The 114077-nt window shown below is 71.2% G+C and carries 103 protein-coding genes (2 of these 103 running past the window's edge); 54 read left to right on the forward strand and 49 right to left on the reverse strand.

Annotation, left to right across the window (positions count from 1 at the left end; all coding sequences use genetic code 11):
* The 5 genes in view from PHA84_RS01555 to PHA84_RS01575 are tightly spaced (at most 50 nt apart) and all read left to right on the forward strand, a layout consistent with a single transcriptional unit that may run on beyond the window.
* On the forward strand, positions 1-34 hold the 3' portion of the coding sequence (locus PHA84_RS01555; protein WP_270886324.1) for a DUF2877 domain-containing protein. The gene continues 797 nt to the left of window position 1, outside the view; only the last 34 of its 831 coding nucleotides appear in the window; its start codon lies off the left edge, out of view; its stop codon occupies positions 32-34.
* 33 nt (positions 35-67) lie between these two features.
* Entirely contained in the window at positions 68-1567 is a 1500-nt protein-coding gene (locus PHA84_RS01560; protein WP_270886325.1) for an FdrA family protein, read from the forward strand.
* Positions 1564-2970 (forward strand): DUF1116 domain-containing protein, encoded by a 1407-nt coding sequence (locus tag PHA84_RS01565; protein WP_270886326.1) that lies wholly within the window; start codon positions 1564-1566, stop codon positions 2968-2970. The genes PHA84_RS01560 and PHA84_RS01565 overlap by 4 nt, the downstream gene beginning before the upstream one ends.
* Positions 2971-3020: 50 nt before the next feature.
* Positions 3021-3893 carry a bifunctional methylenetetrahydrofolate dehydrogenase/methenyltetrahydrofolate cyclohydrolase gene (locus tag PHA84_RS01570; protein ID WP_270886327.1) on the forward strand — a complete coding sequence of 291 codons (873 nt, stop codon included), beginning with the start codon at positions 3021-3023 and terminating at the stop codon, positions 3891-3893.
* Between the two features lie 3 nt (positions 3894-3896).
* Positions 3897-4166, forward strand: a complete 270-nt coding sequence (locus tag PHA84_RS01575; RefSeq protein ID WP_270886328.1) for a DUF3017 domain-containing protein — start codon at positions 3897-3899, stop codon at positions 4164-4166.
* Between the two features lie 40 nt (positions 4167-4206).
* Here the strand turns inward: PHA84_RS01575 and PHA84_RS01580 are convergent, their stop codons facing one another.
* Positions 4207-5199 (reverse strand): malate dehydrogenase, encoded by a 993-nt coding sequence (locus tag PHA84_RS01580; protein ID WP_270886329.1) that lies wholly within the window; start codon positions 5197-5199, stop codon positions 4207-4209.
* A gap of 102 nt (positions 5200-5301) precedes the next feature.
* Here PHA84_RS01580 and PHA84_RS01585 point away from each other — a divergent pair, with 102 nt between their 5' ends.
* A complete protein-coding gene (locus PHA84_RS01585; protein WP_270886330.1) occupies positions 5302-5829 on the forward strand; it encodes an NUDIX hydrolase in 528 nt (175 codons plus the stop codon).
* Here the strand turns inward: PHA84_RS01585 and PHA84_RS01590 are convergent.
* Positions 5801-8014: an NADP-dependent isocitrate dehydrogenase gene (locus PHA84_RS01590; protein WP_270886331.1), complete on the reverse strand. Its 2214-nt coding sequence runs from the start codon at positions 8012-8014 to the stop codon at positions 5801-5803. The two genes, PHA84_RS01585 and PHA84_RS01590, sit on opposite strands and share 29 nt — an antisense overlap.
* Positions 8015-8178: 164 nt before the next feature.
* Complete coding sequence (aqpZ, locus tag PHA84_RS01595; RefSeq protein ID WP_270886332.1) at positions 8179-8976, reverse strand: aquaporin Z; 798 nt, start codon at positions 8974-8976, stop codon at positions 8179-8181.
* 333 nt (positions 8977-9309) lie between these two features.
* Here aqpZ and PHA84_RS01600 point away from each other — a divergent pair, with 333 nt between their 5' ends.
* On the forward strand, positions 9310-9759 hold the full coding sequence (locus PHA84_RS01600) for a hypothetical protein (RefSeq protein ID WP_270886333.1): 450 nt from the start codon (positions 9310-9312) through the stop codon (positions 9757-9759).
* A 19-nt stretch (positions 9760-9778) separates the two neighbouring features.
* Here PHA84_RS01600 and PHA84_RS01605 read toward each other — a convergent pair whose 3' ends face one another.
* The 3 genes from PHA84_RS01605 to PHA84_RS01615 are packed head-to-tail and all read right to left on the reverse strand — an operon-like array spanning position 9779 to position 11161.
* On the reverse strand, positions 9779-10084 hold the full coding sequence (locus PHA84_RS01605) for a PqqD family protein (RefSeq protein WP_270886334.1): 306 nt from the start codon (positions 10082-10084) through the stop codon (positions 9779-9781).
* The gene (locus tag PHA84_RS01610; RefSeq protein WP_270886335.1) at positions 10077-10334 is read right to left on the reverse strand and encodes a hypothetical protein; all 258 of its coding nucleotides are present in this window, start codon (positions 10332-10334) and stop codon (positions 10077-10079) included. Before PHA84_RS01610 ends, PHA84_RS01605 begins: the two co-directional genes overlap by 8 nt.
* Positions 10331-11161 carry a hypothetical protein gene (locus PHA84_RS01615; protein WP_270886336.1) on the reverse strand — a complete coding sequence of 277 codons (831 nt, stop codon included), beginning with the start codon at positions 11159-11161 and terminating at the stop codon, positions 10331-10333. The genes PHA84_RS01610 and PHA84_RS01615 overlap by 4 nt, the downstream gene beginning before the upstream one ends.
* 104 nt (positions 11162-11265) lie before the next feature.
* Between PHA84_RS01615 and PHA84_RS01620 the strand changes: the two genes are divergently transcribed.
* A complete protein-coding gene (locus tag PHA84_RS01620) occupies positions 11266-12753 on the forward strand; it encodes a polysaccharide biosynthesis tyrosine autokinase (RefSeq protein ID WP_270886337.1) in 1488 nt (495 codons plus the stop codon).
* Between the two features lie 6 nt (positions 12754-12759).
* Here the strand turns inward: PHA84_RS01620 and PHA84_RS01625 are convergent, their stop codons facing one another.
* Positions 12760-14304, reverse strand: a complete 1545-nt coding sequence (locus PHA84_RS01625) for a S10 family peptidase (RefSeq protein ID WP_270886338.1) — start codon at positions 14302-14304, stop codon at positions 12760-12762.
* Between the two features lie 50 nt (positions 14305-14354).
* Between PHA84_RS01625 and PHA84_RS01630 the strand changes: the two genes are divergently transcribed.
* Positions 14355-15158 carry an exodeoxyribonuclease III gene (locus tag PHA84_RS01630; protein WP_270886339.1) on the forward strand — a complete coding sequence of 268 codons (804 nt, stop codon included), beginning with the start codon at positions 14355-14357 and terminating at the stop codon, positions 15156-15158.
* Between the two features lie 105 nt (positions 15159-15263).
* On the opposite strand, the gene galK is transcribed toward PHA84_RS01630, so the two are convergent.
* From galK to PHA84_RS01650, 4 genes are read right to left on the reverse strand one after another with little or no spacing between them, the layout of a single operon-like run.
* Positions 15264-16427 (reverse strand): galactokinase, encoded by a 1164-nt coding sequence (gene galK, locus PHA84_RS01635; RefSeq protein WP_270886340.1) that lies wholly within the window; start codon positions 16425-16427, stop codon positions 15264-15266.
* Entirely contained in the window at positions 16424-17536 is a 1113-nt protein-coding gene (gene galT / locus PHA84_RS01640) for a galactose-1-phosphate uridylyltransferase (protein WP_270886341.1), read from the reverse strand. The genes galK and galT overlap by 4 nt, the downstream gene beginning before the upstream one ends.
* On the reverse strand, positions 17533-18345 hold the full coding sequence (locus PHA84_RS01645) for a DeoR/GlpR family DNA-binding transcription regulator (RefSeq protein WP_270886342.1): 813 nt from the start codon (positions 18343-18345) through the stop codon (positions 17533-17535). Before PHA84_RS01645 ends, galT begins: the two co-directional genes overlap by 4 nt.
* A gap of 5 nt (positions 18346-18350) precedes the next feature.
* The gene (locus PHA84_RS01650; RefSeq protein WP_270886343.1) at positions 18351-20336 is read right to left on the reverse strand and encodes a beta-galactosidase; all 1986 of its coding nucleotides are present in this window, start codon (positions 20334-20336) and stop codon (positions 18351-18353) included.
* A gap of 284 nt (positions 20337-20620) precedes the next feature.
* On the opposite strand from PHA84_RS01650, the gene PHA84_RS01655 reads away from it, so the two are divergent.
* From PHA84_RS01655 to PHA84_RS01685, 7 genes are read left to right on the forward strand one after another with little or no spacing between them, the layout of a single operon-like run.
* The gene (locus PHA84_RS01655; protein ID WP_270886344.1) at positions 20621-21967 is read left to right on the forward strand and encodes an ABC transporter substrate-binding protein; all 1347 of its coding nucleotides are present in this window, start codon (positions 20621-20623) and stop codon (positions 21965-21967) included.
* Between the two features lie 32 nt (positions 21968-21999).
* Positions 22000-22896, forward strand: coding sequence for a carbohydrate ABC transporter permease (locus PHA84_RS01660; protein WP_270886345.1), 897 nt, complete (start codon positions 22000-22002; stop codon positions 22894-22896).
* Entirely contained in the window at positions 22893-23816 is a 924-nt protein-coding gene (locus PHA84_RS01665; protein WP_270886346.1) for a carbohydrate ABC transporter permease, read from the forward strand. The genes PHA84_RS01660 and PHA84_RS01665 overlap by 4 nt, the downstream gene beginning before the upstream one ends.
* Positions 23813-25969: an alpha-galactosidase gene (locus tag PHA84_RS01670; RefSeq protein ID WP_270886347.1), complete on the forward strand. Its 2157-nt coding sequence runs from the start codon at positions 23813-23815 to the stop codon at positions 25967-25969. The genes PHA84_RS01665 and PHA84_RS01670 overlap by 4 nt, the downstream gene beginning before the upstream one ends.
* A 4-nt stretch (positions 25970-25973) precedes the next feature.
* Entirely contained in the window at positions 25974-27005 is a 1032-nt protein-coding gene (trpS, locus tag PHA84_RS01675; RefSeq protein WP_442952802.1) for a tryptophan--tRNA ligase, read from the forward strand.
* 9 nt (positions 27006-27014) lie between these two features.
* Entirely contained in the window at positions 27015-27530 is a 516-nt protein-coding gene (locus PHA84_RS01680) for a 2'-5' RNA ligase family protein (RefSeq protein ID WP_270886349.1), read from the forward strand.
* A gap of 2 nt (positions 27531-27532) precedes the next feature.
* Positions 27533-28675, forward strand: coding sequence for a YihY/virulence factor BrkB family protein (locus PHA84_RS01685; RefSeq protein WP_270886350.1), 1143 nt, complete (start codon positions 27533-27535; stop codon positions 28673-28675).
* A 37-nt stretch (positions 28676-28712) separates the two neighbouring features.
* Here the strand turns inward: PHA84_RS01685 and PHA84_RS01690 are convergent, their stop codons facing one another.
* The 5 genes from PHA84_RS01690 to sdhC are packed head-to-tail and all read right to left on the reverse strand — an operon-like array spanning position 28713 to position 33448.
* Entirely contained in the window at positions 28713-29981 is a 1269-nt protein-coding gene (locus PHA84_RS01690) for a D-alanyl-D-alanine carboxypeptidase family protein (RefSeq protein ID WP_270886351.1), read from the reverse strand.
* Between the two features lie 28 nt (positions 29982-30009).
* Entirely contained in the window at positions 30010-30777 is a 768-nt protein-coding gene (locus tag PHA84_RS01695) for a succinate dehydrogenase iron-sulfur subunit (RefSeq protein ID WP_270886352.1), read from the reverse strand.
* Entirely contained in the window at positions 30777-32552 is a 1776-nt protein-coding gene (sdhA, locus tag PHA84_RS01700) for a succinate dehydrogenase flavoprotein subunit (RefSeq protein ID WP_270886353.1), read from the reverse strand. Before sdhA ends, PHA84_RS01695 begins: the two co-directional genes overlap by 1 nt.
* Positions 32553-32592: 40 nt before the next feature.
* Positions 32593-33057, reverse strand: a complete 465-nt coding sequence (locus PHA84_RS01705) for a succinate dehydrogenase hydrophobic membrane anchor subunit (protein WP_270886354.1) — start codon at positions 33055-33057, stop codon at positions 32593-32595.
* Between the two features lie 13 nt (positions 33058-33070).
* A complete protein-coding gene (gene sdhC / locus PHA84_RS01710; protein WP_270886355.1) occupies positions 33071-33448 on the reverse strand; it encodes a succinate dehydrogenase, cytochrome b556 subunit in 378 nt (125 codons plus the stop codon).
* Between the two features lie 479 nt (positions 33449-33927).
* On the opposite strand from sdhC, the gene PHA84_RS01715 reads away from it, so the two are divergent.
* Positions 33928-35019: a mannose-1-phosphate guanylyltransferase gene (locus PHA84_RS01715; protein WP_270886356.1), complete on the forward strand. Its 1092-nt coding sequence runs from the start codon at positions 33928-33930 to the stop codon at positions 35017-35019.
* A gap of 15 nt (positions 35020-35034) precedes the next feature.
* Here PHA84_RS01715 and PHA84_RS01720 read toward each other — a convergent pair whose 3' ends face one another.
* Both PHA84_RS01720 and PHA84_RS01725 read right to left on the reverse strand, forming a co-directional pair.
* Positions 35035-36621, reverse strand: coding sequence for an ABC transporter permease (locus PHA84_RS01720; protein WP_270886357.1), 1587 nt, complete (start codon positions 36619-36621; stop codon positions 35035-35037).
* Positions 36618-37559: an ABC transporter ATP-binding protein gene (locus PHA84_RS01725; RefSeq protein ID WP_270886358.1), complete on the reverse strand. Its 942-nt coding sequence runs from the start codon at positions 37557-37559 to the stop codon at positions 36618-36620. Before PHA84_RS01725 ends, PHA84_RS01720 begins: the two co-directional genes overlap by 4 nt.
* A 58-nt stretch (positions 37560-37617) precedes the next feature.
* Here PHA84_RS01725 and PHA84_RS01730 point away from each other — a divergent pair, with 58 nt between their 5' ends.
* From PHA84_RS01730 to PHA84_RS01775, 10 genes are all read left to right on the forward strand, one after another.
* Positions 37618-38112 (forward strand): GbsR/MarR family transcriptional regulator, encoded by a 495-nt coding sequence (locus PHA84_RS01730; RefSeq protein WP_270886359.1) that lies wholly within the window; start codon positions 37618-37620, stop codon positions 38110-38112.
* Between the two features lie 71 nt (positions 38113-38183).
* A complete protein-coding gene (locus PHA84_RS01735; RefSeq protein WP_270886360.1) occupies positions 38184-39779 on the forward strand; it encodes an acyl-CoA mutase large subunit family protein in 1596 nt (531 codons plus the stop codon).
* Between the two features lie 162 nt (positions 39780-39941).
* On the forward strand, positions 39942-40841 hold the full coding sequence (locus tag PHA84_RS01740) for a PaaX family transcriptional regulator (RefSeq protein WP_270886361.1): 900 nt from the start codon (positions 39942-39944) through the stop codon (positions 40839-40841).
* 28 nt (positions 40842-40869) lie between these two features.
* The gene (locus PHA84_RS01745; RefSeq protein ID WP_270886362.1) at positions 40870-42096 is read left to right on the forward strand and encodes an amidohydrolase; all 1227 of its coding nucleotides are present in this window, start codon (positions 40870-40872) and stop codon (positions 42094-42096) included.
* 158 nt (positions 42097-42254) lie between these two features.
* Positions 42255-43301: a BMP family lipoprotein gene (locus PHA84_RS01750; RefSeq protein ID WP_270886363.1), complete on the forward strand. Its 1047-nt coding sequence runs from the start codon at positions 42255-42257 to the stop codon at positions 43299-43301.
* 186 nt (positions 43302-43487) lie between these two features.
* Positions 43488-45023: an ABC transporter ATP-binding protein gene (locus PHA84_RS01755; RefSeq protein WP_270886364.1), complete on the forward strand. Its 1536-nt coding sequence runs from the start codon at positions 43488-43490 to the stop codon at positions 45021-45023.
* Entirely contained in the window at positions 45020-46138 is a 1119-nt protein-coding gene (locus PHA84_RS01760) for an ABC transporter permease (RefSeq protein ID WP_270886365.1), read from the forward strand. The genes PHA84_RS01755 and PHA84_RS01760 overlap by 4 nt, the downstream gene beginning before the upstream one ends.
* Positions 46135-47403 carry an ABC transporter permease gene (locus PHA84_RS01765; protein WP_270886366.1) on the forward strand — a complete coding sequence of 423 codons (1269 nt, stop codon included), beginning with the start codon at positions 46135-46137 and terminating at the stop codon, positions 47401-47403. Before PHA84_RS01760 ends, PHA84_RS01765 begins: the two co-directional genes overlap by 4 nt.
* Positions 47404-47844 (forward strand): cytidine deaminase, encoded by a 441-nt coding sequence (locus PHA84_RS01770; RefSeq protein ID WP_270886367.1) that lies wholly within the window; start codon positions 47404-47406, stop codon positions 47842-47844. It abuts the gene before it with no gap.
* Positions 47841-49130: a thymidine phosphorylase gene (locus tag PHA84_RS01775; protein WP_270886368.1), complete on the forward strand. Its 1290-nt coding sequence runs from the start codon at positions 47841-47843 to the stop codon at positions 49128-49130. Before PHA84_RS01770 ends, PHA84_RS01775 begins: the two co-directional genes overlap by 4 nt.
* Before the next feature lie 94 nt (positions 49131-49224).
* Here the strand turns inward: PHA84_RS01775 and PHA84_RS01780 are convergent, their stop codons facing one another.
* Entirely contained in the window at positions 49225-49677 is a 453-nt protein-coding gene (locus PHA84_RS01780) for a hypothetical protein (RefSeq protein WP_270886369.1), read from the reverse strand.
* Positions 49678-49838: 161 nt separating this feature from the next.
* Between PHA84_RS01780 and PHA84_RS01785 the strand changes: the two genes are divergently transcribed.
* The 4 genes from PHA84_RS01785 (at position 49839) to PHA84_RS01800 (ending at position 53146) form a co-directional block, all read left to right on the forward strand.
* Positions 49839-50561: a response regulator transcription factor gene (locus PHA84_RS01785; RefSeq protein WP_270886370.1), complete on the forward strand. Its 723-nt coding sequence runs from the start codon at positions 49839-49841 to the stop codon at positions 50559-50561.
* A complete protein-coding gene (locus tag PHA84_RS01790; RefSeq protein WP_270886371.1) occupies positions 50558-51607 on the forward strand; it encodes a sensor histidine kinase in 1050 nt (349 codons plus the stop codon). Before PHA84_RS01785 ends, PHA84_RS01790 begins: the two co-directional genes overlap by 4 nt.
* On the forward strand, positions 51600-51977 hold the full coding sequence (locus PHA84_RS01795) for a cupin domain-containing protein (RefSeq protein ID WP_270886372.1): 378 nt from the start codon (positions 51600-51602) through the stop codon (positions 51975-51977). The genes PHA84_RS01790 and PHA84_RS01795 overlap by 8 nt, the downstream gene beginning before the upstream one ends.
* Before the next feature lie 62 nt (positions 51978-52039).
* Positions 52040-53146, forward strand: coding sequence for an adenosine deaminase (locus PHA84_RS01800; protein WP_442952814.1), 1107 nt, complete (start codon positions 52040-52042; stop codon positions 53144-53146).
* A 48-nt stretch (positions 53147-53194) separates the two neighbouring features.
* Here PHA84_RS01800 and PHA84_RS01805 read toward each other — a convergent pair whose 3' ends face one another.
* Positions 53195-54037 carry an RDD family protein gene (locus tag PHA84_RS01805; protein WP_270886374.1) on the reverse strand — a complete coding sequence of 281 codons (843 nt, stop codon included), beginning with the start codon at positions 54035-54037 and terminating at the stop codon, positions 53195-53197.
* Between the two features lie 41 nt (positions 54038-54078).
* On the opposite strand from PHA84_RS01805, the gene PHA84_RS01810 reads away from it, so the two are divergent.
* Entirely contained in the window at positions 54079-55074 is a 996-nt protein-coding gene (locus PHA84_RS01810) for a stage II sporulation protein M (RefSeq protein ID WP_270886375.1), read from the forward strand.
* 13 nt (positions 55075-55087) lie between these two features.
* Here the strand turns inward: PHA84_RS01810 and PHA84_RS01815 are convergent, their stop codons facing one another.
* The 15 genes from PHA84_RS01815 to PHA84_RS01885 all read right to left on the reverse strand — a co-directional run bounded on the left by PHA84_RS01815 (position 55088) and on the right by PHA84_RS01885 (position 71577).
* The gene (locus PHA84_RS01815; protein ID WP_270886376.1) at positions 55088-56380 is read right to left on the reverse strand and encodes a DUF58 domain-containing protein; all 1293 of its coding nucleotides are present in this window, start codon (positions 56378-56380) and stop codon (positions 55088-55090) included.
* Positions 56381-56431: 51 nt separating this feature from the next.
* Positions 56432-57526, reverse strand: coding sequence for an AAA family ATPase (locus PHA84_RS01820; protein ID WP_442952803.1), 1095 nt, complete (start codon positions 57524-57526; stop codon positions 56432-56434).
* The gene (locus tag PHA84_RS01825) at positions 57523-58788 is read right to left on the reverse strand and encodes a DUF4350 domain-containing protein (protein WP_270886377.1); all 1266 of its coding nucleotides are present in this window, start codon (positions 58786-58788) and stop codon (positions 57523-57525) included. Before PHA84_RS01825 ends, PHA84_RS01820 begins: the two co-directional genes overlap by 4 nt.
* Positions 58785-59504, reverse strand: a complete 720-nt coding sequence (locus tag PHA84_RS01830) for a DUF4129 domain-containing protein (protein ID WP_270886378.1) — start codon at positions 59502-59504, stop codon at positions 58785-58787. Before PHA84_RS01830 ends, PHA84_RS01825 begins: the two co-directional genes overlap by 4 nt.
* Positions 59501-60688, reverse strand: coding sequence for a glycerophosphoryl diester phosphodiesterase membrane domain-containing protein (locus PHA84_RS01835; RefSeq protein ID WP_270886379.1), 1188 nt, complete (start codon positions 60686-60688; stop codon positions 59501-59503). Before PHA84_RS01835 ends, PHA84_RS01830 begins: the two co-directional genes overlap by 4 nt.
* Before the next feature lie 104 nt (positions 60689-60792).
* Positions 60793-61401 (reverse strand): uridine kinase family protein, encoded by a 609-nt coding sequence (locus PHA84_RS01840; protein WP_270886380.1) that lies wholly within the window; start codon positions 61399-61401, stop codon positions 60793-60795.
* Between the two features lie 82 nt (positions 61402-61483).
* Positions 61484-62419, reverse strand: a complete 936-nt coding sequence (locus PHA84_RS01845; protein ID WP_270886381.1) for an aldehyde dehydrogenase family protein — start codon at positions 62417-62419, stop codon at positions 61484-61486.
* Positions 62416-63864, reverse strand: coding sequence for an aldehyde dehydrogenase family protein (locus PHA84_RS01850; protein WP_270886382.1), 1449 nt, complete (start codon positions 63862-63864; stop codon positions 62416-62418). The genes PHA84_RS01845 and PHA84_RS01850 overlap by 4 nt, the downstream gene beginning before the upstream one ends.
* 115 nt (positions 63865-63979) lie before the next feature.
* The gene (deoC, locus tag PHA84_RS01855; protein WP_270886383.1) at positions 63980-64996 is read right to left on the reverse strand and encodes a deoxyribose-phosphate aldolase; all 1017 of its coding nucleotides are present in this window, start codon (positions 64994-64996) and stop codon (positions 63980-63982) included.
* A 20-nt stretch (positions 64997-65016) separates the two neighbouring features.
* Positions 65017-66732, reverse strand: a complete 1716-nt coding sequence (locus PHA84_RS01860; RefSeq protein WP_270886384.1) for a phospho-sugar mutase — start codon at positions 66730-66732, stop codon at positions 65017-65019.
* Between the two features lie 12 nt (positions 66733-66744).
* Positions 66745-67596, reverse strand: a complete 852-nt coding sequence (locus tag PHA84_RS01865) for a purine-nucleoside phosphorylase (RefSeq protein WP_270886385.1) — start codon at positions 67594-67596, stop codon at positions 66745-66747.
* A 31-nt stretch (positions 67597-67627) separates the two neighbouring features.
* On the reverse strand, positions 67628-68719 hold the full coding sequence (locus PHA84_RS01870) for an ABC transporter ATP-binding protein (RefSeq protein WP_270886386.1): 1092 nt from the start codon (positions 68717-68719) through the stop codon (positions 67628-67630).
* Positions 68716-69564: an ABC transporter permease gene (locus tag PHA84_RS01875; protein WP_270886387.1), complete on the reverse strand. Its 849-nt coding sequence runs from the start codon at positions 69562-69564 to the stop codon at positions 68716-68718. Before PHA84_RS01875 ends, PHA84_RS01870 begins: the two co-directional genes overlap by 4 nt.
* Complete coding sequence (locus PHA84_RS01880; RefSeq protein WP_270886388.1) at positions 69561-70442, reverse strand: ABC transporter permease; 882 nt, start codon at positions 70440-70442, stop codon at positions 69561-69563. Before PHA84_RS01880 ends, PHA84_RS01875 begins: the two co-directional genes overlap by 4 nt.
* Positions 70435-71577, reverse strand: coding sequence for an ABC transporter substrate-binding protein (locus tag PHA84_RS01885; protein ID WP_270886389.1), 1143 nt, complete (start codon positions 71575-71577; stop codon positions 70435-70437). Before PHA84_RS01885 ends, PHA84_RS01880 begins: the two co-directional genes overlap by 8 nt.
* 153 nt (positions 71578-71730) lie before the next feature.
* On the opposite strand from PHA84_RS01885, the gene PHA84_RS01890 reads away from it, so the two are divergent.
* Positions 71731-73137 (forward strand): NAD(P)H-quinone dehydrogenase, encoded by a 1407-nt coding sequence (locus tag PHA84_RS01890; protein ID WP_270886390.1) that lies wholly within the window; start codon positions 71731-71733, stop codon positions 73135-73137.
* A gap of 102 nt (positions 73138-73239) precedes the next feature.
* Positions 73240-74196 (forward strand): Rv0909 family putative TA system antitoxin, encoded by a 957-nt coding sequence (locus tag PHA84_RS01895; RefSeq protein ID WP_270886391.1) that lies wholly within the window; start codon positions 73240-73242, stop codon positions 74194-74196.
* Positions 74197-74213: 17 nt separating this feature from the next.
* Here the strand turns inward: PHA84_RS01895 and PHA84_RS01900 are convergent, their stop codons facing one another.
* Complete coding sequence (locus PHA84_RS01900) at positions 74214-75983, reverse strand: acetyl/propionyl/methylcrotonyl-CoA carboxylase subunit alpha (RefSeq protein ID WP_270886392.1); 1770 nt, start codon at positions 75981-75983, stop codon at positions 74214-74216.
* A 144-nt stretch (positions 75984-76127) separates the two neighbouring features.
* Between PHA84_RS01900 and PHA84_RS01905 the strand changes: the two genes are divergently transcribed.
* Complete coding sequence (locus tag PHA84_RS01905; RefSeq protein ID WP_270886393.1) at positions 76128-76964, forward strand: aldo/keto reductase; 837 nt, start codon at positions 76128-76130, stop codon at positions 76962-76964.
* A gap of 81 nt (positions 76965-77045) precedes the next feature.
* Here the strand turns inward: PHA84_RS01905 and PHA84_RS01910 are convergent, their stop codons facing one another.
* A complete protein-coding gene (locus PHA84_RS01910) occupies positions 77046-79082 on the reverse strand; it encodes a PQQ-dependent sugar dehydrogenase (RefSeq protein WP_270886394.1) in 2037 nt (678 codons plus the stop codon).
* Positions 79083-79180: 98 nt separating this feature from the next.
* Between PHA84_RS01910 and kynA the strand changes: the two genes are divergently transcribed.
* Positions 79181-80038 carry a tryptophan 2,3-dioxygenase gene (gene kynA, locus PHA84_RS01915; protein WP_270886395.1) on the forward strand — a complete coding sequence of 286 codons (858 nt, stop codon included), beginning with the start codon at positions 79181-79183 and terminating at the stop codon, positions 80036-80038.
* Between the two features lie 10 nt (positions 80039-80048).
* On the opposite strand, the gene PHA84_RS01920 is transcribed toward kynA, so the two are convergent.
* The 3 genes from PHA84_RS01920 to PHA84_RS01930 all read right to left on the reverse strand — a co-directional run bounded on the left by PHA84_RS01920 (position 80049) and on the right by PHA84_RS01930 (position 82991).
* Positions 80049-81431: a glucose-6-phosphate dehydrogenase gene (locus tag PHA84_RS01920; RefSeq protein WP_270886396.1), complete on the reverse strand. Its 1383-nt coding sequence runs from the start codon at positions 81429-81431 to the stop codon at positions 80049-80051.
* Between the two features lie 53 nt (positions 81432-81484).
* Positions 81485-82474: an NAD-dependent epimerase/dehydratase family protein gene (locus PHA84_RS01925; protein ID WP_270886397.1), complete on the reverse strand. Its 990-nt coding sequence runs from the start codon at positions 82472-82474 to the stop codon at positions 81485-81487.
* A 106-nt stretch (positions 82475-82580) separates the two neighbouring features.
* The gene (locus tag PHA84_RS01930) at positions 82581-82991 is read right to left on the reverse strand and encodes a MerR family DNA-binding protein (protein ID WP_270886398.1); all 411 of its coding nucleotides are present in this window, start codon (positions 82989-82991) and stop codon (positions 82581-82583) included.
* 104 nt (positions 82992-83095) lie between these two features.
* Here PHA84_RS01930 and PHA84_RS01935 point away from each other — a divergent pair, with 104 nt between their 5' ends.
* A complete protein-coding gene (locus PHA84_RS01935; protein ID WP_270886399.1) occupies positions 83096-84286 on the forward strand; it encodes an acyl-CoA dehydrogenase family protein in 1191 nt (396 codons plus the stop codon).
* A gap of 28 nt (positions 84287-84314) precedes the next feature.
* The gene (locus PHA84_RS01940; protein WP_270886694.1) at positions 84315-85934 is read left to right on the forward strand and encodes an acyl-CoA carboxylase subunit beta; all 1620 of its coding nucleotides are present in this window, start codon (positions 84315-84317) and stop codon (positions 85932-85934) included.
* A gap of 99 nt (positions 85935-86033) precedes the next feature.
* Here PHA84_RS01940 and PHA84_RS01945 read toward each other — a convergent pair whose 3' ends face one another.
* The 3 genes from PHA84_RS01945 to PHA84_RS01955 all read right to left on the reverse strand — a co-directional run bounded on the left by PHA84_RS01945 (position 86034) and on the right by PHA84_RS01955 (position 90426).
* Complete coding sequence (locus PHA84_RS01945; protein WP_270886400.1) at positions 86034-86693, reverse strand: Maf family protein; 660 nt, start codon at positions 86691-86693, stop codon at positions 86034-86036.
* 96 nt (positions 86694-86789) lie between these two features.
* Positions 86790-88661 carry a Na+/H+ antiporter gene (locus tag PHA84_RS01950; RefSeq protein ID WP_270886401.1) on the reverse strand — a complete coding sequence of 624 codons (1872 nt, stop codon included), beginning with the start codon at positions 88659-88661 and terminating at the stop codon, positions 86790-86792.
* A gap of 67 nt (positions 88662-88728) precedes the next feature.
* Positions 88729-90426, reverse strand: coding sequence for a DUF885 domain-containing protein (locus PHA84_RS01955; protein WP_270886402.1), 1698 nt, complete (start codon positions 90424-90426; stop codon positions 88729-88731).
* 73 nt (positions 90427-90499) lie between these two features.
* On the opposite strand from PHA84_RS01955, the gene PHA84_RS01960 reads away from it, so the two are divergent.
* The gene (locus PHA84_RS01960; protein WP_270886403.1) at positions 90500-91180 is read left to right on the forward strand and encodes an MOSC domain-containing protein; all 681 of its coding nucleotides are present in this window, start codon (positions 90500-90502) and stop codon (positions 91178-91180) included.
* Between the two features lie 228 nt (positions 91181-91408).
* Here PHA84_RS01960 and PHA84_RS01965 read toward each other — a convergent pair whose 3' ends face one another.
* Both PHA84_RS01965 and PHA84_RS01970 read right to left on the reverse strand, forming a co-directional pair.
* Positions 91409-91669, reverse strand: coding sequence for an acyl-CoA carboxylase epsilon subunit (locus PHA84_RS01965; RefSeq protein ID WP_270886404.1), 261 nt, complete (start codon positions 91667-91669; stop codon positions 91409-91411).
* Complete coding sequence (locus PHA84_RS01970) at positions 91666-93330, reverse strand: acyl-CoA carboxylase subunit beta (protein WP_270886405.1); 1665 nt, start codon at positions 93328-93330, stop codon at positions 91666-91668. The genes PHA84_RS01965 and PHA84_RS01970 overlap by 4 nt, the downstream gene beginning before the upstream one ends.
* A gap of 24 nt (positions 93331-93354) precedes the next feature.
* On the opposite strand from PHA84_RS01970, the gene PHA84_RS01975 reads away from it, so the two are divergent.
* Genes PHA84_RS01975 through PHA84_RS01995 form a run of 5 tightly spaced genes read left to right on the forward strand, consistent with a single transcriptional unit; the run spans position 93355 to position 97779 of the window.
* On the forward strand, positions 93355-94137 hold the full coding sequence (locus PHA84_RS01975; protein ID WP_270886406.1) for a biotin--[acetyl-CoA-carboxylase] ligase: 783 nt from the start codon (positions 93355-93357) through the stop codon (positions 94135-94137).
* 27 nt (positions 94138-94164) lie between these two features.
* Entirely contained in the window at positions 94165-95244 is a 1080-nt protein-coding gene (locus PHA84_RS01980) for an adenylate/guanylate cyclase domain-containing protein (protein WP_270886407.1), read from the forward strand.
* Positions 95241-96029 carry an enoyl-CoA hydratase/isomerase family protein gene (locus tag PHA84_RS01985; protein ID WP_270886408.1) on the forward strand — a complete coding sequence of 263 codons (789 nt, stop codon included), beginning with the start codon at positions 95241-95243 and terminating at the stop codon, positions 96027-96029. Before PHA84_RS01980 ends, PHA84_RS01985 begins: the two co-directional genes overlap by 4 nt.
* A gap of 30 nt (positions 96030-96059) precedes the next feature.
* Positions 96060-96737 carry a response regulator transcription factor gene (locus PHA84_RS01990; RefSeq protein ID WP_270886409.1) on the forward strand — a complete coding sequence of 226 codons (678 nt, stop codon included), beginning with the start codon at positions 96060-96062 and terminating at the stop codon, positions 96735-96737.
* A 7-nt stretch (positions 96738-96744) separates the two neighbouring features.
* Positions 96745-97779 carry a sensor histidine kinase gene (locus PHA84_RS01995; RefSeq protein WP_270886410.1) on the forward strand — a complete coding sequence of 345 codons (1035 nt, stop codon included), beginning with the start codon at positions 96745-96747 and terminating at the stop codon, positions 97777-97779.
* 20 nt (positions 97780-97799) lie between these two features.
* Here the strand turns inward: PHA84_RS01995 and PHA84_RS02000 are convergent, their stop codons facing one another.
* Complete coding sequence (locus PHA84_RS02000; protein ID WP_270886411.1) at positions 97800-98306, reverse strand: GtrA family protein; 507 nt, start codon at positions 98304-98306, stop codon at positions 97800-97802.
* An 84-nt stretch (positions 98307-98390) separates the two neighbouring features.
* On the opposite strand from PHA84_RS02000, the gene PHA84_RS02005 reads away from it, so the two are divergent.
* Together PHA84_RS02005 and purE are read left to right on the forward strand one after the other, a co-directional pair.
* Entirely contained in the window at positions 98391-99587 is a 1197-nt protein-coding gene (locus PHA84_RS02005) for a 5-(carboxyamino)imidazole ribonucleotide synthase (RefSeq protein ID WP_270886412.1), read from the forward strand.
* Positions 99584-100111, forward strand: coding sequence for a 5-(carboxyamino)imidazole ribonucleotide mutase (gene purE / locus PHA84_RS02010; protein ID WP_270886413.1), 528 nt, complete (start codon positions 99584-99586; stop codon positions 100109-100111). Before PHA84_RS02005 ends, purE begins: the two co-directional genes overlap by 4 nt.
* A gap of 47 nt (positions 100112-100158) precedes the next feature.
* Here purE and PHA84_RS02015 read toward each other — a convergent pair whose 3' ends face one another.
* The gene (locus PHA84_RS02015; RefSeq protein WP_270886414.1) at positions 100159-100614 is read right to left on the reverse strand and encodes a CoA-binding protein; all 456 of its coding nucleotides are present in this window, start codon (positions 100612-100614) and stop codon (positions 100159-100161) included.
* 216 nt (positions 100615-100830) lie between these two features.
* Between PHA84_RS02015 and PHA84_RS02020 the strand changes: the two genes are divergently transcribed.
* The 3 genes from PHA84_RS02020 (at position 100831) to PHA84_RS02030 (ending at position 103825) form a co-directional block, all read left to right on the forward strand.
* Entirely contained in the window at positions 100831-101439 is a 609-nt protein-coding gene (locus PHA84_RS02020; RefSeq protein ID WP_270886415.1) for an acyltransferase, read from the forward strand.
* A 55-nt stretch (positions 101440-101494) separates the two neighbouring features.
* Positions 101495-102556 (forward strand): LLM class F420-dependent oxidoreductase, encoded by a 1062-nt coding sequence (locus PHA84_RS02025; RefSeq protein WP_270886416.1) that lies wholly within the window; start codon positions 101495-101497, stop codon positions 102554-102556.
* 93 nt (positions 102557-102649) lie between these two features.
* Positions 102650-103825, forward strand: a complete 1176-nt coding sequence (locus PHA84_RS02030; protein ID WP_270886417.1) for an acyl-CoA dehydrogenase family protein — start codon at positions 102650-102652, stop codon at positions 103823-103825.
* A gap of 12 nt (positions 103826-103837) precedes the next feature.
* Here PHA84_RS02030 and PHA84_RS02035 read toward each other — a convergent pair whose 3' ends face one another.
* Positions 103838-105106, reverse strand: a complete 1269-nt coding sequence (locus PHA84_RS02035; RefSeq protein ID WP_270886418.1) for an LCP family protein — start codon at positions 105104-105106, stop codon at positions 103838-103840.
* A gap of 145 nt (positions 105107-105251) precedes the next feature.
* Here PHA84_RS02035 and PHA84_RS02040 point away from each other — a divergent pair, with 145 nt between their 5' ends.
* Together PHA84_RS02040 and PHA84_RS02045 are read left to right on the forward strand one after the other, a co-directional pair.
* The gene (locus tag PHA84_RS02040) at positions 105252-106823 is read left to right on the forward strand and encodes an LCP family protein (RefSeq protein WP_270886419.1); all 1572 of its coding nucleotides are present in this window, start codon (positions 105252-105254) and stop codon (positions 106821-106823) included.
* Positions 106820-107821, forward strand: coding sequence for a glycosyltransferase family 2 protein (locus PHA84_RS02045; RefSeq protein ID WP_270886420.1), 1002 nt, complete (start codon positions 106820-106822; stop codon positions 107819-107821). The genes PHA84_RS02040 and PHA84_RS02045 overlap by 4 nt, the downstream gene beginning before the upstream one ends.
* 21 nt (positions 107822-107842) lie before the next feature.
* Here the strand turns inward: PHA84_RS02045 and PHA84_RS02050 are convergent, their stop codons facing one another.
* On the reverse strand, positions 107843-109762 hold the full coding sequence (locus PHA84_RS02050; protein ID WP_270886421.1) for a DUF6541 family protein: 1920 nt from the start codon (positions 109760-109762) through the stop codon (positions 107843-107845).
* A 182-nt stretch (positions 109763-109944) separates the two neighbouring features.
* Here PHA84_RS02050 and PHA84_RS02055 point away from each other — a divergent pair, with 182 nt between their 5' ends.
* From PHA84_RS02055 to PHA84_RS02065, 3 genes are all read left to right on the forward strand, one after another.
* The gene (locus PHA84_RS02055; protein WP_270886422.1) at positions 109945-111432 is read left to right on the forward strand and encodes a bifunctional cytidylyltransferase/SDR family oxidoreductase; all 1488 of its coding nucleotides are present in this window, start codon (positions 109945-109947) and stop codon (positions 111430-111432) included.
* A gap of 65 nt (positions 111433-111497) precedes the next feature.
* Positions 111498-113330, forward strand: coding sequence for a glycosyltransferase family A protein (locus PHA84_RS02060; RefSeq protein WP_270886423.1), 1833 nt, complete (start codon positions 111498-111500; stop codon positions 113328-113330).
* Positions 113327-114077: the 5' portion of a CDP-alcohol phosphatidyltransferase family protein gene (locus tag PHA84_RS02065; protein WP_270886424.1), read on the forward strand. Its footprint extends 53 nt past the window's final position; 751 of the gene's 804 nt are visible here — the first part of the coding sequence; its start codon is at positions 113327-113329; the stop codon falls past the right edge of the window. The genes PHA84_RS02060 and PHA84_RS02065 overlap by 4 nt, the downstream gene beginning before the upstream one ends.

Here is a 114077-nt window from a genome sequence, read left to right on the forward strand (position 1 = left end):
GCTCGACGCGGCCGTCGGCCCACGGGCGGGATGAGGGCGGGATGAGGGCGGGATGCAGGCGGTGGGTGTGACGGAGCATCTGGAGGTGCGCGGCGGTGCGTACTACGACTCGGTGAGCCTCATGACGGTGTCGCGCCAGGTGACCACCGCCCCGGGAGTGTCGGCAGCGCAGGTCGCCCTCGCCACGGAGCTCAACCTCGAGGTGCTCGCCGGCATGGGGTTCACGGTCCCGGGTGGGACGCAGCCCAACGACCTGGTCGTGGCGATCCGCGCCACTGACCAGGCGGGAGTGGACGCAGGGCTGTCCGCGCTGGACCAGGCGCTCGCATCGCTCCACGGCGCCGGCGCCCGCGCCGAGGGCCTCGGCCAGATCCTCGCGCCCCGTACGCTCGGCGCCGCGATCGCCCGAGGCTCGGCGAGCGTGGCCCTCGTCTCGGTGCCAGGGCAGTACGCGACGATCGAGGCGTGGGACGCCCTCGAGCGAGGGGTCAGCGTGATGCTCTTCTCCGACAACGTGCCGGTCGAGCACGAGGTCGCCCTCAAGGACGCCGCGGCCTCCCGGGACCTGCTCGTGATGGGGCCGGACTGCGGGACGGCGGTCGTCGGCGGTGTGGGTCTGGGCTTTGCGAACGTGGTGCGCGCGGGGCCGGTCGGCATCGTCGCCGCCTCGGGCACGGGCGCGCAGCAGGTGATGGCCCTGCTGGACGCTGCCGGTACCGGGGTCAGCCACTGCCTCGGGGTGGGCGGCCGGGACCTCTCGACGGCGGTGGGCGGCAGGTCCACGCGTCAGGCCCTCGCTGCCCTCGCTGCCGACGTCACGACCGAGGTCATCCTGGTGGTGTCGAAGCCGCCGGCGCCAGAGGTGCTCGCGGACCTCCAGCGGTATGCCGCGGCGCTGGACACGCCGGTCCGCTGGGCCACCCTCGGGGCGGGACGTCCGGACCTCACCACGGCGGTGGAGGAGGCCCTGCGAGCAAGGGGCGTCCCCGTACCGCAGTGGCCCGCCTGGCGTGGAGCCTCCTCCGGGGAGAGCGCCGACGGCTTCCTGCGCGGGCTCTTCTGCGGCGGCACGCTGGCCGACGAGGCGATGCTCGTGGTGGCAGAGGCCCTGGGGGACGTGTGGTCCAACGTCCCGTTACGTCCCGACCTCGCGCTCGGCGCGGACCTGCATGCGCCGGGACACGTCGTCGTCGACTTCGGCGACGACCGCCTGACCCGCGGCAGGGCGCATCCCATGATCGACCCCACCCTGCGGCTCGAACGCATCGCCGCCGAGGCGACCGACCCGACCTGCGGGGTGCTGGTGCTCGATCTCGTCCTCGGCCATGGCGCGCACCCAGACCCCGCACCCGAGCTCGCCCAGGCCGTCGGCGACGCACGCGCCACGGCGGTTCGCGACGGCCGCCGGCTGCCCGTGGTGGTCTCGCTGACGGGAACCGATGGCGACCCCCAGGCCGTGTCGCGCTGTGCAGACACGCTGGTCCAGGCCGGCGCGACCGTGATGCTGTCCAACGCGCAGGCCGCACGCCATGCCGTGGGGCTGCTCGGCAGCGGAGTGGGCCGATGACCGCGCCGCTGCGCGGGTTGCTGTCCTGTGATCCCGCGGTCGCCACGTCCGGAGTGACTCTCCTGGCCGACGCCCTGCGGGCCCAGGCGGTCCCGGTGACAGAGACGCAGTGGCAGCCGCCTCTTGACGGGACCCTGGAGCCTCTCACACGGGTGATGGCGGACCGCCGCCGCAGCGAGGCGAACGCCCTGGCACTGCAGCGCATGACGTCCTCGGGGGCCGAGCTCGTGGACGTCCGGCCGGCGAGCGAGGCCCTGGGCCTGGAGCGCGGTACGTTCCTGCATGCAGGGCCGCCCATCGAGTGGGACCGCGCCTCGGGCCCGCTGCGCGGGGCACTCGTCGGCGCGATGCTGTTCGAGGGGATGGCACAGACTCCCGAGGCGGCGGAAGCGGTCCTGGCACGCGGAGGCGTGGTCCTCGAGCCGTGTCATCACCGCGGCGGCGTCGGCCCGATGGCGGGCGTGGTGTCGCCGTCGATGTGGGTGTACGAGCTGCGCGACGAGGTGTACGGCCATACGTCGTGGTGCTCCCTGAACGAGGGCCTCGGCAGGGTGCTGCGGTACGGCGCCTTCGGCCCCGCGGTGATCGAGCGGCTGCACTGGATGAGCTCGGTGCTCGGACCGCTGCTGCAACAGGCGGTCCGCTCCGGTGGTCCCTTCGACATCAAGGCGCTGGTCGCCCAGATGCTGCAGATGGGCGACGAGGGGCACAACCGCAACCGCGCCGGCTCCCTCCTGCTGCTGCGCGACCTGCTGCCCCCGCTCATCGCCGCCGACGGGACGGCGGGCGACATCGCGCAGGTCGTCCGGTTCTGTGGGGCGAACGAGCACTTCTTCCTCAACGTGGGCATGCCCGCCTGCAAGCTCTCCACGCTGGCCGCCGAGGGCATCCCCGGCTCCAGCGTCGTCACCACCATGGCGCGGAACGGGACCGACTTCGGGATCCGGACCGCCGGGACGGGCGACAGGTGGTTCACCGGCCCGGCGAACACCCCCGAAGGCCTGTTCCTCGGCGACTTTGGTCCCGGCGACGCCAACCCCGACATCGGCGACTCCGCGATCACCGAGACCGCGGGCATCGGGGGCTTCGCCATGGCAGCGGCTCCGGCGATCGTGCGCTTCGTGGGTGGCGACGTCCGGCAAGCCCTGCGGGCCACCCAGACCATGTACGAGATCACCGTCGGAGAGCACACCGCGTACCAGGTGCCCATCCTGGAGTTCCGCGGCACGCCCACCGGCATCGACGTGGCAGCAGTGGCCCGCACCGGGATCCTGCCGCAGATCAACACCGGTATGGCGGGGCGCGTCGCCGGGACCGGACAGGTGGGCGCGGGCCTGGTGACGCCCCCGGTGCAGTGCTTCACGGCCGCCCTGCAGGCCCTCGCCGCCGCGGCCGAGGGCTGAGACGCGGGCGCTCCGAACCGGCCCCGGAGGGCGTGGCAGGATACCGCCCTGTGACTGCACGCATCCTGGACGGCAAGGCGGTCCTGGCGACCATCAAGGACGAGCTGCGCGCGCGCGTCGGCGTGCTCCGTGACCGCGGCGTCGTCCCCGGTCTGGGGACCGTTCTGGTGGGGGACGACCCGGGCAGCCGGTGGTACGTGAACGCCAAGCACAAGGACTGTGCCGAGATCGGGATCACCAGCATCCGACGGGACCTTCCGGCGAGCGCGACCCAGGCCGAGGTGGAAGCCGTCATCGACGAGCTGAACGCCGACCCGGGCTGCACCGGTTTCCTCGTGCAGCAGCCCACCGGACTGGACGAGTTCGCCCTGCTGTCCCGAGTGGATCCCGTGAAGGACGTCGACGGGCTCCACCCGACGAACCTCGGCTGGCTGGTGCTCGGCAAGCCGGCACCACTGCCGTGCACGCCTGCCGGCTGCATCGAGCTGCTGCGCCGCTTCGACGTGCCGGTAGCCGGCGCTCGGGTGGCCCTCGTCGGCCGTGGGATCACCGTCGGCCGGCCGTTGGGGCTCATGCTCACCCGGCGCAGCGAGAACGCCACGGTGGTGCTGTGCCACACCGGCACGCGCGACCTGGCGGCGGAGGTTCGTCAGGCCGACATCGTCGTGGCGGCAGCCGGAACGCCGGGGCTCATCACCGCCGACATGGTCAAGCCGGGGGCCGCGGTCCTGGACGTGGGCGTCAGCCGGGTCATCGCCGAGGACGGACGGTCCAAGGTCGCGGGGGATGTGGCACCCGAGGTGGCGGAGGTTGCCGGCTGGGTCAGCCCGAACCCCGGCGGCGTGGGACCGATGACGCGCGCCATGCTGCTGTCCAACATCGTCGCCGCCGCCGAGCGGACGCTCACCCACGCCGCGGCCTGAGCGGTGACCGCCCCGCGGCTGGGCCTGTGGTGGCTGGTGGCGCCGGTCCTCGTCCTCGGGCTGGTCGGCTTCGCCCTGGACCGGATCCAGCTCGCCGGCTATCTCGTGGCCGGCGGGCTCGCGCTCGGAGCCGTGCTGCGGCTCGTCATGCCCACCGGCCGCAGCGGTGGCCTGGTCGTGCGGTCCCGGTGGGTCGACGTGGCCACGATGGGGCTGCTGGCCGCGGCTCTCGCCGTCATCACCTCGGTCCTGGACCTGCGCCCGCGCGGCTGAGCCCGCTTCACCACGTCGCAGTCTCGCTGCCTCGGCCTGCTCAGCCGATCAGGCCCAGGCCCTTCACTGCTTCGCGCTCCTCCTCGAGCTCCTTGACGGAGGCGTCGATCCTGGCGCGCGAGAAGTCGTCGATCTCCAGGCCCTGGACGATCTCCCAGCGGCCGTCGGTGACGGTGACCGGGAACGAGGAGACGAGGCCCTCCGGCACGCCGTACGAGCCGTCCGAGCAGACCGACATCGACACCCAGTCACCCTCCGGCGTCCCCAGCGCCCAGTCCCGCGCGTGGTCGACGGTCGCGCTGGCGGCGGAGGCCGCGGAGGACGCCCCGCGAGCCTCGATGATGGCGGCGCCACGCTTGGCCACGGTGGGGATGAAGGTGTTCTCGAGCCAGTCCTGGTCACCGACGGCCTCGGCGGCGTTGCGTCCGGAGACCTCGGCGTGGAACAGGTCTGGGTACTGCGTGGCGGAGTGGTTGCCCCAGATCGTCATCTTGCGGATCTCCGTGACGGGCACGCCCAGCTTCGCCGCGAGCTGCGAGATGGCACGGTTGTGGTCGAGGCGGGTGAGCGCCGAGAAGCGCTCGCGCGGGATGTCGGGCGCGTTGTTCATCGCGATGAGGGCGTTGGTGTTGGCCGGGTTGCCGGTCACCGTGACGTGGATGTCGTCGGCCGCCACGGAGTTCAGCGCCTTGCCCTGCGGGGCGAAGATGCCCCCGTTGGCCTCCAGCAGGTCGCCGCGCTCCATGCCGGGGCCGCGCGGCCGGGCGCCGACGAGCAGGGCATGGCTCACGCCGTCGAACACCGTGGCGGCGTCGTCACCGATCTCGACCTTGGCCAGCGTCGGGAACGCGCAGTCGTCGAGCTCCATGACGACACCCTCCAGCGCCTTCAGGGCCGGCGTGATCTCGAGGAGGCGGAGCTCGACGGGGGTGTCCGGGCCGAAGAGCGAGCCGCTCGCGATCCGGAAGAGGAGGCTGTAGCCGATCTGGCCGGCGGCGCCGGTGACGGCGACCTTGACGGGGGTAGTGCTCACGGTGGGCCCTTCACTCTCGGTGGTGGCATGGCTGCTACGCAGCAGTCCACGACGCTAGCAGGACGGGGCGTCACCTTCCTTGGGTGGCTAGCATGCCTGGGCATGCCGATCCCCGCGTTCGTCCTGTCGCTGCGTGAGCACATCGGCCACGAGCCACTGTGGATGCCCGGCGTGTCCGCGGTCGTCCGAAACGACAGCGGTGAGGTCCTCCTGGTCCGGCGCGCCGACAACGGCTCGTGGGGCCTGGTCAGCGGCATCCTCGAGCCTGGGGAGCAGCCGGCGCCAGGCCTGGTCCGCGAGATCGAGGAGGAGACCGGGGTGGTGGCGAGCATCGAGCACCTGACCGCGGTCTGGACGCTGCCGGAGATCACCTACCCCAACGGCGACCGGGCCCAGTTCATCGACCTCTGCTTCACCGCCCAGTACGTCAGCGGCGAGGCCCGCGTCAACGACGACGAGTCGACGGACGTGGGCTGGTTCGCGCTGGACCGTCTGCCGGACGGCCTCCACGACCGAGCCCGCATCCGCCTCGACCGAGCGCTGGCGTATGACGGCACGACCTGGTTCGAGGGACGGCCAGAGCCGCGACAGGGTGGACCGGCTAGCGCAGGGCCGCCAGGGCCGCGTTGAAAGTCTCCGACGGGCGCATCACCGCGGCGGCCTTGGCCTCGTCCGGGCGGTAGTAGCCGCCGATGTCGGCAGGCCGGCCCTGCACGGCCAGCAGCTCCTGGGTGATGGTGGCCTCGTCCTGCGCCAGCCGGGCCGCGATGTCGCCGAAGGCGGCGGCCAGCTCGGTGTCCTGCGACTGGTCGGCCAGCTCCTGCGCCCAGTAGAGCGACAGGTAGAAGTGGCTCCCGCGGTTGTCGATCTGGCCCACCTTGCGGGCGGGTGACCGGTTCTCGCTGAGCAGCCTCTCGGTCGCGCGGTCGAGGGTGTCGGCGAGGACGAGGGCGCGACCGTTGTCGGTCGTGGTGGCCAGGTGGCGCAGGCTCTCGGCGAGGGCCAGGAACTCGCCGAGGCTGTCCCAACGCAGGTAGTTCTCCTGGACCAGCTGCTGGACGTGCTTGGGAGCCGATCCGCCGGCTCCTGTCTCGAAGAGGCCGCCGCCGTTCATCAGTGGGACCACCGACAGCATCTTCGCGCTGGTCCCCAGCTCCAGGATGGGGAAGAGGTCGGTGTTGTAGTCACGCAGCACGTTCCCGGTCACCGAGATGGTGTCCTCGCCCTTGCGGATGCGCTGGACCGAGTGTGCGGCGGCTTCCACGGGCGACATGATGTCCAGGTCCAGGCCCTCGGTGTCATGCTCTCCCAGATACCTCCGGACCTTCTCGACGAGGTTCCGGTCGTGGGCACGCTCGGGGTCGAGCCAGAAGACGGCGGGCGTGGCCGACGCCCGGGCGCGGGTGACGGCGAGCTTGACCCAGTCCCGGACTGCTGCGTCCTTGGTCTGGCAGGCCCGCCAGATGTCGCCGGCCGCGACCTCGTGCTCCAGCAGGACATCGCCGGTGGAAGTGACCACCTGCACCCGGCCCGGCTCGGTGATCTCGAACGTCTTGTCGTGGCTGCCGTACTCCTCCGCCTTCTGGGCCATGAGCCCCACGTTGGGCACCGACCCCATGGTGGTCGGGTCGTAGGCGCCGTTGGCCCGGCAGTCGTCGATGACGGCCTGGTACACGCCCGCATACGAGCTGTCGGGGATGACGGCGAGGGTGTCGTCCTCGGCGCCGTCGGGCCCCCACATGTGGCCGGAGGTGCGGATCATCGCCGGCATGGAGGCGTCGACGATGACGTCGCTGGGGACGTGCAGGTTCGTGATCCCCTTGTCCGAGTTCACCATCGCCAGCCGCGGGCCGTCGGCGAGACCCTTCTCGACGGCGGCCCGGATCTCCTCGCCGTTCTCCAGTCCGGCCAGCCCGTCGAGCACCGACCCGAGCCCGTTGTTCGGCGACAGCCCCGCTGCAGCCAGCTGCTCTCCGTACGTCTGGAAGACCTCCGGCAGGAACGCTCGTACGACGTGGCCGAAGATGATCGGGTCGGAGACCTTCATCATGGTGGCCTTGAGGTGCACGGAGAAGAGGACGTCCTCGGCCTTGGCCCGGGCGACCTGCTCGCGCAGGAAGGTGTCCAGGGCGGCAGCCCTCATCACCGTGGCGTCGACGACCTCGCCTTCCAGTACCGCCAGACCGTCCTTGAGGACGGTCGTCGTGCCACTGTCGCCCAGCAGCCGGATCGTGAGCGTGTCCGGCGACGTCAGGACCGCTGACTGTTCGTTGGAACGGAAGTCGTCCTGCCCCATCGTCGCCACGTTGGTCCGGGACTCCGGCGACCAGGCGCCCATGCTGTGCGGGTGCCTGCGGGCATAGTTCTTGACTGCGGCGGGCGCGCGCCGGTCCGAGTTCCCTTCCCGCAGCACGGGGTTCACGGCACTCCCCTTGACGCTGTCGTACCTCGCGCGGACATCCCGCTGCTCGTCGGTGAGTGCTTCCTCCGGGTAGTCCGGCAGGGCGTAGCCCTTGCCCTGCAGCTCGGCGATGGCCGCCTTGAGCTGCGGGACGGACGCCGAGATGTTGGGCAGCTTGATGATGTTCGCTTCCGGCGTCGTGGCCAGCTGGCCGAGCTCGGCGAGGGCGTCACCGACGCGCTGCTCGGGCGGCAGCATGTCGTCGAACGCGGCGATGATCCGGCCCGCCAGCGAGATGTCCCGCGTCTCCACCTCCACACCGGCCGTCCCCGCGAACGCCTCGACCACGGGGAGGAAGGAGTAGGTCGCCAGCCGGGGCGCCTCGTCGGTGAGGGTGTAGATGATCTTGGCCATGGACGCGGCTCTCTCCCTGGAAGTGGTGCGGTCGCACGACAGGTGCGTGGGCGGTGCTCACGTTACCCAACCGGGCCGCGGCCAAGGCTCCGGTACCAGCGCTCGACCCGTGCTGGACTCCCTGCTGGACTCCGTGCTGGACTCCGTGCTGGACCTCTGCGACCTCAGGTCCCTGAGGTGTGCCGGACGGCTTCTGGGTCGACGAGCCCGGTGATGTCCTCGGCGCGCCGGTCGATCCCGGTGATGAGGTGGTAGGTGGCTCCCGCGATGGCGGCGCCGACGACCGGTGCGACCCAGAAGGCCCACAGCTGCCCCGGGGCGCCGTTGCCGTTGAAGAACGCCACCGCCGTCGAGCGGGCGGGGTTGACGGAGGTGTTGCTGATGGGGATCGAGACGAGATGGATGAGGGTGAGACCCAGACCGATCGCGATCGGCGCGAAGCCGAGTGGGGCCCGGTCGTCCGTGGACCCGAGGATGATGTAGACGAAGAACGCCGTGAGGATGACCTCCGCGCACAGCACCGCCACGAGGGTGTAGCCCGCCGGCGAGTGCTCGCCGTAGCCGTTCGCGGCCAGGTGCCCGGTGGCGCTGAAGCCTGGGACCCCGGACGCGATCGCCCAGAGGGCGAGCCCCGCCAGCAGACCGCCCACCACCTGTGCCACGACGTAGCCCGGGACGTCGCGCCACGGGAACCGCCTGGCTACGGCCACGCCGATCGTGACCGCAGGGTTGAAGTGAGCCCCCGAGACGTGACCGACGGCGTACGCCATCGTCATCACGGTGAGCCCGAAGGCGAGCGCTACCCCGAGGAACCCGATCCCCAGCTGGACGCTCTGCCCGGCCACGACGTTGGGGGCCAGGAACTTGGCGGAGAACACGGCACTGCCGCAACCACCGAAGACGAGCCAGAACGTTCCCAGGGCCTCGGCGCCGAGTCTGGAGCCCAGTGCCGGTATGCGCATTGCTCTTCTCCCTTACTGATGGACCACAGGCCGCCACGGCCCCGGCGTCACTCTTCCGTACCCGCGCCGGACCACGGGTGACGACACCCGCTCGCGGCTGGACGCACGCCGATAGTGGCCAGCAAGGTAAAGGGACGGTAAAGCCGCAGGTCATCAGGCAAACGGATGAGGTCGACGTACGAAAACAGGGCTGTTGCGCACCCTGAAATGCGCTCAATTGGGACATTCTCGCGACGGGTCTTTACCAAACGCTTACCAAACACCTCCCTGTCCTTTACGTTCATCGCACACAAGCAAACGGGCCCAGGGCCTGGAAACGCAGGGGAGCAGAGCATGCAGGAGCAGGGTCCACACAAAGCGGCTCGGGACGCGGCCACGCTGGTCAGCCGTCGCACCGTCAACCTCGGGGCGGCATGGTCCGTGCCGGTCATCGTGGGCGCCTTCGCCGCGCCGGCGGCCGCAGGGTCCACCGTGGTGCCGGCGACGCCCATCCTCGGCTCGGTCACGGCCCAGAAGGGCCAGGCCGTGGACGGCAACCGCCAGGTGACGTTCTACTTCAGCTTCGCCGACGTCAAGGGCAGCTACAGCGTCGTCCTGACGGCCCTGACCGGCGGCCCCTGGGCGACCCTACCGACCGTGGCGGTGATGGTGACGCCGTCGGCCCCGACCGCGTCGTTCCTGCTCACCCGTCCCGACAACAACGCGACCACCCACGAGACCGTCACGTACACGGTCAACGGGATCACTCAGACCGCCACCGTGCGGATCGACCTCCACGCCTGACTCGGGGGATGACGGTGTGTCAGGGGGACCGGCGGAAGCCTGTCCGGACAAGGCCTCGGGCCTGCAGCTGCAGCAGGAAGGAGACGACGTCGGCCTCGACTTCGGTGGCAGGGATACCGAAGTCGTCGGCGACGTACGTCACCACCTGCTGGGTGCTGCGGGGGCGGCTCAGGGCCCTCCAGACGGCTTCCGCCGAACCCTGCATGACGAAGGGGCGAGCCGTGCGAGGTCGCGAGAGGTCGAGCACGACCACTCGCCCAGGGCTCTCCACCACCCCCAGGTCCGGGCTTCGGCGCCAGACCTCCTCACCGCGGTCCTCAGCCAAGGTCGACCAGTCCCTGCTCGTGCAGCCGGTGCAGCGCCTCGAGGGTCGCGGTGGCAGCCGCACGGTCCTCCGGCGGACCGAAGCGCGACACCAGCCTCTCGGTGAGGACCTCCAGGTCGGTCCAGTCGGGGCAGCTGTCCAGGAGCGCCGTGCCGAGCTCGGACACGCGCACCACGTGGTCTCCCAGCAGAACCAGTGCTTCACCCCCGCGGTCGACCCGGTCGTCGACGGGGACCCGGCGTGCTCTCACCGCGCCGCACCGATCAGCTCGTCCACCACACCGGCCACCGTGGCCGCATCCCGATAGGTCACCCGATGGACACCACCCACCGCCTCGCAGAGGGCAGCCAGCCGTTGCAGTGGCCGCCGCATCCGCGGAAGGTGCGAGCTCTGCGGCACCAGGGCAACCACAGCGTCGAGCGTGTCCAGCCGGGACAGGACCGGTTCGCCCTCGTGGGCGTCGTCCCGGTCGAGCAGGCACAGCGCGGCCAGGTGTACGTCGGCTGTGGGTGCTCTGAGGCCGACAGTGGTCGGCGGGGTCTCGTTCTTCGAGAGGCTGTCCGGCGCGCGGCGGAGCGACAGTGGCTTCGGGTACGGCTCGACGGTCCCGTCGTCCAGCACGACGGTCGTCTCGTCCGTGAGGTACCAGCGTCCGGCTCCGAGCGTGCGCACCAGGGTCGTCTTGCCGGTGCCGCCGGCCGCGACGAACGCCGCAGCCCGTGCGGTGCCGGGGTCCGCGAGGCAGGCGGCATGCAGCATGAAGCACTCGCCCGCGCGGGCGTCGATGGCGGCCACGGTGATGCGCTGGGTGACCACCTGCAGCAGGTCCTCGAGGTTGAGGCCGGCCACGAGACCCTCGGTGAGCGCGTGGCCCACTGCCTCCGGCCGGCTGTCGAAGACCACGTCCACCACCGCTCGAGCGGCGGCGCCGGGCGGCGCGGGGCAGAGCTCCCACAGCCGATGCATCCTGGCCACGACCTCCGCTGCCCTGTCCCCGCGGACGCAGACCTCCACCGGCACGCCCACGGCCTGGACCGTGATGCGCGACGTTGGACCCCGGTCGGCGCGTTCCGTCACAGCCCGCAGAGTAGAGGAACGACTGCCGCGATGACCGCTCGTCACATCACCCCCGCCCCTGCCTCGGGCCCCCCCGCCCGCGGCTCACTGTCCGGAGATGCGTCATGGAGCTGAAGGACTACGTCAGAGTGGTTCGCTCGTACTGGCGTGCCGTCGTGGCCATGGTGCTGCTGACCGTGGCCGCGTCGGCCGGGCTGAGCATCATGCAGCCCAAGGTGTACCAGGCCGACGCCAGCGGCTTCGTCAGCGCCGGCTCGAGCTCAAACCCTGGCGAGGCGTCGGTGGGCGACGCGCTGGCGAAGTCCCGGGCCGCGTCCTACGTCGACCTCGCGAAGTCCCGGGCGACCGCGTCGGCGGTGATCGACGAGCTCGGCCTCACTATGGCGCCCGCCAGCCTCATCGGCAGCGTCTCCGTCAGCCAGCCGCCCGACACCGTCCTCATCAAGATCAGCGCCAGGGCAGGCTCCCCGCGGGCGGCTCAGCGTCTCGCCGACGCCTGGGTGCAGGCCTTGGAGCGCCAGGTGGCGCAGGTCGAGAACCCCGGCGGTACCGCGGGGCAGGCATTGCGGGTCGTGCCGATCGAGTCGGCAGCCCTTCCCTCCGCGCCCGTCTCCCCCAACCTCGTCCGGAACCTCGGCCTCGGCCTCGTGGCAGGGCTGCTGCTCGGCACGGCGTACGCCGTGGTGCGCTCCCAGCTGGACCGCAAGCTCCGCCGGGCCGAGGACATCGAGCGTCAGTTCGGCGTGACCGTCGCCGCGGCGATCCCGACGAGCGCGGCGATGGTGCGCAAGCGGGGCGGCCTCGTGCCCCTCGTCGTCGGGCTGGCCGACGGCCGCGACCCCGTGCATACTGCGGAGGCCTTCCTCAAGCTGCGGACCAACCTGCAGTTCATGGACATCGACAACCCGCCGCGCGTCATCGTGGTCACCAGCCCCATGCAGGGTGACGGCAAGTCCAGCGTCGCCGCGAACCTCGCTGCAGCCCTGTCCATGTCGGACCGCCGGGTGGTCCTCATCGACGGAGACCTACGACGCCCCGTCGTCGCCGAGTCCTTCGGGCTCGTGGAGGGCGCCGGCCTGACCGACGTGCTGATCGGACGGGTGGAGTTCGCGGACGTCGCCCAGCAGGTACACGGCCTGCCCGACCTGACCGTGCTGGCGGCGGGTGGTACGCCACCCAACCCGAGCGAGCTGTTGGGCTCGAAGGCCATGCGGCGGCTCCTCGAGGGGCTGGCGGACAGTGGCTACACGGTGATCATCGACGCGCCACCGCTGCTGCCCGTGACCGACGCGGCGGTCCTCACCGCCTCGGCTGACGGTGCGCTGGTGGTCGTCACGGCCGGCCAGACGCTGGACAGCCACCTCGCCGCCTCCTTGGGGAGCCTCCACGCCGTGCAGGGACACACTCTGGGCGTGGTCCTCAACCGGGTCGCCCCCAAAGGCAACGACAGCGGGTACTACGGCGGCTACTACGGCCCCACCGCGCAGACGGCTCCCCGTCGGCGGGCGACGCGACGGGAGCAGGCCACGAGACGGCCCGCGGCTCGTCCCGAGACCCCCGCCGAGAAGGCCCAGGTGGGCCGGGCCGCCTAGCGCCGCCTAGCTCGCCGGCCCTGGCGGACGGCTCGACCGGGTGACGAAGTCGGCGAGGTCCCGGCTCTGGTCCAGGCGGGACGGCTGGTGGACGTACATCATGTGACCGGCCTCGTAGTACGAGTGCTCGAGGTTCGACCGCAACGACGCCGGGATGTCCAGGTGGGCGACGACGTCCTGCGCCCCGTAGTACGGCGTCGCGCCGTCGTGGTAGCCGTAGGCGATGTGGACCCTCAGGTGGGGGTTCGCGCGCATGGCGCGTCCCAGCTTGCGGCTCACGTCGACGGGCTTGCCCTCGAACTCCTTGTAGGACCACTCGGTGTGGGCCCGTTCCGACAGCTGGGTGTAGGGCAGGTCGCTGGAGTAGCCGAGCTCCTCGCGGACATAGTGGTTCCAGGCGGCGGCGTAGGGGCCGGCGACGGCGTCCATCGACGGGTCCGCGTCCCAGGTCTCGGCGATGCCACGGGCAAGGGGCCCGGTGAACCGGGAGTCCAGGCGCCCGACGGCCAGGCCGCGGCCGCGCAGCAGCTCGGTGAAGAACCGGACATGCTCGATGCGCAGGTCGGCTCGGTGCACGTAGTCCTCGCCGAGCCCGGTGAGGCGGGCGAGCCGGGATACGTGCTCGGCGCGCTCGGCGGCAGTGAGCCGAGCCCCCCGGGACAGGGCCCACGGGTAGTCGCGTGCCGCGTACTCCTCCGCCTCGGCGAGCACGCTGCGAAGCGACCGTCGCCCGTGCAGACCGTGGTAGTGCGCCGTGGCGGCGTAGGTCGGCAGGTAGTCGACGTGGGCGCGGTCGTTGCTGAAGTCGAAGTCCACGGTGGCCAGGTCGAGCACCGAGCTGATGAGGATGAGGCCGTTGGGGTAGAGCCCGTGACGCGACTGGAGGTGCTCTGCCAGGGCAGCCGCGCGGACCGTCCCGTACGACTCCCCGGCAATGAACTTCGGTGACAGCCAACGGTTCTGGCGCGTGGTCCACAGGCGGATCAGCTCGCCGACGCTCTCGATGTCTGCCGTGAACCCGTGGTAGTCCCGCGGCTTGCCGCCCTCCACCGACCGGGAGTAACCGGTCGAGACCGGGTCGATGAAGACGAGGTCCGACACCGCCAGCAGGGACTGTGGGTTGTCGACCAGGCCGTAGGGGGGAGGGGTCAGCGCGCCCACGTCGCCCGAGTCGACCAGGCGGGGGCCGAGGAGCCCCAGGTGCAGCCAGACCGAGCTGGACCCGGGCCCGCCGTTGAACGCGAAGGTGATCGGCCGGTTCGCCGAGACGGGGGCGTCGACGACGTACGACGTCAGGCTCAGCTCCGCCTTCGCCTGGTGCCCCTTGAACACACCGTCCTCCAGGACCTCCTCACGCAGGACCACGCGGCCGGTCGTGGCCGAGTAGCGCAGCCGGCGGCGGCCCACGGCGAGGGTGTGCTTCGTCGTGACAAGGTCGTCCTGGGGCGGCGCGGGAGTGGTGGTGACGGTCGTGGTGTCGGTGGTCGTGGTGCTGGTGGCACCTTCGGCGCGGGCGCTCTGGCTCGGCGTGCTGTCCGCGGGGTCGGCCATGCCGGCCACCCTAGTGCGACCCGCCGAGGGGCGCCGGGAAGAATGAGCCGGTGCGACTGATCTGCGCCAACGTCAACGGGATCCGAGCCGCAGCCCGGCGAGGTGGCGTTAGGTGGCTGGCGGACCAGCGGCCCGACGTCCTGTGTCTGCAGGAGGTCCGCGCCAGCGACGCGCAGCTGTCCCAGGTCCTTCAGGACGGCGGCTTCGCGGGGTGGCACGTGGCCCACACCGAGGCCCCGGCCAAGGGCAGGGCCGGCGTGGCCGTGGTCAGCCGTCAGCCGCACGCCCGCGTCCGGACCGCGGTGGGGCCGGCCGAGTTCGACGGGGCAGGGCGGTGGGTGGAGGTGGACCTGGAGTCGTCCGCCGGCCCTGTCACGGTGGTGTCGACGTACGTTCACACGGGCCAGGCCGGCACACCGCGCCAGCGGCAGAAGCTGCGGTTCCTCGACGCCCTCGGCGCCCGCCTCGAGGACTGGACCGCGGCGGGCGCACTCGCGGTCGTCACGGGCGACCTCAACATCGCCCACCAGCCGGACGACCTCAAGAACTGGCGAGCCAACGTCAGCAAGGCGGGCTTCCTGCCGGCAGAGCGTGCCTACTTCGACTCCTGGCTCGCCGACGGCCACTGGGTGGATGTGCACCGCCGGCTGCACGGGCCCGGCCCGGGGCCGTACACCTGGTGGTCGTGGCGCGGGAAAGCCTTCGACAACGACGCGGGGTGGCGCATCGACTACCAGCTGGCGAGCCGGCCACTGGCCCGCCGGGCGACGTCGGCGGCGGCCGGCCGAGCAGCTGCCTACGACCAACGGTGGTCGGACCACGCGGCCGTGGTCGTCGACTACGACCTCGGCTGACGCCAGAGGTCGACGTCGGAGAGATCCACGTCGGGGAGATCCACGCCAGAGAGATCCACGTCGGAGAGACCCACGTCGGAGAGACCCACGTCAGAGGGACCCACGTCAGAGGTCTCGGGCAGCCGGCCCCTCCGCAGTGACGACGAAGCTCTCCGGCCCGGTGAACCCGTGCATGGCGAAGGCCCGTTCGACAGCCCGCCGGGCACCGTCCACCTCGTCGCGGGGCAGCAGCGCGATCGCGGAGCCGCCGAAGCCGCCGCCGGTCATCCGTGCGCCGAGGGCGCCGGCGGCGGTGGCAGCCGAGACAGCCGTGTCGAGCTCTGGCACCGAGATCTCGAAGTCGTCGCGCATGGAGGCATGGGACTCCAGGAAGAGCCTGCCCAGGGTCCGGTAGTCCTCCGCCTCCAGCGCGACGCAGGCTGCCTCCACCCGCGCGATCTCGGTCACGACGTGCCGGGCGCGACGGCGCAGCAGGTCCGAGGAGAGGGTGGTGAGGCGGTCCTCCAGGGTGTCGCCGGCGATCTCGCGCAGGCTGGCGACCCCCAGCTCCTGGGCGGCACGCTCGCAGGAGGCCCGCCGCTCCGCGTACTGGCCGTCCACGAGCTGGTGCTCTGCCCTCGTGTCGACGACGAGCAGGGCCAGGTCGTGGCCGTCGAGGTCGAAGGGGACCTGGCGGGTGGTGTGGTCCCGGCAGTCCAGGAGGAGGGCGTGGCCTTGCTCGGCCAGCAGTGCGGCGGACTGGTCCATGCCGCCGGTGGGCGCCTGCGCGACGACGTTCTCCGCCTCGACGCAGGCAGCGGCGAGGGTGACGCGTCCCTCGTGGGACGTGCTGAGGTCCAGGCCGCAGAGGTCCGACACGGCAATGGCGACCGCGCACTCGAGCGCTGCGGAGCTGGACAGGCCTGCGCCGAGCGGCACCCCCCCGTCCACGGCGACGTCCACACCGGTCACGGTCCGTCCGGCCCGTTCCAGCGACCAGGGAACTCCGGCCACGTAGGCGGCCCACCCCGCCGGGCGGCCGGCTGCGACGTCGTCCAGCGAGACCTCCACGACCCCGTCGCCCTGCGCGGACACCACGCGCAGCAGCCGGTCCTCACGGGGCGCCAGCGCGGCATACGTCCGGTGGGGAAGGGCGATGGGCAGGCACAGACCCGCGTTGTAGTCGGTGTGCTCGCCGATGAGGTTGACCCGTCCGGGGGCGGACCACACCCCAGACGGCCGGCCGCCGAACGTCTCCTCGAAAAGGTGCACGGCGGTGTCGGCCGTCACCGGGCGACCTCGCGCAGCCGCGCCGCCACCCGTTCGGGGGGTATGTCGTTGACCCAGCCGCCGACCCCGGACTCCGAGCCGGCGAGGTACTTGAGCTTCTTGGGGGAGCGCAGCACCGACATGACCTGCAGGTGCAGGCGGGAGACGTCCCGCCCCTGCTTCGCCGGAGCCTGGTGCCACCCCGCGATGTAGGGCATGCGGATCGGGGTGTCGTCCTTGCCGACGTAGTAGCGGTCCAGTCGCCCCAGGAGGTCGAGGTACACCTGCGCCAGGTCGTCCCGCTCCTCGTCGGTGAGTGAGGGCAGGTCGGGGACATCACGACGCGGGGCCAGGTGGACCTCGACCGGCCACCGGGCGGCGAAGGGGACGTACGCGGTCCAGTGCTCGGTGTCCACGACGATGCGCTCCTTGGTGTGCAGCTCCGCGGCGAGGATGTCTGCGCCCAGGAGACGCCCGGTCCGGTCGTAGTGCTCCCGGGCGCGCTGTAGGAGGTCGGCACTGCGTTGCGGGACGTAGGGATAGGCGTAGATCTGCCCGTGCGGATGGTGCAGCGTGACGCCGATCTCCTGGCCCCGGTTCTCGAAGCAGAACACCTGCTCGACCTCCGGCAGCGCGCCCAGCTCGGTGGTGCGGTCGGCCCACGCGTCGATCACCGTGCGCGCACGCGAGGCGCTGAGTGCGGCGAAGGTCGACTCGTGGTCGCTCGTGAAGCACACGACCTCGCACCGTCCCAGTGCCGGCCGGCTCAGGTGCAGCTCGTCGGTGTGACCGTCGCTGTGGAAGGATGAGACGGGAGCGTACGACGGGAACCGGTTCTCGAACACCACGACGTCGTATGCCCGTTCAGGGACCTCCGACGGCACGCTGCCCGTGCCGGTGGGGCACAGCGGGCACTCGTCCTTGGGCGGCAGGAAGGTCCGGTCGCTGCGGTGTCCGGCCACCGCCACCCAGTCGCCGACGAGGGCGTCGTACCGGATCTCGCCCGCGGCAGCCCGCTCGCCGAGGGGCCGGGTGTCCTGCGCCGTGCGCGCGGGCGCGTCAGGCGTGTCGTCGAAGTAGATGATCTCCCGGCCGTCCGCCAGGCGGCGGCTCGTCCGACGGACCCTCATGACCGCCCCCGGCCGTTGCGCCCCGGTGAGGGCCTGCCCTTGCAGCCGAGGACCAGCTCGACACCCGCCTCGGCGACCGCGCGACGGGCCCGCGTCCCCAGGCCCTCGTCGGTGACCAGCGTGTCGACCTGCGCGAGCGGGATGATGGTGCTCAGCCCCACGATGCCCCACTTGGTGTGGTCCGCCAGGACACACACCTGGCGGGCACTGTCCACCATCGCCTGGTTCGTCTCGCCCTCCACGAGGTTCGGGGTGGTGAGGCCGGCGCGAGGGTCCATGCCGTGGACGCCCAGGAAGAGCCGGTCGACATGCAGCATGCGCAGGGCCGCGACCGCCACCGGACCGACCAGGGCGTCCGAGGGGGTGCGGATGCCGCCGGTGAGGACGACCGTCTGGCCCGGCGTGCCCGACTCGTGCAGCAGCTGGGCGACGGGAACCGAGTTGGTCACCACGGTGAGGTCGGGCACCGCACGCACCACGCGGGCGAACTCGTACGTCGTCGTGCCCGCCGAGATGCCGATCGCCGCGCCCGGTTCTACGAGCGCGGCGGCCGCCTGGGCGATCGTCTCCTTCTCTGCGTGCATCAAACCCGACTTGGCCGTGAAGCCCGGCTCGTCGCTGGTGCGTCCTCCCACCGCCAGGGCCCCGCCGTGGACACGCTCGAGCAGGCCCTCGGTGGCCAGCTGCTCGATGTCACGACGGACCGTCATGTCGGAGACGCCGAGCTGGTCCACCAGCTCCGACACCTTGACGGCGCCGGTCTCCTCCACGATCCCGAGGATCGTGGAGCGCCGCTGGCTGGCGAGCATCCGGCTCACTCCTCCCTGACAACCGCGACGGCACCCGGCGCGAGCTTGACGGTGGGCCCGACACGGCCGTCGGACACCAGGTCGTACCCGGTCACGGCCACCTGCTGGGGGTCGCCGGAGTCGTTGACGAGGAACAACCACGACCCATTCTGGCCGCTACGCCGCGTGACCTCGACTCGAGACGGAACCTGCGCAGGGGCGGTGACCTGCGCGGCTGCGGTGACGCGGTCAAGGAGCCCGCCGAGAGCCTCGTCGTCGAGCAGCGTGCTGAGGTACCACGCGGCGCCCTCACCAGTGGCTCGCCGCGTTACGGCCGGGCGTCCGGCGAGGGGTCCCGACGTGTACGTCTCCAGCACCTCACAGTCCACCGCGGTGACGTCCTCGCTCCACAGCGTGCCCCAGCCGTCGCCAACCGCCACCTGCGCCTGAGGCATGAGCGGGAACAGCTCCTCCACCCGTAGGCCGAGCAGGTCGCGGAAGGCCCCCGGGTAGCCACCCAGGCGGACGTGGTCGTCCTGGGTGGAGATGCCGGAGAAGAACGTGACGACCACCTGCGCCCCGGCGTGGGCGGCCGCCGCGATGGAGCCGGCATCCTCGTCGGTGACCAGGTAGAGGGTGGGCACGACGACGAGGCGGTAGCCGGCCAGGTCGGCACTGGGGTGCACGACGTCGGCGGTGATGCCTCGCTCCCGCAGCAGGCGGTGCAGGGTGTGCGGCACCGCGGCGTAGTCCAGCAGGCTCGAGGGCATCGCCGGACCCGACGCCGCCCATCGAGCCTGGTAGTCCCACAGGATCGCGACGTCGGCCTCGACGCGCGAGCCGCAGACCTCGCCGAGCCTCGCGGCGACCGCTCCGAGCTCGCAGACCTCGCGGAAGCGGGCGCTGTCAGCGCCCGCGTGCGGGACCAGCGCCGAGTGGAACTTCTCGGAGCCGGAGCGGGACTGGCGCCACTGGAAGAAGCCCACGGTGTCCGCCCCACGAGCAACGTGGGCCAGGCTGTCGCGCAGGGTCTGACCCGGGTCCTTCGCCGGGTTGACCGGCTGCCAGTTCACCGCGCTCGTCGAGTGCTCCATCAGGAGCCAGGGGCGGCCACCGGCGAGGCCGCGGGTCAGGTCGCCGCTGAAGGCCAGCTCGGCCCGCGGGTGCTGGAGGGTGTTGACGATGTAGTGGTCGGTGCTCACGACGTCCTGATCCGCCGCCCACTGATGGTAGTCGAGCTTGTCGAAGTGCCGCAGCGTCATGAAGTTCGTCGTCACCGGTACCCCTGGCGAGAGCTCGGTGAGCACGGCCTTCTCCGCGCGGAAGAAGTCGAGCAGGACGTCGGACTGGTAGCGCCGGTAGTCCAGCTCGTGCGTCGGGTTCGCGAAGGTCGTCGTGAGCCTGGGCGGCAGGACCTGGTCCCACGCCGTGTAGCGCTGGCTCCAGAAGGCGGTGCCCCACGCCTCGTTGAGCGCGTCCACGCTGCCGTAGCGCTGCTCGAGCCATCGACGGAACCCCGCGCCGCAGCGGTCGCAGTAGCAGGGGATGTTGTGGCAGCCGTACTCGTTGGAGACGTGCCACATGGCCAGCGCCGGATGGTCGTGGTAGCGCTGCGCGAGCTGCGTCGTCAGCGCTAGGGCGTAGTCGCGGTACGTGACGCTGCTGGGGCACCAGGTCTGGCGGCTGCCCGGCCACAGCGTGTGCCCCTGGCGGTCCACCGGGAGGAGCTCGGGGTGAGCCGCGGAGAGCCACGGGGGCGGAGTCGCCGTCGCGGTCGCGAGGTCGACGGCGATCTCGTTCTCGTGCAGCAGGCCCATCACGTCGTCCAGCCAGGCGAACTCGTACTCGCCCTTGGCCGGCTCGAGCCAGGACCACGAGAAGACGCCCAGGGTCACGAAGGAGACGCCGGCTCGGCGCATCAGCTCCATGTCCTCGAGCCACACCTCCCGAGGCCACTGCTCGGGGTTGTAGTCCCCTCCGAAGGCGACTCTTCCACTGGGCCACGGGCGCATGGCGGCAAGTGTCGTCCGAATTTCCTTGGTATGTCAACAAAACCAAACACGCGGCTCCCCGAGGGGGCGAAGAAGCCCACGTGAGCCCCCTTGTCAGCCGAGAAGGCTTGCTGCGAGCCGAAACCTGGGTGGTAGCCCACGCGAGACGATTGCGGACACTCTATTGACACCGGCGTCCCCGCGCGCCATCCTCGCTCAGTGTTGGTGGTTTTTGATCGAAACTGTCGGATGACGGGTTCGGGCTCACCACGCCGGCGCACACCCCCAGGTCAAAGGAGACCCGCATGACCCGCCACGCTTCCGAGGCCGACTACCTGGCCAGTCTCGTGCCCCCGTCCGTCCGCGGCGTGAGCCGCCGGACCCTCCTGCGCGGCGCCGTGGGCGCCGGCACCCTGTTCGCAGCCCCGGCGCTCCTGGCGGCCTGCGGTGGTGACAGCGGCAGCAGCGGTGGCGGCAAGGCCACCGGGACCGTGACGCTAGGCTCGAACCAGTCCGACGCCGTGCCGAAGGCTGCGGTGCAGGCGGTCGTCGACGCCTTCCAGAAGGCGAACTCCGGCCTCACGGTGAAGGTCAACACGATCGACCACAACACCTTCCAGGAGAACATCAACAACTACCTTCAGGGCTCTCCGGACGACGTGTTCACCTGGTTCTCCGGCTACCGGATGCGGTTCTTCGCGAGCAAGAGCCTCGCCGGCGACGTCTCGGACGTGTGGAAGAACCTCCAGGGGATGTCCGACGCGCTGAAGAAGGCCTCCACCGGAGACGACGGCAAGCAGTACTTCGTCCCGTCGACCTACTACCCGTGGGCCGTCTTCTACCGCAAGAGCGTCTTCGCCAAGTACGGCTACCAGGCGCCCAAGACCCTCGACGAGCTGAAGAGCCTGGGCGCGCAGATGAAGAAGGACGGCCTCGTTCCCATCGCCTTCGGCGACAAGGACGGGTGGCCCGCCATGGGCACCTTCGACCAGCTCAACCTGCGGATCAACGGCTACGACTTCCACGTCAGCCTCATGGCCGGCAAGGAGCCGTGGAACAGCGACAAGGTGAAGAAGGTCTTCGACACGTGGGCGGGGCTGCTCGACCTGCACCAGCCCGACTCGCTCGGGCGGACCTGGCAGGAGGCGGCGCAGGCGCTGCAGCAGAAGAAGGCCGGCACCTACATCCTCGGGTCGTTCGTCGCCCAGCAGTTCAAGGCCGGTGCCGAGCAGGAGGACCTGGACTTCTTCAACTTCCCCGAGATCGACTCGAACATCGGTGCCGACGCGATCGACGCCCCCATCGACGGCTACATGATGAGCAAGCGGCCGAAGAACCAGGCCGGCGCCGCGAAGCTCCTGGGGTACCTCGGCTCGGCCGACGCCCAGAACCTCGCGGTCAAGGCCGACCCGAGCGTGATCGCGACGAGCGACAAGGCGGACCAGAGCGCGTACACGCCGCTGCAGAAGAAGTCGGTGGAGTTCGTCAAGCAGGCCAAGTCGATCGCGCAGTTCCTCGACCGCGACACCCGCCCGGACTTCGCCTCGACCGTGATGATCCCCGCCATCCAGTCCTTCATCAAGAACCCCAAGGACGTCGACGGGCTGGTCAACACCATCGAGAAGCAGAAGCAGAGCATCTTCGCGAGCTGACGCTCCCGACGATGCCGAGACCAGGAGCGTCCGTGGCCAGACGACCGAAGTACAAGGGGATCGACCACCTCAGTCCCGTCGACCGGGTGGTCGTGGGCCTCATGATCGCCATCCCGACGCTGCTGGTCCTGTGGCTGGTCTGGCTGCCGGCGATCGCGTCGGTCCTGCTCTCGTTCACCAACTGGGACGGGATCGGCCCGATCTCCGGCGCCAAGGTGATCGGGCTGAAGAACTACAGCGACGTGGTGAACATCTACCCGCCGTTCTGGCCGGCCGTGCAGCACAACCTCATCTGGCTGGCGGCCCTGTTCCTCGTGGCCACCCCCTTCGGCCTGTTCCTGGCGGTGCTGCTGGACCGCGAGCTGCGTGGCTCCCGGGTCTTCCAGACCGCCATCTACCTGCCGGTGGTGCTGTCCCTGGCGCTGATCGGGTTCATCTGGCAGCTGATCTACAGCCGTGACCAGGGCCTCATCAACCAGGTCACCGGCAGCACGATCGACTGGTACGGCGACCAGAGGTACAACCTCTGGGCCGCCCTCCTGGCCGCCAGCTGGCGGCATGTCGGCTACATCATGTTGCTCTACCTGGCGGGGCTGAAGGGCGTCGACCCGTCGCTGCGGGAGGCGGCACGGGTCGACGGGGCGAGTGAGCGGACGACGTTCTTCAGGGTGGTCTTCCCGGTCATGGCGCCGATCAACATGATCGTCATCGTGGTCACCGTCATCGAGGCACTGCGGGCCTTCGACCTCGTCTGGGTGATCAACAAGGGCCGCAACGGTCTCGAGCTCATCTCGACCCTCGTCACGAGCAACATCGTGGGCGAGGCCAGCCGCATCGGGTTCGGCTCGGCGATGGCCACCATCATGCTCATCGTGTCCTCGGTGTTCGTGGCCCTCTACCTGCGCGTGATGATGAAGGAGCAGCGATGACCGCCGCCAGCGAAGCCCCCGTCGTGGCCGTGGGACGAAGCCCCGTGGCGACGAGCAGCAGGCCGGGCGGCCCGGTGCGCGGTGGCAGGCCCACCCAGGTCTTCCTCGCGGTCGTGGCGGTCATCTGGATCTTCCCGGTGGCCTACGCCCTGCTCGGCAGCTTCCGGGACTACGACTACACCTCCAAGCACGGGTACTTCTCCTTGGGCGGCTTCACGCTGCAGAACTACAAGGACGCCTGGCAGCAAGCCAACTTCTCGCACACCATGCTCAACTCGGCGTACATCACGGTTCCGGCCGTGTTGCTCACCCTGTTCCTCTCCTGCTGCATCGCCTTCGTGGTGGCGCGCTTCTCGTTCCGGTTCAACCTCGCATTGCTGGGCCTGTTCACCGCCGCAAACCTGCTGCCCGCCCAGGCCCTGCTCATCCCCGTCTACCGCATGTTCCGGGCGATCCAGGTGCCGTTCTGGTTCAGCGACTCCGGCACCCTGCTCAACTCGTACTGGGGCCTTATCGCGGTCAACGTGGCGTTCCAGACCGGGTTCTGCGCCTTCGTGCTGTCGAACTATATGAAGGCGCTGCCCCGCGAGCTCTACGAGTCCGCGGTCGTCGACGGCGCCGGCGTGCTGCGCCAGTTCTTCCAGCTCACTCTGCCGCTGTGCCGACCCCCACTGGCCGCCCTGGCCACGCTCGAGGTGACGTGGATCTACAACGAGTTCTTCTGGGCCACCGTCCTGCTCCAGTCCGGTGACAAGTACCCGGTCACCAGCTCGATCAACAACCTGCGCGGGCAGTTCTTCACGGACAACAACCTGGTGGCCGCCGGCTCGGTCGTCATCGCGCTGCCCACGCTCGTCGTCTTCTTCGTGCTGCAGAAGCAGTTCGTCGCCGGCTTGACACTGGGAGCCACCAAGGGATGACGGGCTCTCTCGCCGTCCTCAGCGCGGCCGGCACCAGCCTGGTGCTCGAAGTCTCCGGAGGCGGGCTGCCTCGTGTCCTCCACTGGGGCGCGGAGCTGCCCCCCGAAGCCGTCGCCCAGCTTCCGCTGCTCGCCGCGGGCCCGGTGCCCCACAACGCCCTCGACGAGGCGTGGCCCTTCACCGTGCTACCTACCTCCGGGGACGGCTGGCTCGGCACTCCGGCGTACGCCGTGCACCGCGCAGGTGGCGTGGCGGCCCCGCGCTGGCGGGTTACCTGCGAGAGCCGCGGGGACGCGGGGCTGCGCGTGCTCGCTGCCGACCAGGGGGTCGAGGTGGAGCTCGACTACGACCTGGACCCCGACGGGGTCCTGCGGGTCCGGCTGGCGGTGACCCATACCGCCGAAGGCTCGGCCGATCTCCTGGACGTGGGCTCGCTCCGCGCCCTGCTCCCGCTGCCCAGGAGGGCCGGCGAGGTGCTCGACCTCACCGGGCGCTGGTGCCGCGAGCGGGCTCCGCAACGCAGCACGCTGCAGGACGGTACCCATCTGCGCGCCTCCCGTCGCGGTCGCACCGGCCATGACGCGACCCTCCTGCTGACCGTCGGCACCCCGGGTTTCGGGTTCCGCAGTGGCGAGGTGTGGGCGGTGCACACCGCGTGGAGCGGCAACCATGAGCATCTGGTGGAGCGGCTCCCCGAGGGTGCGGGGATGCACGCAGCCGTTCTGGGTGGGGCCGAGCTGCTCGAGCCCGGCGAGGTCCGGCTGGCGCCTGGCGAGCGGTACACCGCCCCGGAGGTCGTGTTCGTGCACGCCACCGACGGGCTGGACGGCCTCTCCCGCCGCCTGCACCGTAGCCAGCGGGCCCGCGCGACGCACACCGCGTCCCCTCGGCCCCTCGTGCTCAACACCTGGGAGGCCGTCTACTTCGACCACGACCTCCAGCGGCTCACCGCACTCGCCGACACGGCCGCCGGGCTGGGGGTCGAGAGGTTCGTCCTCGACGACGGATGGTTCGGTAGCCGCCGGGACGACCAGCGAGGGCTGGGCGACTGGGTCGTGTCGCCGCAGGTGTGGCCGGACGGCCTCGATCCGCTGGTGGAGCATGTCAAGGGCCTCGGAATGGAGTTCGGCCTGTGGTTCGAGCCCGAGATGGTGAACGCCGACTCGGACCTCGTGCGAGCGCACCCCGGGTGGGTGCTCGGTCCACGGGCCGGCCATCCCCGCGAGTCACGCCACCAGCAGGTCCTCGACCTCGCGAACCCGGAGGCGGCGGCCCACGTGGAGGGCCAGATCAGCAGCCTGGTGCGCCGACTCGGGATCGACTTCGTCAAGTGGGACCACAACCGCGACCTCCACGAGGCGGTGCGGTCGGACGGGACGGCCGCCGACCGGCACGCGGTCCACGCGCAGACCACGGCCTTCTACGCGCTGCTCGACCGGCTTCGAGCCGCGCACCCGGACCTGGAGATCGAGTCGTGCTCCAGCGGCGGCGCGCGCGTCGACCTCGGCGTGCTGTCCCGGACGGACCGCATCTGGACCAGTGACTGCAACGACGCTCTGGAGCGGGCGCAGATCCAGCGCTGGACATCCCTGCTCGTGCCCGCAGAGCTCATGGGCAGCCATGTGGGGCCGCCCACGGCGCACACGACGCACCGCACCGTGGACCTGTCGTTCCGGATGCTTCTGGCACTGCAGGGTCACGCCGGCCTCGAATGGGACGTCAGCGGCTGCACGTCAGAGGAGCTGGAGGCGCTGCGGGCCTGGTCGGCGCTCTACCGCGAGCTGAGGTCGGTGGTCCACTCCGGTGACCTGGTCCGCGCGGACGACCCTGACCCAGGCACGACTGGCCTCCTCGTGACCGGCACCGTCGCGACCGACCGCGGTGAGGCGGTCTACACGGTCGCGCGTCTGCATACGGCCGGGTCCACGGTCCCGGGGCTCGTGCCCCTGCCGGGGCTCGCCCCGCAGCGCGCGTACCGGCTCCGCGTCCGCCCCGAGGCGGGGCTCCCACACCTCGTGGAGTCCGCGCCACCCTCGTGGTGGGAGCAGGCCTTGCGCGAAGGCGTGGAGGTCAGCGGGGCGCTGCTCGGCGACGTGGGCCTGCCGCTGCCGGTGCTGGCTCCGGCCCAGGGTTTCCTCCTGCATCTGACCTGACACAATGGCGGCCATGTCCGCGCCCACCACCACCGCTGGGCTGTCCCGGATCCTGTCCGGGATGCAGCCGACCAGCGACTCGCTGCACCTCGGCAACTTCCTCGGCGCCTTGGTGAGCTGGGTGGCTCTGCAGGAGGAGTTCGACGCGTACTACTTCGTGGCGGACCTCCACGCGCTCACCGTCCCCACCGACCCGCAGGTCCTCCGCAGGCGCACCCGCGTCACCGCCGCCCAGTTCATCGCCGGCGGCGTCGACCCCCAGCGCTCCGCCGTGTTCTGCCAGAGCCACATCACCGAGCATGCGGAGCTCGGCTGGGTGATGAACTGCCTCACCGGCTTCGGCGAGGCGAGCCGGATGACGCAGTTCAAGGACAAGACCGCCAAGGGCCAGAACTCCAATGTCGGGCTGTTCACGTACCCCATGCTCATGGCGGCCGACATCCTCATGTACGACGCGGCGTACGTCCCGGTGGGGGAGGACCAGCGCCAGCACCTCGAGATCACCCGCGACCTTGCCGAGCGGTTCAACAGCCGGTTCGGTGATGGCCTCGTCGTCCCGGAGCCGTACATCGTCAAGGGCGCCGCCAAGATCATGGACCTGCAGGACCCCACGTCGAAGATGAGCAAGACGACGTCGTCGCCCAAGGGGCTGATCGACCTCATGGACGACCCTGCGCGGATCGCCAAGAACATCCGCTCGGCGGTGACCGACACCGAGAACGAGATCCGGTACGACGTCGAGTGCAAGCCAGGGGTGTCGAACCTCCTGGTGGTCCACTCGGTGCTGTCCGGTACGCCGGTGGACAAGCTCGAGGAGTCGTTCGCGGGCAGCGGCTACGGAGACCTCAAGAAGGAGGTCGCCGAGGTCGTCCTGGACCGGCTCACGCCGTTCCAGCGGCGGATGGCCGAGCTGCTCGACGACCCGGCCGAGCTGGACCGGATCCTCGCCGCCGGAGCGGATCGGGCGCGCGAGGTGGCGCACGCAACCATGGCGCGGGTCCGCGATCGGGTGGGACTGCTTCCGAGCGTTGGGTAGGGTCGCACAGTGCCCACCATCGGTGTGTCCGTTGCCATCCCCTCGCCGTACGCTGAGCTGCTGCAGGCCAAGCGCGCGTCGTTCGGCGACCCGCGCGCGAAGTCGATCCCCACTCACGTGACGCTGCTGCCTCCCACCGAGATCGAGGACTCCGAAGTTCCGGCGGCCGTCAAGCATCTGGAGAGCGTTGCGGCGGAAGGCCATTCGTTCCCCATGGTGCTCCGCGGAACCGGCACGTTCCGCCCCATCTCGCCAGTCGTGTTCGTCCAGGTGTCCGGGGGGCTGGCCGAGTGCGAGATCCTCGAGAAGGCCGTGCGGCAGGGACCTCTGCAGCGGGACCTCGACTTCTACTACCACCCGCACGTGACGGTCGCCCACCACGTCACGGACGAGAGCCTGGAGCGGGCCTTCACGGAGCTGGCCGACTTCGAGTGCCGCTTCGAGGTCACCGAGTTCCACCTGTACGAGCACGGGGACGACGGCGTCTGGCGCGCCGTCCGGTCCTTCAGCCTGAACGGCGGCTGACGATGGGGTCGCTCAAGCGCTGGTGGTCGCAGCTGCAGCAGACCTCGGTGTGGCGCGCCTGGAAGCGGTACGGCGACAGCCGCGGCAACCTCCTGGCAGGCGGGGTGGGCTACTTCGCGTTCTTCTCCGTCTTCCCCGCCGTGCTGCTCGCCTTCACGGTCTTCGGCGTCGTGCTCCGCAACCAGCCGGAGCTCCTGGACCGCGTCAAGGACTCGATCAACCAGATGCTCCCCGGGTTCGTCAAGACCCCGTCGAACCCCCGCGGCATCATCAACGTCAGCGCACCCACCAAGGCGGCGCTGTCGGTGAGCGGGGTCGTGGCAGTCGTCGGCCTCGTCCTGGCCGGCACGGGGTGGCTCTCCGCCCTGCGCGACGCGATCCGCCAGATCTTCGGGGTCAAGGGGGCTCCGGGCAACCCGGTCCTGGCGAAGCTGCGCGACCTCGGGGTGCTGGTCGTCCTGGGGGTCGCGATCGTGCTCTCGGCGGTCGTGGGCAGCGTGGCGGGGGCGGCGTCGCAATGGCTGGCGCGGCTTCTCGGGCTCGGCGGCCAGGGGTGGATCCTGACGCTGGTGGCGTTGGTGATCGGGGTCCTGCTCGACGCCTCCATCATCATGGTGATGCTGCGGCTGCTGACGGGTGTCGACGTGCCGCGGCGCGGGCTGCGGAACGCGGCGGTGTTCGGCGGACTGGGCCTCACCCTGCTGAAGAAGTTCGGGACGGTCCTGCTGAGCGGGACACTGCACAACGCGCTCTTCGCCTCCTTCGCGCTCGTGGTGGGACTCCTGGTCTGGCTGAACTTCATGTCCAGGGTGATCCTGGTCTCCGCCGCGTGGGCGGCGAACGACCTCGACACCGTGCGAGGAACCGGGCTCAGCGCCGGCCAGGAGCACAAGCTGCTCGAGGGCCCTGCTCCTCAGGCTCTGGACAGTCTGCGGACGCCCCTGGACACTGTGCGGACGCCCCTGGACACTGTGCGGACGCCTCCGCACACTGTGCGGACGCGCACGGATGCGGGGCTGCCGACCTTCGGCCAACGGGCAGCCGACCGAACCTCCGTGGCCGCCGGCGTCGTCCTGGGCGCGACCGCTGCCTTCGCCCTCGGCGGTCTCGCGCGTGGCGTCCGAGCGCTCACGCACCGGCGCTGAGCTGCGTTCACCCCTCCACGACGCCGGCCGTGCGCCGTCAGTGGCGCCGCTCGTGGACGCGCATCTCGCGACGCCGTACCTGCTTGCGTCGCGCCCTCGCACGGGCTGCCAGCAGGAGGAGGAGAAGCGCCGTGGCGGCCAGTGCGGCCATCCCGGGCCAGGAGGCGAGCCCGGCTGTGCGCCGGCCGTCGGCGGGGAGCGCGGCCGCAGCCGGCCGGGGTCTGGGGGTGCTCCAGGGGGTCGCCATGCCCGGCGTGGCCAAGCCCGGCGTCGCCACGGCGCTCTCGGCAGGGCTGGGGGCCGACGTCGCCTGGCCGGGCTTCACCAGGGTGCCGACAGGGCGTGCCCGGCCGGCATACCGGAACGCCCAGTCGTACATCGCCGCCTGCGGGCGCCAGGAGGCGTCCAGACCGTACATCTCGCTCAGCAGGTAGGTCCGGCCCTCACGCGTGACTGCGGAGATGAAGGTCCGTTTGGCGGCCTCGGTATAGCCGTTCTTGATCCCGATGGTCCCGGGGTAGTTGAAGAGCAGCCGGTTGTGGTTCGTGATCCTGTAGGTCGCTCGCCTCTTGGTCTTCGGGTTCACAGCGCCGGGGAAGTCGACCTGCTTCGTCGTGACGTAGGAACGGAAGTCCTTCAGCCCCAGAGCCGCACGGCCGATCAACGCGAGGTCGTAGGCGCTCGAGGTCTGCCCCGGCATGTCGAGGCCGGCGGGGTCCTTCGCGACCGTGTCATGTGCCCCGAGGTACGCGGCTTCCTCGTTCATGGCTGCCAAGGTGGCCTGGCGTCCGCCCCCGGCTGCCGCCAGGGCGTACGCGGCGTCGTTGCCGGAGGACATGAGCAGCCCCTCGAACAGCTGCCGTCCCGTGTACGTCAGACCCGGGACCATTCCGACCCGGGTGCCGTCGGCGTTGGCATCCTCCGCGGTGGCCGTGATCATGCGGGTGGGCTGGACCCGCGGGAGCAGAGTGAGGGCGGTGAGGGTCTTCAGCGTGCTGGCCGGTAGGAGCCTGGCGTGCGGAGCCTTGGCCGCGACCACCGCGCCGGTGTCGAGGTCGGCCAGGAGCCACGCGACGTCGCGCAACGTCGGCGGGGCCGGGACGCCGGCCGGCAGGTCGGTCACCAGGCCCATCGAGGCCAGGCGCGGACCGCCGACCGCCGCGTCGGGGTCGACCCAGCCGGTCGGCGTGGGCAGCGTCGGCGTGCTGGCCGTCGGAAGGGGACGCGGCGTCGTCGCTGCGCTCGCCGGTGCCAGCAGCGCGCCGCCGCCGACCGCGAGTACGAGGCCCGCCGCGGCAGCAGCCACGGGGCGGAGGCTCACGCGGCCTGCATCGTCAGAACCGGCTGGTCAGGAGCGCGCGCTTCACTTCCTGGATGGCCTGGGTGACCTCGATGCCGCGCGGGCAGGCCTCGGTGCAGTTGAAGGTGGTGCGGCAGCGCCACACCCCCTCCTTGTCGTTGAGCACCTCAAGGCGCTGCTTGCCGCCCTCGTCGCGGCTGTCGAAGATGAAGCGGTGCGCGTTCACGATGGCGGCCGGCCCGAAGTACTGGCCGTCGTTCCAGAACACGGGGCAGCTCGTGGTGCAGGCCGCGCACAGGATGCACTTCGTCGTGTCGTCGAAGCGGTCACGGTCCTGCTGGCTCTGGATCCGCTCGCGCGTCGGCTCGTTGCCGGTGGTGATCAGGAACGGCATCACCTCACGGTAGGCGTCGAAGAACGGCTCCATGTCGACGATGAGGTCCTTCTCCACCGGAAGACCTTTGATCGGCTCGACCGTGATCGGCTTGTCCGGGTTGACGTCCTTGACCAGGGTCTTGCAGGCCAGGCGGTTCTTCCCGTTGATCCGCATGGCGTCGGACCCGCAGACGCCGTGCGCGCAGGAGCGGCGGAACGACAGCGAGCCGTCCTGCTCCCACTTGATCTGGTGCAGGGCGTCGAGGACCCGGTCCGTGGCGTGCACGGTGACCTGATAGCTCTCCCAGTGCGGCTCGCTGTCCGTCTCGGGGTTGAACCGCTGGATCTTCAGGGTGACGGTGAACGTCGGCACCGCGCCGGGTGCCTTGTCCCCGGCCGGCTTCTGCTTCTCGGCAGTGGCAGTCATCAGTACTTGCGCTCCATCGGCTGGTAGCGGGTCACGGTCACGGGCTTGTAGTCCAGGCGCACCTCGTCCGCGAAGGCCGGGCCGCTGGCGAACTCGGTGACCGGAGCACGGTAGGCCATCGTGTGGCGCATGAAGTTCACGTCGTCACGCGCCTCGTAGTCCTCGCGGAAGTGCCCGCCGCGGGACTCCTTGCGCGCGAGGGCGCCTAGGGTGATCACCTCGGCCAGCTCGATGAGGAAGCCGAGCTCGACCGCTTCGAGAAGGTCGGTGTTGTAGCGCTTCCCCTTGTCCTGGACCACGACATGGGCGTAGCGCTCCTTGAGCTCGTCGATGACGCCCAGCGCCTCCTTCATGGACGCCTCGGTGCGGAAGACCTGCACGTTGCGGTCCATGGTCTCCTGCAGCGCCCGGCGCAGGTCGGCGACGCGCTCCCCGCTCTCGCGGTTGCGGATGGCGCCGACCAGGCCGTCCACCAGGGCGGTGGGGTCTGGCGGGAGGTCGACGTAGGCCGCCGACGCCGCATACTCGGCGGCCGCGATGCCGGCCCGGCGGCCGAACACGTTGATGTCCAGAAGGCTGTTCGTCCCCAGGCGGTTGGACCCGTGCACCGAGACGCAGGCGACCTCGCCGGCGGCGAAGAGCCCGGGCACGATGTCCGTGTTGTTGCGCAGCACCTCCGTCTCGACGTTCGTCGGCACACCGCCCATTGCGTAGTGGGCGGTCGGGTAGACCGGGACCGGCTCGGTGTACGGCTCGACGCCGAGGTAGGTGCGGGCGAACTCGGTGATGTCCGGCAGCTTGGCGTCGATGTGGGCCGGCTCGAGGTGGGTGAGGTCGAGGAGCACGTAGTCCTTGTTCGGGCCCGCGCCGCGGCCTTCCCGGACCTCGTTCGCCATAGAACGCGCCACGATGTCGCGGGGCGCGAGATCCTTGATCGTGGGGGCGTAGCGCTCCATGAAGCGCTCCCCCTCGGCGTTGCGCAGGATCCCGCCCTCACCGCGGGCCGCCTCGGAGAGGAGGATCCCCAGACCGGCGAGGCCGGTGGGGTGGAACTGGAAGAACTCCATGTCCTCCAGGGGGAGGCCGCGGCGGAAGGCGACGCCCATGCCGTCACCGGTGAGCGTGTGGGCGTTGGACGTGGTCTTGAAGACCTTGCCGGTGCCGCCGGTGGCGAAGACGACGGACTTCGCCTGGAAGACGTGGATCTCGCCCGTCGCCAGCTCGTAGGCGACCACCCCGGCGGTGTGCTCGACCCCGTCGTGACCGGTGTTGAGGAGCAGGTCAAGCACGTAGAACTCGTTGTAGAACTCCACGCCCTGCTTGACGCAGTTCTGGTAGAGGGTCTGCAGGATCATGTGGCCGGTGCGGTCGGCGGCGAAGCAGGACCGGCGCACGGCGGCCTCGCCGTGGTTGCGGGTGTGACCGCCGAAGCGGCGCTGGTCGATCTTGCCCTCCGGCGTGCGGTTGAACGGCAGGCCCATCTTCTCGAGGTCGATGACCGCGTCGATCGCCTCCCGGCACATGATCTCCGCGGCGTCCTGGTCGACGAGGTAGTCGCCACCCTTGACGGTGTCGAAGGTGTGCCACTCCCAGTTGTCCTCCTCGACGTTCGCGAGGGCAGCACACATGCCGCCCTGCGCCGCGCCGGTGTGCGACCGGGTGGGGTAGAGCTTGGTGAGCACGGCGGTGCGCACGCGCGTGGAGGACTCCAGCGCGGCACGCATACCGGCTCCGCCGGCGCCGACGATGACCACGTCGTACTTGTGTGTCTGCATGTTCAGCGGGTTCCTTACTGCGCCGTCGCGTCGTTCAGGGTCACCGTGAGCACACGGAGAGGGTGGAAGAGGGGTCGATGCACGGGTCGAAGGTGAAGATCACGAGCGTGCCGAGCACCATGACGAGCAGGGCGCTGGTGAAGAGCAGAGCCTTCAGGACCCAGCGCGTGCTGTTCTTCTCGGTGTAGTCGTTGATGACCGTCCGCACCCCGTTGACCCCGTGGAGCTCGGCGAGCCACAGCATGAGCAGGTCCCACACCTGCCAGAACGGGCTGCTCCACTTCTGGCCGACGAAGGCGAAGTCGACCGCGTGGATGCCTTCGCCCAGCATGAGGTTGACGAACAGGTGACCGAAGACGAGGACGAGCAGCAGGATGCCGCTACCGCGCATGAAGACCCACGACCACAGCTCGAAGTTGCCGCGGCTGGCTCCGACCCGGCGGTACCGGGAGTGCTTGACAGGAACTGCGTCGACGCGGGGCGTCTCGCTGCTGGTGGCAGTCATGAGCGGGCGCCTTTCAGTGCGAGAACACGATGGACAGGTGCCGGATGGCGAACGGCACGAAGAGCACGACGAACCCCACCGCCACCGCCCAGAACATCTGCCGCTGGTACCTCGGACCCTTGGCCCAGAAGTCGACAGCGATGATGCGTAGCCCGTTGAGGGCGTGGAAGATCACGGCCGCCACCAGGCCTGCCTCGCCGAGGCCGACGACCGGGTTCTTGTAGGCGTCCATGACCTCGTTGTAGGCCTGCGGGGAGACCCGGACCAGCGCGGTGTCCAGCACATGGGCGAAGAGGAAGAGGAAGAGGAGTACGCCGCTGATGCGGTGGGCCACCCACGACCACATGCCCTCACGGCCGCGGTAGAGGGTCCCGTTGGCTGCCTGCGCCACTGCGCGTCCCTTTCGAAGCAGGTTGTCACGGCAGCTCGATGCGGGAGGCGCCGACGGCCGTGGTTCGCCCGTCAGGCTATCTGGCGGCTCGCCATGACGCCGAAGGGCCTCCCTGTGAGAAACCAGACAGGCGCGGTTACCCCGGAGTAGGTCGTGGCATGGCGCCGCTCAGGCGGCAGACATCCCGCCGTGGCGAGTCTCGGCCGTGCCCCGCGGTCCAACGGTCAGCCGCGTGCCGGCGCCACGACGCGCAGCCCGCTGGCTGCCGAGGATGACCGCATGGTGACCCCGCGCCCGGAGGCACTCGGCGACGCGGCAGACGCTGGCCGTCACGCCGTTGAGGCTCGGCAGGAAGACTCGGTCACGATGGCCACGCGCACCACCTCAGCGTCGAGGTGCCTGATGAGGTCCTGACCACGGTGAGGTGCGTGTCGGATGACCACCGGGTGACGGGCTGGTGGTGACGCTACGGTTCCGGCATGTCCACACCTGCGTCGGTCGAGCATCTCTGGGCGGTCGTGCCCGCCGGCGGCGCGGGCACGCGCCTGTGGCCGCTGTCCCGCGCAGCCTCACCGAAGTTCCTCCACGACCTCACCGGGACGGGGCGTTCCCTGCTCCAGGCGACGTGGGACCGACTGGCGCCGTTGACCGGCGACCGTGTCGTCGTGGTCACCGGTCGGGCGCACGAGGCCGCGGTCCGCGCGCAGCTCCCCGGGCTGGCGCGCGAGCGTCTGCTGGCGGAGCCGTCGCCGCGGGACTCCATGGCGGCCATCGGATGGGCAGCCGCCGTGCTCGAGGCGCAGGACCCCGATGCTGTGCTCGGGTCGTTCGCCGCTGACCACGTCATCGAGGACGAGGACGAGTTCCGGGCCTGCGTGACGGCGGCCGTCGAGGCGGCGGAGGACGGCTACGTCGTCACCATCGGCATCGAGCCGTCGTACCCGGCCACGGGGTTCGGCTACATCGAGATGGGGCAGGTCCTGGGGACAGGCCCGGCACGGGCGGTGACCCAGTTCGTCGAGAAGCCGGACCGCGCCCGAGCCGAGGCCTACCTCGCCACGGGCCGGTTCCGGTGGAACGCGGGGATGTTCGTCGTCCGGGCCACGGTCCTGCTCGACCTGCTCGCGCAGTGGCATCCCGACCTCGCCACAGCGCTGCGCGCGCTCGCAGCCGCACCGCAGAGGCTCGAGGAGCTGTGGCCCGGGCTCGAGCGCATCGCGATCGACCATGCCGTCGCCGAGCCCGCGGCCGCCGTCGGCCGGGTGGCCGTCGTGCCGGGAGGCTTCGGCTGGGACGACGTCGGCGACTTCACCTCCCTCGGCGCGCTCCTGCCCGACGCCGAGGGCATGCCAGGGATACGCGTGCTCGGGGATGCGGCGGCCCTGCGGGTCGTGGACGCGAGCGGCGTGGTAGTCCCTGCCGGTGGCCGGATGGTCGCCGTGGTGGGCCTGGACGACATCGTCGTCGTCGACACCCCCGACGCGCTCCTGGTGACGACCCGGGAACGGGCGCAGGACGTCAAGGCGGTCGTCGAGGCGCTGAAGGCCCAGGGGCGCGCCGACCTCACCTGAGCCGAGGTCCGCCCGTCAGGCGAGGTCGCGGCGGCGGAAGGCGAGGACTCCCACCGCCGCAGTGGCCACCGCGGCGACGCCCAGGCCCAGCAGCCCCGTGACGTTGGCGTCGCCGCCGGGAAGGCTGCCGAGGTGGTCGAACGGCGAGAGGCCCAGGACGCTCTGCGGCAGCCTCAGGATCGCGCCCAGCTCGCCGAGCATCACGAACAGCGCCAGCGCTCCCCAGGCCGCGGCGGACCAGTGCGGCACCAGCCCGAAGAGCAGCAGGGCCAGCCCGACGCAGACCAGGACCGCAGGGACCGTGGCGACAGCAGCCGCCACGACCTGCACCACCCCGACGTCGCCGGCCGCACTGGCACTGAGGCCGACGGTCACCCCGGCGACCACCATCAGCCAGGCCGACCCGGCCACCGCGAGCACCCCGTGGCTCGCCAGCCACTGCGCGCGGCGCACCGGGGTCGCCAACAAGGCCTCGGCGCGGCCTGAGCTCTCCTCCGAGCGCAGCCGCAGTGCGGTCGCGACGCCGTACGCACCGGCCCCGACGGCCAGGAAGCGCAGCTCGGTGCCGAGGAAGACGTCGAGCAGAGTGCCTTGGCCGCCGCTCATCCGACGTAGCATGTCCTCGACCGCCGGGTCCTGGGCGATCTGGTCCACCGAACGGGCCACACCTCCCACGACCAGCCCGAGCACCGCGTACCCCACGCTCCACCCGAGCAGGGATCCCCGCTGCAGGCGCCACGCCAGTCCTCGGGGAGAGGCGAGACGCGGGTGGGCGGTGGCCGGGCCCGGACGCGGTGCCCACAGGCCCGCCCCCAGGTCGCGGCGCTGCAGCAGCCGGTCCGCGGCCAGCAGAAGGGCGGCCGTGGCTGCCAGGGCCGGGAGGACGAGCCAGAACCTGTTCTCCCCGAACGGGCTGACCTTCTCGGCCCAGCCGAGGAACGACAACCAGGCCAGCTGCCGGACCGCACCGGTGCTGGTGTCGGCCAGGGCCCGAACGACGTACGCCAGACCCAGTACGCCGACCGCGATGCCACCGGCTCCGCGGGTCGTGGACGTCAGCTGCACCGCCACCGCGGTCACTCCGGTCATGACCAGGCCCGCGACCACCACGACCACTCCGAGAGCGAGCGACCCGGACACCCCGACGCCCGTGGCCACGAGGCTGAGGGCCGACAGCAGCGCGGTGGCCACGACCGCGAGCGACGCCAGCAGGACGGCCGAGGCCGTTGCGGCGCGCCGCCCGACGGCTCCAGCCGCGAGCAGCTCCAGGCGGCCCTCCTCCTCCTCGGTCCGTGTGTGCCGGCGCACGATCGCGAAGGCGAGGAAGGCGCTGAAGAGGCTCCCGAACATGACGGTCTTGAGCACCCCGACCCCGGCTGTCGTCAGCGCTGGCAGTGGGCCGTACATGGCCGTGAGCGAGGCGTTGTCGGTCATCGCGGCGGCGCCGGCTGCCGCCGCCGCGTCGGTGGGGTAGAGGTCCCGGGTGGCGGCCATCGAGCCGTAGGCCGTGGCCACCAGAGCCACGACACAGGCGGAGACGACCCAGCGGTCCCGCCGCCAGGCCAGGCGCAGCAAGGTGGTGGTGCCCGCCAACGAGCTCATGCCGGCACCTGCTCCTGGGCGGCATCCGTCGAGGAACCGCCATCGACCGGGCGGTCGGCGTACTGCGAGAGGAACAGCTCCTCCAGGGTGGGCGGCTGGCAGGTGAGGGTTTCGATGCCCAGCGCGCCGAGCCGCTGCAGCACGTGGCCCACCGAGCTGGTCTCCACGGACAGGGCCAGCTGTCCGTGGTCGTGGCGCGCGCTGTGGACGCCGGGCCACTGGGCGGCCTCGCCAGGTGTCACCGGGTCGGACAGCGTGGCGACGACGCTGCTTCGGGTCAGGTGGCGCAGGTCCGCCAGCGTGCCCGAGTCGACGATGCGGCCGGCGCGCACGATGCTCACCCGGTCGGCCGCCCGCTCGACCTCGGAGAGGATGTGGCTCGACAGCAAGGCCGTGCGACCCCGGACCCGGGCCTGCGCCAGCTCGTCCTGGAAGACCTTCTCCATCAGCGGGTCCAGGCCGGACGTGGGCTCGTCGAGGACCAGCAGGGGCACGTCGCTGGACAGCGCTGCGACCAGGGCGACCTTCTGCCGGTTGCCCTTGGAGTACGAGCGGCACTTCTTCGACGGGTCCAGCTCGAAGGCCTCGAGCAGCTGTGCCCGCCGTCCAGGGTCGACGCCTCCGCGCAGCCGGCCCAGCAGGTCGATGACCTCGCCACCGGTCAGGTTCGGCCACAGCACCACATCGCCCGGGACGTAGGCCAGGCGCCGGTGCAGCTCGGCCGCATCCCTCCACGGGTCCGCGCCCAGGAGCGTCACGTGGCCGCCGTCGGCGCGCAGCAGACCGAGCAGGATGCGGATGGTGGTGGACTTCCCTGAGCCGTTCGGTCCCAGGAACCCGTGCACCTCGCCCTCGTGCACGGTGAGGTCCAGGCCGTCGAGCGCCGTCGTGGAGCCGAACTTCTTGACGAGGCCGGCAGCCTCGATGACAGGTGCCATGAGACGAATGTACGCTCGACTTCAGGATTTTCTGAATGATCTGGAGAAGGCTTCGTCCATGCCAGCCAGCACGTCCCGGGAGAGCTCGGCAGCGCGGCGAGCCCGGTTCGTCGAGAGGTTCGGTTCCGCACTGACCGCGGCAGGGATGCAACGGCTGCCCTCCCGGGTCTTCGCCAGCCTGCTGGCCGACGAGGACGGACGGATGACCGCCGCGCAGATCGGGGAACAGCTGTCGGTGAGCGCGGCCTCGGTGTCGGGGGCGGTCCGCAGCCTGGAGCAGATGCGCCTGATCCACCGGGAACGGCAGCCCGGCAGCCGGCGGGACGTCTACGTGGTCGCCGACGACGCCTGGCACGACGTGATGATCAGCCCCGCCGCGACGTACGACCCGCTCACCGCGGTGCTGCGCGAGGGGGTGGGACTGGTGGGCGGCCCACAGTCCCCGGCGGGCCAGCGGCTCGCGCTCAGCGTGGCGTTCCTCGAGTTCATCACCGAGGAGCTGGACGGCATCGCCAGACGCTGGGAGGTTCGCCGAAACCGGCTTGTCCGCTGACCACCGAGTCCGCCGTGAGGTGGACCACGCGCGGCGACCACCCGGCGTACCGCCGCATTAGGCTCCGGCCCATGGCCGCCGACGTCCCGACCGCACGCTCCGAGTCCGACCTGCCGATCAAGCCGGTCTACGACGCGGCGGACCTCGAGGGCTTCGACCCCGCGGCGAAGCTGGGCGAGCCGGGACAGTACCCATACACCCGAGGTGTGTACCGCAACATGTACACGGGCCGGCCGTGGACGATGCGGCAGTACGCCGGGTTCGGCACGGCGAAGGAGTCCAACGAGCGGTACCACGAACTGGTGAAGGCCGGCACGGGCGGGCTGTCGGTGGCGTTCGACCTGCCGACCCAGATGGGGTACGACTCCGACGAGCCGATCGCTCACGGCGAGGTGGGCAAGGTGGGCGTCGCGATCGACACTATCGACGACATGCGCACGCTCATGGGCGGGCTGCCCCTGGACGAGCTGTCCACGTCGATGACCATCAACGCGCCGGCGGCCACGTTGCTGTTGATGTACCAGCTGGTTGCGGAGGAGAACGGCGCCGACGCCTCCCGGCTGGCCGGGACGATCCAGAACGACGTGCTCAAGGAGTACATCGCCCGGGGCACGTACATCTACCCCCCGAAGGAGTCGCTGCGGCTCATCAGCGACATCTTCGCCTACTGCGCCAAGGAGCTTCCGCGCTGGAACACCATCTCCATCAGCGGCTACCACATGGCCGAGGCCGGGGCGACGCCGGCGCAGGAGATCGCCTTCACGCTGGCCAACGCCAAGGAGTACGTCCGCGCCGCCCTGGCCGCGGGTCTGGCCGTGGACGACTTCGCCCCCCGCCTGTCGTTCTTCTTCGTGGCCCGGACCACCCTGCTCGAGGAGGTGGCGAAGTTCCGCGCGGCCCGGCGGATCTGGGCCCGGATCATGCGCGAGGAGTTCGGCGCGCAGAACCCCAAGAGCCAGATGCTGCGGTTCCACACCCAGACCGCCGGCGTCCAGCTCACCGCCCAGCAGCCTGAGGTGAACCTCGTGCGGGTCGCGTTGCAGGGACTCGGAGCGGTCCTCGGCGGCACGCAGTCGCTGCATACGAACTCCTTCGACGAGGCGATCGCACTGCCGACCCAGAAGGCGGCGCGGCTGGCGCTGCGCACCCAGCAGGTCATCGCCTACGAGACCGACGTCACCAAGACCGTGGACCCGTTCGCGGGGTCGTATGTCGTGGAGTCGATGACCGACGACGTCGAGGCCGCGGCCCTCGACCTGATCCGGGCCGTCGAGGACCGCGGTGGAGCGGTGGCGGCCATCGAGCAGGGCTTCCAGAAGTCGGAGATCGAGCGCTCCGCCTACCGGATCGCCCTCGAGATCGACCACCGGGAGCGCACCGTGGTCGGGCTCAACCGGTTCACCCTGGACGAGGAGGAGCCCTACGAGCCGCTGCGCGTCGACCCCCAGATCGAGCACGACCAGCGCGAGCGCCTCGCGGCACTGCGAGCGGAGCGGGACAACGCCGCGGTCGAGGCGGCGCTCGAGGCCGTCCGGGACGCCGCCCGCGGGACCGACAACGTCCTGTACCCCATGAAGGACGCTCTGCGGCTTCGCGCCACCGGCGGAGAGATCAGCCACGCGCTGCGCGACGTGTGGGGCCTCTACGTCCCCCACGACACCTTCTGACCGCTACGGACAGCATCACCGAGCCAGCATCAGCGACCGTGCATCACGGAAGGGTCATCGGACGCAGCATCACGGACGGAGCATCACGGACAGAGCATCACGGACGGGGCATCACGGACGAGCATCGCCGACAGCGGTCGGCGGCGCGGATAGTCTCGGCGGGTGTCCGCGTCACCGTCCGAGCCTGGCCCGTCGCCGGAGCCGCCCCCGCGGGCCCTCATCGTCACGCTCTACGGCCTCTACGCGCGTGAGGAGGAAGGCTGGCTCAGCGTCGGGGCACTGATCCGGCTGCTCGACGAGGTGGGCGTGGACGAGCCGGCTGTCCGGTCCTCGATCTCGCGGCTCAAACGCCGAGGCATGCTCGAGCCGGAGCGGGTGGACGGCCGCGCCGGCTACCGGCTCTCCGACCGGGCGCGGCAGATCCTTGACGCCGGCGACCGGCGCATCTTCGGCCGCAAGCGTGCCAGCCTCGGTGAGGGCTGGGTCCTCGCAGTGTTCAGCGTTCCGGAGTCGGAGCGCCAGAAGCGCCACGCACTGCGCTCCCGTCTGGCATGGCTGGGCTTCGGCACGGTCGGGCCCGGGGTCTGGATCGCACCGGGTCATCTGGAGGCCGAGACCCGCGACATGCTGGCGAGCGAGGGGCTCGACGCGTACGTCGACCTCTTCCATGCCGACTACCTGGGCTTCCGAGGAGTGGAGGAGGAGGCCGCCAGCTGGTGGGACCTCGCCGGGCTCGACGTCCTGTACCGACAGTTCGTGGGGACCTTCCAACCCTCGCTGAGCAGGTGGCGCGACGGCGTCGGCCAGGGTGGCGAGGGTGGCGGGGACGGCGGGGACGGCGCGGACCGCGCGGACCGCGAGGGGCAGGAGGGCCGGGCCTTCGCCGACTACGTCCAGGCCCTGACCGTCTGGCGGCGACTGCCGTACCTCGACCCCGGCCTCGCCCCCGAGCTGCTGCCGGCGCAGTGGTCGGGCACCCGCGCCGCCGACCTCTTCTTCGAGCTCCGCCGCCGGCTCGAGGGCCCCGCCCACCGGTTCGTCGACCGGGTCCGCGCCGGCTGATGGCAGGGTGGGTAGAGTGCGCCGTGACATGACCGACGACCACCTGCTGGCCGACCTGAGCACCAGCATCGACCACCTCGCCTCCGAGCTCCTGGCCCTGCAGCGCGACCTGCACGCGCACCCCGAGCTGTCCCGGGGTGAGTCGCGGACCACGGCCCTGGTCTCCGCACGGCTGACCCAGGCGGGCATCCGGACCCGCACCTTCCCGGTCACCGGCCTCGTCGCCGACCTGGGCGCCGAGCAGCCCGCCTACCGTGTCGCCCTGCGAGCGGACCTGGACGCGCTGCCCGTCGGGGAGCGCACCGGCCTCCCCTGGGCGTCGACCACCGAGGGGATCTGCCACGCCTGCGGCCACGACGTCCATGTCGCGGCGGCCGTGGGCGCTGCCCTGGCCCTCAAGGCCCACGAGGACGCCCTGCGCGAACGCGGGATCGCCGTTCGGGTGCTCTTCCAGCCGGCCGAGGAGGTCATCCCCGGCGGAGCCGTCGACCTGATCGCGCACGGTGCTCTGGACGCGGTCGACGCGATCTTCGCGGTGCACTGCGACCCCACCCTGGACGTGGGCAGCGTGGGCCTGCGCGAGGGGCCCATCACGGCGGCGGCGGACCGGGTCGTGGTGCACCTGACCGGCCGCGGCGGGCACACCTCCCGCCCGCATCTCACGGAGGACCTCACCTTCGCCCTGGCCAAGGTCGTCACCGAGCTTCCCGCCGTACTCTCGCGTCGCCTGGACCCCCGGACCGCCTTCGCCCTGGTGTGGGGCGAGGTGCACGCCGGCCAGGCCGCCAACGTCATCCCGTCCAGCGGGATGGCGGCGGGCACCCTGCGGATGCTCGACGCCGCGGCCTGGGCCACGCTCGGCTCCCTGCTCGAGCAGGCCGTGCAGCATGTGGTCGCGCCGTACGCGGTGACGGCGGTCCTTGAGCACGTCCAGGGGGTGCCCCCGGTCGTCAACGACGGAGACGCCATCGAGGTGCTGCGGCAGGCCTGCGATGGGGCGGGGCTGCACCATGTCGGCACGCCGCAGTCGCTGGGAGGCGAGGACTTCGCCTGGTACCTGCGCGCGGTGCCGGGGGCCATGGCGCGGCTGGGGACGCGCTCGCCGGGAGGTCATACGTACGACCTGCACCAGGGTGACCTGGTGGTGGACGACGCGTCAGTGCTCCAGGGCGCCCGGCTGCTGTCCGCCGTCGCGGTGGCCGGGGTCGTGAAGGCGGCGCCGAGCACACCGGAGCCGACAGTCGCGGATCGGTAACGGTTGCAGCGACTGTTGGCCAACGTCCGATGAGCCGGTAGCCCGGGCGGCTATCCTCACGGCCTAGCGGCGCAGGACAGCGCCTCGTGCATACAACGCAGGCGCAGCACAGCGCCTCGTGCATCCCCAGAGAACAGGAGACAGCCTTGCGTCGCACGATGAAGGTTGCAGCGGTCGTATCGGTGGCAGCACTGGCCCTCGCCGCGTGTGGTAGCTCGGGCAACGACCAGCCGAGCGGGAGCGGCAGCTCGTCCTCGAGCGGCTCCGCCAAGAAGATCAAGGTTGGCATGGCCTATGACGTGGGTGGACGGGGCGACCAGTCGTTCAACGACTCCGCGGCGGCGGGGCTGGACAAGGCCAAGAGCCAGCTCGGGGTGGACGCCAAGGAGGCGGCCGCAGTGGCCGGGGAGAACGAGGCGGCGCGCGACGAGCGGCTCCAGCAGCTCATCGACGCGGGCTACACGCACATCGTGGCTGTCGGCTTCGCGTACGCCAAGGCGGTCGGCAAGGCGGCGAAGGCCAACAAGGACGTGCACTTCGCCATCGTCGACGACGCCTCGCCGGACTCCAAGGGCGACAACGTCGACCAGATCACCTTCGCCGAGAACGAGGGCTCGTTCCTCGTCGGCGCGGCTGCCGCGCTGAAGTCGAAGTCCGGGCACATCGGTTTCGTCGGCGGCGTCAACGTCCCGCTGATCAAGAAGTTCGAGGCGGGCTACATCGCCGGCGCCAAGGCCGTGAACAAGGACATCAAGGTCGACAGCCAGTACCTCACGCAGCCGCCGGACTTCAGCGGCTTCGGTGACCCGGCCAAGGGCAAGACGGCGGCCGAGGGCATGTACCAGAAGGGCGCCGACGTGGTGTACCACGCCGCAGGCGGCTCCGGCGGTGGCGTCTTCACGGCGGCGAAGGCCGCGGGCAAGCTCGCCATCGGGGTCGACTCCGACCAGGCCCTCACGGCCCCCGCGGACGTTCGCTCGGTGATCCTCACCTCGATGATCAAGAAGGTCGACGTCGCGGTGTACGACTTCATCAAGTCGGCGGCGGACGGCAAGGAGCTGACCGGCAACAAGGTCTACGACCTCAAGGCCGGTGGCGTGGACTACGCCACGACCGGTGGCAAGATCGACGACATCAAGAGCAAGCTCGATGCATACAAGCAGCAGATCATCGACGGCAAGATCACGGTGCCCGTCACCCCCTGATACGCCAAGGATCGGTCACACGGCCCGGGCCGGCGCGGTAGCGTCAGACCCGGGCCGTGCGCTTGTCCTCCACGCCTTGCAGCGCCCCGTACGGTGGTTCTCCGACCGTGCGCCAACCGCCCGCAGTGCTGCGGGCCAGGACCAGGAGAGTGAGCCATCACCGCCTCCCCACCGCTGACGCAGACCGTGGCGGACCGCGCCACCGCCAGTGCCCCGGCCGTCGAGCTGGAGGGCATCACCAAGCGCTTCCCCGGCGTGGTAGCGAACAAGGACATCACCTTCTCGGTCCGGCGCGGCACGGTCCACGCGATCGTCGGGGAGAACGGCGCCGGCAAGTCGACCCTGATGAAGATCCTGTACGGCGTCCAGCGGCCCGACGAGGGAACGATCAAGGTCGACGGGCAGGTCGTGAACCTGCACTCTCCCGCCGATGCCATCGCCGCGGGCATCGGCATGGTGTTCCAGCACTTCATGCTGGCCGACAACCTCACCGTTGCCGAGAACGTCGTGCTGGGCGCGGAGAAGCTGCACGGCATCGGGGACTCCGCCAAGCGCGAGATCAGGCGGATCTCCGAGGCGTACAAGCTCGGCGTCGACCCGGACGCGCTCGTGGCGGACCTGGGCGTCGGCGCCCGCCAGCGGATCGAGATCCTGAAGGTTCTCTACCGCGGAGCCAAGACCCTCATCCTGGACGAGCCCACGGCCGTGCTGGTGCCGCAGGAGGTGGACGAGCTGTTCGCCCAGCTCGCCGGCCTGAAGGACGAGGGCCTCACCGTGCTGTTCATCTCGCACAAGCTCGACGAGGTCCTGAAGGTGGCCGACTCCATCACCGTGATCCGGCGAGGGACCACCATCGACACGGTCGACCCCTCCACCGTGAACGCCCGGCAGCTCGCCGAGCTCATGGTCGGGTCGGAGCTGCCCTCGCCCACCACCGAGGAGTCCACCGTCACCGACCGGGTCCTGCTGCGGGTGGACCATCTGGTCCTGGGCGGCGGCACCGGGCGACCGGTGCTGGACGACATCTCCCTGACGATCCACGCCGGCGAGGTGCTCGGCATCGCCGGCGTCGAGGGCAACGGCCAGGCCGAACTGGTCGAGGTCATCATGGGGATGCGGGAACCCACCTCCGGTGAGGTGTACCTGGGGGACACCGACATCTCGGACTGGCACACGAGGGCGATCCGCGAGGCGGGCGTCGGCTACATCCCGGAGGACCGGCACCGGCATGCGCTGCTGCTGGAGGCGCCGCTGTGGGAGAACCGCATCCTCGGCCACCAGACCGAGGCGCCGAACGTCAAGGGCCAGCTCATCGACGCGGGGGCGGCCAAGGCGGACACCGAACGCATCGTCAAGGACTACGACGTCCGGACGCCGTCGATCTTCGTCACGGCGGGCTCGCTGTCCGGTGGGAACCAGCAGAAGCTGATCATCGGACGGGAGATGAGCCACCGGCCCAAGGTGCTGGTGGCCGCCCACCCGACCCGCGGGGTCGACGTGGGCGCCCAGTCGAGCATCTGGGACCACATCCGAGCCGCCAGGCGCGAGGGGCTCGCCGTGCTGCTGATCTCCGCGGACCTCGAGGAGCTGATCGGGCTGTCGGACACCATCCGGGTGATCCTCCGCGGCGGGCTGTCCGGCGACTTCGACCCCGACGTCGTCACGGCCGAGGACCTCGGCGCCGCCATGACCGGCGCCGGTGAGAGGGAGGAGTCCCGATGAGGCCCTTCGACGCGCGCCGGGCGCTGCTCAGCCTCGCCGCCCCCGTGCTCGCGCTCGTCGTGGCGTTCGTCATCACGTCCATCGTTCTCGCGGCGGTCGGCGACCCGGTGGGGGAGGTGTGGAAGACCATCCTGGCGGTGCCCAAGCCCCGCCAGACCGTCAACATCGTCAACGCCGCCGTGGTGTTCTACCTCTCCGCCGTCGCGGTGGCGGTCGGCTTCCGGATGAACCTCTTCAACATCGGGGTCGACGGCCAGTACCGGGTCGCGGTGTTCGCGGCGGCCGTCTTCGCCGGTGAGGGCTGGCTGCCGGGCTGGCTCAACATCCTCGCCAGCCTGGTCGTGGCGATGGTGGTCGGAGGACTGTGGGCCAGCATCGCCGCCTACCTCAAAGTCAGGCGCGGGGTCTCCGAGGTGATCTCGACCATCATGCTGAACGCCATCGCCACGGGCGTCGTGAGCTGGCTCCTGCTCAAGGTGGCCGACCGCGCGCAGGGCTCGAACAGCATCCAGACGAGGACCATCCCGGAGTCGTCGCAGCTCCAGGGCTTCCAGCTGGTCCCCGGCGCGACGAACCGCGTCTACAGCCTCGTCTTCCTCGCTGTCCTCGTCGGCTTCCTGTACTGGTTCGTGCTCGGCAGGACCCGCTTCGGCTTCGACCTGCGGGCCACCGGCCGCTCCGAGAGCGCGGCGGTGGCAAGCGGCGTGAACGTGCCCCGGATGGTCATGACCGCGATGATCGCGTCGGGAGCACTGGCCGGCCTCGTGGGCATGCCGCTCCTGTTCGGGCAGGACTACAACTACGGCACGACGTTCCAGTCCGGTCTCGGTTTCGCTGGGATCGCGATCGCGCTCCTCGGCCGGAACAACGCCGTGGGTATCGCCTTCGCCTCCATCCTCTGGGCCTTCCTCGACGTCCAGTCCAACGCCCTCCAGATCCAGGCCGGCGTGGCGCAGGAGCTGGTCAACATCATCCAGGGCGTGATCCTCTTCGCCGTCGTCATCGCCTACGAGCTGATCCGGCGGGCCGACAAGCGGTTCGAGCAGAGCCGGGTCGCCCGCGAGCTGGCCGCCCAGCGAAGCAGCGCCCCTGCCACGGAAGGAGCGCCGGCATGAGTGCCGCCGGACTCGAGGTCGGCACCCAGACGCTGACCGACCGGCCGACCCCGCGCCGACGCCTGGGACCGCGGGAGTGGGCCGTCATCGGCGTCGGCGGGCTGGCACTGGTGTCGGTGCTCCGGGTGGTCACGGGGGCGGACGACATCGCCTCTTCCGGAGCCCTTGCCGCGGCCATCGGGCTCGCCGTCCCGATCGGGCTCGCCGGTCTGGGCGGCCTGTGGTCCGAGCGCGCCGGCGTGGTCAACATCGGCCTCGAGGGAATGATGATCCTGGGCACCTGGGGCGCCGGGTTCTTCGGGTACCACCTCGGACCCTGGGCAGGCGTGCTGGGCGCGGTGCTCATGGGCGTCCTGGGCGGGCTGATCCACGCCATCGCCACGGTCACGTTCGGGGTCGACCACATCGTGTCCGGTGTCGCGCTCAACATCGTCGGCCTGGGCGTCGCGAAGTATCTCGCGGCCCGCTTCTTCACCGGCCTGCCCGGCGGCGGCCCCACGCAGTCCCCACCGATCAAGGGGCTGCCCGCCTTCACCCTGCCCGGGGTGTCGGACGGACTGGGCACCGTGGAGAAGAAGAACTGGTTCTTCGTCAGCGACGTGGCCGCGGTCCTGCGGGCGATGTGCACCAACATCTCGGTGCTGACGATCATCGCCGTACTGCTGTTCGTCGGCACGTGGTGGGTGCTCTGGCGCTCCGCCTTCGGTCTCCGGCTGCGCTCGGTCGGGGAGTCACCCGTTGCGGCCGAGACGCTGGGGGTCAACGTCCTGCGCTACAAGTTCCTCGCCGTGCTCATCTCCGGTGGGCTCGCTGGTCTGGGCGGCGGCTTCCTCGCCATCGTCGCCGCGAACATCTACCGCGACGGTCAGACCGGTGGCCGCGGCTACATCGGCCTCGCCGCCATGATCTTCGGCAACTGGCGCCCCGGCGGGCTGCTGACCGGTGCAGCCCTCTTCGGCTACACCGACGCGGTGCAGCTTCGGGGTGGCGCCACGGTGCACGCGTTCCTGCTGCTGTTCGCAGTGCTCCTCATCGCGGTGGGCGTCTGGCAGGTCGTGCGCAACCGCCGGCTCGTCCAGGGGGTGCTGGCCCTTGTGGTCGGCGGCCTCGTCGGATGGTGGTACCTCGCCGCGGACGCGGTACCTGCGGAGCTGACCGGCACCACGCCGTACGTGACCACCCTGCTCGTCCTCGCCTTCGCCTCCCAGCGGCTGCGGATGCCCATGGCTGACGGGCAGATCTACCGCAAGGGCGAGGGGCACTAGGTGGCGGTGTCACCCGACGCCGGTGGCAACAGCCCGACCGACGTCGACTGGGACGCCCTGCGCGCCGCCGCGGTGGAGGTCATGCACCGCGCGTATGCGCCCTACTCCCGTTTCCCGGTGGGCGTCGCCGGGCTCGCGGACGACGGCCGCGTGGTCGTGGGCTGCAACGTCGAGAACGCGGCGTACGGCGTGGGGCTCTGCGCCGAGTGCGGGATGGTCTCGGAGCTGCACGCCACGGGCGGCGGGCACCTCGTCGCCGTGTCGTGTGTCGGGCTCGACGGGGCCCCGCTCATGCCTTGCGGTCGCTGTCGGCAGCTGCTCTGGGAGCACGGTGGCCCGCACTGCCTGCTGCTCACGCCGGAGGGCGTCCAGCCGATGAGCCAGGTGCTGCCCCAGGCGTTCGGCCCCGACAACCTTTCGATCGCAGGAGGACCGGCATGACCGAGTCGTACGACGCCGTGGACGTGATCGTCACCAAGCGCGACAAGGGCGAGCTGTCGGACGGCCAGATCGACTGGGTCATCGACGCCTACACCCGCGGGGTCGTCGCCCACGAGCAGATGTCCAGCCTCGCGATGGCGATCCTGCTCAACGGCATGACGCGCCGCGAGATCGCGCGCTGGACCAGCGCGATGATCGCCAGCGGAGAGCGGATGGACTTCTCCGCACTGTCGCGGCCGACTGCCGACAAGCACTCCACCGGCGGGGTGGGTGACAAGATCACCCTGCCGCTGGCGCCCCTGGTCGCCGCCTGCGGGGTGGCCGTGCCGCAGCTGTCCGGCCGGGGTCTTGGCCACACCGGGGGGACGCTCGACAAGCTGGAGTCGGTGCCCGGCTGGCAGGCCTCCCTGACGAACGAGCAGATGCTCCGCCAGCTCGAGGACGTCGGCGCCGTGATCTGTGCCGCGGGCGAGGGGCTGGCGCCGGCGGACAAGAAGCTCTACGCGCTGCGCGACGTGACCGGCACCGTCGAGGCCATCCCTCTCATCGCCTCCTCCATCATGAGCAAGAAGATCGCCGAGGGGACCGGCGCCCTGGTGCTCGACGTCAAGGTGGGCAGCGGCGCGTTCATGAAGACGGTCGAGGACGCGCGTGAGCTGGCCCGGACCATGGTGGACCTAGGCACGGACGCCGGGGTGAGGACGGTGGCCATGCTGACCAACATGCAGGTCCCTCTGGGACTGACGGCCGGCAACGCGCTCGAGGTGCGCGAGTCCGTGGAGGTCCTCGCCGGTGGCGGCCCCCAGGACGTCGTGGAGCTCACCGTGGCGCTTGCCCGCGAGATGCTGACCGCCGCGGGACGCGAGGACGCCGACCCTGCCGACGCCCTGGCGGACGGCCGCGCCATGGATGCCTGGCACCGCATGATCCGCGCTCAGGGCGGCGACCCGGAGGCCCCCCTGCCGGTGGCCAAGGAGGCCGAGGACGTGCTCGCCCCGGTGGACGGCGTGCTGACCCAGCTCGACGCCCTCAAGGTCGGGGTCGCAGCGTGGCGTCTGGGCGCTGGCCGCGCTCGCAAGGAGGATCCGGTCCAGGCTGGCGCCGGCGTGGAGCTGCACGCCAAGCCCGGCGCCACCGTGCGCGCGGGCGAGAGGCTCCTGACGCTGCACACCGACACCCCAGAGCGGTTCTCCCGTGCCCTCGAGGCCTTGGACGGGTCGTTCACCATCGCGCCCGACGGCAGCCGACCCGACCTCCTCCCGTTGGTCATCGAGAAGATCGCCTGACGCGTCCCGCTCGCCGCGGAGGACGCGTCAGGCTCGTCGCGGGACGTGTCGGGCTCGTCGCGGCACGCCTCAGGCTCGTCACCTGGGGTCAGTCTCAGCCCGGCACCTTGTTGATCGTGCAGACGAAGTACTTCACCACGCCGTTGTCCACCGCGGCGCCGGACGCCATCGCGGCCTGCACCTCGGCGGTGGCGTCGAGAACGCCGTTGCCGTCGAGGTCGCCCGCAGCCAGCGCCGCTGCGTAGCCCTGGGGGAAGGTGACGCTGTGGACCTGCCAGCGGCCCCCCGTGAAGCCGACGTCACCAGGGGCGGCGGTCGCGACACTGCGCTGGGCTCCGTTGAAGCTGTAGATCGTGTCCCACGCCTGGGCGGGCGCCCCGGTGCCGGACAGGTCCGTGGGGGTGGCGACGGTGCGGTAGAGCTCATGGTCGACGTAGATGGCGGGGCCGCTCACGCCGGCGGCGCCGGCTGTCGCGGCGGCGCCCAGGGACAGCATGGCGCCGGCGCCGAGAACGGCTGCGGTGCCGAGGACTCGCTTGTGGTTCATGGGGTTTCACCTCTCCTGTCCGGCCGCTCGGCCGGTATGCCGTCCAGTAGAGCGGCCCCCGGCGCCGCACTCCATCACGCGCCGCTTACCCGGTTCTTACGGCTTGGTGACTGCGCCGGCAGGCAGCCGGACGCCGCATGCGCCGGCCCTATCCTGACCGGGTGGCTCGCGTCCTGGTGATCGACGACGACACGACCGTGTCGCAGGTCGTCGTCGCGTACCTGGAGCGCGCCGGGATCGAGGCCGAGCAGGCTGGCGACGGCGCCAGCGGGCTGGCGGCCGCGCGGGCGAGGCCGCCTGACGCGGTGGTGCTCGACCTGATGCTCCCCGGCATCGACGGCTTGGAGGTATGCCGGCGCCTGCGCACCATGCAGTCCGCGGTGCCCGTGCTCATGCTCACGGCCCGGGGCGAGGAGGAGGACCGCATCCTGGGGCTGGAGGTCGGTGCCGACGACTACGTGACCAAGCCGTTCAGCCCGCGCGAGCTCGTGCTGCGCGTCCAGTCGGTGCTCAGGCGCGCGAGCCCCGCAGTTCCCGCCGCGCCCCCGCCCGACGTGGTCCGGGACGGTGACCTCGTCCTCGACCCGGTGGCGCACCGCGTACATCGCAACGGTGTGGAGCTGTCCCTCACCACGCGCGAGTTCGACCTGCTGCACTGGTTCCTCGCCCATCCGGGCCAGGCGCAGGACCGCGAGGGGCTCATGCGGGGAGTGTGGGGCTGGGAGTTCGGCGACCAGTCGACTGTCACCGTGCACGTGCGCCGGCTGAGGGAGAAGGTCGAGGCCGACCCCTCGCACCCTTCCCGGCTCGTCACCGTCTTCGGCGTCGGCTATCGCTGGGACCCCGTCACTGGCGAGCCGAGGGTCGGCGGACTGCCGAGATGAGTGGGACCGAGCTGCAGGCTGTCGCGCTCTCCGCCGTGGTCGCCACGGTGATCGGCACAGTGGGGGCTCTGCTGGTCGTCGCGATCGCTCGACGCTCAGTGGCCGCCGCGGCGGCCGTCGCGCCGGTGGTCATCGTCGGGTCGGTGGCCGGCGGGGTCTATGCCAGCGCCCGCGCGATGTTCCTCGCCGAGCGCGACTCCGCGACGGTCCTGCTGGTGCTGCTCGTCTCGCTGCCCATCGCGGTCGCCATCGGCTGGGTGATCGCCGTACGCATCCAGCGGCTGCACCGCGACGCCGCCATGGCGCTCGCCGCGCAGGAGCGGGACCGCGAGCTGGAGTCCGGCCGCCGCGAGCTGGTCGCGTGGGTGTCGCACGACCTGCGTACGCCGCTGGCCGGCATGCGAGCGCTCACCGAGGCTCTCCAGGACGGCGTCGCGCGCGATCCTCGCGACTACCTCGACCAGCTGCAGGGACAGGTCCTGCGGATGAGCAGCCTCGTCGACGACCTGCTGGCGCTGTCCAGGCTCCAGTCGCCGTCGCTGACCCTGCAGCGTGAGCCCGTGGTGGTCGCCGACCTCGTGTCGGACGCGCTGGCGTCCTGTCAGCCGCTCGCCGACGCGGGCGGGGTGCGGCTCACGGGCAGCGTCGACCACGACGTGTCGGCGGCTCTCGACGCCCGCGAGGTGTCGCGCGCAGTGGACAACCTCGTGGTCAACGCCATCCGTCACACCCCGCCTGGGGGTGCGGTACGGGTCGCCCTGGACCAGGACGGCCAGGACGCCGTGGTGAGCATCGACGACGGCTGCGGGGGGATCCCGGCCGAAGCGCTGGACCGGGTGTTCGAGGCGGGCTGGCGCGGCACCCGGGCTCGCACGCCCGGCGACGGGAGCGCGGGCCTGGGGCTGTCGATCGTCCGAGGGGTCGCCGAGGCCCACGGCGGGTCCGCGCAGGTCCGCAACCTCGAGCACGGCTGCCGCTTCGAGCTTCGCCTGCCGCTGAGCCCCGGTGACCCGGCGCGCCGGGCGCTAGGGTGGCCCGGTGCCTGAGCTCATCGCGACTCCCACGACCATCCCCGTCCCTGGCGGGAAGATCATCGACGAGCACGTGGGGCGGGTGAACACCGGCACGGACGCGGTGTCGGTGGCCCACATGAAGGCTCCAGCTGACTGGACCGAGCCGTTCCAGGCGCCGGAGTTCGACGAGGTGACACTCGTCCTCGCCGGTGCTGTGCTGGTGGACCATGACGGGGGTCAGGTGCGCGTGGAGGCGGGCCAGAGCGTCATCACGAGGGCCGGTGAGCGGATCCGCTACTCGACCGGCCACGAGGGCGCCGAGTACGTCGCAGTCTGCCTCCCCGCGTTCTCGCCCGAGGCCGTCAACCGCGACGTCGACGAGCCCGGCGAGGGGGAGGCGTGATCTTCGGCCGCAAGGGCGACCGCCAGGAGCCCCTCGAGCAGCCGCAGTCCTCCGACGAGCGCATCAGGCGGGCTCCGAAGGCGCTGCTGCACGACCACCTCGACGGCGGCGTGCGGCCGCAGACCATCGTCGAGATCGCGGACGAGGTCGGGTATGCCGGACTGCCCGCCTCCGACGCGCAGAGCCTCGGCGCCTGGTTCCGCGAGAGTGCGGACTCCGGCTCGCTCGTCCGGTACCTGGAGACCTTCGACCACACGCTGGCCGTCATGCAGAGCGCCGACGGGTTGCGGCGGGTGGCCCGCGAGTGCGTCCTGGACCTTGCCGCCGACGGCGTCGTCTACGCGGAGAGCCGCTACGCACCCGAGCAGCACCTCGAGGCCGGCCTGGCGCTGGAGGAGGTCGTCGAGGCCGTCAACGACGGCTTCCGCGAGGGCGAGAAGGAGGCGGCGGGCGCCGGCACCCCCATCCGCGTCACGGCCCTGCTCACCGCGATGCGGCATGCCGCCAAGAGCACCGAGATCGCGGAGCTCGCGGTGCGCTACCGGGACCAGGGCGTCGCGGGGTTCGACATCGCCGGCGCGGAGGCAGGCTTCCCGCCCACCCGTCACCTCGACGCCTTCGAGTACCTGCGCCGCGAGAACGCGCACTTCACCATCCACGCCGGCGAGGCGTTCGGCCTACCCAGCATCTGGGAGGCGATCCAGTGGTGTGGCGCCGACAGGCTCGGACACGGCGTGCGGATCGTCGACGACCTGACGGTCGACGACAAGGCGTTCGCGGACGACGTCGCTGCCGCCGTCAGCGCCGAGGCGGCCGACGTGCACCTGGGCAGGCTCGCCGCCTACGTGCGGGACATGCGGATCCCTCTGGAGATGTGCCCCAGCAGCAACGTCCAGACGGGTGCCGCCCTGTCCGTCGCCCTGCACCCCATCTCGCTGCTCAAGCGGCTGCGCTTCCGGGTCACCGTCAACACGGACAACCGCCTCATGAGCGGCACGACCATGTCCCGCGAGATGGAGCTGCTCGTGCAGGACGCAGGCTGGACGATCGAGGACCTGCGGTGGGTCACCATCAACGCGATGAAGTCGGCGTTCATCCCGTTCGACGAACGCCTCGCCATCATCGAGACCGTGGTGAAGCCCGGGTACGCCGTCCTGCTGGACGAGTAGGCCGGGGTGGCGGCGACCGCTTCGACCTACGCCGGAGCACAAGGTGGCTCAGGAGCCGGGGGAGCGGGGTTCGGCGGCGTCCGCCGTTTCCGGAGGCAGCAGCCGGCTCCGCAGAGCGGCCTCGCGTTCGAGCCGGCCCAGGTCCCGCGTCCGGCGCTCGGCCAGCATCGCCCTGAGGATGTTCTCCGGGTGGTTCCCGTGGGGCGGTGACGGTGCCACATACGGCAGGGCGTCCTCCAGCAGCCGTTGGCCGAGCTGCTCCCGTACCGCCGGCGTGAAGGTGCCGGCCCGAGCCAGGAACTGGCGTACGGCAGCTGCGAGCTGGTCGGGCAGGGGAGCCAGGTCGGCGGCACTGGCCCAGCCGGCGAGATGGGGTGGCATCTCGGTCGGTGGAGGGAGCCGGATCTTCTGGCGGTCCCGGACCACGTACGTCCCGGCGAGCAGGTCGCCGAACCGCTTGCCCCGGCTGTTGAACGCGGCGCACACGAGGGCCGGCACCCCCCAGCACCCGTACAGCTCCACCACGCCGAGCATCGCCCGGGTCAGAGCCTGCCGGAACGCGATCGGTCCGGCGTCGTCGCGCACCGTCCTCAGGCCCAGGGCGAGGTGACCCAGCGTCTTGCCCCGGGTGAGCGTCTCGCAGGTGGTGGGGATGGCGACCATCGCCGCGATCCCCGCCACCGTGAGCATCGCCGACACCAGCGCGTCGTCCGCGCCGGCGACGAGCAGGCCGAGGCCGAGCTGGAGCCCGAAGAGCGCGGCATAGCCGAGCAGGATGTCGATCAGCCCGGACACCATCCGCAGACCGAGCGCCGCATGCGGCAGGTCGAGAGCCACCGCCTCGCCGGTCACCAGGTCGTCGGCACCGACCCCCACGGTGCTACTGCTCATGACGGCAACCCTAACGGGGCTGCCCGGCTAGGGTGGCCGATGTGGACCTGGACGCCTTTGTGGCTGCCCACCGGGGGGACTGGGAGAGGCTCGAGGAGCTGACCGGCCGCCGGCGGCTGTCGGGTGCCGAGGCCGACGAGATCCTGGACCGGTACCAGCGCGTGGCGACCCACCTCTCGATGATCCGCTCGACCGCCCCGGATGCCTCGCTCGTCGGCTACCTGTCGATGCTCCTGGCCCGGGCCCGCTCTCGCTCCGCCGGCACCCGCACCGCCGCCTGGTCCGACCTGGGCCGGTTCTTCGCGGTCTCCTTCCCGGCGGGCCTGTACCGGCTGAGGTGGTGGTGGCTGACCGTCCTGGTGGTCGACCTGCTGCTCGTCGTGGTCGTCGGCTGGTGGCTGCTCGACCACCCCTCGGTGGAGACCTCGCTCGCCTCGCCCGAGCAGATCCGGGACCTCGTCGGCAACGACTTCGAGCACTACTACAGCCAGTACGCTGCGACCTCCTTCGCGCTGCACGTCTGGACGAACAACTTCTGGCTGTCGGCTCTGTGCGTCGCCCTCGGGGTGTTCTGCCTTCCGGTGGTCCTGATGCTCTTCGGCAACATGCTCAACCTCGCGGTGGTCGGGTCGATCATGGTTCGCCACGGCCGCGGGGGACTGTTCTTCGGGCTGATCCTGCCCCACGGGCTGCTCGAGCTGACCTGCCTCTTCGTCGCTGCGGGCGTGGGCCTGCGGCTGTTCTGGTCGTGGGTGTCGCCCGGTCCCCGCAGTCGGGCGCGGGCCCTGGGGGAGGAGGGTCGAGCGGCCCTCGGGACGGCGCTCGGACTGGTCGCCCTGCTCCTGGTCTGCGGGTTGATCGAGGCCTTCGTGACTCCCTCGGCGCTGCCTACGTGGGCGCGGGTCGGCATCGGGCTGTGCGCCGAGTCCGCCTTCTTCGCGTACGTCTTCACCCTCGGACGATGGGCGCACCACCGAGGGCTGACCGGCGACCTGGAGGAGGGTGATCGCGGCTTCGAGCTACCCGTGGCGGGGTGACTGGGCGTGCCCCTTACAACAGCCCCCGCGACTTGAGCAGGAGGTAGTGGTCCGCCAGGGCCACGGGTAGGTCCTCGGGGTCCGCGTCCAGCACGTCCACGCGGAGCCGGCCGAGGGCCGCGGCGGTTCGTTCTCGCAGCGCCACGGTCCGAGCGGCCGCTGCCGCGTCGTACACGTCCCGGACGTCGTGGTCCCGCTCCAGCATGTCCCGCAGCGCCGGGTCGCCCACCGAGGCGAGCACGACCCGGTGTCGTTGCGCGAGAACCGCGAGCGGTGGGAGCAGCGACTCCTCGACGGCCGACGGCTCCAGCGGCGTCAGCAGGACCACCAGCCCGCGTTGCCGGCTCAGCCGCGTGACCTCAGAGACCAGCAGCGTCCAGTCCGCCTCCAGGAGCGCCGGCTCGAGGGGCGCCATGGCCTGGACCAGGTCGCCCAGCAGGGTGGTGCGACCGGCTCCCACCACCTTGCGGTGCACCCGCCGGTCACCCGCGACGAGGTCGACGCGGTCTCCGGCACGTGAGGCGAGCGCCGCGAGGAGCAGCGCTGCATCCATCGCCGCGTCGAGCCGTGGGGTGTCGCCGACCCTGCCCGCGGAGGTCCTGGAGGTGTCCAGCACGAGGATGATGTGCCGGTCCTTCTCCGGCTGCCAGGTCCGCACCACGGTGGTGCGGCGGCGTGCGGTGGCGCGCCAGTCGATGCTGCGTACGTCGTCGCCGTCCACGTAGTCGCGAAGCGAGTCGAACTCGGTGCCCTGACCGCGGACCCGCACCGCCGAACGCCCGTCCAGCTGACGCAGCCTGGCCAGGCGTGAGGGAAGGTGCTTGCGTGAGGGGAACGGCGGCAGCGCCCGGACCCGCCCGGGCACGACGACCGACCGCTGCCGGCCCGCCACCCCGAGTGGACCGAGCCCGCGCAGCGTCACCCGGTCGGCGGTCCGGTCGCCTCGCCGCGTCGGGAGCAGCCGCGAGACCACCGCGCGTCGTTCGCCTGCAGGCACGTCGACCCTGTGCCGGTTGCCGGTGGCCCCGGCGGAAGGCTGCCAGGCGTCGCGCACCATCCCGCGAAACCGCCGTGGCCCGGGGTTGGCCACGAGCAGGGTGGTCTCCGCCGCCTCCCCCAGCCGCACCTGGAGGCTCGGGCCACGGCTGAGCTGCACCGTCCTGGGCGAGCCGGCGGCGAGGGTGTCGGCGACGGCGACGACCACGCACAGCGCCGCCCAGGCCCACACGGTGGAGTAGTGCGGGCGCAGCACGACCGGCACCGTGCCACACAGGACCAGCGCGAGAAGCCGTCCGGTGACGATCATGGGCCCGAGGTACCCGAAGGTGGCCCGGGACGGATGCAGCTCATCGCTCCGCTACCTGGGCACCGGCACGGAGCCGATGGCGGCCTCCAGCACTGACGACACGGCCACGCCTTCGAGCTCCGCCTCGGGGCGCAGCGAGAGACGGTGCGCGAGGGTCGCCTGCGCCAGCGCCTTGACGTCGTCGGGGGTGACGAAGCCCCGCCCGTTGAGCCACGCCCAGGCCCGACTCGTCGCGAGAAGCGCTGTGGCGCCCCGAGGGCTGACCCCGAGAGCCAGCGACGGCGAGCTGCGCGTGGCCCGAGCCAGGTCGACGATGTACGCCGCGACCTCGGGGGACACCGTGACCTGGCGCACCAGGGCGCTCCCCGCCTCGAGGTCCGCGGCGCTCGCCACCGGGCGCAGCCCGGCCCGGGCGAGGTCTCGCGGGTCGAACCCTCCGGCGTGCCTCGTCAGGACGCGGATCTCGTCCTCCCGCGGGGGCAGCGGCATGGTGGCCTTCAGCAGGAACCGGTCGAGCTGGGCCTCGGGGAGCGGGTAGGTGCCCTCGTACTCGACGGGGTTCTGGGTCGCGGCGACGAGGAAGGGGGAGGGCAGGGGACGCGGGGTGCCGTCGACCGAGACCTGCCGTTCCTCCATCGCCTCCAGGAGGGATGCCTGCGTCTTGGGCGGCGTGCGGTTGATCTCGTCGGCCAGCAGGAGGTTGGTGAATACGGGTCCCTGGCGGAAGGAGAACTCGGAGGTGGCGTTGTCGTAGACCAGCGAGCCGGTGACGTCGCCGGGCATCAGGTCCGGGGTGAACTGGACGCGCTTCGTCTGAACGTCGAGCGCGGCGGCGACGCTGCGGACCAGGAGCGTCTTCGCAACGCCCGGCACTCCCTCGAGCAGGATGTGCCCCCGGCACAGGAGCGCGATGAGGATGCTGGCGACCGCGGCGTCCTGGCCGACGACGGCCTTGCCGACCTCGGTCCGCACTGCCATAAGGGCGGCCCGGGCACGGTCGGCGTCCCCCGCCACCCCGGCTTCACCGGCAGCAGCGGCCCGGGCCCGGTCCGCATGACCCGGCGTCCGGCGGTCGACGGGCCCGTACGCCGCGCCGCCGGTGGAAGAGCCCGCAGGCGCCGGAGGGACAGCTCGCTGTTCGGTCATGGGCGACGGACTTCCTTCTCGAGGTCGGACAGGTCGTGGGCGAGGGTCAGCAGGGCTGTCTCGTCCGGTGCGGGTGGGCCGGCGAGCACCGCCGCGACGGCGACGGGGTCGCGGGCGGCCGCAGTGGCCACCGCGGCCGCCACGGCGGCGGGTGTGGCGGACGGCGGCAGGCCCAGGTAGCCGCCGAGGCGACGACAGGCCCGGGCCCGCAGCGCCTGTCCTGCCCGCCCCGTGTCCCGTGCTTTGCGGTAGAGGCGGCCGCGGCTCTGGGTGGTCTCGATGGCCTTCACCACGGCGGGCAGCGGCTCCGCCACCAGCGGACCGAACCTGCGGCCGCGCCAGACCATCAGCGCGAGAAGCCCCAGGAGGAGCAGAACGGCCAGCGGCCCGACCGCCGCTGGGACCTGTGAGGTGGGGGTGGTGTCGCCGGTGCTGATGTCCAGGGCCGACGGCAGGTACCACTCCAGACGCTCGCCACGAGCCAGGAGCCGGACCGCCACGCCAGCATTGTCGAGCTGCGTGATGTCGCCGTTGCGCAGGAGCAGCCCGGTGCCCAGTACGGCGATCTCGGGCCGGCTCTCGTGCGGTTGCGCCGCCACCACGACCAGTGCCGAGCCGTGCTGGCCGAAGCACTCGGTCACGTCGTCACGCGCTGTGCTGTGGAACCCCGCGGTGCCGACGGTCGCTCCCTGCGACTGCGCCTCGTACAGCCGGCCTCCGGTCGTGATGGTGTCGCTCGGGCGGATGCCGTCCACCGAGCAGCCTGCCCGCACGCTGGGCCCAGGGGAGTCCGCGGAGGACACGTCCACGGGAAGGTGCAGGGCTCGCAGCAGGAAGCCGGGTGGCTCGACGAGAACGAGCCTGCGGGCGCCCCGGACGCGGTCGAGCATCGTGCGCGCCGTCTGGTCGGACAGCTGGCCCGTCCCCGTCACGACGACGGTGGTGTCCCGACCTGGCGCCTCCCGCCCGAGCAGGTCGTCCTGCCCGCGCACGACCGTGACGCCGACGCCGCGCTGGTGGAGAACGCTCGCCACCGCCTGGGCTCCCTCGCGGCCCGGGTTCCCGGGGTCCAGCGGGACGCCGCGGTGTGCCGCGCGGCGCACTCCCACCGTCACGGCCGTGGTCACCAAGGCGAGCACGAGGACCACGACGACGGTCCAGAACGCGCGACGCGAGCGCGCTGTCCCGCCAGGTCGGGCAGACCTGACGACGCTCGGCGCGCTCTGCTCGGCAGCAGACCGCTCCCAGACCTGAAGCGTCACCCGCCCACCCCGGCATGGTCCCCTGCCACAGCCCCCGCGTCGCGTTCGTCCGCGGGGTCGCCGCCGTCTCGGGCACTGGCGTGCAACGGCCGCGCCGCCGCGACGGCACGCTGAAGGGCGAGCATCTGGTCCGCCTCTGCAGCGCTGGCGTCGGCCTGGCCGTAGGCGATCGCGTCGAACCGGTCGGCCGCCCACGCCAGGTCAGCCCGCAGGGATGGCACGACCACCGCGAGCCGGCCGGAGATCTCGTGGGCGGTCAAGGACGGGGCGTCCTCGAGCAGCGCACGCTCGACCCCGCCCACGGCGATGGAGCGCAGCAGATCGAGCACGCACTCGGCGTACCGTCCCTCGGCCCTCGCCTGCAGCGCGCGCTCGAGGTACTGCCGCGCGGTGAGTCGTTCCACGCTGACCGCCGCCCTGTCGTCGGCGTGAGGCAGCCGTCGGGTCCGGCGGACGAAGCGCAGCATGTAGGCGACGAGGAGGACGAGGGCCACGGACACGAGGCCTGCCACCACGGTGGGCAGCGGCCGGGTGGGGGAGTGCACCCCGCTGAGCAGGTCCTCCAGCCACCGCTGGACCGCTTCGAGCGCGCGGGTCAGCGGGTCGCGCGTGTCGCGGTATGCCGGCTTGGCCAGCTCCGCCTGGAGCCACGCGCGCGCCTCGCGGTTCCCCGGGTCGAGCCTCGCGGGCGCCGCCAGGAGCCGGGTGAGGCTCACCCGGCCACCGGGGCCCCCGTCGCGGCCCGCGCGAGCGCCAGGTCGAAGCCCTCCCTGCGGATCCGGGCGTCCGTGTAGAGCAGCGCCACGACGCCTGCCTGGAAGGGCTGCGCCACCAACGCGGCCACGAGACCTCCGACCACCGAGGACGCCATCACGATGGCGAACATCGCCGCGTCCGAGGCGCCGCCGTCGCTCGTCGCGGTGACCGCGACCCCGAGGACCAGACCCAGCAGCTGGAACCCGAAGCCGAGCACCTGCTGGACGATCGCCACGAGCACCGCTGCCAGCAGGAGCACTCCCAGGGTCCGCCAGAACCGGCGCGAGGTGAGCGCCCAGGACCGTCGAAGGGCGGCGACCACACCGATGTCCTCGAGCACCAGGGCCGGCGTGGCCAGCGCGACGCGCACGCCCGCCGTGACGATGCCGACCACCACCGCGAGGAAGCCCAGCACGGCGACGGCTCCTCCGACGGGGGAGTCCCGCGCCACGGCCCACACCACGAGACCGACCAGTGCGCCCACGACGAGGACCACCGGGAGCATGAGGAGCAGACACAGACCGGCCAGCCGCGGGATCATCGCACGCGTGTGGCGCCACGTCTCGCCGATCGAGGGCCGACGGCCCAGGACGCCTTCCCCCACCGGGTAGGACAGCATGCCAGTGAGCGCCACGGACGTGACTGCGCTGAAGAGGTACATCACCGTGAGCCCGCCCAGGGCGCCGACGGCGAGCAGGGTGTCGGAGGCGCCGCCGGGCAGTTGTGTCGCGAGGAGGTAGGCCACGGCGGCCAGGAGCGCCAAGACCCCGACGACCACCAGGCTGGTGACGAGGGCCAGGCCGAAGAACGTGCGCGGGTTGCGGCGGGTCGCCGCGAACGCTCCGTCCAGGATGTCCGTGAAGCCCAGCGGACGCAACGGGATGATGCCCGGCTTGTGAGCCGTGAACGCGGTGGTCCAGGGCAGCTGCGGCGGCGGGGGCAGCTGCAGTGGCGGGGGCTGCGCCGGCGTGGCCGTGTGGGGTGACCCGAGGGGCGGTCCGGCGAGGTCCCGAGCGGCGGACGCCGCACCGGGGAAGTCCGGTGTGGGGTAGCCCGGCGGCGTGGAGCCTGGCGCGGCCCACGCCGGAGGGCCGTCCGGGCCCTCCCCACCGCGGGCCTGGTCCTCCGCAGGCATGTCGCTCATGGTGTGCCTGCCCCTCAGCTCCGGCCAACGTGTAGGCCAGAACCTACCAAGCCGCGACGCAGCGGTGGACCGGTTCGTCCCTTCCGACCCCTCCTGTCCCGCTCCTACCTCGCCAGAGCGGAGAGCAGCGGTTCGAGGTCCGCGGGACGCGCCGACGTCGCGCCGAGCGCCTCCTGCCTGGCCACGACCCGGGGCTCGTCCCTCATCAGGGTCAGGCCACGACGGACGAGGGTCCACGGGGGCTTGCGGCGCTCGGACAGGTCGCGCAGCAGGCGCCGGACGAACGTGACCACCCTGTGGTGGTGGACGCAGTATGCCCCGGCCAGGAGCCCCCGGTCGCGCAGCTCCCCGATGATCTCCGCGCCGAAGATCCCCTCCGCGAGGACCAGGTCGTGCGGCCGCGCGTGGACGGTCGCGGTGTCGACCGCCCTGCTCCGCGCGATGTCGTACACCGGGGTGCACACCGAGCCGGTGGTCACCAGCGTCTCCAGGGCAGCCGCCGCTGCGGCGCCGTCCCACGAGCCAGGGTGGTCCCAGTCGATGATGCCCAGCTCCTCGCTGCGCGGCATGGCGGGGTCCTCCCGGTCACGGTAGAAGTCGTCCAGCCGGACGACGGGCCACCCATGTGCGGCTCGAAGCCGGGCGGCCAACCGCGACTTGCCGGCACCGCTGGGGCCCGTGAGAACGACGACCCGCGCGCGGGTCTCAGCCATGGGCCCGCGCTGCCGCAGGGTCGAGGGCGGCCGCGTGAGCCCGGAGGGCGCGCCGTTCCCCGGCCGTCGAGACGGGCAACGGTCAGCGGCCCTTGGGGTGCCAGACCGTCTTGGTCTCGAGGAAGGACGTGACCCGCGAGAGGTCCGGCGTCCGTGACCAGTCCGGCTCCACGGCGTCAGAACCGGCCCCGGCCGGACGCACGACCCTCTTGAGGTTCTCCGCCGCGGCGAGCTCGAGGTCACCCCAGCTCACGCCGTCGGCCGCCGCAGCGCCTGCCAGGTCGATCGCGTTGACGTCGCGGTGCGAGGCGATCCAGGGCGCGACCTCCGCGGTCCTGCCTGTGATGAGGTTGACCACCCCGCCGGGCACGTCGGAGGTGGCGAGCGCCTCGGACAGCGTGATGGCGGGAAGCGGGCGCTGCTCGCTGGTCAGCACCACGACCGTGTTGCCGGAGACGACCACGGGGGCCACCACGGACACCAGGCCCAGGAGCGATGACCCTTGCGGCGCAAGGACCCCGACGACACCGGTCGGCTCCGGCGCCGAGATGTCGAAGTACGGTCCGGCGACCGGGTTGAGGCCACCGAGGACCTGGGCGAGCTTGTCCGCCCAGCCGGCGTACCAGACCCAGCGGTCGATCGCCTGCGAGACCACGGCCTCCGCGCGACGTTCGGCCAGACCCTCGCTGGCCCGGACCTCCGCGACGAACTGGGCTCGCCGGCCCTCCATCACCTCCGCGACGCGGTACAGCACCTGGCCGCGGTTGTACGCCGTCGATCCGGCCCACCCCGCAAAGGCGGCCCGTGCGGCGACGACCGCGTCACGGGCGTCCTTGCGCGACCCCTGCGCCGCGTTGGCGAGGAACCGGCCCCGGTGGTCGACGACCTCGTACGACCTGCCGGACTCCGATCGGGGGAACTTCCCGCCGATGTACAGCTTGTAGGTCTTGCGGACGTCGACCCGGGTGTCAGCCGCACCCGGGCCGCGGGTGGTGCCTGCGGACACGGTGGCGCTCACTTGGCGTCTCCCGTAGCGACGTAGGCGTAGAGGCCGTGACGACCGCCTTCGCGCCCGTAGCCGGACTCCTTGTAGCCGCCGAAGGGGCTCGTCGGGTCGAACTTGTTGAAGGTGTTGGCCCACACCACGCCCGCGCGGAGCTGGTCGGCCATCCAGAGGATCCGCGACCCCTTCTCGGTCCAGATCCCGGCAGACAGGCCGTATGGCGTGTTGTTCGCCTTGGCCACAGCCTCGTGCGGGGTGCGGAACGTCAGGACGGACAGCACCGGCCCGAAGATCTCCTCCTGGGCGATGCGGTGGGTCTGGCTGACCCCGGTGAAGACGGTGGGCCGGAACCAGAAGCCCTTGGCAGGCAGCTCGCAGCCGTTGTCCCAGCGCTCGGCGCCCTCCGCCTCACCCGCCGCCGTCAGCTCGGTGATGCGCTGCAGCTGGGCCTGGGAGTTGATCGCCCCGACGTCGGTGTTCTTGTCGAGTGGGTCGCCGACGCGAAGCGTGCCGAGCCGGCGCTTGAGCCGCCGCTCGACCTCCTCGGCGATGGACTCCTGGACGAGCAGACGGGAGCCCGCGCAGCAGACGTGGCCCTGGTTGAAGAAGATGCCGTTGACGATGCCCTCGACCGCCTGGTCCAGCGGCGCGTCGTCGAAGACGATGTTCGCCGCCTTCCCGCCCAGCTCCAGGGTCGCCTTCTTCCGCGTGCCCGCGATGGACCGCGCGATCATCTTGCCGACGCCCGTGGACCCGGTGAAGGCGAGCTTGTCGATGTCGGGGTGGTCGACGATCGCCTGGCCCGTGGCGCCCGCACCGGTGACGATGTTGACGACCCCTGGCGGCAGGTCGGCCTGCTGCAGGACCTCCGCGAAGAGCAGGGCGGACAACGGCGTCGTCTCCGCAGGCTTGATCACGACGGTGTTACCGGTGGCGAGGGCGGGTGCGACCTTCCAGGCCAGCATGAGCAGCGGGAAGTTCCACGGGATGACCTGTCCCACGACTCCCAGCGGCCTGGGGTCGGTCCCCAGCCCGGCATACTCCAGCTTGTCGGCCCATCCCGCGTGGTAGAAGAAGTGCGCCGCCGCCAGCGGCACGTCGACGTCGCGGCTCTCCTTGATCGGCTTGCCGTTGTCGATGCTCTCCAGGACCGCGAACTCGCGCGAACGCTCCTGGAGCAGCCGGGCGATCCGGAACAGGTACTTCCCACGGTCGGTGCCCGACATCCGGCCCCAGACCCCCTGGTAGGCCCGCCGTGCGGCGGCGACAGCCCGGTCGACGTCGGCCTCGCTCGCCGCAGTCACCTCGGCGAGCACCTCCTCGGTCGCCGGGTTCACCGACTTGAAGGCAGAGCCACCCTGGGACTCGGTGAAGGCTCCGTCGATGAAGAGCCCGTACGAGGGTCTGATGTCGACGACGGAGCGGGACTCCGGTGCGGGTGCGTACTCGAAGGTGGCCATGGGGTGGTTCCTCAGCGTGCGTAGGGGGCGAGGGTCAGCGCGTGGGGCGTGCTGGGGGGTCAGTGCTGGCGGTCGGTGCTGGGGGTCCGGTGCCGGGGGTCCGGTGCCGGCGGGGTCAGTAGAGACTCGGTGAGTCGTCGGTGACGTAGTCGGCGCCGGAGTAGGCGCCGGTGGCAAGCTTCTGCCGCTGCAGCAGCAGGTCGTTGAGCAGGCTCGACGCGCCGAAGCGGAACCAGTACGGGTCGAGCCAGTCGTCCCCCGCCACCTCGCTGACCGCCACGAGGAACTTCACAGCGTCCTTGCTGGTCCGGATCCCGCCGGCCGGCTTGACCCCGACCATCTCGCCGGTCGCGTCACGCCAGTCGCGCACCGCCTCCAGCATCACCAGGGTCACCGGCAGGGTCGCGGCCGGCGAGACCTTCCCCGTGGAGGTCTTGATGAAGTCCGCGCCGGCCAGCATCGACAGCCAGGACGCCCGGCGCACGTTGTCGTAGGTGACCAGCTCTCCGGTCTCCATGATGACCTTCAGGCGGGCCCTGGACCCCTCCGGACGCACGCAGGCCTGGGCCACCTGCGCGATCTCGCGGAACACCGTGAGGTAGTCGCCGGAGAGGAAGGCGCCTCGGTCGATCACCATGTCGATCTCGTCCGCGCCCGCCTGGACCGCGTCTTCGGTGTCGGCGAGCTTGACGGGCATCAGGGCCCGTCCGCTCGGGAAGGCCGTCGCGACCGCGGCGACGTTCACACCGCTGGACCCGAGTGCCTTCTTGGCGACCGCCGCCAGGTCCCCGTACACGCACACGGCCGCAGGTCGGGGCGTGGCCGGGTCTGTCGGGTCGGGCGTCAGAGCCTTGGCGCACAGCCCTCGGACCTTGCCGGGAGTGTCAGCGCCCTCCAGGGTCGTGAGGTCGATCATCGAGATGGCCAGGTCGATCGCCCAGGCCTTGGACGTGGTCTTGATCGACCGGGTCCCCAGGCTCGCCGCCCGGGCCTCGCAGCCGACCTGGTCTACCCCGGGCAGCGAGTGCAGCCAGCTCGTAAGCGCGCTGTCGCTCAGGCGCGTGACGCCCAGCAGGTCTCGCGCGCGGGCGGTCGCGTCCACCGAGGGCGCCAAGGCGGGGGAGGTACTCACTGCACGAGTCTAGCCGTGTCTCACACCGTGGTCAGCGAGCTCATGGCGCTGCGGATAGCGGCCAGGCGTGCGCCCGCATTCTCCTTCGCAGCGCCCAGCCCGTCACGGGCGTCGACGGGTTCCACGACCTCGAGGTACACCTTGAGCTTCGGCTCGGTGCCCGACGGCCGCACGATGACCCGGGACCTGTCCTCCAGGTAGTAGCGCAGCCCGTCGGTCGGCGGCAGCGGCTGGCTGCCCAGGGCCAGGTCGTCGGCCTGCGACACCGCGATGCCGGCCACCTCCCGCAGCTGCGTCGCCCGCAGGCGGCTCATGACGTCGCCGATCAGCGCGAGGTCTGCCACCCGGACCGAGAAGGAGTCCGTCGCGTGCAGGCCGTGCTGGACCGCGAGGTCGTCCAAGCGGTCGGTCAGCGTTCGGCCCTGCGCCTTGAGGGTCGCCGCGAGCTCGGCCATGAGCAGGCAGGCGCTCAGGCCGTCCTTGTCCCGCACGCGGCGCGGGTCGACGCAGTAGCCCAGCGCCTCCTCGTAGCCGTACCGCAGGCCCGGCACGCGCGAGATCCACTTGAACCCGGTGAGGGTCTCCTCGTGCCGGACCCCCGCGGCCGCAGCCATCGCGGCCAGCAGCCGGGACGACACGATGGAGCTGGCGAAGACGTCGACCTCCGGGTCGACCCCGCGGTCCAGGATGTGCGCCCCCAGCAGCGCACCAACCTCGTCGCCGCGCAGCATCCGCCAGTCGCCCTCCACGGGGACGGCCACGGCGCAGCGGTCGGCGTCCGGGTCGTTCGCGAGGACGAGGTCCGGCCCGACCTCGCGGGCCAGCTCCAGGGCGGCGTCGATCGCTCCTGGCTCCTCCGGGTTGGGGAAGGCGACCGTGGGGAACGCCGCGTCCGGGTGCTGCTGGCTGGGCACCGGGGTCGGCGGCGGGAACCCGGCCCGTTCGAAGACCCTCAGCAGGGTGTCGCTCCCCACGCCGTGCAGGGCGGTGTGGACCACGGCGAGGTCGCGGGGACTGTCGGCGGAGACCACCGCGGCGGTGGCGTCGAGGTACGCCTCGAGAACCTCGTCCCCGAGCGTGTGCCAGCCGTCCTGCGCGAGCGGTACGTCGGAGACGGCCGCGACGCGGGCGATGCAGGCCGCGATCTGGGCGTCCGCCGGCGGGACGATCTGCGACCCGTCGCCGAGGTAGACCTTGTAGCCGTTGTCCTGCGGCGGGTTGTGGCTGGCGGTCACCATCACGCCGGCGTCCGCTCCGAGGTGCCGGATTGCGAAGGCCAGCACCGGAGTGGGCAGGGTGTGCGGGAGGGTCGCCGCCCCGCCACCGGCTGCCACGACCACGGCGGCCGTGTCGCGCGCGAACACGTCGGAGTTCTTCCGGGCGTCGTACCCGACGACGACGAACGGCTCCGGCTCGCTCTCCTGGAGGTACGCCGTGAGCCCGGCCGCGGCGCGGATGACCACCGACCGGTTCATCCGGTTGGGTCCGGCGCCCAGGGCTCCCCGCAACCCGGCGGTCCCGAACTCGAGCATTCCTGAGAAGCGGTCACGCAGGTCCTCGAGGGCAGCCTCGTCGCCCTCCTTCGCCCGGCCGAGGACGAGGCCGAGCTCGACCCGCGTCTCGTGGTCGGGGTCGTCGTCCACCCAGGCCTGCGCCGCGTCGACGAGCTCCTCCGCCGCGTCCTGGGAGCGCGCTCCTGCCCTGTCCTGGCGGCCGTGCCTGCCGGCGTACGTCATCGGTCGGCTCCTTCAGATGCTCGCGACGACCGCGGCCAGGAGGCGTCCGCATCGTTGCGCCGCGGCCCGGCCGGCCTCGAGGACCTCTTCATGGGACAGCGGCTGGTCGCTGATCCCTGCGGCGAGGTTCGTCACCAAGGAGATCCCGAGCACCTCCAGGCCGGACTGCCGGGCGGCGATCGCCTCCAGGGTCGTGGACATGCCGACGAGGTCGCCTCCCAATGCCTTCGCCATCCGCACCTCGGCGGGCGTCTCGTAGTGCGGCCCCCGGAACTGGACGTAGACGCCCTCGTCGAGGTCGGGGTCGACACCTCGCGCGAGGTCGCGCAGCCGCGGGGAGTAGAGGTCGGTGAGGTCCACGAAGTGCGCGCCCTCTACGGGCGAGGTGGCGGTGAGGTTGATGTGGTCCCGGATGAGGACCGGGGTGCCGGGACCCCAGGCCGGGTTCAGGCCGCCGCAGCCGTTCGTGAGCACGATCGTGCGGCAGCCGGCAGCAGCGGCGGTCCGCACCGCGTGGACCACCGACCGCACGCCCTTGCCCTCGTAGAAGTGGGTGCGCGTACCGAAGACCAGCGCCCGACGTCCGGTGTCGGCGATGGCCACCGAGCGCATCGTGCCCGAGTGCCCGGCGACCGTCACCCTGGCGAAGCCCGGGACGTCGGCGTTGTCCACGGTGGCCAGCGTCTGCCCGACGAGGTCACCGGTCTGGCCCCAGCCCGAGCCGAGGACCAGCGCGACGTCGTGCCGCTGCGCGCCGGTGTGCTCGGCGATGGCCTGGGCCGCCGCAGCCGCCACCTCGAAGGGGTCGGTCGCCGGGTCTGCCAGATCTGGGTGGCCCGTGGAAGGGCGGCTCTGCGCGGTCACGTCCGAAGAGTACCGACGTGGGAAGCGGCCACTAGGCCTCCTCGCGCGCCACGGCGAGGGCCGGCTCACCGACCGGGGTGACGGTCACTCGCTGGCCGGGGGAGAAGTCCGCCACAGCACGGCTGGGGACCTGGACGAAGACCTTGGGTCCGCCGGTCACCTGGGCGACGACCCGGGCGTGCGCACCGAGGAAGCTCACGCTGAGCACCTCCGCGCCGCCGGCGGCGTCCGGGCGGACCGCAAGATGCTCTGGGCGGACCAGCACCGTGACCGCCCCGGAGGTCGCGGACCCGCTGAGCAGCGGCACGTCGGCGTCCATCACAGCAGCCGCGTGGCCGTGCGCGTGACCCGGCAGCCGGTTCGTCACGCCGACGAAGTCCGCGACGAAGTCGTTGACCGGACGCGAGTACAGCTCCTGGGGGGCGGCGATCTGCTCCAGCCGGCCACTGCGCATCACGCCGACGCGGTCTGCCACGGCGAGGGCCTCCTCCTGGTCGTGCGTCACGAACAGGGTCGTCGTGCCGACCTCGAGCTGGATGCGGCGGATCTCGTCACGCAGCTGGACCCGCACCTTCGCGTCGAGCGCCGAGAGAGGCTCGTCGAGCAGCAGGACCTGCGGCTCGATCGCGAGGGCGCGGGCGAGGGCGACCCGCTGCTGCTGCCCACCCGAGAGCTGGTGCGCGAACCGGTCAGCCTGGCTCGACAGCCCCACCAGGTCGAGCATCGCTGCGGCCCTGGCGCGCCGCCGTTCGCCCGGCTGCCGGCGGAGCTGCAGGCCGAACTCCACGTTCTGACGCGCCGTCATGTGCGGGAAGAGGCTGTAGGCCTGGAACACCATGCCGAGGTCCCGCCGGTTGGTCGGCACCCTGGTCAGGTCCTTGCCGTCCACCTCGATGCGTCCCCCGTCGGGGTCCTCCAGCCCCGCGAGGCAGCGCAGCGCCGTGGTCTTGCCGCATCCCGACGGGCCCAGCAGGGCCACGAGCTCACCGGGCGCCAGTCGCAGCGTCAGGTCGTCGAGGGCGCGGACCGGACCGTAGGACCGCCGCAGGCCGGTCAGCTCCACCGCGACGCCGCGCTGGCCGCCGGAGGTGGTGGGTGCGTAGGTCGTGGGGGCGGTGGTCATGTCGGCTCCTGACGGTGACGGCGCAGCCGGCTCAGCGGCGAGACGGTGTCCCGCTGCCCACCGACGAAGGACATCGCGAAAAGGATCGCGATGGCGAACAGCAGGGCGGCCAGCCCGACCGCCACGGAGATCTGGGCATCGGACTTCCCGAGCAGGTACATGGCGACCTGGAGGTTCGTGCGGCTGAAGAGGTTCGCGATGGTGAACTCACCCAGGGTGAGCGCCACGGTGAGGAACGCGGCCGAGAGCACCGCGGTGCGCAGGTTCGGCAGGATGACGCGGGCCATGACCGTCCCCCAGCCGGCTCCCAGCGACCGAGCTGCCTCGCTGAGCGTCCGGACGTCTATGGCCCGCAGCCCGGCGTCCAGCGCGCGGTAAGCGTAGGGCAGCACGAGCACGACGTAGGCGAAGCACAGCCATACGGCGGACCCGTTGAGCAGGTAGGTGACCCAGGCGTAGACCGGCGTGAGGCCGACCACGAGCACGATGGCCGGGACGGTGAGCGGCAGAAGGCAGAGGAACTCGACCGTGCGGCTCAGGCCAGGGAGCCGGAGCCGCACCCACGTCATCGTCGGCACGAGCAGGACGAGCATCATGACCACCGTGAGCACGGCCAGCCACAGCGAGGCGACGAGACCGGCGCTCAGGTCGGGGTAGCGCTGGGAGATGGTGCCGAGATCCGCGAGCTGGGACCACGTGGCGGCGGTGCGGTGGCCGGAGGCGTCACGGGTCGTGAACTCGAGCATGCCGAAGAGCGGTGCGCCGAAGAACAGCAGCGCCACGGTGACCACCGCCCACCGGAAGGCGTTCTGGCGGCGCCGCATGACCGCGCGCTGGCCGCTCACCGGACCAGCCATCGCGACGCGCGCCGGTCCAGCACGGCGTAGGCGGTCATGACGAGGGCGACGACCACGACCATCGCCAGGGCCATGGCCTTGCCGACGTTCTCCCGGCCGAGGATCACCTCGGAGGTGAAGGTGCCGCCGATCTGCAGCGGCAGCAGCGGCGACCCCTGCGAGACGAGAGCCGCCGCTGTGGCGTAGGCGGAGAAGGCGTTGGTGAAGAGCAGCAGCAGGGCCCCGATGAACGAGGGCAGCAGGATGGGGCCGCCGACCCGTCGCCAGTACAGCGCAGTGCTGCCCCCCAGCGTCTCGGTCGCCTCGCGCCACTGCGGCCGGAGCCCTTCGACGGCCGGCAGGAAGACGATGAGCATCAGCGGCACCTGGAAGTACAGGTAGACCAGCATGAGCCCCTTGTCCCACTCGTAGAGCCAGAGCCCGCCGCCGGACTGGACGCCGACCGTGGCGAGCGCTCGGGTCAGGAACCCGGTGGCCCCGAAGGTGGCGAGGAAGGCGAAGGCCAGCGTCACGCCGCCGAACTGGGCCAGCACCCCGCACAGCGACGTCAGGAACCGCTTGAGCACCCCCCGCGGAGAGGCGGTCGAGACGGCGTACGCCAGCACCGCGCCCAGCACGGCGCCGACGACGGCCGTCACGGCGGACAGGACCACGGAGTGCCACAGGGCCGAGGTCACCGCCGGCTGGCCGAGAGCCCGGATGTTGCCGAGGGTCGGCCGCCCGCCGCTGACGAAGGCGCCGATGACGACGACCAGCGCCGGGATGAGCAGGAAGACCGTGACGTAGGCGAAGAAGGGCACCACGCCGACCAGGGCGCCTGACGGCCGTAGACCGCCGAGCGCCCTGCGGCGTGAGACCTCAGCCAACGGCGTTGGCCCATTCCTTGGCGAGGTAGGCCTTCGCCGAGTCCGAGTCTGCCGAGGACGGCACCACGGGGGTACCGGTCACTGGGGGTAGGGCGGCGGCCGCCGCGGAGTCGAGCTTTCCCGACTTCTTCAGGTCGTCGAAGCGCACCGGTCGCGCGCCACCCTTGAGCCACAGGTTCTGGCCGTCGTCGGAGTACAGGAACTCCTGCCACAGGCGGGCGGCCGCCGGGTGCGGGGCGTCCTTGTTCACCGCCTGGACGTAGTAGCCGGCCACGACCGCGTTGTCCGGGACGTACACCTTCCAGGACGGGACCTTGGCCGACTGGGCCGCGTTGAGGTAGTCCCAGTCGATGACGACCGGAGTCTGCCCCGAGGCGATCGTCGCGGGCGTCGGGTCGACCGGGATGAAGTTGCCGGCCTTCTTGAGCTGCTTGAAGAACGCCACGCCCTTGGCGACGTCACCGGCCGTCCCGCCGTTGGCGAGCGAGGCCATCTGGACGCCTGCGAAGGCGGCGCCGGCCTTGGTGGGGTCACCGTTCAGGGCGACCTTGCCCTTGTACGCCGGCTTCAGCAGGTCCGCGAACGACGTGGGAGCAGGCACCTTGGACGAGTCGTAGCCGACCGACATGTAGCCGCCGTAGTCGTTGACCCACGTGCCGTTCGCGTCCTTGAGGTCGGTGGGGACCGAGTCGAAGGTGGCCACCTTGTATGGCGCGAACATCGTCGTGTTTGCCGAGGCCACCGCGGCCCCGAGGTCGAACACGTCCGGAGCGCCCGACTGTCCCTTGAGCCTCGTGGCTGCCGTGATCTCGTCGGCACTGCTGGCGTCGGGCTGCGCGCTCGTCACCTTCACGCCGTACTTGTCCGAGAAGGCCTTGATGATCGCGCCGTAGTTCGCCCAGTCCGGTGGCAGGGCGATGACGTTGAGGGTCCCCTCCTTCTTCGCGGCAGCCACGAGGGCCTCCATACCACCGACGTCCTTGGCGGACGTGGCGGTCTTGGCACTGGCCCCGGCCCCGGTCCCCGAGCTGCTGCTTGAGTCGGTCTTGGCCGGGGGTGCGCAGGCGGCCACCGCGAGAGACGCGGCGACGGCGACGACGGCAGCTAGGGCCGTCTGTCGAGGGCGAGGAGTCATGTTTCCATCCTGACGTGTGTGCCCGGGGTCGGGCGGCGAGTGTGCCGAGGCGGAACGTAGCGCGTTCTTGGACCATACGGCTCACGAGGCGTCTGCGGTGCCCAATTGCGGTGGGTCGAGGGGCGTGGCCGTGCAGGATGGTTGGATGGGCGCGTGAATGCGCGTGAGTCCACGGTCGTCATCCTGGGTGGTGGGCCGGGAGGGTACGAGGCGGCGCTCGTCGCGGCACACCTCGGCGCGCGGGTGTCGGTGGTGGACCGGGACGGCCTCGGCGGGGCCGCTGTCCTCACCGACTGCGTGCCGAGCAAGACCCTCATCTCCACCGCCGACTTCATGTCGCAGTTCGAGACCGCCTCCGACCTCGGCGTGCACCTCGAGGACCAGGAGGGCGACGAGGTGGCCGACTCGGTAGCCGAGCTGCCCGCGGTGAACCGCCGGGTGCTCGCTCTCGCTGCGGCCCAGTCGCGGGACATCGGCGGCCGGCTGCACGCGGACGGGGTCGAGGTCCTGCGCGGGACCGGTCGGCTGCTGAGCGCCTCAGCGGTGGAGGCGACGCTGGAGGACGGCTCCGTCCGCCGGCTGACGGCCGACGTGGTCCTCGTCGCCACCGGCGCCACCCCACGGGTGATGCGCAGCGCGCAGCCGGACGGGGAGCGCATCCTGACCTGGCAGCAGATCTACGCGCTGCCGGAGCTCCCCGAGAAGCTGGTCGTGGTGGGGTCCGGCGTGACCGGTGCCGAGCTGGCCCAGGCCTACCTCGGGCTGGGCTCGGAGGTCACCCTGGTGTCGTCGCGGGACCTCGTGCTGCCCGGGGAGGACGCCGACGCCGCGGCGGTGATCGAGGACGTCTTCCGCAAGCGCGGTATGGAGGTGCTCGGCCGCTCCCGCATGGCGGGCGTCACGCGGACCGCCTCGGGGGTCGTCGTCAGCCTCGAGGACGGCCGAGAGGTGGAGGGCAGCCATGCCCTGCTGGCCGTGGGGTCCGTCCCGCAGACGAGCGGTCTGGGGCTGGAGGAGCTCGGCGTCCGGCTCACCGAGTCCGGACACGTCGCCGTGGACCGCGTCTCCCGAACCTCGGTCCGGGGGGTGTATGCGGCGGGAGACTGCACGGGCGTCCTGCCCCTTGCCTCGGTCGCCGCCATGCAGGGGCGGATCGCCATGGCGCACGCCCTGGGCGACGCTGTGGTCCCGCTGAACCTGCGCGCGGTCTCGGCCAACATCTTCACCGACCCGGAGATCGCGACGGTGGGCTTCTCGCAGAAGGACGTCGACGACGGCTCGGTCGACGCCACCTCGGTCATGCTTGCGCTGGCGACGAACCCGCGGGCCAAGATGCAGGGCATAGCCGACGGCTTCGTCAAGCTGTTCGCGCGTCGCGGAGTGGGCACGGTCGTCGGTGGGGTCGTGGTGGCACCCCGGGCCTCCGAGCTGATCTACCCCGTGACGCTTGCCGTCCAGCACGGCCTCACGGTCGACCAGCTCGCGGGGACGTTCACCGTCTACCCGTCGCTGTCCGGGTCGATAGCCGAGGCGGCCCGGCAGCTCCACCAGCGGGACTGACGGCGCTCGTCGACTCCGCGACCCCATGGTTCTCGGTAGGGTCGAGTGGGAACGCGTCGGGGGCGCGCCGCGACCGCAGGTCCCTACCGAAAGGCAGAAGCCATGGCTGGTGGATTCATCGAAAAGCTGAAGGACTACGTCAAGGGCAACCCGCAACAGGCGGAGTCGGCGATCGACAAGGTCGAGGAGCTCATCGACCAGCGAACCGGGGGCAAGTACGCCGACCAGGTGGACAAGGGGGGAGCGGTCCTGCGTGACCAGCTCGGCCTGCCCCGCGGTGACGAGACCATCCCCTCTCCCGGTCCGGCGCCCGACCCTGGGCCCATCCCCACGCCGGAACCTGGGCCCACGCCGGGCCCCGTTCCCACCCCCACCCCGGAACCTGGCCCCATGCCGGGCCCCGCTCCCACCCCGGAGCCCGGACCGGTGCCGCTTCCCGAGCCGGGACCGGAGTCCTCCGTCGACGCCGGCCGGGGCGGCCAGGACGCCGACCAGACCAACACGCACTCGACGGACCCACACTCGACCGAAACGGGGGAGGCCGGCTCCGTGCCCAACCCCTCACCGGGCATCGGCTACCCGGAGCAGGGGTCCCAGGGTGACCTCGCCGACGGCGACCCCGGCGCGCTGACCCCTGGAGGACCGCAGCGACCCGGCGAGCCGGGTGGGCCGATGGACGCCGGCCGCGTCCCCGGAGCCGACACGAGCGGGCCTGTCGCAAGCGACACCAGCGGGCCCAGTGCGAGCGACACCAGCGGGCCCAGCGCGAGCGACACCAGCGGGCCCAGCGAGAGCGACACCAGCGGGCCCAGCGAGAGCGATGCCAGCGGGCCCAGTGAGGACCGGACGGAGGACCAGCCGCTGCCGGATGGCGGGACGACGCAGCAAGGCGAGCCGCAGTCGCCGACCCCCACGCCGGGCGGCACCCAGCCCGACACCGGTGGCCCCGCTCAGGTCCCGACCGACGAGCCTGGCAGCGGTTCCGTCCCGGGTCCCGGACCGGACACCGAAGGGCCGCAGACCGGGGCCAAGGAGCTGCCGCCCTTCGGCCAGAGCTGAGGGCGGCCGGGCCTGGGTCAGCCCTTGATCTCGGCCAGGACTGCGCCGTTGGTGACCGTCTGCCCGACGTGCGCGGTCAGTCCGGTGATGGTGCCGGGCCTGTGGGCGGTGATGGGCTGTTCCATCTTCATGGCTTCCAGGACGACGACGAGGTCGCCCTCGGCGACCTCCTGGCCCTCCTGCACGGCGATCTTGACGATGGTGCCCTGCATGGGGGCGGTCAGAGAGTCACCGGAGGCTGCGGCGCCTGCCTTGGAGGCGCCGGAGCGGCGGGGCGCCTTCTTCTTCACGGTCCCGCCACCGCCGCCCAAGGACAGGCCGCCGGGCAGCACCACCTCCAGTCGCTTGCCTGCGACCTCCACGACGACGCTCTGCCGCTCGTCGGGCTCTTGCGGCACCTGCGCGATCGGGCCGGCGTACGGCGGGATCCGGTTGTCGAACTCCGTCTCGATCCAGCGGGTGTGCACGGTGAACGGCTTGTCGCCCTCCGGGGCGAAGGCGGGGTCGGACACGACCGCGCGGTGGAACGGCAGCACGGTCGGCATGCCCTCGACGACGAACTCGGACAGGGCCCGGCGCGAGCGTTGCAGCGCCTGCTGGCGGTCCCGGCCGGTGACGATGAGCTTGGCCAGCATGGAGTCGAAGGCCCCGCCGATGACGTCACCGGCGACGACGCCGGAGTCGAGGCGAACGCCCGGCCCGGACGGCGGCTCGAACACCGCCACGACCCCCGGCGCGGGCAGGAAGCCGCGGCCGGCGTCCTCGCCGTTGATCCGGAACTCGATGGAGTGCCCGACCGGCACCGGGTCGGAGTAGCCCAGTTCCTCACCGGCTGCGATGCGGAACTGCTCGCGGACCAGGTCGATGCCGGTCACCTCCTCGCTGACCGGGTGCTCGACCTGCAGGCGGGTGTTGACCTCGAGGAAGGAGATGGTGCCGTCCTGGCCGACCAGGAACTCACACGTCCCCGCCCCGGTGTACCCGGCCTCGGACAGGATGGCTTTCGACGCCCGGACGAGCTCGGCGTTCTGCTCCGGGGACAGGAACGGTGCGGGAGCCTCCTCGACGAGCTTCTGGTGCCGGCGCTGCAGCGAACAGTCACGGGTGGAGACGACGACGACCGTCCCCCGGGTGTCGGCCAGGCACTGGGTCTCCACGTGCCGCGGCCTGTCCAGGTACCGCTCGACGAAGCACTCCCCGCGCCCGAACGCGGCGACCGCCTCGCGGGTGGCGGACTCGAACAGCTCGGGGATCTCCTCCAGCGTGCGGGCCACCTTCAGCCCCCGCCCACCGCCGCCGTAGGCAGCCTTGATGGCGACGGGAAGGCCGTGCTCGCGGGCGAAGGCCACGATCTCCGCGGCCGTCTCGACGGGGTCGGAGGTGCCGGCCACCAACGGGGCACCGGCGCGGGTCGCGATGTGGCGCGCCTTGACCTTGTCCCCCAGGGAGTCGATCGCCTCGGGCGAGGGGCCGACCCAGGTCAGCCCCGCGTCCAGGACCGCCTGGGCGAACGCCGCGTTCTCCGCCAGGAACCCGTACCCGGGGTGCACCGCGTCGGCGCCCGCACGCTTGGCCACGTCGAGCAGCTTGTCCTGCACCAGGTAGGAGTCGCCCGGCGTGGAGCCGCCCAGCGCGTACGCCTCGTCGGCCACCTTGACGTGCAGGGCGTCCCGGTCCGGGTCGGCATACACCGCCACCGAGGCGATACCGCTGTCGGCGCAGGCCCGGGCGATGCGCACGGCGATCTCGCCGCGGTTGGCAATGAGGACCTTCGAGATGGGCGCCATGTCGCGGAGCCTAGCCGTACGGCGCCACGGCAACGCCCCGAGGTGATGTGGCCTCGCCAACACTTCCAGGCCCTGGCACTCGCACCCGGCCTCCCCCGAGCGGTCAAGCAGGAAAGGGGTATCGGGGCGGCATACAGTCGGGTGATGACCTCCGTCCCGAACGTCCGGCTGTCCACCGGTAACGGCTCCGTCGAGCTCCCGCAGCTCGGCTTCGGGGTCTGGCAGGTGCCGGACGAGCAGGTGGAGCGAGCAGTCCTCACGGCCCTGGAGACGGGCTACCGCAGCATCGACACGGCCGCCCTCTACCAGAACGAGGAGGGTGTCGGCAGAGCCCTGAAGGCCACCGACGTGCCGCGGGACGAGGTGTTCCTCACCACCAAGGTCTGGAACGACCGGCAGGGCTACGACTCCACCATGGCGGCCTTCGAGGAGTCGGTCGGCAGGCTCGGCGTCGAGGTCCTCGACCTGTACCTGATCCACTGGCCTGCGCCCGCGCGGGACTCCTACGTCGGGACCTGGAAGGCGCTGCTCCAGCTGCGCGCCGACGGAAGGGTGCGCTCCGTCGGCGTGTCCAACTTCGCCGTCGAGCACCTCCAGCGCCTCGCCGACGAGACCGGCGAGCTGCCGTCGATCAACCAGGTGGAGCTGCACCCCTACCTGCAGCAGGCGGAGCTGCGCGACTTCCACGCGGCGCACGGCATCGTGACGGAGGCGTGGAGCCCGCTCGCCTCCGGCGGCTCCGTGCTGGGCGACGACACCATCACGCAGATCGCCGGCAAGCACGGCGTCACGGCGGCGCAGGCCATCCTGCGGTGGCACCTGGAGCTGGGCAACGTCGTCATCCCGAAGTCGGTGACCCCCAGCCGGATCCGTGAGAACTTCGACGTCTTCGGCTTCGAGCTCGACGTCGACGACCTGGCGGCAGTGTCGCGGCTCGATCGGGGAGAGCGCACCGGTCCTGACCCGATGGTGTTCAGCTGACCGGCCAGGTGCCGGCCAGGTGCCGGCGTGGCCGGCCGCGAACGGACCGGAGGACCGCGCGCCGCTCGGGCCTCGGAGCGGCTAGGAGAGCCTGCCGCCGACCCGGGACCACGTGTAGTGGCCTGGGCGACCGTCGAAGGACCACAGCGCACCGTCGGTCCCACGCCCGATGACGGTGTACGACGTGCTCGAGCGGCTGGCTGCGGCGAGGGCGCTGTCCACCCGGCCGCCGACCGCGGTCGTGAAGCCGCCGATGCTCACGACCGGCGTGAGGTCGGCGTTACGGGTCACGAGCACGGGGCCTGGCGAGGCGCTCACCGCGGGGGCGGCCCAGGTCTCGCGCCCCGACCCGCAGCTCCACCCCGACACGGTGGTCGTCGCCGTGAGCACCTTGGTGCACAGCTTGCCGTCGCTGCCCCGCACGTAGACCGTGATGCGGCCGGTCGAGGCGCTCGCGGTGGTGGCCGGGGCGCCTGTGACCACTCCGCCCAGACTCGTGGAGGCGCTCCAGGACCTGCCGTCCCAGTGGCGCCGCACCACCTTGTCGGAGGCTCCGGACCGGGCCACCACGTCCAGGGAGCCCGGACTCAGCGACGCGGCGGATGGTGCACTGGTGAGGTTGCCTCCGAGGTTCTGCCAGGCGCTGTAGCCGCCGCCGCTGGACCACGCGTGGAGGAGCTGCCCGCTCGTCCCACGGGCGAAGAGGTCGACCCGCGAGCCGCCCCACGACACGGCGGCCGGAGCCGAGGCCACCACTCCCGGCAGTGGCTGGAAGGCGGTCCACGAACCTCCGGCGCTGCTCTGCCCGGAGTGGTAGACGCGGCCGTCCAGCCCCCGGACGAAAGCGGTCAGGACGCCGCCCCGGTTGACCAGAGCCACGCCGGCCGGTGAGACGTCGAGCTGCGGCCGGTAGGCGCCCTGCGCCGCCGTCGCCGTGACCTGCAGCAGCTTGTCGTCCGTGCCGTTGGACGTCGTGAGGTAGACCGCGTTCCCGCCCCTGGCGGCCTGCACGGTGCGGATCCGGCCGTAGACGTTGTCCACGGCGGGGAGCTGCTCGTTCCCGCGAAGGCGCCCGTCCGGAGTCAGGGAGAGGATCCGCACCCCCTCGTTCTTCAGCTCCGCCACGGCGAGGGCGCCCTCCCAACGACCCCAGCGGCTTCCGGTGAGGAACGCCGCCCCACTGGTGGCGACGGTGGGCAGGCCCGAGGACCAGACGGCGCGCACAGCGGTCGGGAACTTCACGAGGTCCGTCATGGGGACCTGCTGGTTGTATCCAGGCACCGGGTCCCAGCCGTAGTTCCGGCCCTTGACCAGGAGGTTCACCTCGTCGTCCCGGTCCGGCCCGTGCTCGACGCTCCACATCTGGGTCGTTCCGGGGCGCAGCGCCATCCCTTCGACGTTGCGGTGGCCGTACGTCCACACGAGGGCGCGGGCGCCCCCGGCGGCAGCGAACGGGTTGTCCGCCGGAGCCCGGCCGTCGCCTGCCCGCACGCGCAGGGTCTTGCCGCCCAGCGAGCTGAGGTTCTGAGGGTTGGTGCCGGTGATCGCGTCTCCGGTCCCGACGTGCAGCGTGCCGTCCGCCGCGAAGCGCAGCCGGCATCCGGCGTGCTGCCCGGTGGTGGTGGGCACCCCCGTGACGACGGTGCCCTGCCGTGTCGCGGAGGCCGAGTCTGCGGCGAGATGCCAGCGCACCACGCGGATGTCGATGGGCGTGGTTCCCGAGCCGCGGTAGGCCTGGCAGGTGTAGTAGGTGCGGTTCGTCGTGAACGCCGGATCCGTCGTGATCCCCATGAGCCCTGCCTCGCTGCCCACGAAGAGGTCCCGCTGGTCGGTGGTCACCACATGGGTGGGTCCGTTGGCGGCGCGCAGCCGCGTGGTGCCAGCCCGTTCGGTGAACAAGAGGCTGCCGTCGGGCAGGGGCGCCACGTCCCACGGGATGGACAGACCGGACACGAGCGTGTCGACGCGAGAAGCGGGGACGGTAGCCGAAGCCACTGCAACGGAGGTGACTGCAACGGAGGCTGCCGCGTCGGCACCGGTCGCGGGGGCGAGAAGGGGCAGGAGGCAGCCTGTGACGCCGAAGGCGGCCACCCAGTGCTTCAACAGCTGCGGATGCATACGTCGAGAGTAGGCCGCGGCCGGGCGTGGGCAACAGGGTGCGTTTGCCGGTGGTGGCGGGAGGATCGGCGTCGGTCCGGGGACGGTAGGTTTCGGGCATGACCAGCGGTGCAGACGAACGCGCGATCCGGCCCGTCGAGGAGGGGGTCCGACGCGACTTCTCCTCCGCCATGTCCTACGGCGACTACCTCGGCCTGGAGCGTCTGCTGTCCTCGCAGCACCCGCAGAGCACGCCGGAGCAGCACGACGAGCTGCTGTTCATCATCCAGCACCAGACCTCGGAGCTGTGGCTCAAGCTGGTGCTGCACGAGCTGCGCTCCGCCCGTGCCCTGCTCGCGTCGGACGAGCTTGCACCGGCGCTCAAGCGGCTGGCCAGGGTCAAGCGCATCCAGGAGGTCCTCACCGACCAGTGGTCCGTGCTGGCGACGCTCACCCCGAGTGAGTATGCGGAGATCCGGCCGTTCCTGGCGACCAGCTCGGGGTTCCAGTCCTGGCAGTACCGGGCAGTGGAGTTCCTGCTGGGCAACAAGAACGCCGACATGGTCAGGGTCTTCGACCATGACGCCACCGCCGCGGCCCTGCTCTCAGAGCTGCTGGTCGAGCCCAGCCTCTACGACGGCTTCCTCGCCTACCTCGCCCGGCGCGGGTATGCGGTCCCGCAGGAGGTGCTCGACCGGGACGTCTCGCAGCCCTACCGCTTCAACGAGGACCTCGTCGACACCTTCGCCGAGGTCTACGCCTCACCGTCTCAGCACTGGGGCGTCTACGAGACGTGCGAGGAGCTCGTCGACCTCGAGGACAACTTCCAGCAGTGGCGGTTCCGCCACCTCCAGGTCGTGACGCGCACCATCGGCCACAAGAAGGGCACCGGGGGTTCGTCGGGCGTCGACTTCCTGCGCCGAGCGCTGGACCTGACGTTCTTCCCCGAGCTGTACGCCGTACGCACCCGGGTCTGACCGGCGCGAGTCAGTCCGGAGGCCAGCCCTGCGGGCCGTCCGAGCCGGCGGCATACGTCTCCAGCGGTACGCGGTCGGCGGACCACGCGGTGAGGACCGGCTCCATGATCCGCCAGCACTGTTCGGCCGTGTCACCACGGACGGTGAGCAGCTGGCTGCCGTCGAGGATGTGCGACAGCACCTCGCCGTAGGCCTGCATGCGGGCAACGGCGAGCTTCGCCGTCAGGGTCTTCTGCTCCAGGTCCAGCGGGTCTCCCTCGGCGTTCATGGTGAGCGTGAGCGAGACGGCGCCCGGCTTGAGGTCGATGAGGAGCCGGTCCGCCTCGGCACCGCCCTCGAAGCCGGTGGGCAGGTGGGGCACCTGACGGAAGTGGGCCACGATCTGCTTGCGCGGCGTACCCAGGGCCTTGCCACTACGAAGCACGAACGGCACCCCGCTCCAGCGCGCGTTGTCGATCTCCAGGGTGACCTGGGCGAGTGTCTCGGTGTTCCGTGAGGGGTCGACGCCCTCCTCCGCCACGTAGTCGGGGACGCTGCGGCGACCCAGCTCTCCCGCGGTGTAGCGGGCTCGGCGCGAGGACCGCTCGGGGGAGCCGCCCCAGACGCGGGTGGCGCGGAGCACCTGTGCCTTCTGGTCCTGGAGCTCACGAGGGTCGAGGGAGGCGATCGACTCCATGGCGAAGAGCGACAGCACCTGCAGCAGGTGGCTCTGCAGCATGTCGCGCAGCGCGCCGGCTCCGTCGTAGTAGCCCGCCCTGCCCTCCAGGGCCAGGTCCTCGTCGTAGACGATCTCGACCCGCTCGATGTGCTCGGCGCTCCAGACCGGCTGGAGGACGCGGTTGGCGAACCGCAGACCCACGAGGTTGAACACGGTCGCCACGCCGAGGAAGTGGTCGATCCTGAAGACCGCGTCCTCGGGGACCAGTCTGTGCAGCAGCGCGTTGAAGGTCGCGGCAGACTCCCGGTCGGTGCCGAAGGGCTTCTCGAGCGCGAGCCGGGTCACCGAGGGCAGGTCCACCTGGCGCAGTAGCTCGCAGACCTTCATCGAGACCTGGGGCGGGAGGGCGAAGAAGATGACCAGCGGCCCGGAGCCGCAGGAGCTGACCAGCTCGCCGAGGGCGTCCGCGTCGAGCAGGTCGGTCTTGCGGTAGCTGCTGTCCTTCACGACCTTCGTCGTGGCGGAGGCGGGCGGGTCGACGGACGAGAACGAGTCCTCCACGCGGGCCTGCCACTGGGCCGCGGTGAGGTCGAGACGGTCGGCGCCGACGACCCGCACCTCGCGCTCCGGCTCGACGCCCAGCAGGCTGGCCAGCCCCGGCAACAACAGCCGGTGCGTGAGGTCGCCTCCGGCGCCGAGGACGAGCACGGTGGTGGGACCGGCTGCAGCTGCCATGCCTCGCAGCATCGCACGAGCGCCGTGTCGGCGCCCGCCGCCCGCCGGCGGCGTCAGACCCGGTAACGCTCCACGAGGCGGTCGAAGAGGGCGTCCTTGCGGGCGTCGACCTGGCGGCGTCCCGCGTCGGCGAGGTGCCATTCCACGACCTCGCTGGCACCCTGCCGGAACGGGACCACGGCGTGCCAGCCCGGCGCGAGCCTTCGGAGCTTGCCGTTGTCGAAGACCATCGAGTGCGCCTTGTCGCCGAGCAGGGAAGCGCCATGGTCCGCGTCCAGGGCTGCGATCGCGTCTGAGGGCACGTGCACCAGCCTCGGCTCGACCCCCGCCGCGTGCGCGACCTCGGTGTAGATGGCGTCCCAGGGCAATGCCTCGTCGGAGGTGATGTGGAAGGCCTCGCCGACGGCCTCGCGACGCCCGAGCAGCCGGACGAAGGCGCGTGCGAAGTCCGCGTGATGCGTCAGCGTCCACAGCGACGTCCCGTCGCCGTGGACCACCACCTCGCGTCCCTGGATCATCCGCTCGACAGCGGTCCAGCCGCCGTCCAAGGGCGCAAGGGTGTGGTCGTAGGTGTGCGAGGGGCGGACCACCGTCATGGGCAGTGCCTGGTCCCGGTACGCCGCCGTCAGCAGGTCCTCGCAGGCGATCTTGTCGCGGGAGTACTTCCAGAACGGGTTCCGCAGAGGCGTGGACTCGGTGACCGGCAGCTGGGTGGGCGGAGTCTGGTACGCCGACGCGGAGCTGATGAAGACGTACTGCCCGAAGCTACCGGACAGCGCGCCGAGGCTCTGCCGGAGCTGGTCCGTGGTGAAGGACAAGAAGTCGGCGACGACGTCGAACCGTCGTCCCTGCACCGCGCTGACGAGGGCATCACGGTCGCGCACGTCGGCCACCAGCGGCTCCGCGTCCGCGGCAGGCGGGTGGTGCCTGCTCGCCCCGCGGTTGAGCAGCGTGACCTCCCACCCGGCGTCCAGGGCCTCGCGCACGCAGGCGGAGCTGATCACCCCCGTGCCACCGATGAACAGGACCGAGGCGGATGTCATGGGCCTCACCCTAGGTGAGCACGCGGCGGGTCGCGCCCCGGGGAGGAGGGCGGCGGCTACCACCACTGCGGGCTCCGCGCAGGGTCGGCGCAGGGTCGGCGCAGGGTCAGCGCAGCCGTTCGAGGTCCTGGCGGCAGCGCTCCTCGAACCGGTCCAGCTCGAGAAGCGCGTCGTCGAGGTCGCGCCGCCGCTGCTCGAGGTCGGCGCGGCGGTCGTCGATCTGGCTCAGGACGTACTCCAGCTGGCTCGCCTTACCTCGGGGACGGTCGTAGAGGTCGATGATCGTGCGGATCTCCTCGAGCGGGAAGCCCAGCCGCTTGCCGCGCAGGATGAGCGCCAGTCGCGTCCGGTCGCGGCGTCGGTAGACGCGGGTCGTGCCACGCCGCTCAGGGGCGATCAGGCCCAGGTCCTCGTAGTGCCGCACGGTGCGGTGCGTGACGCCGAAGTCATCGGCGATCTCCCGGATCGTCCAGGTCGTCTCCAGGTTGGCGACGGTGGTCTCGGCCGGGGCTGGCATACCGGTGAGTATTGCTTTACGTTTACGTCAACGTCAAGTAGTCGAGCAACGCAGCGTGGCAGAGCGACCCTCGCGCCACGCCTACCGGGAGAGCAGGAACAACCATGTTCGAGCTGAGCAAGGAGCACGAGGACTTCCGCAAGGTCGTCCGGGAGTTCGCCGAGGCCGAGGTCGAGCCCCACATCGCCACGTGGGACCGCGACCACCACTTCCCCGTGCACCTGGTGCCGAAGATGGGCGACCTCGGGCTGTTCGGCCTCGTCGTGCCAGAGGAGTTCGGGGGGAGCCGCGAGCTCAGCGAGGACGGCCCGTTCACAGCCCTCTGCGTGGCCATCGAGGAGCTCGGCCGGGTGGACCAGTCCGTCGGGATCACGCTGTCCGCCGGCGTCGGCCTCGGGATCAACCCGATCCTGACGTACGGCACGCAGGAGCAGAAGGACCGCTTCCTGCCCGATCTGGTCGCCGGTCGCGCCCTGGCCGGCTTCGGGCTGACCGAGCCCGACGCCGGCTCCGACGCGGGCGCGACGAGGACCCGAGCCGTGCGCGACGGGGACGACTGGGTGCTCGACGGCGCCAAGGCCTTCATCACCAACTCCGGAACGGACATCACCTCCGTCGTGACGGTCACCGCCCGCACCGGGTCCGCGGCCGACGGGTCCCCGGTCGTCAGCGCCATCATGGTTCCCTCCCGCACGCCTGGGTTCACCGTCGAGCCGGCGTACCACAAGCTCGGGTGGCACGCGTCGGACACGCATGGCCTGACCTTCCAGGACTGTCGCGTCCCTTCGGGAAACCTGCTGGGCCGGGAGGGCGACGGCTTCAAGCAGTTCCTCAAGACGCTCGACGACGGGCGCATCGCCATCTCCGCCCTCGCGGTCGGGATGAGCCAGCGCATGCTGGAGGAGGCGACTGCCTATGCCAGCACGCGCACCGCGTTCGGCCGGCCGATCGGCACGAACCAGGGCGTGTCCTTCCAGATCGCAGACCTGGCCGTGATGGTCGAGGCCTCCCGGCAGCTGACCTACAAGGCCGCCTGGCTGAAGGACGAGCTGGAGGCCGGCCGTCGCTCCGTGGCGGAGGTCAAGCAGGCGGCGGCCGTCTGCAAGCTCTACTCCACGGAGGCGGCGGTCACGGCCACGAGGATCGCCACGCAGGTCTTCGGTGGCAACGGCTTCATGGAGGAGTACCCCGTGGCGAGGTTCTATCGCGACGCCAAGATCCTCGAGATCGGCGAGGGGACGTCCGAGGTGCAGCGGATGGTCATCGCCCGTCACCTCGGCCTGCCGACCGCGTGACCCCATGGTCTCCAACGTGCGAGAGGGTATGCCGGTGACCTCGACGTCCTCCGCCTCCTCGTCGCCCGGCGCAGCTGCCGAGCCGTTCGCAACCGGTCCGGATGCCGGCGCCGACCCCAAGGTCACCGACGTGCGGAGCAGGCTCGCCGCCGCATACCGAGCCTCAGCCGGGCCCCCGCAGAAGGCGCGCGCCAAGCTCGACGCACAGGGCAAGCTCTACGTCCGCGACCGCATCGCGCTGCTCTTCGACGAGGGCAGCTTCGTCGAGGACGGCCGGTTCGCCAACGCCCTCGCCGAGGGCCTGCCGGCGGACGGGGTGGTCACGGGTCGGGGGACGGTCGACGGCCGCCCGGCGATCGTCATCGCGAACGACCCGACCGTCAAGGCCGGGTCGTGGGGGTCTCGGACCGTCGAGAAGATCGTCCGGGCCACCGAGATGGCCTTGCGCGAGGAGCTGCCGGTCTTCTGGTTCGTCGACTCGGCCGGCGCGCGGATCACGGACCAGGTCGAGATGTTCCCGGGCAGGAGAGGGGCCGGGCGGATCTTCCACAACCAGGTCGCGCTCTCGGGCAAGGTGCCCCAGGTCTGCTGCCTGTTCGGACCGAGCGCGGCCGGTGGGGCCTATATCCCGTCCTTCACCGACCTGATCATCATGGTCGAGGGCAACGCGTCCATGTACCTCGGTAGCCCCCGGATGGCGGAGATGGTCGTCGGGGAGAAGGTCTCGCTGGAGGACATGGGGGGCGCGCGCATGCACTGCACCGTCTCGGGGGTCGGCGACCTGCTCGTGGCGGACGACGCGGAGGCCATCGAGCTGGCGAAGCTGTACTTCTCCTACCTTCCGACGAGCTGGCGCTCGGACCTGCCGACGTACGCCCCCGAGGAGCCGAGCCGTCCGCTGACGCGGCACACGGTCCCCGAGCGGGAGAGCCAGCCGTTCGACATCCACGAGGTCGTCGAGGGGCTGCTCGACGACGAGTCGTTCTTCGAGATCAAGCCTCTGTTCGCGCCCGAGCTGGTCATCGGGCTGGGCCGGCTGTCAGGAGAGACCGTCGGGATCGTCGCCAACAACTCGATGGTCAAGGGCGGCGTGCTGTTCACCGACAGCGCCGACAAGGCGGCGCGGTTCATCTGGCTCTGCGATGCCTACTCCATCCCGCTGGTCTACCTCGCGGACGTGCCCGGGTTCATGATCGGGTCCGAGGTGGAACGCGGCGGCATCATCCGGCACGGCGCGAAGATGGTGCATGCCGTCTCCTCCGCCACCGTGCCGCAGTTCTGTGTGGTGGTGCGCAAGGCGTACGGCGCGGGTCTCTACGCGATGGGCGGACCGGGCTTCGGGCCGGACGCCACCATCGCGCTGCCTACCGCCAGGATCGCGGTGATGGGACCCGAAGCGGCCGTGAACGCGGTCTACGCCAACAAGATCGTCGCCATCGACGACGAGGCGGAGCGCGCCCTCTTCGTGCAGGAGAAGCGGGCGGAGTACGAGCAGGACGTCGACCTCGAGCGGCTGGCGGCGGACCTCGTACTGGACCAGGTCGTCGAGGCTGACGCCCTGCGCGACGAGCTGCTCCTGCGGCTGCGGTACGCCAGGAAGCGTGACCGTCACTTCGCCACGAAGCGCCGGGACGTGCCCCCCGTCTAGGTGTGCTGACATCTGGGGACGCCCGCCTGGGACCTACGCCTGGCTGGGTACCGACGTCGATGGATGTCCTGCTCGGAACGCCCTTTCAGCGTGCGCGCGCTAGCTGCTTGCGCCTGCCGACGCGCTCGCGGTGCGCAGCGTGTGCCATGGCACCCCGACCTCGTCCAGCAGCTCTCGGAGCAGGGGGAGGCTGAGACCTACGACGTTGCTCGGGTCACCCTCGATCCCGGCCACGTAGGGTCCGCCGAGGCCGTCCAGGGTGAAGGCGCCGGCGACCCGGAGCGGCTCGCCGGTGGCGACATACGCCGCGATCTCCACGTCCGACAGCGTGGCGAAGTGCACGGTCGTCGAGGCGGTCGCGCCCAGGGTCGCCCCACTGCCGCCCTGCTCGGGGTCACGGCCGTCGACCAGCCAGTGGCCGGTGTGCAGCACACCGCTCGAGCCGCTCATCCGGCGCCAGCGCTCGCGCGCCTCCTCGGCCGACACGGGCTTGCCGTGGATCTCGCCGTCCAGCTCCAGGACCGAGTCGCAGCCCACCACGAGCGCGTGCGAGACCTGGCTCGCGACGGCCTCCGCCTTGGCGCGCGCCAGGACGAGGGCCACGTCCTCGCCCGCCAGCTCGCCGTACGTGTCCCGGGCGGTGGCCGTGACAGCGTCCTCGTCGACCCCGCTCACCACGATGCTCGGCTCCACCCCGGCGCCGAGCAGGAGCCGCTTTCGGGCGGGGGACGCGGAGGCGAGGACGAGAGAGACGGTCACGGATGCGAGGGTACCCACTCGCTCGTGGCACGCCCTGCGGCCTTGGGCCCGGGCCCGACGCCCAGGGGTGGTTCCGACCTCGGCCTCGCGCTGGCTTCAGCCGAGCTGCTGGTCCACGAAGCACCAGCGCCATGCCTCACCCGGCTCGAAGCTGCGCATCACCGGGTGCCGCTCCTGCGCGAAGTGGGCCGAGGCGTGCTTCTGCGGCGAGGAGTCGCAGCACCCGACGTGGCCGCAGTCCAGGCACAGGCGCAGGTGCACCCAGGTCGTGCCGTCCTGCAGGCACTCCTTGCACCCGTGCGGCGTCGTCGGTGCGACGAACCGGTCGTGGTGTGCGGCGAGGTGCTCGCACTCGTCCTCAGGACGCTCGGGGGGAAGCAGCGGCTCGTCGCGCAGGGTCGAGGTGCGCTCCTCGATGCGGTCGAGCATGGACTCCTCGATGTCGAGCTGGTCCATCACGTGCGCGAGCACCTCCTGGTCCGCCGCGCCGCTGTCCCGGATGCGGAGCAGCTCCTCCCGCTCGGCGGCCAGCATCAGGAGGCGGACCCGGCGGTAGGCCTCACTCGGCGTCTCCGCCTGCCCCTCCCGTCCCTGGCCCAGACGCTCCCACACGATGTTGGTGCGGTTCTCGGCACGAGAGGCCAGGGTCTCGATCATCTCGGGCCCGACCTCCTCGCACTTCTCGAGCGCTGCGAGACCCGCCGCGACCGACGCCTGCAGGATGGTGGCCTCCTGCAGAGCGTCCTCCCTGGGGTCCGGCCCTCGCACCTTCAGGGTGCGTGCCAGCCACGGCAGGGTCGTCCCCTGGACCAGCAACGTGCCCACGGCGACCGCCATCGCGGCGATCACCAGGACGCTGCGCTGCGGTGTGTTCCCCGGCAGGGCGAACGCCGCGGCCAACGTGACGACGCCCCGCATACCGGCCCAGGAGATGATCGCGTTGCCGCTCCACGAGACGTTCGCGCCCTCCTTCTTCGTCCGGTCCAGCAGCCAGCGCACGGGGAAGACGTAGATGGGGCGAAGCAGCATCACGGCCAGCAGAACCGCGCCGCACACCGCGACCACCCGGCCCCCGGACAGTTCGGAGGCGGCGACATCCGCGACGAGCCGTCGCATCTGCAGCCCGATCATCAGGAAGACCGCGTTCTCGAGGAGGAACTGGACCGTCGTCCAGTTGATCCGCTCGCTGAGCCGTGACGAGGCCGTCTGCACCACAGGCGACTTGTGACCCAGCAGGAGGCCTGCGACGACGACCGCGAGCACGCCGGAGGCATGGAAGTGCTCGGCCGGGACGTACGCGAGGTACGGGACGATGAAGGAGATCGAGGTATCGGTCGCGGGGTCGGTCACGTGGCGTCGCACGCGGGCCACGGCGACCCCCACAGCGACCCCTACGACGACGCCGCCGACCACGGCGCGGCCGAAGTCCATCGCGACCGAGCCGAAGGTCACTGCGCCCGCCGTGCTGAAGGCCGCGATGGCCGTGCGCAGCGACACGAGCGCCGTCGCGTCGTTCACCAGCGACTCGCCCTCGAGGATCGTCACGACGCGACGCGGCAGGCCGATCCGGCGCGCGACCGCGGTGGCGGCCACGGCGTCCGGTGGGGCCACGATGGCACCGAGCGCGAACGCCACCGCGAACGGGATGGGCAGCAGCCACCAGGCGACCAGGCCTACGCCTGCCGCGGTGAAGAGCACCAGGCCCACCGACAGCGCTGCGATGGCCGACTTGTTGACCCGGAAGTCGACCAAGGAGGTACGCACCGCTGCGGCGTACAGCAGCGGCGGCAGCAGGCCGACCAGCACCACCTGTGAGCTCAGCTCCGGCTCGGGGATGAAGGGCACGTACGACGCGACGACCCCGAGCACCATGAGGACGAGCGGCGCGGCGACCCCCAGCCTGCGCGCCAGTCCCGCCACGACGATGACGGTGCCGACGATCGCGACGAGGGTGAGGGCCAGTTCCACGGCCTCATCCTTTCAGGAGCCACCTTGCTGCGTGGCCGCCAGGGCCGGCCCTGGCGAACGGCGGCGGTCAGCCCAGCTCGCCGAGCACCGCCTGCCGCAGCGTGTCGAGACCCACGCCGCCGATGTCGAGCGCGCGGCGGTGGAAGTCCTTGAGGCTGAAGTCCGCGCCCTGACGCTGCTGGACCTCGTCGCGAAGCTGCATCCAGAGCCGTTCGCCGATCTTGTACGACGGTGCCTGGCCGGGCCAGCCGAGGTAACGGTCGAGCTCGAAACGCAGCCACGCCTCGCCCTGGTTGGCATGGGTGGTGAGGTACTGCCAGGCCTTGTCATAGGTCCACTCCCCGCCGCCCACCTCCTGTGGCGCCTCGAAGCCGCAGTGCACGCCGATGTCGATGACGACCCGCGCGGCACGCAACGACTGGCTGTCGAGCAGGCCCATCCGGTGGCCGGGGTCGTCCATGTAGCCGAGCTCCGCCATGAGCCGCTCGGCATACAGCGCCCATCCCTCCCCGTGCCCGGAGGTCCAGGCGAACATACGACGCCAGCGGTTCAGGAGCTCGGACCGGAAGACCGTCTGGGCGACCTGGAGGTGGTGACCCGGAACGCCCTCGTGGTAGACGGTCGTGAGCTCCTTCCACGTCCCGAACTCGGTCACGCCCTTGGGCACCGACCACCACATCCGTCCGGGTCTGGTGAAGTCCTCGGAGGGCCCGGTGTAGTAGATGCCGCCGGTCTGCGTGGGGGCGATGAGGCACTCGATGGTTCGGACGGGGTCAGGGATGTCGAAGTGCGTCCCGGCGAGGTGCCCGATCGCCTCGTCGGCGCGCTCCTGCATCCAGGCCTTGAGCTCGTCCGTGCCGTGCAGCTGGTAGGCCGGGTCGCCCTCCAGCGCGGCGATGGCGTCCTTGACGCTGCCCCCGGGACTGATGCGGTTCGCGACCTCCTCCATCTCCGAGGTGATCCTGGCGACCTCCTCGACACCCCAGTGGTACGTCTCCTCGAGGTCGACCTCCGCGCCGAGGAAGGACCTCGACAGGAGCGCGTAGTCCTCAGGGCCGCAGGCGTCCGGCTCCGGTGCCCGGTCGAGCAGCTCGTCCTGCAGCCAGCGTCCGAGCGACCGGTACGCCTCCGCGGCGGTCTCGGCCGCGCTCCGCAGGTGGGTCGCGGTCCCCTCTGCGAGCGACCCCTCGCCAGCGCTGGCGCCTTCGGGCAGGGCCGCGAAGTAGCCGTCCGGGCCCGTGAGGTCCTCGCACTGCCTGATACAGGCGTCCACCTGCCGCCGTGGCGCGACCCGGCCCTTGTCGGCTGCGGCGAGCAGGCTCTCCTTCCACTGGTCGAGGGCTGTGGGGACCCGTTCGAGGCGACGGGCGATGACCCCCCAGTCCTCGTCGGTGGCCGTCGCCATGAGGTCGAGACAGCCCCGGACCTCCTGCAGGGGTGAGGCGATCACGTTGAGGGACATCTCGTCGAGCCCCGCGACATACACCTCCTCGGCGAGCCCGAGCCGCTCCCGCATGGCACTCAGGGTGACGCGGTCGATCTCGTCGACGGGCGTGGCGCTGTCGAGTCGGGCCAGGGTGTCGCGCCGAAGGATGGCGTGGGCCTCGTGGCCCGCGGGGGAGAAGTCGTCCAGCAGCTCCTCGTACCCGGGGATCCCCAGGTAGGTCGCGGTGATCGGGCTGAGGGCGACGAACGCCGCCAGGTGCTCGTCGGCGATGCGGTCGATCTCGGTCGCGGGGCGAGGGGGGGATGAGGTCTGGGTCACGCCACGGAACGTACCTCAGCGCGGACGCCGGGGGAGCCCAATATCGGCTTGGCGGGCTGCCTACCCTGGGACCATGCCCGCCAGCGTCCTGTCCCTCAACATGGGCGGTCCTCAGCCCAACCCGGCCAAGAAGGTACGGGCCACCGGTATCGGTAAGTCACCGGTGGCGTCGGCGCTCCTGCGGGCGCCGGGTCCGAAGCGCGGTGGCCTCGGCAGCGGCCTCGTCGGCGACTTCATCGGCGACAGCCGTCACCACGGCGGGGACTACCAGGCCGTCTACGCCTATGCCCGTGAGGAGCTCGACGCATGGTCCACCCGGCTCGGGCGTGAGCTGGCCAGCGGGCTCTTCGGGGAGAACCTCACGACGACGGGGCTCGACGTCGACGGGGCTCTGCTCGGAGAGCGCTGGGCGGTGGGCGACCAGGTCGTCCTCCAGGTCTGTGGTCCGCGGATCCCCTGCGCCACGTTCCAGGCGAGGATGGGCGAGCGCCACTGGGTGAAGCGGTTCACCGAGGTGGGTAGCTCTGGCGCCTACCTCGCCATCGTCACCGGGGGCCAGGTGCGCCAGGGGGACCCGATCGAGGTGGTCTCGCGGCCGGACCACGACGTCGATGTACGGTTGAGCTTCCGCGCCTTCTCCGGGGACCTCGAGGCGGCCCAACGGGTGCTCGACGCTGGAGCGTTGGATGGCCAGGATGCCGCGGAGCTCCGCGAGAGGGTGGACCGCCGAAAGTCGACCTCCCCCGCCTCCTGACGCGCCCCTGCCCCCACCCCACTTTCCGAAGTCTGGGACTTCGGCGCGACACGCCGGGAGTTCTCCCGAAGTCTGGGACTTCGGCGCGAGACCACACACCGCACTGGGGGCTTGCCGAAGTCTGGGACTTCGGCGCGACACGCCGGGAATTTCCCCGAAGTCCCGGACTTCGGCGCGAGACGCGGTCGACCCGGGGGAGGCGTGTGTGCTGCTGCGGCCCCTGGCGCCTCAGCGGGGGAGGGCCGAGGCCCGCCAGGCGCCGGCGCCGGGAGGCCCGATGCGGCGCAGGGCTCGCTCGGGAGAGCTCCACTCTGATGGATGGCGCGCCGGCTTGCCCTTGCCCGCTGCGCCCGGTGCGCCGGCCGCCGCCAGCACAGCCAGGAGCGCGGCGAGCTCCTCAGCGGTGGCGTCACCCCGCAGCAGCCGCAGCGGAGGCTGCCCGGGCCGCTCGCCCGAGTCGGCCGGGTACGCGGTGTCGTCCGTCGTCACAGGGGGATGTTCCCGTGCTTCTTGGGCGGCAGGGTCTCGCGCTTGGTGCGTAGCGCGCGCAGCGCCTTGGTGACGTTCATCCGGGTGTTGGAGGGGGTGATGACGGTGTCGATGTAGCCGCGTTCAGCGGCGATGTAGGGGTTGGCCAGGGTGTCCTCGTACTCGGTGATGAACCGCTGGCGGGCCTCCTCCACGTTCTCCCCGGCGGCCTGGGCGGCGGCGAGCTGCTTGCGGTACAGGATGTTGACCGCGCCCTGCGCGCCCATGACGGCGATCTGCGCGGTGGGCCAGGCCAGGTTGATGTCGGCGCCGAGGTGCTTGGACCCCATCACGTCGTACGCGCCGCCGTAGGCCTTGCGGGTGATCACGGTGACGAGCGGGACGGTGGCCTCGGCGTAGGCGTAGATGAGCTTGGCGCCTCGGCGGATGATGCCGTCCCACTCCTGGTCGGTGCCGGGCAGGAACCCCGGCACGTCGACGAAGGTGAGCACCGGGACGTTGAACGCGTCGCAGGTCCGCACGAACCGGGCAGCCTTCTCCGAGGCGTCGATGTCCAGAGTGCCGGCGAACTGCATCGGCTGGTTGGCGACCACTCCGACCGAGCGGCCCTCGACGCGCCCGAACCCGCACAGGATGTTCGGGGCGAACAGCGGGTGCACCTCCAGGAACTCGCCGTCGTCGAGCACGGCACGGATGGCGGTGTGCATGTCGTACGGCTGGTTGGCGCTGTCCGGGATGAGGGTGTCCAGCTCCAGGTCGGCGTCGGTGACCTCCAGCGAGGGCAGGTCCGCCTCGTCGTCGGCGTAGCTGGGGGGTTCCTCCAGGTTGTTGCTGGGCAGGTAGGACAGCAGCGCCTTGACGTACTCGATGGCGTCGTCCTCGTCGGTGCCCATGTAGTGCGCCACCCCGGACTTGGTGTTGTGCGCCCGGGCACCACCGAGGTCCTCGAAGGACACCACCTCACCGGTCACCGTGCGGATCACGTCCGGACCGGTGATGAACATGTGCGAGGTCTGGTCCACCATCACGGTGAAGTCGGTGACCGCGGGGGAGTAGACCGCGCCGCCCGCGCACGGCCCCATGACCAGCGAGATCTGCGGGATCACCCCCGAGGCGTGGACGTTGCGGCGGAAGATCTCGCCGTACAGGCCCAGGGACACCACGCCCTCCTGGATCCGCGCGCCGCCGGAGTCGTTCAGGCCCACCACGGGGCAGCCGACCTTCATGGCGAAGTCCATGACCTTGCAGATCTTCTCCCCGAACACCTCACCCAGAGACCCGCCGAAGACCGTGAAGTCCTGCGCGAACACCGCCACGGTCCGCCCGTCCACCGTCCCGTACCCCGTCACGACCCCGTCACCGTACGGGCGGTTCCCCTCCTGCCCGAAGGCGGTGGACCGGTGCCGGGCGTACTTGTCCATCTCCACGAACGACCCCTCGTCCAGCAGCAGCTGTAACCGCTCCCGCGCCGTCTTCTTCCCCCGCGCATGCTGCTTCTCCACCGCCCGCTCAGACCCGGCGTGAGCCACCTGCGCCACCCGGCGCTTGAGATCCGCCAGCTTGCCCGCCGTGGAGTGGACGTCGACGCCGGAGTCCGAGCCGGGGACCTCCGTGCCGCCCGTGGAGAGGGTCGCGTCGAGGGAGTCGGTGGTCTGCGCCATGGCGGGGAGCCTAGCCTTGCGGACATGCGCCAACCCCTTGACAGTGAGGCATTGCACGAGGCCTTGGTCACGTCCGGCTCGCCGTGGACAGGGCTCGACGTGCACCCCGCGCTCGGCAGCACCAACGCGGAGGCCGCACGGCTGGCCGCGCCGTACCGCGTCGTCGTCACGGACCACCAGCAGGCGGGGCGCGGCCGGATGGGGCGCACCTGGGTGACCCCGCCGCATACCTCCGTGACGCTCTCCGTCCTGCTCCCGGCCCCCGCCCTGCGCCGCGGCTGGATGCCCTTGGTCACGGGTCTGGCCGTGCGCGACGGCATCGCGGAGGTAGCCAGCCTGGCGAGCGGGCTCAAGTGGCCCAACGACGTCCTGCTTCCCGCCGACGACGAACGGAAGGTCTGCGGCATTCTCTGCGAGCTGCAGCCGAACGGAGTCGTGGTCGGTCTGGGCATCAACGTCGACCAGACGCGCGAGGAGCTGCCGGTCGACACCGCCACGTCGTTGCGGCTGGCCGGTGCGCCGGAGGTTCGTCGCGAGGACCTGGTGGTGGCTGTGCTGACCCATCTGGCCCGGTGGCACGCCCAGCTGCAGGGCGGTCCGGCTACCCGCGCCGGCGTCCAGGAGGCGTATCGCGAGGCGTGCCTGACCATCGGACGGGACGTGGAGCTGCACGTCACCGGCGGCCCTCCGCGCCTGGCGCACGCCGTCGGGGTGGACGACGAGGGCCGGCTCGTCGTGGCGGGCGCGGCGGGAGAGTACGCCGTGGCCGCCGGTGACGTCGTCCATGTGAGGTCGCACCGTCGTTAGAGTGCAGAGTCGTTAGGGTGTGGTGATGTGAGCGAGGTCGGCCGGCACCGCATCGTGCGCCCGGAGGACCTCGCCGCCCTCAGCCCTGACAACCTCGAGGCCCGGCTCCTCGGCAAGCCGGCCACGATGGCGCGCCGCGACGTCAGCCGGGGTGCGGAGGTGTCGCTGCTCTCGGCCCGGAAGTTCTGGCACGCCCTGGGGTTTCCCATCGTCGAGGACGAGGACGCCATGTTCACCGAGGCCGACCAGGCGGCGCTCATGGCGGTCGCGAGGCTGGTCCGCGACCAGGAGCTCGACGAGGACACCGCCCTGGCGATGACCCGCGCCTTCGCGCGCACCACGGACCGCCTGGCGGTCTGGCAGACGCAGCTCATGGCCGAGGCGCTCGCTGACCCGGCCTCCGAAGCGGGGCTCGACGAGGCGGACGCCCGCGCGGTCCCGAACGAGTCCGCCGCCCGGGCCTCCGCCCTGAAGCTCGCCGACATGGCCGACGCGCTGGAGCCGCTGCTGGTCTATGCGTGGCGCCGGCACCTCACCGCGGCGATCTCCCGGATGCTCGCGGACGCCGATCCGCAGGCCCAGGGTGTCCGGCGGGTCGTGGGTTTCGCCGACCTGGTGAACTTCACGTCCCTCGTCCGCCGCATGACGGAGCGTCAGCTCGCCGTGATGGTGCAGCGGTTCGAGGCGCTTGCCACCGACATCGTCACCGCCCACGGCGGCCGCGTCATCAAGACCGTGGGGGACGAGATCCTCTTCGTGACGATCGGTGCGGGGCCAGCCGCGGCCGTGGCCCTCGACCTCGTCGAGACGATGTCCGAGGACGAGCTCCTGCCGGACGTCCGGGTCGGTATGGCGCTCGGGCCGGTCCTGTCGCGGCTCGGCGACGTGTTCGGCACGACCGTCAACCGGGCGAGCCGGCTGACGAGCGTGGCGCCTGGTGGCGGCGTGCTCGTCGATGACGCCCTGGCCACGGCCCTGGCGGCGCTCTCCGGGTTCGAGACCACTGCCCTGCGCAGACGGACGCTGCGGGGCATAGGCCAGGTGACGCCGAGCGAGCTGCGCCGTTCGCCCGGTGAGCGCGCGTCCACGAGAGCAGGAGTGTCATGACCGAGCTGGTCCGGGTCGAGCGTCACGGCGACGACGGCCATGTGGCCGAGCTGGTGCTCGACCGCCCCCAAGCGATGAACGCCGTCTCGACGGCGATGGCGCAGTCCCTCACGCGAGCCACCGCCGACCTTGCTGAGGACCCGGCGGTGCGCGCGGTCGTCGTGACGTCGACGCACCCGAAGGCGTTCTGCGTCGGGGCTGACCTCAAGGAGCGCAGCTCCTTCACCGACGACGAGCTTCGCGCCCAGCGACCCCTCGCCCAGGCGGCCTACCGGGGAGTCCTGGGCCTGCCCGTTCCGGTGATCGCGGCCGTCGAGGGGTACGCCCTGGGAGGGGGCTTCGAGATCGCGCTGTCCTGCGACCTGGTCGTATGCGGCGAGGCTGCCGTCGTGGGTCTGCCGGAGGTGAGCGTCGGGGTGATCCCCGGAGGCGGCGGCACCCAGCTGCTGACCCGTCGCGTGGGGTGGTCCCGGGCCGCCCGGATGATCTTCACTGCCGAGCGGTTCTCGGCCGCTGAGGCGCTCGTCCTGGGGGTGGTGGACGAGGTGGTGCCTTCCGGGACGGCGGTCGAGCGAGCCCACGCCATCGCGGACGTCATCGCGCGGAACTCCCCGGTGGGCCTGCGCAACGCCAAGCGCGCGATGCGGCTCGGCTTCGACACAGACCTGGCCCGTGGGCTGGCCATCGAGGACGAGGCCTGGGCGGCCACGGCGTTCTCCGGCGACCGTGTCGAGGGAGTGGCTGCGTTCAACGAAAAGCGCCGCCCGGTGTGGCCTGGTCGCTGAGAAGGCGTGCTGTTGCCTACGATCACCCCCATGACCCGTGTGCTCCTTGCTGAGGACGACCCCGCCATCTCCGAGCCGCTTGCTCGCGCGCTGCGCCGGGAGGGCTACGAGGTCGACGTGCGCGCGGACGGGCGAGAGGCGCTGGAGGCCTCGTCGGACAACCCGGACCTCGTGGTGCTCGACCTGGGCCTGCCCTACGTCGACGGTCTGGAGGTCTGCCGGCGCATCCGCGCGGAGGGTCGCACCGTGCCCGTGCTGATCCTCACGGCCCGGGCCGACGAGGTCGACACCGTCGTCGGCCTGGACGCCGGAGCCGACGACTACGTCACCAAGCCGTTCCGGCTGGCCGAGCTCCTGGCGCGAGTGCGGGCACTGTTGCGGCGCAACCCCTCCGACGTGGTGCCGGCACACGACCTCGTACGGATCGACCCTGAAGGCCGGCGCGCCTGGTTCCGCGACGAGGAGCTGCAGCTGACCGCGAAGGAGTTCGACCTGCTGCGCGTCCTGGTCCGCGAGCAGGGCAAGGTCGTCTCGCGGGAGCAGCTCATGCGGGAGATCTGGGAGACGGCCTGGTTCGGGTCCACCAAGACGCTCGACATGCACATCTCCGTGCTGCGTCGCAAGCTCGGCGACGACGCCGCCCAGCCGCGCTACATCGCCACCGTGCGTGGCGTGGGGTTCCGGTTCGAGCGCGGCGACGAGATCTGACCGCTCGATGCGTCAGCAGCTCATCCGTTCCACCGCCCTCGCGGTCGCCCTCGCCATCGTCATCACGATGGCTCCCGTGGTGGTGGCCATCTGGCGCGCCACCGTCCAGGGGGAGGGCGTCCTCCATGACTGGCTGGCGCAGGGCACGCCTTCCTCCACCTCGCTCAAGCTGGTGCTGGTGGTCGTCGGCCTTGGTGTGGTGGCGCTGGGTGTCGGGGTGCTCGTAGCCACCCGCCAGGCCGCTCGCCTGTCCCGGCCCATGACGCAGCTGGCCGACCGCGCCGAGCGGCTGGGGGCGGGGGAGTCACGGATCCAGCCGCTGCACTCCGGCATCGCCGAGCTCGACCAGGTCTCCCAGGTGCTCTCGCGCAGCGCGCAGACCCTCACCAAGTCGCTCGCCTCGGAACGCGACTTCGCGGCGGACGCCTCCCACCAGCTGAGGACGCCGCTCACCGCGCTGCTGATGCGTCTGGAGGAGATCGCCGCCACCGACGACCTCGAGGTCGTGCAGGAGGAGGCGAACATCGCCATCGCCCAGGTCGAGCGGCTCACCAGAGTCGTCGACGACCTCATGTCTCGCACGCGCCGCGGCGGCGACGAGCCGAAGGCGACGGTGTCGCTGGACTCCGTCATCGCGGCCCTACAGCGCGAGTGGCAGCCGGCGTTCGAGCAGGCTCGCCGAAGTGTCCGGGTCCACGGCGAACGGGGGCTCGTCGTCCAGGCCAAGCCCGTGGACCTGTCCCAGGTGCTCTCGACGCTGTTGGAGAACTCGCTCGCGCACGGACGGGGGACCGTGGACGTCCACGCCCGTCGAAGCGGGCCCTCCGTCGTCGTCGAGGTGAGCGACCAGGGCGAGGGCGTGCCGGGGACGATCGCCCCGCACATCTTCGAGCGCTCCGTGACCACCACCGGCACGGGGCTCGGACTCGCGCTGGCGCGGGACCTGGCCGAGTCCAACGGGGGCCGGCTGGAGCTCATCCAGGCCCAGCCGGCCATCTTCGCGGTGTTCCTCAGCGAGTCGGACTCCGTCCTCCTCGGCTGAGGACAGCCTGACTGCCGGGGTCAGTCGGCCGTCGCCGCCAGCGGCGAGGTGTCCTCCAACGGCTCCCGGCTGAACACGAAGCGCCGGTAGGCCCAGAAGCGGAACAGTGTCCCCAGCGCGATGCCGACGAGCTTCGCGAGGTTCTCCGCGACCAGGCTCTCCTGCCCCAGCACGTGGTGCGAGAACCCCACGCAGGCGGCCTGGATGAGCAGCGCCACGCCGTTCGTGAGGGCGAACAACAGAGCCTCGTGATGGACCGGCCGGTTCCTGCGGTGCCGGAAGGTCCACATGCGGTTGCCGACCCAGGCGACACAGGTCGCGACGAACGCGGAGATGATGGTGGCCACCACAGCTCGCGACAGGGGCCCTGAGCCATACCCCGAAAGGACCGTGGCGCGGAGCACGTTGAACAGTCCGAGGTCGACCACGAAGGCCACGGCCCCCACGATCCCGAACTTGACCATCTCGCGGTACAGGACGTCCATCGTGCCGCGCAGGCGCGCGACGAGAGAGGGGCTTGCGGGCACGCGTGCAGCCTATAGGCGCAGCCTGGCAGGCGCGTGCCGATGCCCTTCGGCCGCTGCTGTGTCCGGCCCGATATCCTCGGCCCCGTGACCTCACCGCAGCGTGCCCCCGGAGGCTTCCCGGTCGTCGGCATCATCGGTGGGGGCCAGCTGGCGCGGATGTGCGCCGGGCCTGCGGCCGAGCTGTCCATCTCCCTCTCCGTCCTCGCCGAGGCGCCGGACGCGGCGGCTGCTCAGGTCATCCCGTCGGCACCGGTGGGAGACCACGCCGACCGGGAAGCGGTGCTGGCCTTCGCGCGCGAGTGCGACGTCGTCACCTTCGACCACGAGCACGTCCCGGCGGACGTGCTGGAGGCTCTGGTGGAGGACGGCGTGGCGCTGCACCCGACGCCCGAAGCTCTGCGGTTCGCCCAGGACAAGCTCGCCATGCGGGAGCGACTGGCCGAGATCGGGGTCGCGTGTCCCCTTTGGTCACGGGCCACGACGGCCGCGGACGTGCAGGCGTTCGGGGACGGCGTGGGCTGGCCGGTCGTAGCCAAGACGCCGCGGGGTGGGTATGACGGCAAGGGCGTCCGCGTGGTGTCCTCCCCGCAGGAGCTGGCGGACTGGCTTGCCGCCGTAGGCCAGCCGGGGCCGCTCGCTGACGGTGTGCTGCTCGAGGAGAAGGTGGACTTCGTCCGCGAGCTCGCCGTGCTCATCGCTCGGAGCCCTTCCGACCAGGCCGCGGCCTGGCCCGTGGTTGAGACGGTCCAGACGGACGGCGTCTGCACGGAGGTGCTGGCCCCTGCCCCCGGCCTGGACCCCGAGCTGGCGGCGGTGGTCACCGAGGCCGGCCTGCGCATCGCCCGCAGCCTGGGGGTCACCGGGGTCTTCGCCGTCGAGCTCTTCGAGGTGCGCGAGCCCGCCACCGGGCGCCCCGCGTACGTCGTGAACGAGCTGGCGATGCGCCCGCACAACAGCGGCCACTGGTCCATGGACGGTGCCGTCACCGGGCAGTTCGAGCAGCATCTGCGCGCGGTCCTGGACCTGCCGCTCGGCGACCCCACCGCTCGGGCGCCGCACACGGTCATGGCGAACGTCCTCGGCGGCGACTACCCGGAGCTCTACCCGGCCTACCGGCACATCATGGCCAGGGATCCCGCACTGAAGGTCCACCTGTACGGCAAGGGGGTCCGGCCAGGACGCAAACTCGGCCACGTCAACGTGAGTGGCGCCGACCTGCCCAGCCTCAGGGACCGCGCTGGTCACGCGGCCGACTACCTCGCCGGCGTGGTGACCGAATGACCGACAGGCCGGCCCTGGTCGGTGTTGTCATGGGCAGCGACAGCGACTGGCCCGTCATGGAGCTCGCGGCGAAGGCGCTGGAGGAATTCGGCATCGGCTACGAGGCGGACGTCGTCTCGGCCCACCGGATGCCGCACGAGATGATCGCCTACGGCGAGCAGGCGGCCGAACGGGGTCTGCGCGTCATCGTGGCGGGCGCAGGCGGCGCCGCGCACCTGCCGGGGATGCTGGCGGCCGTCACCCCCCTTCCCGTCGTGGGGGTTCCCGTCCCCCTGAAGCATCTGGATGGCCTGGACTCGCTCCTGTCGATCGTGCAGATGCCCGCCGGGGTCCCGGTCGCCACGGTTTCCATCGGCGGGGCACGCAACGCGGGCCTGCTGGCCGCGCGCATCATCGCCGCGGGCGAGGGCGAGTATGCGGCGGGTGTTCGGGAGAGGATGGTCGCCTTCCAGGCCGACCTTCGCCACCAGGCCCACGCGAAGGGCGAGGGGCTGCGCTCACGGATGCAGACCGGCGGGAGCTAGTTCATCTGGCCCCCAGCCGTGTGCTGCGGGTATGCACGCAGGGGGTGCTAGCGCGCCATGCCTTCGGAGCGGACCGTGCGCCACTCGATCCGGGGGCACGCGTCCATCACGACGTCAAGGCCCGCTGCGAGCGCCCGCTCGGCGGCGGCCTCGTCCACCACGCCCAGCTGCATCCAGACCGCGTCGATCTCGAGCCGGTCCTTGTGGGCGATGGCGTCGTCGACGACCGCGCCGACGTGGTGGGAATTCACGAAGCAGTCGACGACCTTGATGTCGGTGCCGTCGGGGATGTCGGCGATGCTGGCATAGCCACGCTCGCCATGGACGGTCTCGGCACGGGGGTGCACCGGGATGACGCCCTTGCCCTGCTCGAACTTCAGCCATCGGGAGACGCCATACGCCGGACGGTCCTGGTGGCTCGACAGGCCGACGACGACCCAGATGCCGGGGTCCATGAGCAGCTTTCGGATCAGCTCAGGGTCGTTCTGGTGCTTCAACGTCATGGTTTCAGCATCACACGTCCACCGGTCGACGCAACGGTCGCTCGGGTGAGCGGGGGAGATGCCCTGCGATTCTGCGCCCCTGCGCCGCGTCGACTCGGTCGTGGCCGTCGCGGCACTGGGCGGGCGGGACAGACACGCCATAGGATCGGCTCCGGTCCAAGGAGGAACCAGTGACCGTGGCCGTCGTGGGCGGCGGCTCGGGCGGGAGGCTGTGGCGTGACGGTACGGATCGAGGACTCGGCGGACGTGGCGGACGACGCGGAGATCGGTGACGGGTCGCTGGTCTGGCACCTGGCTCAGGTCCGCGAGGGGGCGGTGCTCGGAGCAGGCTGCGTCGTGGGACGCGGCGCGTATGTCGGACCCGGCGTCACCATGGGGGACCACTGCAAGCTACAGAACTACGCCCTGGTCTACGAGCCGGCGGTCCTCGAGGCGGGGGTGTTCGTGGGCCCTGCCGTGGTCTTCACCAACGACCACTACCCCAGGGCCATCAACCCGGACGGCACCTTGAAGACGGGAGCGGACTGGGAGGCTGTGGGCGTGACGTGCCGCACCGGGGCCTCCATCGGGGCCCGCTCGGTCTGCGTGGCGCCCGTCACCATCGGCGCCTGGGCGCTGGTCGCTGCCGGGTCTGTCGTGGTCAGCGACGTCCCGGACTTCGCCCTGGTCGCCGGGGTACCGGCCAAGCGGGTGCGGTGGGTCGGGAAGGCAGGTTTGCCCCTCGAGCTTGGAGGGCAGACTGGCTCCTGGGTGTGTCCCCAGACGGGAGAGCGCTACACCGAGGCGGACGGCGTGCTCACCGTGGCTGCGCACAGCCCGGGCTGACACCGGTCCGCAGTCACCACCTCACCCGCTACGCCAAAGGCCAAGGAGGCTGTCGATGAAGTTCGGACTGTTCGTCCCACAGGGCTGGCGTATGGACCTGGTGGGGATCGACCCCACCCAGCACTGGGGGGTCATGGCGGGGCTCGCCCGGCGCGCGGACGCCAACGAGGACTGGACCTCCATCTGGGTGTACGACCACTTCCACACCGTGCCGGTGCCGAGCGAGGAGGCCACCCACGAGGCGTGGACCCTGATGGCCGCTTTCGCGGCGGTCACCGGCAGGGTCCGGCTGGGGCAGATGTGCACCTGCATGAGCTACCGGGAGCCGACTTATCTGGCCAAGGTCGCGGCCACGGTGGACGTGATCTCCGAGGGACGCGTGGAGATGGGCATCGGTGCAGGCTGGTACGAGCACGAGTGGCGCGCCTACGGCTACGGCTTCCCGCGCGCGGGGGAGCGGCTGAAGCGGCTCGAGGAGGGCGTCCAGATCTTCCGGGACATGTGGACCAAGGGCACCGCCACCTTCTCCGGTGAGCACTACGACGTCGACGGCGCGCGGTGCTACCCGCGGCCGCTGCAGGGAACTGCGTTGCCCGGCTCCAAGGCCAACGGCATCCCCATGTGGATCGCGGGCGGTGGCGAGAAGAAGACGCTGCGGATCGCCGCCCAGTACGCGGACTACACCAACTACGCACCGGGGAGCATCGAGGAGTTCCAGCAGAAGTCGGAGCTGCTTCGTGGCCACTGTGATGATGTCGGACGCGACTTCTCGGAGATCGTCCGGACCACGAACTTCAACATCGTCATCGGCCGGGACGAGCAGGAGGTCTCGGACAGGATCGAAGGCACTCGCGCACGACTGCTCCAGGCGGGCGTGCCCGACGACGTCACGGAGCGTCAGATCCAGGAGCTCCGCGGCTCCCAAGGCTGTGGGACCCCGGAGCAGATCCTCGAGCGTCTCACCCAGTGGCAGGAGGCCGGGATGACGTACCTCATCACGAACTTCAACGAGGCCGCCTACGACACCTCCGGGATCGCGCTCTTCGAGCGCGAGGTGATGCCGGAGCTCGCCGACCAGGCCGACCACGGACACCTCTGGCACCTGGGCCGCCGCTGAGGCGCCGACTGGCTCCCGCCGACGGCTGGGCGTGCTCGGCGCCACACCGCGACGCAGACCCAGACGTCATACCAACGAGTAACCTATCGACCTGTGAGCACAGATCGGTACGGCAACCCAGAGTTCGACGCCTTCCGCCTTCCGTCGGACCACGAGGAGCTGCGCGAGGCCGTCCGAGCCGTGGCCGAGGCGCGGATCGCACCGTACGCGGCGGAGGTGGACGAGCAGGCGCGCTACCCCCAGGAAGCACACGACGCTCTGGTGGCTGCCGACTTCTTCGCGCCGCACATCCCCGAGGAGTACGGCGGGGTGGGGGCGGACGCCCTGGCGACGTGCATCGTGATCGAGGAGGTCGCGCGGGTCGACGCGTCGGCGTCGCTCATCCCGGCCGTCAACAAGCTCGGCACGATGCCGCTGGTCCTTGCTGGCGAGGAGGAGCTCAAGAAGCGCTACCTCACGCCGGTGGCGGCCGGGCTGTCGACCTTCTCCTACGGCCTGTCCGAGCGCGAGGCCGGCTCGGACACGGCGGCGATGAAGACCCGGGCGCGGCCCGACGGTGACGGCTGGGTGCTCAACGGACAGAAGTCGTGGATCACCAACGCCGGAGTGTCCGACTACTACACGGTCCTGGCGGTGACGGACCCGGACGGGCGGCGTGGCGCCAACGTCACGGCCTTCGTCGTCGAGAAGTCGGACGAGGGCTTCACGTTCGGGGAGAGGGAGCACAAGCTGGGCATCAAGGGCAGCCCCACCCGCGAGCTGTACTTCGACGCCGTCCGCATCCCCGGCGACCGGGTGGTGGGCACCGTCGGCGAGGGGCTGAAGCTCGCGCTCGCCACGCTGGACCACACGCGCGTCACGATCGGGGCGCAGGCGGTCGGCATCGCCCAGGGCGCCCTGGACCACGCGGTCGCCTACGTCAAGGAGCGCAAGCAGTTCGGCAAGCACATCGCCGAGTTCCAGGGCGTCCAGTTCATGCTGGCCGACATGGCGATGGCCGTCGAGGCGGCCCGCCAGCTGGTGTATGCCGCCGCCGCCAAGTCAGAGCGCGGCGACTCCGACCTGCCGTTCTTCGGGGCAGCCGCCAAGTGCTACGCCTCCGACGTCGCCATGCAGGTCACCACGGACGCGGTGCAGCTGTTCGGCGGCGCGGGCTACGTGCGCGACTTCCCGGTCGAGCGGATGATGCGTGACGCCAAGATCACCCAGATCTACGAGGGGACGAACCAGATCCAGCGCCTGGTGATGGCACGTCAGCTGCTGAGGTAGCGCGAGTCGGTCCTAGCCACCTGACGGCTTGCCGTCCGTGCCGGCCGGCGGGGCCTCCAGCGGGGTGTCGTTGCGAAGGGACCGGAACAACAACCTCGCTCGCTCGCTGTCCCACTTCACCGAGCTGCCCGCACTCGTCTGGTAGCTCAGACTCTGGATGGGCACGACGAGGCTCAGGCCTTGGTCCTTGGACACGGCTCGCATGGTGAGCAGCACACGGCTGGCGTCGCGCAGCGAGGTGTCCCCGCCGACGACGAGCCCATGCGCCGCGGCGTGGGTGAAGGCCCAGTAGCGCCAGGGGAGCAGGACCGTAGCCGGGGTCAGCGCCTTCTTCATGATGGCCGCCAGGAACTGTCGCTGCCGCTCAGCACGGCCGATGTCGCCTCGGGGATCGGAGTAGCGAGCTCGCACGAAGCCGAGGGCGTTGCGCCCGTCGAGCACCTGACAGCCCTTCTGCAGGTTGATCCCGGCCTTCTTGTCGTTCATCCGGAAGGGCACGCAGATGGTGACCCCGTCCACCGAGTCGACCACGTCGGCGAAGCCGGCGAAGCCGATCTCCACATAGCCGTCGATGTGCAGGTCGGTGACCTGTTCCACCGTCCGGACGAGCAGCTTCGGGCCCCCGAGCGCGAAGGCCGCGTTGATCTTGTTGCTCCCATGGCCCGGAATCGGGACGTACGAGTCCCTGGGGATCGATACGAGAGCCGGCTTGCCGCCGCTCTGGGACACGTGGACGAGGATGATCGAGTCGGTGCGCCGGCCTGCCGCGTTGCCGGTCGCGTACTGCTTCCTCTGGGCAGCGGTCAGACCCTCGCGGCTGTCCGACCCCACGAGAAGATAGGTGAAGCCCTTCGTGTGGGCAGGTCGCGAACCCGCCGGCGTGGTGTCCACCTTCGTCACCGTGCTCCACGCGTGCACCGGCGTCACGACCATGAAGGCCAGCCAGGCCACCACGGCCAAGAGCACGACCCTGCCTGCAGCGAAGCGGCCTCGGCGCGTGCCGCGCGGGCGCTCCTGGTCGCGCCGTACCCGGACGTCGGCCGCGGGGCCGCCCGGGCGGCCGGCCGGCCGGCGTCCCCCCTGGGGCGCTGCCGGACCGGGTGGGACCGAGCCGTGCCGACGGGCCCTGCGGCCGCGGACGTCGACGGTGTAGATGTCATCGCCACCGGCGTCCGGAAGGCCGTCGACACCGGCCGTGCCCTCGACGTCCTCGGCGCTGTGTCTCCCCACGCGCTGAGGGATGGGCCGGGCGTCGTCGCGCCCTGGTGGGGGTCCAGTCATGGAGCCCAGTGTCCGCTGAGCGCTCCACCGCTGGCAAAAGACGCCACCGCCCACTCCCGGGCGCCCGGCTCCATCGCGCGACACGCCGCCTCCGAAAGCGCAGTGGTCGCAGTATTCCCAGTGGTGTCACCAATACTGGTGCACCATGACACCCCCCTCCTTCGCTCCGACGACCGCCGCGGAGCAAGGGGTCTACCTGGCCACCAGGGCTGTGCCCGGGCTGCGCACAGCCGAGGTGCTCGGGCCGAGGATGGCTCGTCGCCGCGCCTTCACCCTCGTGCTCTTGACCGTGATGGTCCCCGGCGTGGCTCAGCTCGTGGCCGGCAACCGCAGCCTGGGCCGGTTCGCCATCCGCTGCTGGCTCGTCCTCGTCAGTGCTGCCGCCGCGATGGGGGCTGTCTCCTTCGTCAGCCGCGCCGCCGCCATCGGACTCGTCAGCCGCGGCTGGGTGCTGGCCTCGCTGCAGTGGGTGCTCACCGCGTATGCGGTGCTGTGGGCTGTGCTTCTCCTGGACGCCTGGAGGTTGGCGAGGCCCAGCGGGCTGCTCGTCCGGGCCCGGCGGGTGCTCACCGGGCTGACAGCGGGTCTACTGGTCGTCACCTCGGGTGGCCTGGTGTACGCGGCGAGCAGCGTCGGCGCCGGCAAGGACGCTCTGAACGCCCTCTTCCAGGGCCACCAGGCGCTCGACGCCGTGGACGGCCGATACAACATCCTCGTGCTGGGTGCCGACAGTGGCAAGGACCGCGTGGGCACCCGCCCCGACTCCATCCAGCTGGTCAGCGTGGATGCCCGCACGGGCCGCGCGGTGACGTTCGGGTTCTCCAGGGATACCGAGAACATCAACTTCCGGCCGGGCTCGACGATGGCGTCACTCATGCCGGAGGGATGGAACTGCGGCGACGGCTGCCTGCTGAACGGGCTCTACACCTGGGCGCAGGACCACGCGACGCAGTTCCCGGCCGGGACCTCGAACGCGGGCGTCCTCGCCACGAGGGAGGCTGTCGAGGCTCTCAGCGGCCTGAGGATCCAGTACTACGTCATGGTGGACCTCAACGGGTTCCGCAAGATGGTCGACGCAGTCGGTGGGCTCGACGTCACCGTCAGGTTCCGCACGCCGATCGGCGGCGGCACGTCGCCCGTCGTGGCGTGGATCGAGCCAGGGCGTCAGCATCTCGACGGTTACCACGCCCTGTGGTACGCACGGTCGCGCTCCGGCTCCACGAACTACGAGCGGATGGCCCGGCAGCGGTGTGTCATGACGGCGATGATCGACCAGCTCGATCCCGAGACGCTGGTCACGCGGTTCCAGAAGATCGCCGGTGCCAGCTCCGGTCTGATCCAGACCGACCTGCCCCAGTCCGAGCTGGGCCGCTTCGCCGAGCTGGCCATGAAGACGCGCGTGCAGAAGATCCGAGGAGTCAACTTCGTCCCCCCGCTGATGAAGCCCTGGGACTACGACCCCGCGCTTGTGACGTCCACCGTGAAGGCCGCCATCGAGGCCTCCGAGAAGTCGTCGAAGGCGAAGGACGGCTCGGCTTCGCCACCCTCCTCCGCCAAGCCCAAAGCCACGGCCAACGCCACGGCCAAGACCACGACCAACGCCACGGCCAAGACCACTGTCCGGGCGCAGCCGGGAACGGCCGTGGTGGACCCGGCGAAGGCGGCTGGCAACGCGGCGGAGAGCGACCTCTCCTCCGTATGCTCAGCAGCCTCATGACGAGCAGCCCCGAGCCCCGCACCACGAGCGCCGCGCCATCGGTAGGCATTGTCATGCCGATCCTCAACGAGGAGAGGCACCTGCGGGAGGCGGTCGACGCCGTCCTGGCACAGGACTACGACGGCCCGCTCCAGCTCGTCCTGGCCCTCGGGCCGAGCACCGACCGCACCGCGGGAATCGCGCACGACCTGGCGGCGGCCGACCCGCGTGTCCGGACGGTGGAGAACCCCTCGGGGAGGACCCCGGAGGCGCTCAACAGGGCCATCGGCGCCCTGGACGACGTGGACGTCGTCGTTCGGGTGGACGGTCACGGCGTGCTCGACCGCGACTACGTCCGTACGGCGGTCGCCCTGTTGGAGGAGACAGGTGCAGCGAACGTCGGGGGTCTGATGGACGCCGAAGGTGTCACGTCGTTCGAGCGGGCGGTGGCGGCAGCGATGACCTCCCGCCTGGGCGTGGGGTCGGCGGCCTTCCACACCGGAGGCGACGCCGGCCCGGCGGACACGGTCTACCTCGGCGTCTTCCGGCGCGAGTGGCTGCAGCGGATGGGCGGCTACGATCACCGCTTCACCCGTGCGCAGGACTGGGAGCTCAACCACCGGATCCGGGAGGCGGGCGGTCTGGTGTGGTTCTCCCCTCGGCTGCGCGTGGCGTACCGACCTCGGCCCACGCTGCCGGCTCTGGCGCGTCAGTATCGGGACTACGGGCGCTGGCGCCGCGCGGTCGGCCGGACCCACCGGGGCACGATCAACGCGCGCTACCTTGCCCCGCCCGCCGCGCTCGTGGGTGTCGTGGCAGGAGCAGTGGGAGGTCTGGCGTGGAAGCCGCTATGGCTCCTGCCGACGGCGTACCTGGGTCTGACCACGGTCGGCGGCCTCACGGTGCGCGACCTTCGCCTCCGGCCCGCCGACAGACTGTGGCTGCCCGTGGTGCTGCCGACCATGCACCTGAGCTGGGGATGGGGCTTCCTGACCAGTCAGGTTCGCATCGAGACGTGACCTGTTCGTCGCCGGACCGCCTCACCAGCAGGCGCCCACCCGCCACAGCCGGTAGTCGCCGGCCCCGGCGACCGGGGTGAAGCCACGGGCGCCCGGGACGGCGTCGATGCCTGCGTAGCGGCGACGCTGTCCGGGTGACGACAGGGCCGTCGTCCCCCCGGTGATGACCCAGCCGACCTTCTGGCGCCTGACCGCCTCGCACACCGTCGGGTCGCTCGACGCCTTGTCCAGGCGCCTGCCGAGCAGGGCGCGGTCACCGGGGGACCACGCCTTCTCGGTGGGGAAGAGCAGCCGTTGGCCGCTGGCGAGATAGAGGTAGGGCCCGCCCTTCCAGGGGTCGGCCGCGACCACAGCCTTCGCAGGCATCCGGCGTCCCAGCGCGCGCAGGGCGTCGATCGCGGCGTCGGAGGCGTAGGACTCGGCTTCGGGTCTGTCGAAGTACCGGCCGAGGGCAGCGCGGTGCTGACCCCACGCCAGCCCCCCTGTGAGCGCGACGAGGAGGAGCGCGACGAGCAGGGGCGCAACAGGCGGGGACAGCCGCGGGAGCCGTCGGGTGACCAGCTCCGCGCCGGCGGCGAGGGCTGCGGCGAGCAGCACGGCCGCGGTGACCGTCATGAGAGCGGCGAGGCGGGGGGAGTTGTTGTACCAGGGCCACGTCAGAACCCGGGTCCGCTCGCTGTCCACAGCGGTGTCGAGGAAGTACAGGACCGCGATACCCGCGTGCGCGAGAACGAGCCACCGACCCCGCCTCCCCACGAGGAGGACGACGGCCCCGAGGAGGACCAGGACGCCGACGACCCAGAGCGGAGCCAGGTCGCGGGGACCGAAGAACAGCACGTCGACCACGGCGTCTCGCGCACTCATCTCCGGCCCGGGGGGGTTCGACGCGCGCATGGCCACCGAGCGCGCCGTCAGGGCCGCCCAGCCCCCGGCGAGCACCGCCGGCCCGAGCGCGGCGAGCGCCAGCCAGACCACGGCGCGGCCGCCGCGCTCGCGCCGGTCCCGCCGGGCCGCGCGCAGCAACGCGCCGAGGACCACGCCCATACCCATGAGACCGAAGGCGAAGACGGCATTGGGGTGGGCCAGGGCGAGCCCCGGCGTGGCGATCGCCAGCAGCAGGAGGGCACGGATTCGCCCAGGGCCCTGGGCGGCGTCGATGAGCAGCACCAGCGCGGCCGGCAGGAGGGCCTGTCCGAAGACGTTGGGCCAGAGGACGCCGTACCCGAGCAGCCAGAAGGGGAACGCGGGAAAGACGGCACTCGCGACGCCCGCTCCGACGGTCGGCGCCCAGCCGGTTCCGACCACCCGGCGGGCGAGCAGGACCACCGCCGAGGGCCACGCGAAGGCGGCGATGACCAGGGCTGTCGTGGATGCGGCTACCACGGGGCTGCAGCCGGTGGTCATGGCGACGGTCGCCGCGAGCCCGTGGAACAGGGCTGGGTAGAAGCCGCTGCCGTCCACGGAGGCGAAGCCGCCCGCATGGAGTGCTGAGACGTCGTGCTGCTCGAGCATCCACCGGATGGTGCCGAGGTGGTAGATGGTGTCGGGGCTCTGCGGAAACGCCGATGGTGAACCGGTGACCGTGACCACGGCCGAGATCACGGCGACCGCGCCCAGGCACAGCGCGACGACGAGCGACCACGGCGCTCCGGCGCCCTGTGCCTCGGGACGGCCGCCCAGCCGCCGCACCAGCAGGGCACCGAGCATGAGGATGACCAGCCCCAGCAGGAGAGGGGCGGCACCCCAGGCGAGCCCTCCAGCGCCCGCCGCCACACCGGTGGCGGCCAGTGCCCCCGCGGTGAGGACCGGCCCCAGAGCGACGGCGTCCTGCCATCGGTGGCCGGCCACGCGGGCAGCGGCGGTGCCCGGGCCGAAGAGCAGCGTTGCGGCGACGGCGACGACGGGAGCTGCCTGCCACCACGTGGTGCTGCCGAGACCCATCAGCCGTGCTGTGGACCGGTGGGCGGCGAGGTGACGGGGGCGCCCAGACGCGGTCGACCGGCAGCTGGCGTCATGGGCGACAGCATAGGAGGCTCACCGTGGCGCCTGACCGCGCGGCGCGCCGCCCGGCCCGATGCCGGCATCGGGCCGGGCCTGTTCGGCCACCGGGTAGGGTCGGGTGCGTGACTTCGTTGCGAACGGTGGCCGTCGTCCTCGCCGGTGGAGTGGGCAGCCGGGTCGGGCTGGCCATCCCCAAGCAGCTCATCAAGATCGCGGGTCGGCCGATCATCGAGCACACGATCGAGGCCCTGGACAACAGCCCGTTGGTCGACGAGATCATCGTCATGATGACCCCGGGATACCTCGATCCCGTGCGAGCCATCGTCGCCGACGGCGGGTACGGGAAGGTCTCGACGATCCTGGAGGGGGCGGAGACGCGCAACGGCACGACCCAGCGAGCGCTCGACGCTCTCGGCTCCGACGAGTGCAACGTGCTCTTCCACGACGCGGTCCGCCCGCTGCTGAGCCAACGCATCATCGCCGACTGCGTGGCGGCCCTGCAGACGTACGAGGCCGTCGACACGGCGATCCCCTCCGCCGACACCATCATCTCGGTGACCGAGGCGTCCGAGATCAGTGACGTGCTCAAACGCTCCGAGCTGCGCCGTGGTCAGACCCCGCAGGGCTTCCGCCGCTCGGTCATCGCCCGTGCCTACGAGCTCGCCGGGCAGGACCCCGACTTCACCGCGACCGACGACTGCACCGTGGTCCTTCGCTACCTGCCCGACGTGCCGATCGCAGTCGTCGCCGGCGACGAGCGGAACATGAAGGTCACCGAGCCGATCGACGTGTACCTCGCGGACAAGCTGTTCCAGCTCACCAGCCACGACGTACCTGGCGAGCGGAACGAGGGCGAGTACCGAGAGGCGCTCGAGGGCAAGACGATGGTGGTCTTCGGAGGCAGCTACGGGATCGGCGCCGACATCGCCACCTTGGCCCGCTCGTACGGCGCGAAGGTCCACTGCTTCAGCCGGTCCGCCACCCGCACCCACGTGGAGCGGCGGGAGGACGTCGTGGCGGCGCGCGAGCAGGTGCTTGCCCAGGACGCGCGGGTCGACTTCGTGGTTAACACGGCAGGAGTCCTGCCACGGGGGACGCTCCAGGAGACCAGCGAGGAGACGATCTACGCCGCGACGGAGGTAAACTACATCGCGCCCATCGTGATCGCCCAGGAGTTCTTCGGGGCGCTGCGCCGCACGGAGGGCTCGATGCTGCTGTTCACCTCCAGCTCGTACACCCGCGGCCGCAGCGGGTACAGCCTGTACTCGTCGGCGAAGGCTGCCACGGTGAACCTCACCCAGGCCTTGGCGGACGAGTGGGCCGGAAGTGGCGTCCGGATCAACTGCGTGAACCCTGAGCGTACCGGGACACCCATGCGTACCAAGGCCTTCGGGCAGGAGCCGGCCGAGTCCCTGCTCGAGTCGCAGGCAGTGGCACGGGTCGCCCTGCGGACGCTGCTGTCGGACCTGACCGGTCACGTCATCGACATCCGCAAGGCCGATCCCTTCATGTCCCACGAGCTGACCTCCGACCTCGCGCACGACATGCACGAGACCGAGCCGCACGACCAGATGCCGGAAGGCGCGCAGGACGCGGTCGCCTCCAGGTGAGCGCCACCGAGAAAGGCAGACGGATGGGGTTCACTGATCGCTTTCACCGCACGGGGCGCGTGAAGATGAGCGTCGTCGTCGCCGTGTACAACACCGGCCGGTACATCGAGCCATGCCTGGAGTCGTTGGTCGCCCAGAGCCTCCCCGAGTCCGAGTACGAGGTCATCCTGGTGGACGACGGGTCGGACGACGCCGTCACGGCACGACGCATCGACACCTTCGCGGCCGAGCATCGGAACGTCACAGCCCTCCACATCCCGAACTCGGGCTGGCCCGGCAGACCCCGCAACGTGGGCATCGGGAAGGCGCGTGGGGAGTACGTCTACTTCCTCGACCATGACGACTCGCTGGCTCCCGAGGCGCTGGAGCGCATGTACGACATGGCTGCTCGCAACCACGCCGACGTCATCATCGGCAAGATCGCGGGTCATGGGCGGCGGGTGCCCACCACGCTGTTCCGCCGGAACTACGAGTCGTGCACCGTTGAGACGGCGCCGCTGATGGAGAGCATGACGCCACACAAGGGCTTCCGGCGCGCTTTCCTGGACCAGCACGGCATACGGTTTCCCGAGGGGCGCAGGCGCCTGGAGGACCACGTGTTCGTCGTGGAGGCCTACCTGCGTGCCGACGTGGTCTCCGTGCTGTCCGACTACACCTGCTACCACCACATCGCCCGCGACGACGCCGGCAACGCGGGCTTCCAGGCGATCGAGCCGGTCGGGTACTACGGGAACCTGCGCGAGGCCGTCGCGGTCGCCGAGCGCCTGACGGAACCGGGCCCGCGCCGGGACCTGGTCCTGCGTCGCTGGTACGAGGTGGAGATGCTGCGCCGGGTGACTGGTCGGACGTTCGCGAAGATGGCCGCGAAGCAACGCAGGGCGATGTACGACGAGGTGCGCAAGCTCGCCCTGGAGCACTTCACCTCGGAGCGGATCTGGGCACCGTTGCCCGCCAAGGAGCGGGTCGCCTCCGAGCTGCTGCGGGGCGGCCGTTTCGACGACCTCGTCCGCCTGGCGGAGCTCGCCGCCCAGCAGGAGCTGGCTCACCACGTGCAGCAGTGGGAGTGGGCGGACGGGCAGCTCCGGTTCGCTGCCGTCGTGTGCTCGAGGACCGCCCGCGGTGAGCCCGCCTTGACCGTCGTCGGCGACCGGGCACTATATGCGGCTCAGGTCCCCGGGGTGAGCGAGGAGGCCCGCATCGCAACACTGCCTGCCAGGGCCGAGCTCGAGCTTCGGCTTCGGGGGACGCAGACCCGGCACCGGCTGCCGCTCGGCGTGGAGCCCCTTGTCGACCGCGGAGCAAGGGCCTACAGGCTCACCGGCTCCCTCGATCCTGCATCCACCGCGGGCAAGCCACTCGTCGGGGGAGTCTGGGACCTCTTCGTACGGTTGCGTGATCCCGACGCGGGCCCGGAGCTTGTTCGCCGAGTAGGTTCCGAGCACGGGAGGGTCACCGCGCCCCGCACGCCGGCCGCACTGGTGGGGGAGCCGCCGCTCGTCGTCATTCCCTACGTCACCGAGAAGGGCAACCTGAGCCTGGACGTGGGCGAGCGGACGAAGAAGCTGGTGGACGCGGTGGGGGACGGCAACACCACCGCCCGCGTCGAGCCCGCCTCCCAGGGCCGCGTCGCCGTCACCACGGACCTGTCACTCCACCTCGCGGCTGCGACCTCCGACATTCCTCTGCGGCTCGTGGGCTTCCTTCCGGAGGGCGTGGAGGTCTGGGCTCCGGTCACCGCGCAGCCGGGTGGGGACCCTTCCCGCGCCGTCCTCACGGCACGGCTGCCGGCTGAGGCAGCGCAGGGCCGGCTGGCTCTCGGGGAAGCGCCCGACGCTCCGCAGGTGAGCCTGCGGACCTGTTCTGCGGACACGCTCACCGCCGAGCCCAACTCCGCATGAGTGGCCCGTCACCGGGCTCGCCGGCACCGGACGGCCGGCGTCCGACGCTGGAGGAGCTGCGCTCCGTCACCCAACCTGCCTCGACGATGAACCGTCGCAACGCCGAGCACTGGCTAGCGCGTCTCTTCCTGCGCAAGGTCTCACTGCGCCTCACGGCTGTGCTCGTCCGCACTCCTGTCTCCGCGAACGCCCTCACCGGGGTGATGATCGTCGTGGGGGTGCTCGCCGCCGTGGTCATCGGGCTCCTGCCGGCCATAGCGGGTGCCGTTCTGGGTTTCCTGCTCATCCAGGCCTACTTCCTGCTGGACCTGTGCGACGGCGAGGTCGCCCGATGGCGTCGCACGACGAGCATCACGGGGGTGTACCTGGACCGGGTCGGCCACTACATCGTGGAAGGCGCCGTACTGTCCGCGGTGGGGTTGCGTGCCGGCGGGCACCAGCTCGGGGGCTGGTCCACACTCGGCGTGGCGACCGGACTCTGGGCCGTCCTCATCAAGGCCGAGACCGACCTTGTCGACGTCGCCCGCGTGAGGTCCGGCGCGCCGGCGGCACCGGAGGCCTCCGTCGAGCTGCGCAGCACCGGCCTCGGCCGGCTCCGGAAGGTGGCTCAGGTCCTGAAGGTCCACCAGGTGACCGGCGCCCTCGAGGTGTCCTTCCTCCTAGTGGTCGCGATGGTGGTCGACGTGGCGGTGGGCGACGCGCTGGGCACTCGCCTCCTGGCGGGGCTCCTCGCCGTCGTGGCAGGCA

The sequence above is a fragment of the Pedococcus sp. 5OH_020 genome (assembly GCF_027812955.1).
GTDB lineage: Bacteria > Actinomycetota > Actinomycetes > Actinomycetales > Dermatophilaceae > Pedococcus.

Bases quoted from the DNA above. Each gene is read 5' to 3' on its own strand.
- PHA84_RS01860 (WP_270886384.1), bottom strand. From the start codon at position 66,732: ATGACGTACGCCGGCAGGCACGGCCGCCAGGACAGGGCAGGAGCGCGC.
- PHA84_RS02025 (WP_270886416.1), top strand. From the start codon at position 101,495: ATGAAGTTCGGACTGTTCGTCCCACAGGGCTGGCGTATGGACCTGGTG.
- PHA84_RS01995 (WP_270886410.1), top strand. From the start codon at position 96,745: ATGCGTCAGCAGCTCATCCGTTCCACCGCCCTCGCGGTCGCCCTCGCC.
- PHA84_RS01725 (WP_270886358.1), bottom strand. From the start codon at position 37,559: ATGGCACCTGTCATCGAGGCTGCCGGCCTCGTCAAGAAGTTCGGCTCC.
- PHA84_RS02060 (WP_270886423.1), top strand. From the start codon at position 111,498: ATGAGCGTCGTCGTCGCCGTGTACAACACCGGCCGGTACATCGAGCCA.
- PHA84_RS01920 (WP_270886396.1), bottom strand. From the start codon at position 81,431: ATGGCAGCTGCAGCCGGTCCCACCACCGTGCTCGTCCTCGGCGCCGGA.
- PHA84_RS02015 (WP_270886414.1), bottom strand. From the start codon at position 100,614: ATGACGTTGAAGCACCAGAACGACCCTGAGCTGATCCGAAAGCTGCTC.
- PHA84_RS01930 (WP_270886398.1), bottom strand. From the start codon at position 82,991: ATGCCAGCCCCGGCCGAGACCACCGTCGCCAACCTGGAGACGACCTGG.
- trpS (WP_442952802.1), top strand. From the start codon at position 25,974: ATGGCGGCCATGTCCGCGCCCACCACCACCGCTGGGCTGTCCCGGATC.
- PHA84_RS01910 (WP_270886394.1), bottom strand. From the start codon at position 79,082: ATGCATCCGCAGCTGTTGAAGCACTGGGTGGCCGCCTTCGGCGTCACA.
- PHA84_RS01775 (WP_270886368.1), top strand. From the start codon at position 47,841: ATGACCGAGTCGTACGACGCCGTGGACGTGATCGTCACCAAGCGCGAC.
- PHA84_RS01655 (WP_270886344.1), top strand. From the start codon at position 20,621: ATGACCCGCCACGCTTCCGAGGCCGACTACCTGGCCAGTCTCGTGCCC.
- PHA84_RS01600 (WP_270886333.1), top strand. From the start codon at position 9,310: ATGCAGGAGCAGGGTCCACACAAAGCGGCTCGGGACGCGGCCACGCTG.
- PHA84_RS02045 (WP_270886420.1), top strand. From the start codon at position 106,820: ATGACGAGCAGCCCCGAGCCCCGCACCACGAGCGCCGCGCCATCGGTA.
- PHA84_RS01960 (WP_270886403.1), top strand. From the start codon at position 90,500: ATGCCCGCCAGCGTCCTGTCCCTCAACATGGGCGGTCCTCAGCCCAAC.
- PHA84_RS01815 (WP_270886376.1), bottom strand. From the start codon at position 56,380: ATGATCGTCACCGGACGGCTTCTCGCGCTGGTCCTGTGTGGCACGGTG.
- PHA84_RS01750 (WP_270886363.1), top strand. From the start codon at position 42,255: ATGAAGGTTGCAGCGGTCGTATCGGTGGCAGCACTGGCCCTCGCCGCG.
- kynA (WP_270886395.1), top strand. From the start codon at position 79,181: ATGACCAGCGGTGCAGACGAACGCGCGATCCGGCCCGTCGAGGAGGGG.
- PHA84_RS01650 (WP_270886343.1), bottom strand. From the start codon at position 20,336: ATGCGCCCGTGGCCCAGTGGAAGAGTCGCCTTCGGAGGGGACTACAAC.
- sdhA (WP_270886353.1), bottom strand. From the start codon at position 32,552: ATGCAGACACACAAGTACGACGTGGTCATCGTCGGCGCCGGCGGAGCC.
- PHA84_RS01885 (WP_270886389.1), bottom strand. From the start codon at position 71,577: ATGACTCCTCGCCCTCGACAGACGGCCCTAGCTGCCGTCGTCGCCGTC.
- PHA84_RS01745 (WP_270886362.1), top strand. From the start codon at position 40,870: ATGACCGACGACCACCTGCTGGCCGACCTGAGCACCAGCATCGACCAC.
- PHA84_RS01805 (WP_270886374.1), bottom strand. From the start codon at position 54,037: ATGAGCAGTAGCACCGTGGGGGTCGGTGCCGACGACCTGGTGACCGGC.
- PHA84_RS01790 (WP_270886371.1), top strand. From the start codon at position 50,558: ATGAGTGGGACCGAGCTGCAGGCTGTCGCGCTCTCCGCCGTGGTCGCC.
- PHA84_RS01900 (WP_270886392.1), bottom strand. From the start codon at position 75,983: ATGGCGCCCATCTCGAAGGTCCTCATTGCCAACCGCGGCGAGATCGCC.
- PHA84_RS01665 (WP_270886346.1), top strand. From the start codon at position 22,893: ATGACCGCCGCCAGCGAAGCCCCCGTCGTGGCCGTGGGACGAAGCCCC.
- PHA84_RS01850 (WP_270886382.1), bottom strand. From the start codon at position 63,864: ATGGCCACCTTCGAGTACGCACCCGCACCGGAGTCCCGCTCCGTCGTC.
- PHA84_RS01840 (WP_270886380.1), bottom strand. From the start codon at position 61,401: ATGGCTGAGACCCGCGCGCGGGTCGTCGTTCTCACGGGCCCCAGCGGT.
- PHA84_RS01925 (WP_270886397.1), bottom strand. From the start codon at position 82,474: ATGACATCCGCCTCGGTCCTGTTCATCGGTGGCACGGGGGTGATCAGC.
- PHA84_RS01935 (WP_270886399.1), top strand. From the start codon at position 83,096: ATGTTCGAGCTGAGCAAGGAGCACGAGGACTTCCGCAAGGTCGTCCGG.
- galT (WP_270886341.1), bottom strand. From the start codon at position 17,536: ATGAGGGTCCGTCGGACGAGCCGCCGCCTGGCGGACGGCCGGGAGATC.
- PHA84_RS02035 (WP_270886418.1), bottom strand. From the start codon at position 105,106: ATGACTGGACCCCCACCAGGGCGCGACGACGCCCGGCCCATCCCTCAG.
- PHA84_RS01645 (WP_270886342.1), bottom strand. From the start codon at position 18,345: ATGCTCGCCAGCCAGCGGCGCTCCACGATCCTCGGGATCGTGGAGGAG.
- PHA84_RS01870 (WP_270886386.1), bottom strand. From the start codon at position 68,719: ATGACCACCGCCCCCACGACCTACGCACCCACCACCTCCGGCGGCCAG.
- PHA84_RS02040 (WP_270886419.1), top strand. From the start codon at position 105,252: ATGACACCCCCCTCCTTCGCTCCGACGACCGCCGCGGAGCAAGGGGTC.
- PHA84_RS01720 (WP_270886357.1), bottom strand. From the start codon at position 36,621: ATGAGCTCGTTGGCGGGCACCACCACCTTGCTGCGCCTGGCCTGGCGG.
- PHA84_RS01730 (WP_270886359.1), top strand. From the start codon at position 37,618: ATGCCAGCCAGCACGTCCCGGGAGAGCTCGGCAGCGCGGCGAGCCCGG.
- PHA84_RS01620 (WP_270886337.1), top strand. From the start codon at position 11,266: ATGGAGCTGAAGGACTACGTCAGAGTGGTTCGCTCGTACTGGCGTGCC.
- PHA84_RS01780 (WP_270886369.1), bottom strand. From the start codon at position 49,677: ATGAACCACAAGCGAGTCCTCGGCACCGCAGCCGTTCTCGGCGCCGGC.
- PHA84_RS01985 (WP_270886408.1), top strand. From the start codon at position 95,241: ATGACCGAGCTGGTCCGGGTCGAGCGTCACGGCGACGACGGCCATGTG.
- PHA84_RS01695 (WP_270886352.1), bottom strand. From the start codon at position 30,777: ATGACTGCCACTGCCGAGAAGCAGAAGCCGGCCGGGGACAAGGCACCC.
- PHA84_RS01625 (WP_270886338.1), bottom strand. From the start codon at position 14,304: ATGGCCGACCCCGCGGACAGCACGCCGAGCCAGAGCGCCCGCGCCGAA.
- PHA84_RS01715 (WP_270886356.1), top strand. From the start codon at position 33,928: ATGTCCACACCTGCGTCGGTCGAGCATCTCTGGGCGGTCGTGCCCGCC.
- PHA84_RS01670 (WP_270886347.1), top strand. From the start codon at position 23,813: ATGACGGGCTCTCTCGCCGTCCTCAGCGCGGCCGGCACCAGCCTGGTG.
- PHA84_RS01765 (WP_270886366.1), top strand. From the start codon at position 46,135: ATGAGTGCCGCCGGACTCGAGGTCGGCACCCAGACGCTGACCGACCGG.
- PHA84_RS01705 (WP_270886354.1), bottom strand. From the start codon at position 33,057: ATGACTGCCACCAGCAGCGAGACGCCCCGCGTCGACGCAGTTCCTGTC.
- PHA84_RS01820 (WP_442952803.1), bottom strand. From the start codon at position 57,526: ATGACCGAACAGCGAGCTGTCCCTCCGGCGCCTGCGGGCTCTTCCACC.
- PHA84_RS01685 (WP_270886350.1), top strand. From the start codon at position 27,533: ATGGGGTCGCTCAAGCGCTGGTGGTCGCAGCTGCAGCAGACCTCGGTG.
- PHA84_RS02050 (WP_270886421.1), bottom strand. From the start codon at position 109,762: ATGGGTCTCGGCAGCACCACGTGGTGGCAGGCAGCTCCCGTCGTCGCC.
- purE (WP_270886413.1), top strand. From the start codon at position 99,584: ATGACCGACAGGCCGGCCCTGGTCGGTGTTGTCATGGGCAGCGACAGC.
- aqpZ (WP_270886332.1), bottom strand. From the start codon at position 8,976: ATGCGCATACCGGCACTGGGCTCCAGACTCGGCGCCGAGGCCCTGGGA.
- PHA84_RS01735 (WP_270886360.1), top strand. From the start codon at position 38,184: ATGGCCGCCGACGTCCCGACCGCACGCTCCGAGTCCGACCTGCCGATC.
- PHA84_RS01760 (WP_270886365.1), top strand. From the start codon at position 45,020: ATGAGGCCCTTCGACGCGCGCCGGGCGCTGCTCAGCCTCGCCGCCCCC.
- PHA84_RS01975 (WP_270886406.1), top strand. From the start codon at position 93,355: ATGCGCCAACCCCTTGACAGTGAGGCATTGCACGAGGCCTTGGTCACG.
- PHA84_RS01990 (WP_270886409.1), top strand. From the start codon at position 96,060: ATGACCCGTGTGCTCCTTGCTGAGGACGACCCCGCCATCTCCGAGCCG.
- PHA84_RS01895 (WP_270886391.1), top strand. From the start codon at position 73,240: ATGGCTGGTGGATTCATCGAAAAGCTGAAGGACTACGTCAAGGGCAAC.
- PHA84_RS01565 (WP_270886326.1), top strand. From the start codon at position 1,564: ATGACCGCGCCGCTGCGCGGGTTGCTGTCCTGTGATCCCGCGGTCGCC.
- PHA84_RS01590 (WP_270886331.1), bottom strand. From the start codon at position 8,014: ATGGCCAAGATCATCTACACCCTCACCGACGAGGCGCCCCGGCTGGCG.
- PHA84_RS01835 (WP_270886379.1), bottom strand. From the start codon at position 60,688: ATGAGCGACATGCCTGCGGAGGACCAGGCCCGCGGTGGGGAGGGCCCG.
- PHA84_RS01905 (WP_270886393.1), top strand. From the start codon at position 76,128: ATGACCTCCGTCCCGAACGTCCGGCTGTCCACCGGTAACGGCTCCGTC.
- PHA84_RS01940 (WP_270886694.1), top strand. From the start codon at position 84,315: ATGCCGGTGACCTCGACGTCCTCCGCCTCCTCGTCGCCCGGCGCAGCT.
- PHA84_RS01970 (WP_270886405.1), bottom strand. From the start codon at position 93,330: ATGGCGCAGACCACCGACTCCCTCGACGCGACCCTCTCCACGGGCGGC.
- PHA84_RS01585 (WP_270886330.1), top strand. From the start codon at position 5,302: ATGCCGATCCCCGCGTTCGTCCTGTCGCTGCGTGAGCACATCGGCCAC.